This window comes from Actinotalea lenta, from assembly GCF_030586465.1.
GTDB classification, from domain to species: Bacteria; Actinomycetota; Actinomycetes; order Actinomycetales; family Cellulomonadaceae; genus Actinotalea; species Actinotalea lenta.
On the sequence record NZ_JAUQYP010000001.1, the window covers coordinates 398,876 to 512,615 of the forward strand.

General features: G+C 73.2%; 102 protein-coding genes, 3 tRNA genes, 1 pseudogene and 1 riboswitch (2 of these 107 cut by a window edge). Of the genes and pseudogenes, 39 read left to right on the forward strand and 67 right to left on the reverse strand.

Annotated features, from left to right (window positions below):
- From Q6348_RS01850 to clpB, 3 genes are all read right to left on the reverse strand, one after another.
- A protein-coding gene (locus Q6348_RS01850) for a glycoside hydrolase family 65 protein (protein WP_304599629.1) crosses the window boundary here: on the reverse strand, positions 1 to 1,819 show its 5' portion. The gene continues 680 nt to the left of window position 1, outside the view; only the first 1,819 of its 2,499 coding nucleotides appear in the window; the start codon lies at positions 1,817 to 1,819; the stop codon falls past the left edge of the window.
- Positions 1,816 to 2,577: an HAD family hydrolase gene (locus Q6348_RS01855; protein ID WP_304599630.1), complete on the reverse strand. Its 762-nt coding sequence runs from the start codon at positions 2,575 to 2,577 to the stop codon at positions 1,816 to 1,818. The genes Q6348_RS01850 and Q6348_RS01855 overlap by 4 nt, the downstream gene beginning before the upstream one ends.
- A 68-nt stretch (positions 2,578 to 2,645) precedes the next feature.
- Positions 2,646 to 5,249 carry an ATP-dependent chaperone ClpB gene (clpB, locus tag Q6348_RS01860; protein WP_304599631.1) on the reverse strand — a complete coding sequence of 868 codons (2,604 nt, stop codon included), beginning with the start codon at positions 5,247 to 5,249 and terminating at the stop codon, positions 2,646 to 2,648.
- Between the two features lie 179 nt (positions 5,250 to 5,428).
- Between clpB and Q6348_RS01865 the strand changes: the two genes are divergently transcribed.
- From Q6348_RS01865 to Q6348_RS01885, 5 genes are all read left to right on the forward strand, one after another.
- On the forward strand, positions 5,429 to 6,739 hold the full coding sequence (locus tag Q6348_RS01865; RefSeq protein WP_304599632.1) for an LppM family (lipo)protein: 1,311 nt from the start codon (positions 5,429 to 5,431) through the stop codon (positions 6,737 to 6,739).
- Between the two features lie 110 nt (positions 6,740 to 6,849).
- The gene (locus tag Q6348_RS01870) at positions 6,850 to 7,242 is read left to right on the forward strand and encodes a universal stress protein (RefSeq protein WP_304599633.1); all 393 of its coding nucleotides are present in this window, start codon (positions 6,850 to 6,852) and stop codon (positions 7,240 to 7,242) included.
- A 1-nt stretch (position 7,243) separates the two neighbouring features.
- The gene (locus tag Q6348_RS01875; RefSeq protein ID WP_304599634.1) at positions 7,244 to 8,203 is read left to right on the forward strand and encodes an alpha/beta hydrolase; all 960 of its coding nucleotides are present in this window, start codon (positions 7,244 to 7,246) and stop codon (positions 8,201 to 8,203) included.
- A complete protein-coding gene (trmB, locus tag Q6348_RS01880; RefSeq protein WP_304599635.1) occupies positions 8,200 to 8,952 on the forward strand; it encodes a tRNA (guanosine(46)-N7)-methyltransferase TrmB in 753 nt (250 codons plus the stop codon). The genes Q6348_RS01875 and trmB overlap by 4 nt, the downstream gene beginning before the upstream one ends.
- Positions 8,953 to 9,016: 64 nt before the next feature.
- The gene (locus Q6348_RS01885) at positions 9,017 to 9,493 is read left to right on the forward strand and encodes a hypothetical protein (RefSeq protein ID WP_304599636.1); all 477 of its coding nucleotides are present in this window, start codon (positions 9,017 to 9,019) and stop codon (positions 9,491 to 9,493) included.
- Positions 9,494 to 9,499: 6 nt separating this feature from the next.
- On the opposite strand, the gene Q6348_RS01890 is transcribed toward Q6348_RS01885, so the two are convergent.
- The 3 genes from Q6348_RS01890 to Q6348_RS01900 form a co-directional block, all read right to left on the reverse strand.
- Positions 9,500 to 9,901 (reverse strand): QcrA and Rieske domain-containing protein, encoded by a 402-nt coding sequence (locus Q6348_RS01890; RefSeq protein ID WP_304599637.1) that lies wholly within the window; start codon positions 9,899 to 9,901, stop codon positions 9,500 to 9,502.
- A 156-nt stretch (positions 9,902 to 10,057) separates the two neighbouring features.
- On the reverse strand, positions 10,058 to 10,246 hold the full coding sequence (locus Q6348_RS01895; RefSeq protein WP_304599638.1) for a hypothetical protein: 189 nt from the start codon (positions 10,244 to 10,246) through the stop codon (positions 10,058 to 10,060).
- A gap of 190 nt (positions 10,247 to 10,436) precedes the next feature.
- Complete coding sequence (locus Q6348_RS01900) at positions 10,437 to 13,097, reverse strand: TolB family protein (RefSeq protein ID WP_304599639.1); 2,661 nt, start codon at positions 13,095 to 13,097, stop codon at positions 10,437 to 10,439.
- Between the two features lie 586 nt (positions 13,098 to 13,683).
- On the opposite strand from Q6348_RS01900, the gene Q6348_RS01905 reads away from it, so the two are divergent.
- Positions 13,684 to 14,430 carry a class I SAM-dependent methyltransferase gene (locus Q6348_RS01905; protein ID WP_304599640.1) on the forward strand — a complete coding sequence of 249 codons (747 nt, stop codon included), beginning with the start codon at positions 13,684 to 13,686 and terminating at the stop codon, positions 14,428 to 14,430.
- 588 nt (positions 14,431 to 15,018) lie between these two features.
- Here Q6348_RS01905 and Q6348_RS01910 read toward each other — a convergent pair.
- On the reverse strand, positions 15,019 to 15,324 hold the full coding sequence (locus Q6348_RS01910) for a hypothetical protein (RefSeq protein WP_304599641.1): 306 nt from the start codon (positions 15,322 to 15,324) through the stop codon (positions 15,019 to 15,021).
- 109 nt (positions 15,325 to 15,433) lie between these two features.
- Here Q6348_RS01910 and Q6348_RS01915 point away from each other — a divergent pair, with 109 nt between their 5' ends.
- The 5 genes from Q6348_RS01915 to Q6348_RS01935 all read left to right on the forward strand — a co-directional run bounded on the left by Q6348_RS01915 (position 15,434) and on the right by Q6348_RS01935 (position 18,968).
- Positions 15,434 to 15,733, forward strand: coding sequence for a hypothetical protein (locus tag Q6348_RS01915; RefSeq protein ID WP_304599642.1), 300 nt, complete (start codon positions 15,434 to 15,436; stop codon positions 15,731 to 15,733).
- Positions 15,730 to 16,143, forward strand: a complete 414-nt coding sequence (locus Q6348_RS01920) for a hypothetical protein (protein ID WP_304599643.1) — start codon at positions 15,730 to 15,732, stop codon at positions 16,141 to 16,143. The genes Q6348_RS01915 and Q6348_RS01920 overlap by 4 nt, the downstream gene beginning before the upstream one ends.
- Positions 16,144 to 16,345: 202 nt before the next feature.
- On the forward strand, positions 16,346 to 16,501 hold the full coding sequence (locus Q6348_RS01925; RefSeq protein WP_304599644.1) for a hypothetical protein: 156 nt from the start codon (positions 16,346 to 16,348) through the stop codon (positions 16,499 to 16,501).
- 161 nt (positions 16,502 to 16,662) lie between these two features.
- Positions 16,663 to 17,766 (forward strand): C39 family peptidase, encoded by a 1,104-nt coding sequence (locus tag Q6348_RS01930; protein WP_304599645.1) that lies wholly within the window; start codon positions 16,663 to 16,665, stop codon positions 17,764 to 17,766.
- A gap of 167 nt (positions 17,767 to 17,933) precedes the next feature.
- Positions 17,934 to 18,968: a hypothetical protein gene (locus Q6348_RS01935; protein WP_304599646.1), complete on the forward strand. Its 1,035-nt coding sequence runs from the start codon at positions 17,934 to 17,936 to the stop codon at positions 18,966 to 18,968.
- A gap of 646 nt (positions 18,969 to 19,614) precedes the next feature.
- Here the strand turns inward: Q6348_RS01935 and Q6348_RS01940 are convergent.
- The 5 genes and pseudogenes from Q6348_RS01940 to Q6348_RS01950 all read right to left on the reverse strand — a co-directional run bounded on the left by Q6348_RS01940 (position 19,615) and on the right by Q6348_RS01950 (position 21,870).
- Complete coding sequence (locus Q6348_RS01940; protein ID WP_304599647.1) at positions 19,615 to 20,022, reverse strand: (R)-mandelonitrile lyase; 408 nt, start codon at positions 20,020 to 20,022, stop codon at positions 19,615 to 19,617.
- Positions 20,023 to 20,068: 46 nt separating this feature from the next.
- Entirely contained in the window at positions 20,069 to 20,395 is a 327-nt protein-coding gene (locus Q6348_RS01945; RefSeq protein WP_304599648.1) for a carboxymuconolactone decarboxylase family protein, read from the reverse strand.
- A 37-nt stretch (positions 20,396 to 20,432) separates the two neighbouring features.
- A complete protein-coding gene (locus Q6348_RS15665; RefSeq protein ID WP_350339674.1) occupies positions 20,433 to 20,660 on the reverse strand; it encodes a DUF2255 family protein in 228 nt (75 codons plus the stop codon).
- Positions 20,585 to 20,803: pseudogene (locus tag Q6348_RS15670) on the reverse strand (DUF2255 family protein); the annotation flags it as partial. The gene Q6348_RS15665 and the pseudogene Q6348_RS15670, both read right to left, overlap by 76 nt.
- A gap of 26 nt (positions 20,804 to 20,829) precedes the next feature.
- Complete coding sequence (locus Q6348_RS01950; protein ID WP_304599649.1) at positions 20,830 to 21,870, reverse strand: alcohol dehydrogenase catalytic domain-containing protein; 1,041 nt, start codon at positions 21,868 to 21,870, stop codon at positions 20,830 to 20,832.
- A 131-nt stretch (positions 21,871 to 22,001) separates the two neighbouring features.
- On the opposite strand from Q6348_RS01950, the gene Q6348_RS01955 reads away from it, so the two are divergent.
- Positions 22,002 to 22,880 carry a helix-turn-helix transcriptional regulator gene (locus Q6348_RS01955; protein WP_304599650.1) on the forward strand — a complete coding sequence of 293 codons (879 nt, stop codon included), beginning with the start codon at positions 22,002 to 22,004 and terminating at the stop codon, positions 22,878 to 22,880.
- A gap of 520 nt (positions 22,881 to 23,400) precedes the next feature.
- On the opposite strand, the gene Q6348_RS01960 is transcribed toward Q6348_RS01955, so the two are convergent.
- On the reverse strand, positions 23,401 to 24,522 hold the full coding sequence (locus tag Q6348_RS01960) for a tyrosine-type recombinase/integrase (protein WP_304599651.1): 1,122 nt from the start codon (positions 24,520 to 24,522) through the stop codon (positions 23,401 to 23,403).
- Positions 24,523 to 24,772: 250 nt separating this feature from the next.
- Positions 24,773 to 24,845, reverse strand: a tRNA-Arg gene (locus tag Q6348_RS01965).
- A 102-nt stretch (positions 24,846 to 24,947) separates the two neighbouring features.
- Here Q6348_RS01965 and Q6348_RS01970 point away from each other — a divergent pair.
- A complete protein-coding gene (locus tag Q6348_RS01970) occupies positions 24,948 to 26,426 on the forward strand; it encodes an HNH endonuclease signature motif containing protein (protein ID WP_304599652.1) in 1,479 nt (492 codons plus the stop codon).
- Positions 26,427 to 26,591: 165 nt separating this feature from the next.
- Here Q6348_RS01970 and Q6348_RS01975 read toward each other — a convergent pair whose 3' ends face one another.
- From Q6348_RS01975 to Q6348_RS01985, 3 genes are all read right to left on the reverse strand, one after another.
- A complete protein-coding gene (locus Q6348_RS01975; protein WP_304599653.1) occupies positions 26,592 to 27,050 on the reverse strand; it encodes an OsmC family protein in 459 nt (152 codons plus the stop codon).
- A gap of 113 nt (positions 27,051 to 27,163) precedes the next feature.
- Positions 27,164 to 27,254: transfer RNA gene (locus tag Q6348_RS01980), tRNA-Ser, on the reverse strand.
- A 161-nt stretch (positions 27,255 to 27,415) separates the two neighbouring features.
- The gene (locus Q6348_RS01985) at positions 27,416 to 28,771 is read right to left on the reverse strand and encodes a threonine/serine exporter family protein (RefSeq protein WP_304599654.1); all 1,356 of its coding nucleotides are present in this window, start codon (positions 28,769 to 28,771) and stop codon (positions 27,416 to 27,418) included.
- Between the two features lie 170 nt (positions 28,772 to 28,941).
- Between Q6348_RS01985 and Q6348_RS01990 the strand changes: the two genes are divergently transcribed.
- Positions 28,942 to 30,000 carry a DNA adenine methylase gene (locus Q6348_RS01990; RefSeq protein WP_304599655.1) on the forward strand — a complete coding sequence of 353 codons (1,059 nt, stop codon included), beginning with the start codon at positions 28,942 to 28,944 and terminating at the stop codon, positions 29,998 to 30,000.
- A 63-nt stretch (positions 30,001 to 30,063) separates the two neighbouring features.
- On the opposite strand, the gene Q6348_RS01995 is transcribed toward Q6348_RS01990, so the two are convergent.
- Positions 30,064 to 30,152: transfer RNA gene (locus Q6348_RS01995), tRNA-Ser, on the reverse strand.
- A gap of 215 nt (positions 30,153 to 30,367) precedes the next feature.
- On the opposite strand from Q6348_RS01995, the gene Q6348_RS02000 reads away from it, so the two are divergent.
- Positions 30,368 to 30,517, forward strand: coding sequence for a hypothetical protein (locus Q6348_RS02000; protein WP_304599656.1), 150 nt, complete (start codon positions 30,368 to 30,370; stop codon positions 30,515 to 30,517).
- Here the strand turns inward: Q6348_RS02000 and Q6348_RS02005 are convergent.
- From Q6348_RS02005 to Q6348_RS02030, 6 genes are all read right to left on the reverse strand, one after another.
- Positions 30,504 to 31,184: a PhzF family phenazine biosynthesis protein gene (locus tag Q6348_RS02005; protein WP_304599657.1), complete on the reverse strand. Its 681-nt coding sequence runs from the start codon at positions 31,182 to 31,184 to the stop codon at positions 30,504 to 30,506. The genes Q6348_RS02000 and Q6348_RS02005 overlap by 14 nt on opposite strands.
- Positions 31,181 to 31,591, reverse strand: a complete 411-nt coding sequence (locus Q6348_RS02010; RefSeq protein ID WP_304599658.1) for a PIN domain-containing protein — start codon at positions 31,589 to 31,591, stop codon at positions 31,181 to 31,183. The genes Q6348_RS02005 and Q6348_RS02010 overlap by 4 nt, the downstream gene beginning before the upstream one ends.
- Before the next feature lie 254 nt (positions 31,592 to 31,845).
- A complete protein-coding gene (locus Q6348_RS02015; protein WP_304599659.1) occupies positions 31,846 to 32,448 on the reverse strand; it encodes a GTP-binding protein in 603 nt (200 codons plus the stop codon).
- Positions 32,429 to 32,836: a DUF742 domain-containing protein gene (locus Q6348_RS02020; RefSeq protein ID WP_304599660.1), complete on the reverse strand. Its 408-nt coding sequence runs from the start codon at positions 32,834 to 32,836 to the stop codon at positions 32,429 to 32,431. Before Q6348_RS02020 ends, Q6348_RS02015 begins: the two co-directional genes overlap by 20 nt.
- Before the next feature lie 8 nt (positions 32,837 to 32,844).
- The gene (locus Q6348_RS02025; protein WP_304599661.1) at positions 32,845 to 33,294 is read right to left on the reverse strand and encodes a roadblock/LC7 domain-containing protein; all 450 of its coding nucleotides are present in this window, start codon (positions 33,292 to 33,294) and stop codon (positions 32,845 to 32,847) included.
- Positions 33,295 to 33,320: 26 nt separating this feature from the next.
- Entirely contained in the window at positions 33,321 to 37,274 is a 3,954-nt protein-coding gene (locus tag Q6348_RS02030) for a sensor histidine kinase (protein ID WP_304599662.1), read from the reverse strand.
- A 180-nt stretch (positions 37,275 to 37,454) separates the two neighbouring features.
- Between Q6348_RS02030 and Q6348_RS02035 the strand changes: the two genes are divergently transcribed.
- Entirely contained in the window at positions 37,455 to 38,420 is a 966-nt protein-coding gene (locus Q6348_RS02035) for an NAD(P)H-quinone oxidoreductase (RefSeq protein ID WP_304599663.1), read from the forward strand.
- A 29-nt stretch (positions 38,421 to 38,449) separates the two neighbouring features.
- Here the strand turns inward: Q6348_RS02035 and Q6348_RS02040 are convergent, their stop codons facing one another.
- From Q6348_RS02040 to serS, 4 genes are all read right to left on the reverse strand, one after another.
- Positions 38,450 to 39,316 carry an EamA family transporter gene (locus Q6348_RS02040; RefSeq protein WP_304599664.1) on the reverse strand — a complete coding sequence of 289 codons (867 nt, stop codon included), beginning with the start codon at positions 39,314 to 39,316 and terminating at the stop codon, positions 38,450 to 38,452.
- 9 nt (positions 39,317 to 39,325) lie between these two features.
- Positions 39,326 to 40,360 carry a LacI family DNA-binding transcriptional regulator gene (locus Q6348_RS02045; RefSeq protein WP_304599665.1) on the reverse strand — a complete coding sequence of 345 codons (1,035 nt, stop codon included), beginning with the start codon at positions 40,358 to 40,360 and terminating at the stop codon, positions 39,326 to 39,328.
- Positions 40,361 to 40,477: 117 nt separating this feature from the next.
- The gene (locus Q6348_RS02050; protein ID WP_304599666.1) at positions 40,478 to 41,284 is read right to left on the reverse strand and encodes an HAD family hydrolase; all 807 of its coding nucleotides are present in this window, start codon (positions 41,282 to 41,284) and stop codon (positions 40,478 to 40,480) included.
- On the reverse strand, positions 41,281 to 42,558 hold the full coding sequence (gene serS, locus Q6348_RS02055) for a serine--tRNA ligase (RefSeq protein ID WP_304599667.1): 1,278 nt from the start codon (positions 42,556 to 42,558) through the stop codon (positions 41,281 to 41,283). Before serS ends, Q6348_RS02050 begins: the two co-directional genes overlap by 4 nt.
- 106 nt (positions 42,559 to 42,664) lie before the next feature.
- Here serS and Q6348_RS02060 point away from each other — a divergent pair, with 106 nt between their 5' ends.
- Complete coding sequence (locus tag Q6348_RS02060; RefSeq protein ID WP_304599668.1) at positions 42,665 to 43,813, forward strand: diacylglycerol/lipid kinase family protein; 1,149 nt, start codon at positions 42,665 to 42,667, stop codon at positions 43,811 to 43,813.
- A 21-nt stretch (positions 43,814 to 43,834) separates the two neighbouring features.
- On the opposite strand, the gene pheA is transcribed toward Q6348_RS02060, so the two are convergent.
- From pheA to Q6348_RS02080, 4 genes are all read right to left on the reverse strand, one after another.
- Entirely contained in the window at positions 43,835 to 44,773 is a 939-nt protein-coding gene (pheA, locus tag Q6348_RS02065) for a prephenate dehydratase (protein ID WP_304599669.1), read from the reverse strand.
- 57 nt (positions 44,774 to 44,830) lie between these two features.
- The gene (locus tag Q6348_RS02070) at positions 44,831 to 49,234 is read right to left on the reverse strand and encodes a hypothetical protein (protein WP_304599670.1); all 4,404 of its coding nucleotides are present in this window, start codon (positions 49,232 to 49,234) and stop codon (positions 44,831 to 44,833) included.
- A 9-nt stretch (positions 49,235 to 49,243) separates the two neighbouring features.
- Positions 49,244 to 50,026, reverse strand: coding sequence for a glycosyltransferase family 2 protein (locus Q6348_RS02075; protein WP_304599671.1), 783 nt, complete (start codon positions 50,024 to 50,026; stop codon positions 49,244 to 49,246).
- A 78-nt stretch (positions 50,027 to 50,104) separates the two neighbouring features.
- Entirely contained in the window at positions 50,105 to 50,938 is an 834-nt protein-coding gene (locus Q6348_RS02080) for a DUF5926 family protein (protein WP_304599672.1), read from the reverse strand.
- Positions 50,939 to 51,046: 108 nt separating this feature from the next.
- Here Q6348_RS02080 and pgm point away from each other — a divergent pair, with 108 nt between their 5' ends.
- Both pgm and Q6348_RS02090 read left to right on the forward strand, forming a co-directional pair.
- Entirely contained in the window at positions 51,047 to 52,729 is a 1,683-nt protein-coding gene (gene pgm / locus Q6348_RS02085; RefSeq protein ID WP_304599673.1) for a phosphoglucomutase (alpha-D-glucose-1,6-bisphosphate-dependent), read from the forward strand.
- Between the two features lie 47 nt (positions 52,730 to 52,776).
- Positions 52,777 to 54,069 carry an MFS transporter gene (locus Q6348_RS02090; RefSeq protein WP_304599674.1) on the forward strand — a complete coding sequence of 431 codons (1,293 nt, stop codon included), beginning with the start codon at positions 52,777 to 52,779 and terminating at the stop codon, positions 54,067 to 54,069.
- Here Q6348_RS02090 and Q6348_RS02095 read toward each other — a convergent pair.
- The 8 genes from Q6348_RS02095 to Q6348_RS02130 form a co-directional block, all read right to left on the reverse strand.
- Complete coding sequence (locus tag Q6348_RS02095; RefSeq protein WP_304599675.1) at positions 54,026 to 55,102, reverse strand: VIT1/CCC1 transporter family protein; 1,077 nt, start codon at positions 55,100 to 55,102, stop codon at positions 54,026 to 54,028. The two genes, Q6348_RS02090 and Q6348_RS02095, sit on opposite strands and share 44 nt — an antisense overlap.
- A 17-nt stretch (positions 55,103 to 55,119) precedes the next feature.
- Positions 55,120 to 56,058, reverse strand: coding sequence for a methylenetetrahydrofolate reductase (locus tag Q6348_RS02100; RefSeq protein ID WP_304599676.1), 939 nt, complete (start codon positions 56,056 to 56,058; stop codon positions 55,120 to 55,122).
- A gap of 122 nt (positions 56,059 to 56,180) precedes the next feature.
- Positions 56,181 to 58,427, reverse strand: coding sequence for a glycoside hydrolase family 31 protein (locus Q6348_RS02105; protein WP_304599677.1), 2,247 nt, complete (start codon positions 58,425 to 58,427; stop codon positions 56,181 to 56,183).
- Positions 58,424 to 59,566, reverse strand: a complete 1,143-nt coding sequence (locus Q6348_RS02110; RefSeq protein WP_304599678.1) for a glycoside hydrolase family 15 protein — start codon at positions 59,564 to 59,566, stop codon at positions 58,424 to 58,426. Before Q6348_RS02110 ends, Q6348_RS02105 begins: the two co-directional genes overlap by 4 nt.
- 80 nt (positions 59,567 to 59,646) lie before the next feature.
- Positions 59,647 to 60,918, reverse strand: coding sequence for an ABC transporter substrate-binding protein (locus Q6348_RS02115; protein ID WP_304599679.1), 1,272 nt, complete (start codon positions 60,916 to 60,918; stop codon positions 59,647 to 59,649).
- A 58-nt stretch (positions 60,919 to 60,976) separates the two neighbouring features.
- Entirely contained in the window at positions 60,977 to 61,861 is an 885-nt protein-coding gene (locus Q6348_RS02120) for a carbohydrate ABC transporter permease (RefSeq protein ID WP_304599680.1), read from the reverse strand.
- A complete protein-coding gene (locus Q6348_RS02125) occupies positions 61,854 to 62,795 on the reverse strand; it encodes a carbohydrate ABC transporter permease (RefSeq protein WP_304599681.1) in 942 nt (313 codons plus the stop codon). The genes Q6348_RS02120 and Q6348_RS02125 overlap by 8 nt, the downstream gene beginning before the upstream one ends.
- On the reverse strand, positions 62,792 to 63,985 hold the full coding sequence (locus Q6348_RS02130; protein ID WP_304599682.1) for an ROK family transcriptional regulator: 1,194 nt from the start codon (positions 63,983 to 63,985) through the stop codon (positions 62,792 to 62,794). Before Q6348_RS02130 ends, Q6348_RS02125 begins: the two co-directional genes overlap by 4 nt.
- A gap of 216 nt (positions 63,986 to 64,201) precedes the next feature.
- Here Q6348_RS02130 and Q6348_RS02135 point away from each other — a divergent pair, with 216 nt between their 5' ends.
- On the forward strand, positions 64,202 to 65,176 hold the full coding sequence (locus tag Q6348_RS02135) for an FKBP-type peptidyl-prolyl cis-trans isomerase (protein ID WP_304599683.1): 975 nt from the start codon (positions 64,202 to 64,204) through the stop codon (positions 65,174 to 65,176).
- Positions 65,177 to 65,278: 102 nt separating this feature from the next.
- On the opposite strand, the gene Q6348_RS02140 is transcribed toward Q6348_RS02135, so the two are convergent.
- Positions 65,279 to 67,747 carry a glycoside hydrolase family 94 protein gene (locus tag Q6348_RS02140; protein ID WP_304599684.1) on the reverse strand — a complete coding sequence of 823 codons (2,469 nt, stop codon included), beginning with the start codon at positions 67,745 to 67,747 and terminating at the stop codon, positions 65,279 to 65,281.
- Positions 67,748 to 67,993: 246 nt separating this feature from the next.
- Here Q6348_RS02140 and Q6348_RS02145 point away from each other — a divergent pair, with 246 nt between their 5' ends.
- Both Q6348_RS02145 and Q6348_RS02150 read left to right on the forward strand, forming a co-directional pair.
- Positions 67,994 to 70,054: an elongation factor G gene (locus tag Q6348_RS02145; protein WP_304599685.1), complete on the forward strand. Its 2,061-nt coding sequence runs from the start codon at positions 67,994 to 67,996 to the stop codon at positions 70,052 to 70,054.
- A 59-nt stretch (positions 70,055 to 70,113) separates the two neighbouring features.
- Positions 70,114 to 70,734, forward strand: a complete 621-nt coding sequence (locus tag Q6348_RS02150; RefSeq protein ID WP_304599686.1) for an L-threonylcarbamoyladenylate synthase — start codon at positions 70,114 to 70,116, stop codon at positions 70,732 to 70,734.
- A gap of 48 nt (positions 70,735 to 70,782) precedes the next feature.
- Here Q6348_RS02150 and Q6348_RS02155 read toward each other — a convergent pair whose 3' ends face one another.
- From Q6348_RS02155 to Q6348_RS02165, 3 genes are all read right to left on the reverse strand, one after another.
- A complete protein-coding gene (locus Q6348_RS02155; protein ID WP_304599687.1) occupies positions 70,783 to 71,520 on the reverse strand; it encodes a tetratricopeptide repeat protein in 738 nt (245 codons plus the stop codon).
- A gap of 89 nt (positions 71,521 to 71,609) precedes the next feature.
- Positions 71,610 to 72,584, reverse strand: coding sequence for a Gfo/Idh/MocA family protein (locus Q6348_RS02160; RefSeq protein ID WP_304599688.1), 975 nt, complete (start codon positions 72,582 to 72,584; stop codon positions 71,610 to 71,612).
- Between the two features lie 186 nt (positions 72,585 to 72,770).
- Entirely contained in the window at positions 72,771 to 73,700 is a 930-nt protein-coding gene (locus tag Q6348_RS02165) for an NADP-dependent oxidoreductase (RefSeq protein WP_304599689.1), read from the reverse strand.
- Between the two features lie 111 nt (positions 73,701 to 73,811).
- Between Q6348_RS02165 and Q6348_RS02170 the strand changes: the two genes are divergently transcribed.
- Positions 73,812 to 74,249, forward strand: coding sequence for a nitroreductase family deazaflavin-dependent oxidoreductase (locus tag Q6348_RS02170; RefSeq protein ID WP_304599690.1), 438 nt, complete (start codon positions 73,812 to 73,814; stop codon positions 74,247 to 74,249).
- Between the two features lie 640 nt (positions 74,250 to 74,889).
- Positions 74,890 to 76,800, forward strand: coding sequence for a DUF4914 family protein (locus Q6348_RS02175; protein ID WP_304599691.1), 1,911 nt, complete (start codon positions 74,890 to 74,892; stop codon positions 76,798 to 76,800).
- A 6-nt stretch (positions 76,801 to 76,806) separates the two neighbouring features.
- Here Q6348_RS02175 and Q6348_RS02180 read toward each other — a convergent pair whose 3' ends face one another.
- Positions 76,807 to 77,994: a hypothetical protein gene (locus Q6348_RS02180; RefSeq protein WP_304599692.1), complete on the reverse strand. Its 1,188-nt coding sequence runs from the start codon at positions 77,992 to 77,994 to the stop codon at positions 76,807 to 76,809.
- A 302-nt stretch (positions 77,995 to 78,296) separates the two neighbouring features.
- Between Q6348_RS02180 and Q6348_RS02185 the strand changes: the two genes are divergently transcribed.
- Positions 78,297 to 80,906: an RDD family protein gene (locus Q6348_RS02185; protein ID WP_304599693.1), complete on the forward strand. Its 2,610-nt coding sequence runs from the start codon at positions 78,297 to 78,299 to the stop codon at positions 80,904 to 80,906.
- Positions 80,907 to 80,950: 44 nt separating this feature from the next.
- Here Q6348_RS02185 and Q6348_RS02190 read toward each other — a convergent pair whose 3' ends face one another.
- Positions 80,951 to 81,958: a polysaccharide pyruvyl transferase family protein gene (locus tag Q6348_RS02190; protein WP_304599694.1), complete on the reverse strand. Its 1,008-nt coding sequence runs from the start codon at positions 81,956 to 81,958 to the stop codon at positions 80,951 to 80,953.
- The gene (locus Q6348_RS02195) at positions 81,942 to 83,243 is read right to left on the reverse strand and encodes a glycosyltransferase family 2 protein (protein ID WP_304599695.1); all 1,302 of its coding nucleotides are present in this window, start codon (positions 83,241 to 83,243) and stop codon (positions 81,942 to 81,944) included. The genes Q6348_RS02190 and Q6348_RS02195 overlap by 17 nt, the downstream gene beginning before the upstream one ends.
- A 188-nt stretch (positions 83,244 to 83,431) precedes the next feature.
- Between Q6348_RS02195 and Q6348_RS02200 the strand changes: the two genes are divergently transcribed.
- On the forward strand, positions 83,432 to 84,352 hold the full coding sequence (locus Q6348_RS02200) for a beta-1,6-N-acetylglucosaminyltransferase (RefSeq protein WP_304599696.1): 921 nt from the start codon (positions 83,432 to 83,434) through the stop codon (positions 84,350 to 84,352).
- Between the two features lie 33 nt (positions 84,353 to 84,385).
- Here Q6348_RS02200 and Q6348_RS02205 read toward each other — a convergent pair whose 3' ends face one another.
- Complete coding sequence (locus tag Q6348_RS02205) at positions 84,386 to 85,678, reverse strand: glycosyltransferase family 2 protein (protein WP_304599697.1); 1,293 nt, start codon at positions 85,676 to 85,678, stop codon at positions 84,386 to 84,388.
- Positions 85,679 to 85,875: 197 nt separating this feature from the next.
- On the opposite strand from Q6348_RS02205, the gene Q6348_RS02210 reads away from it, so the two are divergent.
- A complete protein-coding gene (locus Q6348_RS02210; protein WP_304599698.1) occupies positions 85,876 to 87,084 on the forward strand; it encodes a glycoside hydrolase family 16 protein in 1,209 nt (402 codons plus the stop codon).
- Between the two features lie 18 nt (positions 87,085 to 87,102).
- On the opposite strand, the gene Q6348_RS02215 is transcribed toward Q6348_RS02210, so the two are convergent.
- From Q6348_RS02215 to Q6348_RS02225, 3 genes are read right to left on the reverse strand one after another with little or no spacing between them, the layout of a single operon-like run.
- A complete protein-coding gene (locus Q6348_RS02215; RefSeq protein WP_304599699.1) occupies positions 87,103 to 88,581 on the reverse strand; it encodes a lipopolysaccharide biosynthesis protein in 1,479 nt (492 codons plus the stop codon).
- A gap of 43 nt (positions 88,582 to 88,624) precedes the next feature.
- Positions 88,625 to 89,647, reverse strand: a complete 1,023-nt coding sequence (locus tag Q6348_RS02220) for a glycosyltransferase family 2 protein (RefSeq protein ID WP_304599700.1) — start codon at positions 89,645 to 89,647, stop codon at positions 88,625 to 88,627.
- A gap of 37 nt (positions 89,648 to 89,684) precedes the next feature.
- Positions 89,685 to 90,488 carry a glycosyltransferase family 2 protein gene (locus Q6348_RS02225; protein ID WP_304599701.1) on the reverse strand — a complete coding sequence of 268 codons (804 nt, stop codon included), beginning with the start codon at positions 90,486 to 90,488 and terminating at the stop codon, positions 89,685 to 89,687.
- Between the two features lie 402 nt (positions 90,489 to 90,890).
- Between Q6348_RS02225 and Q6348_RS02230 the strand changes: the two genes are divergently transcribed.
- Together Q6348_RS02230 and Q6348_RS02235 are read left to right on the forward strand one after the other, a co-directional pair.
- Entirely contained in the window at positions 90,891 to 91,094 is a 204-nt protein-coding gene (locus Q6348_RS02230) for a hypothetical protein (RefSeq protein WP_304599702.1), read from the forward strand.
- 110 nt (positions 91,095 to 91,204) lie between these two features.
- Positions 91,205 to 91,651 carry a YbhB/YbcL family Raf kinase inhibitor-like protein gene (locus tag Q6348_RS02235; RefSeq protein WP_304599703.1) on the forward strand — a complete coding sequence of 149 codons (447 nt, stop codon included), beginning with the start codon at positions 91,205 to 91,207 and terminating at the stop codon, positions 91,649 to 91,651.
- Positions 91,652 to 91,675: 24 nt separating this feature from the next.
- Here the strand turns inward: Q6348_RS02235 and Q6348_RS02240 are convergent, their stop codons facing one another.
- Positions 91,676 to 92,104 carry a DUF3054 domain-containing protein gene (locus Q6348_RS02240; RefSeq protein WP_304599704.1) on the reverse strand — a complete coding sequence of 143 codons (429 nt, stop codon included), beginning with the start codon at positions 92,102 to 92,104 and terminating at the stop codon, positions 91,676 to 91,678.
- Between the two features lie 12 nt (positions 92,105 to 92,116).
- Positions 92,117 to 92,614, reverse strand: a complete 498-nt coding sequence (locus Q6348_RS02245; RefSeq protein ID WP_304599705.1) for a hypothetical protein — start codon at positions 92,612 to 92,614, stop codon at positions 92,117 to 92,119.
- Between the two features lie 60 nt (positions 92,615 to 92,674).
- Here Q6348_RS02245 and Q6348_RS02250 point away from each other — a divergent pair, with 60 nt between their 5' ends.
- The 3 genes from Q6348_RS02250 to Q6348_RS02260 all read left to right on the forward strand — a co-directional run bounded on the left by Q6348_RS02250 (position 92,675) and on the right by Q6348_RS02260 (position 94,498).
- Positions 92,675 to 93,157, forward strand: a complete 483-nt coding sequence (locus Q6348_RS02250) for an SLOG cluster 4 domain-containing protein (RefSeq protein ID WP_304599706.1) — start codon at positions 92,675 to 92,677, stop codon at positions 93,155 to 93,157.
- Between the two features lie 27 nt (positions 93,158 to 93,184).
- On the forward strand, positions 93,185 to 93,763 hold the full coding sequence (locus tag Q6348_RS02255; protein ID WP_304599707.1) for a DUF1349 domain-containing protein: 579 nt from the start codon (positions 93,185 to 93,187) through the stop codon (positions 93,761 to 93,763).
- Between the two features lie 105 nt (positions 93,764 to 93,868).
- A complete protein-coding gene (locus Q6348_RS02260; RefSeq protein WP_304599708.1) occupies positions 93,869 to 94,498 on the forward strand; it encodes a PadR family transcriptional regulator in 630 nt (209 codons plus the stop codon).
- Between the two features lie 89 nt (positions 94,499 to 94,587).
- Here the strand turns inward: Q6348_RS02260 and Q6348_RS02265 are convergent, their stop codons facing one another.
- Positions 94,588 to 95,370: a hypothetical protein gene (locus Q6348_RS02265; RefSeq protein WP_304599709.1), complete on the reverse strand. Its 783-nt coding sequence runs from the start codon at positions 95,368 to 95,370 to the stop codon at positions 94,588 to 94,590.
- Positions 95,371 to 95,434: 64 nt separating this feature from the next.
- A complete protein-coding gene (locus tag Q6348_RS02270; protein WP_304599710.1) occupies positions 95,435 to 96,679 on the reverse strand; it encodes a methyl-accepting chemotaxis protein in 1,245 nt (414 codons plus the stop codon).
- A 160-nt stretch (positions 96,680 to 96,839) separates the two neighbouring features.
- Between Q6348_RS02270 and asnB the strand changes: the two genes are divergently transcribed.
- The 3 genes from asnB (at position 96,840) to recQ (ending at position 101,047) form a co-directional block, all read left to right on the forward strand.
- Positions 96,840 to 98,363, forward strand: a complete 1,524-nt coding sequence (gene asnB, locus Q6348_RS02275; protein WP_304599711.1) for an asparagine synthase (glutamine-hydrolyzing) — start codon at positions 96,840 to 96,842, stop codon at positions 98,361 to 98,363.
- Positions 98,364 to 98,420: 57 nt separating this feature from the next.
- The gene (locus tag Q6348_RS02280; protein ID WP_304599712.1) at positions 98,421 to 99,167 is read left to right on the forward strand and encodes a glutamine amidotransferase-related protein; all 747 of its coding nucleotides are present in this window, start codon (positions 98,421 to 98,423) and stop codon (positions 99,165 to 99,167) included.
- A 71-nt stretch (positions 99,168 to 99,238) separates the two neighbouring features.
- Positions 99,239 to 101,047 carry a DNA helicase RecQ gene (gene recQ, locus Q6348_RS02285; protein WP_304599713.1) on the forward strand — a complete coding sequence of 603 codons (1,809 nt, stop codon included), beginning with the start codon at positions 99,239 to 99,241 and terminating at the stop codon, positions 101,045 to 101,047.
- Between the two features lie 21 nt (positions 101,048 to 101,068).
- Here recQ and Q6348_RS02290 read toward each other — a convergent pair whose 3' ends face one another.
- The 6 genes from Q6348_RS02290 to Q6348_RS02315 form a co-directional block, all read right to left on the reverse strand.
- Positions 101,069 to 101,488, reverse strand: a complete 420-nt coding sequence (locus Q6348_RS02290) for a nitroreductase/quinone reductase family protein (protein WP_304599714.1) — start codon at positions 101,486 to 101,488, stop codon at positions 101,069 to 101,071.
- A gap of 132 nt (positions 101,489 to 101,620) precedes the next feature.
- Positions 101,621 to 101,863, reverse strand: a complete 243-nt coding sequence (locus Q6348_RS02295) for a hypothetical protein (protein WP_304599715.1) — start codon at positions 101,861 to 101,863, stop codon at positions 101,621 to 101,623.
- A 112-nt stretch (positions 101,864 to 101,975) separates the two neighbouring features.
- Positions 101,976 to 102,968, reverse strand: a complete 993-nt coding sequence (locus Q6348_RS02300; RefSeq protein ID WP_304599716.1) for a hypothetical protein — start codon at positions 102,966 to 102,968, stop codon at positions 101,976 to 101,978.
- A complete protein-coding gene (locus Q6348_RS02305) occupies positions 102,965 to 103,678 on the reverse strand; it encodes a cytochrome b N-terminal domain-containing protein (RefSeq protein WP_304599717.1) in 714 nt (237 codons plus the stop codon). Before Q6348_RS02305 ends, Q6348_RS02300 begins: the two co-directional genes overlap by 4 nt.
- Positions 103,675 to 103,971 carry a hypothetical protein gene (locus Q6348_RS02310; protein WP_304599718.1) on the reverse strand — a complete coding sequence of 99 codons (297 nt, stop codon included), beginning with the start codon at positions 103,969 to 103,971 and terminating at the stop codon, positions 103,675 to 103,677. Before Q6348_RS02310 ends, Q6348_RS02305 begins: the two co-directional genes overlap by 4 nt.
- A 97-nt stretch (positions 103,972 to 104,068) precedes the next feature.
- Positions 104,069 to 106,141 (reverse strand): UvrD-helicase domain-containing protein, encoded by a 2,073-nt coding sequence (locus tag Q6348_RS02315; RefSeq protein ID WP_304599719.1) that lies wholly within the window; start codon positions 106,139 to 106,141, stop codon positions 104,069 to 104,071.
- A gap of 187 nt (positions 106,142 to 106,328) precedes the next feature.
- Positions 106,329 to 106,441, forward strand: a riboswitch (SAM riboswitch).
- A gap of 30 nt (positions 106,442 to 106,471) precedes the next feature.
- Between Q6348_RS02315 and Q6348_RS02320 the strand changes: the two genes are divergently transcribed.
- The 4 genes from Q6348_RS02320 (at position 106,472) to Q6348_RS02335 (ending at position 109,849) form a co-directional block, all read left to right on the forward strand.
- Positions 106,472 to 107,158 (forward strand): hypothetical protein, encoded by a 687-nt coding sequence (locus tag Q6348_RS02320; protein WP_304599720.1) that lies wholly within the window; start codon positions 106,472 to 106,474, stop codon positions 107,156 to 107,158.
- A gap of 302 nt (positions 107,159 to 107,460) precedes the next feature.
- The gene (locus Q6348_RS02325) at positions 107,461 to 108,102 is read left to right on the forward strand and encodes a DUF6318 family protein (RefSeq protein WP_304599721.1); all 642 of its coding nucleotides are present in this window, start codon (positions 107,461 to 107,463) and stop codon (positions 108,100 to 108,102) included.
- A gap of 53 nt (positions 108,103 to 108,155) precedes the next feature.
- On the forward strand, positions 108,156 to 109,016 hold the full coding sequence (locus Q6348_RS02330) for a hypothetical protein (RefSeq protein WP_304599722.1): 861 nt from the start codon (positions 108,156 to 108,158) through the stop codon (positions 109,014 to 109,016).
- Between the two features lie 65 nt (positions 109,017 to 109,081).
- Positions 109,082 to 109,849: a Mut7-C RNAse domain-containing protein gene (locus Q6348_RS02335; protein WP_304599723.1), complete on the forward strand. Its 768-nt coding sequence runs from the start codon at positions 109,082 to 109,084 to the stop codon at positions 109,847 to 109,849.
- 41 nt (positions 109,850 to 109,890) lie between these two features.
- Here Q6348_RS02335 and Q6348_RS02340 read toward each other — a convergent pair whose 3' ends face one another.
- The 6 genes from Q6348_RS02340 to Q6348_RS02365 all read right to left on the reverse strand — a co-directional run.
- On the reverse strand, positions 109,891 to 110,277 hold the full coding sequence (locus Q6348_RS02340; protein WP_304599724.1) for an SHOCT domain-containing protein: 387 nt from the start codon (positions 110,275 to 110,277) through the stop codon (positions 109,891 to 109,893).
- 236 nt (positions 110,278 to 110,513) lie between these two features.
- Positions 110,514 to 111,098 carry a hypothetical protein gene (locus tag Q6348_RS02345; RefSeq protein ID WP_304599725.1) on the reverse strand — a complete coding sequence of 195 codons (585 nt, stop codon included), beginning with the start codon at positions 111,096 to 111,098 and terminating at the stop codon, positions 110,514 to 110,516.
- A 120-nt stretch (positions 111,099 to 111,218) separates the two neighbouring features.
- Positions 111,219 to 111,797 (reverse strand): hypothetical protein, encoded by a 579-nt coding sequence (locus Q6348_RS02350; RefSeq protein WP_304599726.1) that lies wholly within the window; start codon positions 111,795 to 111,797, stop codon positions 111,219 to 111,221.
- Positions 111,794 to 112,321, reverse strand: coding sequence for an Asp23/Gls24 family envelope stress response protein (locus tag Q6348_RS02355; protein ID WP_304599727.1), 528 nt, complete (start codon positions 112,319 to 112,321; stop codon positions 111,794 to 111,796). Before Q6348_RS02355 ends, Q6348_RS02350 begins: the two co-directional genes overlap by 4 nt.
- Positions 112,318 to 112,896 carry a hypothetical protein gene (locus Q6348_RS02360; RefSeq protein WP_304599728.1) on the reverse strand — a complete coding sequence of 193 codons (579 nt, stop codon included), beginning with the start codon at positions 112,894 to 112,896 and terminating at the stop codon, positions 112,318 to 112,320. The genes Q6348_RS02355 and Q6348_RS02360 overlap by 4 nt, the downstream gene beginning before the upstream one ends.
- Positions 112,893 to 113,740 carry the 3' portion of a hypothetical protein gene (locus Q6348_RS02365; protein ID WP_304599729.1) on the reverse strand. Its footprint extends 445 nt past the window's final position, so only the last 848 of its 1,293 coding nucleotides appear in the window; its start codon lies beyond the right edge, outside the window — the gene reads right to left on this strand; the stop codon is at positions 112,893 to 112,895. Before Q6348_RS02365 ends, Q6348_RS02360 begins: the two co-directional genes overlap by 4 nt.

The window sequence follows — 113,740 nt, forward strand, 5'->3', positions numbered from 1 at the left end:
GACGCTCCGGGGGCGTGGCCGGCAGGTCCCAGACCTCCCGCTCGAGGAAGAGCGAGTCCTGAGGGTGGATGCCTAGCCGCTCGTCGTACGGGATCGCCATCGCGTCCGCGGCGCGGCGCCACTCGAGGACCTCGTCCGCGGTCAGGCCCAGGCGCTCCACCATGCGCTCGTAGTGCACGGGCCACCGGGCGGCGACCTCGCCGACGGCGTCCGCGGCCCGCCACAGGTTGAAGCGCGCCATGACGTTGGTGAACAGGTTGTCGTTGACGACGGTCGTGTACTCGTCCGGGCCCGTCACGCCGTGGATGTGGAACGAGTCCTCACCGTTGCCGCGCCAGAAACCCAGGTCGGCCCACATCCGTGCGGTCTCCACCAGGATGTCCACCGCCTCCCGGGCCAGGAACTCCTCGTCACCGGTGGCCTTGACGTAGGTGCTCACGGCGTAGGAGATGTCCGCGTTGATGTGGTACTGCGCGGTGCCGGCCGCATAGTAGGCCGACGCCTCCTCGCCGTTGATGGTCCGCCACGGGTACAGCGCACCCCGGGTGGTGAGCTCCGCGGCCCGCCGGCGCGCCGACGGCAGCATCGTGCGACGGAACCGCAGTGCGTTGCGCGCGAAGCCGGGTGACGTGTACACGAGATAGGGCACCACGTAGACCTCGGTGTCCCAGAAGTAATGGCCGCCGTAACCCGAGCCGCTGACGCCCTTGGCGGCGATGCCCTGTCCCTCGGCGCGGGCCGCTGCCTGGGCGATCGCGAACAGGCACCAGCGGATCGCCTGCTGGATCTCCGGCTGGTCCTCGACCTCCACGTCCGACCGGGCCCAGTAGTCGCCCAGCCAGCCCTGCTGGTCGATGAGCTGCTGCTCGACGCCTTCGCTGCGGACCCGGTCCAGCGTGCGGCGCACCCGGGTGATGAGCTCCGCGGGCGGCTCGCTGCGCGAGGAGTGGTAGGACACGACCTTGCTCACCGTGATCGGCATGCCCGGCTCGGCGTGCACCCGGAAGATGTGCCGGGACAGGTCCGGAGCGACCTCGTACTTCACCTCGTAGGCGTTGCCCGTCTCGATGAGGTGGTCGGCCCCGACGGCCAACGTCATCCCGGAGTCCTCGCACCGGTAGCCCAGAAGCACCCGCTCCTCGTCGCCCCAGCTCACCTCGGGGTGCAGGACCCGGCCCGTGAACTCCTCGGCGCGGCGCGGGTCACGCAGCCCGTCGCCGTCGGCCTCGTGGTACGCCTCGCCGTTGGCGCGGTTGACCACCTTCGCCGCGATCGTGATCGGCACCTGCTGGTCGAGCGAGGTCACCTCGTAGGTGAGGATCGCGAGGTGACGTTGGACGAAGGACACCATCCGCTGGGTACGGACCAGGACGCGGTTGCCACTGGGCGTGCGCCACAGCAGCTCCCGCCGCAGGACGCCGTCGGCGAAGTCCAGGGTGCGCTGGTACGAGACCAGGTCGGCGACGGAGAGCACCATCGGTTCGTCGTCGACGTAGAGCTCGAAGATCGTCGCATCCGGCGCGGAGACGATGGTCTGGCCGACCTGCGCGAACCCGTACGCCTGCTCCGCGTGGCGGATCCGCCACGTCTCGTGGACGCCGTTGACGAACGTGCCGTGATGCTCTGCGTCGCGCCCCTCCTCGAACGTGCCGCGGATGCCCAGGTAGCCGTTCCCCACGGCGAAGAGCGTCTCCGTCGTCCCCAGGTCGCCGTCGGAGAAGAACTCCTCGGTCAGTCGCCACGGATCGACGGGGAACCGGGTGCGGTCCAGGTAGCTGGGCATGGCGCTGCCCGCCGCGTGGGTGCCCCGCCGCCTCATGGCAGCAGCTCCGCGAGGTCGGCGACCACCAGGTCCGCTCCGGCGTCGCGGAGGGCGTCGTGGCCCACGCCACGGTCCACCCCGATCACCAGACCGAAGTCCCCGGCGCGTCCGGCCGCGACGCCCGAGACCGCGTCCTCGACCACGACCGCGCGCTGGACGGGGACGCCGAGGTCGCGGGCGGCCTGCACGTAGGTGTCGGGCCGCGGCTTGCCGGGCAGCCCGTCGGCCGCGGCACGGACACCGTCGACGACGACCGTGAACCGGTCCGCCAGGTCGGCCGCGGCGAGCACCGTGCGCGTGTTGCGCGAGCTGGAGACCACCGCCACCCGCGTGCCGCCGGCGACCAGGGCGTCGAGCCATGCCACCGAGCCGGGATACGGCTGCACGCCGTCCGTGGCGAGGATCCGGTTGACCTCGGCGTCCTTGAGGTTGCCCAGTCCGCACACCGTGGGCGTCCCCGGCTCGTCGGACGGGTCGCCCTCGGGGATCCGGACGTCCCGCGAGGCGAGGCACTCCCGCACCCCCTCGTAGCGCGGGCGGCCGTCGACGTGGGCGAAGTAGTCCTCGTCCGTGTACTGCGGCGTGATCCCGTGCTCGCTGAAGTAGCCCGTGAACAGCTCCCGCCACGCGCGCTTGTGGATCTCGACGGTCGGGGTGAGGACCCCGTCGAGGTCGAAGAGGACCGCGTCGTAGCGGTCGGGGTCGAAGGTGGCCGGGTCGCGCTCGGACGGGTCGGCCGGGGGGGTCTCGCGCATGGTCCCGACGCTAGCGCCGGGCGGGCAGGCGCGCCCGGGACACCGTCGGCTTGTCGCCCTCGGTCACGTCAGGCGACGCCGAGGACCAGCCCACCCGCATCGGCGTCGGCGTTGACGTCCACCTCGACCGTGGCGCCGTCCGGCACCGCACCGGCCAGCAGCAAGCTCGCCAGGCGGTCGCCGATCTCGCGCTGGACGAGCCGTCGCATGGGGCGCGCACCGTAGGCCGGGTCGTACCCCTCGATCGCGAGCCACTCGCGCGCGGCGTCGGTGACCTCCAGGGCCAGGCGCCGGTCGGCCAACCGGCCGGCCAGGTGCCGCAGCTGCAGGTCCACGATCTGCCCGAGCTCCGCCAGGCTCAGCGAGTCGAACAGCACGACGTCGTCGAGGCGGTTGAGGAACTCCGGCTTGAACGCCGCGCGCACCGCGGACATCACCGCGTCGCGCTTCGCGTCGTCGCTCATGGTGGGGTCCACCAGGAACTGCGAGCCGAGGTTCGAGGTCAGCACCAGGATGACGTTGCGGAAGTCGACCGTGCGGCCCTGACCGTCGGTCAGCCGCCCGTCGTCGAGCACCTGCAGCAGGATGTCGAACACCTCGGGGTGGGCCTTCTCGATCTCGTCGAGCAGCACGACCGCGTACGGACGCCGCCGGACGGCCTCGGTGAGCTGGCCGCCCTCCTCGTAGCCGACGTACCCCGGGGGCGCGCCGACGAGCCGGGCGACGGTGTGCTTCTCCGAGTACTCCGACATGTCGAGGCGCACCATGGCGCGCTCGTCGTCGAACAGGAAGTCCGCCAGGGACTTCGCGAGCTCGGTCTTGCCGACGCCGGTGGGCCCGAGGAACAGGAACGAGCCGGTGGGCCGGTCGGGGTCGGAGATGCCGGCCCGCGCCCGGCGCACCGCGTCGGACACGGTCTGCACGGCCGAGGACTGGCCGATCAGGCGTGCACCGATGACCTCCTCCATCCGCAGCAGCTTGGCGGTCTCGCCCTCGAGGAGGCGTCCGGTGGGGATGCCGGTCCATGCGGAGACGACCTCCGCGATCTCGTCCGGGCCCACCTTCTCCGCGATCATGGGCTCGGCCTCTGAGGCGCCGTCGCGCTCGCTCTGGGCGGCCTCGGCCTCCGCGATCTGCCGCTCGACGGCCGGGATCTCGCCGTACCGCAGCCGTGAGGCCGTCTCGTAGTCGCCCTCGCGGTAGTTCTTCTCGTACTGCGTCCGCAGCTCGTCCAGACGCACACGCAGGTCGCCCAGCCGGCTCGAGCCGGCCCGCTCGGCCTCCCAGCGCGCGGTGAGGCCCGAGAGCTCCTCGCGCCGGTCGGCCAGCTCGGCGCGAAGCCTGGACAGGCGTTCGGCCGACGCGGGGTCGTCCGCCCCGGACTCCGCCAGGTAGGACTCCTCCATCTCCAGCCGGGTCACGGCGCGCTGGAGAGCATCGATCTCCTCCGGCGAGGAGTCCATCTCCATGCGCAGCCGCGAGGCGGCCTCGTCGACGAGGTCGATCGCCTTGTCCGGCAGCTGCCGGCCGGTGATGTACCGGTCGGACAACGTCGCCGCGGCGACCAGGGCGGCGTCCGAGATCGTCACCTTGTGGTGCGCCTCGTACTTGGGCGCGATCCCGCGCAGGATGGCGACGGTGTCCTCCACGCTCGGCTCGCCGACGAACACCTGCTGGAAGCGGCGCTCGAGGGCCGGGTCCTTCTCGATCCGCTCGCGGAACTCGTCCAGCGTGGTCGCGCCGACCAGCCGCAGCTCGCCGCGGGCCAGCATGGGCTTGAGCATGTTGCCCGCGTCCATCGAGCCCTCCGCGGCGCCGGCCCCGACCACGGTGTGCAGCTCGTCGATGAAGGTGACGACCTGGCCGTCGGAGTCCTTGATCTCGTTGAGCACGGCCTTGAGTCGCTCCTCGAACTCACCGCGGTACTTCGCGCCGGCCACCATCGACGCGAGGTCCAGGGCGATGAGGCGCTTGTCGCGCAGCGAGTCCGGCACGTCGCCGTCGACGATGCGCTGGGCCAGACCCTCCACGACGGCGGTCTTGCCGACGCCTGGCTCGCCGATCAGCACCGGGTTGTTCTTGGTGCGCCGGGACAGCACCTGGACGACGCGGCGGATCTCCGCGTCCCGGCCGATCACGGGGTCGAGCTTGCCCTCGCGGGCAGCGGCGGTGAGGTCGACGCCGTACTGCTCGAGGGCCTTGTAGGTCCCCTCGGGGTCCTGGGACGTGACCCGGGCAGAACCGCGCACCGTGGGCAGCGCCGCAGCCAGGGCGTCCCGCGTGGCACCGACGCCGCGCAGCGCCTCGGCGGCCGAGGACTGGCCGGCGGCGATGCCCAGGAGCAGGTGCTCCGTGGAGACGTACTCGTCGCCCAGCGCCTGAGCCTCGCTGCCCGCGACGGACAACGCCGCGCTCGTCGCCCGCGCGACGCTGGGCTGCGCGGTCGAACCGCTCGCCGACGGCAGCGCGGCGAGCGTCGCCTCGAGGCGCTTGACGAGCGCGGCACGGTCCACGCCGACGGCGTCGAGGAGCCCCACAGCCACGCCGCCATGCTGGTCCAGCAGAGCGGTCAGCACGTGCACCGGCTCCAGCTGGGGGTGGCCCGCCGCGCCTGCAGCCTGCAGGGCCGCGGCCAGGGCCTCGGTCGACTTGGTGGTGAACTTCGGGTCCATCGGCGCTCCTGTGTCGGGTCCTGCTCACGCAACGCACTGCGAAGTTGAGTCTATTCCACTCAACTCTTGGGTGAGCGCCGTGCCGAGCGGTCGGCACTCGGTGACGTAGAGGTAACGATCGACAGTTCACCCTGCCAAGCCCCTCACGCCGCGAGCCGCGCCCCGGCAGGATGTGCGCCATGACGCGCCACGACTCCCCTCGCAGCCGCGCCGCAGCGCCGCGGTGGCTCCGCGGCCTGGCTCTGGGCCTGGTGTCCGCCCTCGCCCTGACCGGCTGCATGAAGATCACGACCGACCTGACCCTGAAGCCGGACAACACCGGCTCGATGTCCATGGTGATGGCGATCTCCGACGAGTTCGCCCAGTCCATGGGCATGGACCCGCAGGAGATGTGGGACCAGATGGGCAGCGACATGGCCACCGACGCCCCGGAGGGCGCCGACCAGCAGCCCTACGCCGAGGACGGCTACACCGGCGTGCGGTACACCCTCGCCGAGGCCCCGATCGACCAGCTCTCCACCCCGGACCTGACCATCGAGCGGGACGGCGACGACTACGTCGTGACCGGGACGATGGACCTCAGCGACACCGGCTCCGGCGTGGACACCTCCGCCACCGAGGACCCGACCACGCAGGCGTTCCTCGACTCGTTCGTCGTCGAGGTCTCGGTGACCTTCCCCGGCGCCGTCGGTGAGAACAACGGCACGGTGGACGGCAACACGGTCACGTGGCGGCCGCCGTACGGCGAGGTCACGGAGATGAGTGCCCGCGGGTCGGCGGTCCCAGGCGGCTCCGCAGGCGCCGGGTCGGAGGCGACCACGTCCGCGAGCCCGTCGCAGGAGGCGAGCCCGTCCGACGAGGCGGCAGCGGACGAGACCCCTGCTCCGTCCGACGAGGCGACCGAGCCGACCGTGACCGCAGCCGACGAGGACGCCGCCTCGTCCGGCTTCCCGTGGTGGATCCTCGTGGTCGCCGGCGTCGTCCTGGTCGCCGCGATCGCCGGGATCGCCGTGGTGGCCGCGCGCGGCCGCAAGAAGGAGACCCCGGCCATGGCGGCGGCTGGAGCCGCAGCGCCGCAGTGGCAGGGTCAGCAGCCCCAGCAGGGCTGGCAGCAGCCGGGCCAGCAGGCGTGGGGCGGTCAGCCCACCCAGGAGATGCCGCCGGCCGGCCAGCAACCACCGCCGCAGGGCTGGCAGCAGCCCGGCCAGCAACCACCGCCGCAGGGCTGGCAGCAGCCCGGCCAGCAACCACCGCCACAGGGCTGGCAGCAGCCCGGCCAGCAACCGCCGCCGCAGGGCTGGCAGCAGCCCGGCCAGCAACCGCCGCCGCCGCCACAGGGCTGGCAGCAGCCCGGCCAGCCAGAGCAGCCCGGCCAGCAGGAGTGGGACGGACAGCCCACCCAGCAGATCCCGCCTGCCGGCCAGCAGCCGCCCCCGCCCCCTAGCGGCTGGCAGCCCCCACAGGACGGTGACCAGCGACCGCCCTCCTGAGCCGAACGATGAACGCGCCCGGAGCTGCAGCTCCGGGCGCGTTCGTCCGCCTGGAGCGTGGGACGCACACGCCTGGCATGATCGGCCTAGCGCCGAGGAGGTGTCGCACCGTGATCATCATCGTCGGGTACACGCCCACCCCCGAGGGCGAGGCGGCCCTCGACCACGCCATCGCCGAGGCCCACCACCACGACGACGACCTGCTCGTCGTGAACGTCTCCGCCTCGAGCAACCCGCACGCGGACTTCGCGACGGATACCCAGGTGGCCGACCTCGAGCGACGACTGCGCGCTGAGGGCGTTCGGTTCACGCTGCGTCAGCTGGTCCGCGGGAGGAGCGCAGCGGACGAGATCCTCGACCTGGAGGCTGATCAGCACGTCCGCGGCGTCGTCATCGGCCTGCGGCACCGCAGCCCTGTCGGCAAGCTCCTGCTGGGCTCGACCGCGCAGCGCATCCTGCTCGAGTCGACGAGCCCGGTGATCTCGGTCAAGGCGGTCCGCTGAGATGTGGCGCCAGGACGTGCTGGGCCCCCGCTGGCAGGCCCGCGACCTCGCCGTGCCCGCGGACCGGTACGGCGAGGCGGTTGCCACGCTCGTCCGCCCTGAGCCGGACGGCCGGCAGCGGCCCGGGGCCGCGCTCTACGTGCACGGGTTCGTCGACTACTTCTTCCAGACGCACCTCGCCGAGCTCTGGCGGGGGCTGGGGCGCGACTTCTTCGCCCTGGACCTGCGTGGCTACGGCCGCTCGATCCGGCCTGGACGCCCGCCCAACGTGGTCGACGACATCGCAGTGCACGCCCAGGACCTCGACGCGGCCGTGCAGGCCATCCGCGCCGACCACGACGAGCTGGTCGTCATGGGGCACTCGACCGGAGGCCTGATCGCCGCGATGTGGGCCGATGCCCGCGCCGCCCGGCCGGCCGGCCCCCTGGTGGACGGCCTGGTGCTGAACAGCCCGTGGCTGGACCTCAACCGCGGGTGGTTCGACCGGGTCGTCACGACCAGGGCCGTGCACCTGCTCGCCCGGTTCGCCCCGGACGTCGTGGTCAGCGGGCTCGCCGCGCACTACGGCCGCTGGTTGCACGACCCGGACGGGGGCGGCTGGGAGTACGACCTGGCGTGGAAGCCGGATGAGGGCTTCGGGGTCCGTGCGCGCTGGCTGGACTCGGTACGCAGGGCGCACGGGGCTGTGCACGGAGGGCTCGCGGTGGAGGTCCCGGTCCTGGTGTGCACGTCCGATGCCAGCGGGCCGCCGAACCGTGCCCACGACGCGATCGATCGCACCGACTCGGTGCTCAGCGTGGAGCAGATGCAGCGCCTGGCCCCGCGGCTCGGGCACGACGTCACCGTCGTGGAGATCGCCGGCGGCGTGCACGACCTGGCGTTGTCCCCGGGGCCGGCACGCTCCCGGTACCTCGACGCGGTGCGCTCCTGGGTGGGCGAACGCCTCGGGGTGCCGGGGTGAGCAGCCCCGGCTCCCGGTTCACGCACGTCCCCGACCGCCGCGACGGGCCGATCCGCACCTTCCACCCCCGCCGCAGCCCGTTGAGCGCCGAACGGTCCCGCGCCCTGACCGAGCTGTGGCCGCGGTTCGGGTTCTCCGTGCACGACGACGCTCTGGGCACCGGCCCACGCGACGACGGTGGTCTGCTGGACACCGCAGCGCTGTTCGGACGAGTCGCGCCCGTCGTGCTCGAGATCGGCTCCGGCATGGGTGAGGCGACCGCCGCGATGGCCGCGGCAGACCGCGGACGCGACTACCTGGCGGTGGAGGCCCACCTGCCGGGCGTCGCGCAGCTGCTCGTGCTGGTCGCGCGAGCCGGCCTGGACAACGTCCGAGTGGCGCACGGAGACGGCCTGGACCTGGCACGGCGGATCACACCCGGCAGCCTGGATGCGGTGCACCTGTTCTTCCCCGACCCGTGGCCCAAGGCACGCCATCACAAGAGGCGGATCGTGGCACCGGAGCACGTGGCGCTGCTGCGCTCCCGGATGCGACCCGGCGGCACGCTGCACTGCGCGACCGACTGGCCCCCCTACGCCGAGGTGATGCTCGAGGTCGTGGCCGCCGATCCCGGCCTGACCAACGCGTACGACGGGCCCGCGCCCCGGCCCCCGCACCGCCCGATCACCGCCTACGAGCGGCGCGGGGTGGCCGCAGGCCGACAGATCACCGACGTCGTGGCGACCCGTACCGTTCACCCGCCCGGGTGAGACAGGTGGGTGAAGTGGTCGACGGGAGGACCACAGCCGGCCGTGTCGGACGTACTGTCGGGATGTGGACCTCACGCAGCTCGACCTGGTGGCGGAGGCGCTCGAGCGCACCCGGCTCGAGGTGATGCACCAGGGGAACTGGGACGAGCTCCGGCCGTCCGAGCGCGCTCTCCGGCTCGAGGTCGCGATGGCCGTCCTGGAGAAGTCCGGCCTCTTCGAGGCGCTCACCGAGGCCCGCGAACGCGCCGAGGACGATCGTGCGGCTGCCGTCGAGGCCGCCCGTACCGCCGTGGCGGACGCCGCACGGCAGGTCGCGGAAGCCAGGTTCCAGGTCGAGGAAGCCGAGCAGCGTGCCACGGACCTCGAAGGGCGACTTGCGGAGGCCGAAGAGCGCCTCGCGGACGCCGAGGAACGCGTCGCGGAGGCAGAGCGGCGCCGCGCGCTCGGTGCAGAACCCAGTCAGCCCGAGCCCCGGCGCCGGGTGCGCACGCCGTTGCTCGGCCGCACCGTGCCGCGGCTCGGCGACTCCGGACGCGCCTGAGCCGGCCTAGCCCTCGACGACCTCACCGTTCTTGACCGCGACCGCCACGGGCGGCAGAGGCTTGGTCGCGGGGCCGCGCACCACGTCCCCGTTGGACGCCTGGAACACCGATCCGTGGCACGGGCAGTCCAGCTCCGCGCCGTTGGGGACCACGAGGCATCCCGCGTGTGTGCAGATCGCGGAGAACGCGACCACGGTGCCGCTGGTGGGCTGGGAGACCACCACCGGCGCGCCGGCCGCGGTGGTCGCCGTCACCGCGCCACCCACGGGGACGTCAGCCAGCGCCACCAGGGCAGACCCTGGTGAAGGCTGTCCTCCACCGGAGGACTTCGGGGACGAGCACGCGGCGACGACTCCGACGGCGCCCACGGCTGCGGTCCCGGCGAGGAAGGTGCGGCGGTCGATCATCGAGGCTCCTCCAGGGTGGCGGTGGACGACATCCTGCCCCCAGACGCTGGAAACGGCCTGGGAGAGCCCTCGGCGTCCGCCGCGGCCTCGCGCGTCAGGGGCCGCAGCCGGCCCGGCCCCTCGCCCGTCGGACGGGGACGCGTCGTTGTCAGGAGCTCAGGCGTCGCTGGGGCCCTCGAGGGGTTGGGTGAACCGAGCGGGCCGGGTCCCACGTGCACCTGGCCCGGTCCGCTTGACGGTGTGACCCGTGTCCGTCTCGTGCACCTCGGCCGCGTTCCACGCCGAGCTGCCGCTCACCTGCCAGTCGCAGTCCTGGCAGATGGCGGCGCGCACTGAGGTGTCCATCTATCGATCATTACCCGAACGGGACGTCGATCGCCAGGGCAGGACCGCTCGGTGAAGAACCTGCGCGGCCCGGGAATGTTCCGGGCCGCCCAGGCATTGGCACCCCCGTGGCCGGTCCGGTTCATGTCCCCCGGGCTTCACTCTCAGCCGCTACGAGCGGCCACGCGCCGTGAGGCGACTGCCGGGCCGGTCACGCCCCCGCCTGCACGACGGAGGCGCCGGTCACGGCCACGTCGGCGAGCCCGGCCAGATCGCGCGCCCATGGGTTGGCCGTGAGGAAGATGTCCGCCGACCCCACGGTGTCCCCGGCCACGAGGTTCGAGGCGTCGGACCGGTAGGCGACCCAACGCCCGTCGGGTGAGATCGCCGGGGACCCGGAGGCCCCGTCGGCGGTCATCCCGTCCGGGCCGACCGAGAGCGGGACCGACCGCTGACTGACCCGGTCCCACACGACCACGTCGGACGTACCGTTCTCGTCGTGACCGAACAGGTCCGCGGCGAAGGTCGTGAAGGCCACCCACCGCCCGTCGGCGCTGACCGACGGGGCGAGGGAGCTGCCGGGCAGGGGCGTCGAGGCGAACCGGTCCCGGGACACCAGCACCGTGGCCCCGGTGAGCCGGTCGGCGAGGTAGACCTGGCTGCGGTCCGGGCTCGCGTCCCACGGCGCCTCAGGGATGTCCGTGGCGAAGGAGTCGAACGCCACCCACCGCCCGTCGGCGCTGATGGCCGGGTGGTCAGCGCCCGCCTGCAGCGGGCTGCCGTCGGCGGTCGCACTGATCAGCGTGGTCGCCCCGGTGACCCGGTCGGTCACGGCGACCTGGTGCGCGGTCGAGCGGGCGTCCGGCACGAGGTCTCGCGCGTCGACGAGGTGCGCGATCCACCGCCCGTCGCCGCTGACCGACGGGTTCCAGCCGTCGGCAACGAAGGACGTGGCGCCCGTGGTCCGGTCGTAGGCGTAGAGGCGTGGCCATGACCCCGGAGCCAGCCCCGGCACGAGATCGGTCGCTGCGGAGCTGTAGACGACCCACCGGCCGTCGGCACTCACGACCGCCGACCTCGAGCCGTGGTTGCCCGGGGCGCCATCCGGTCCCGTGGAGATCATCGTGGTCAGCCCGGTGCCGCGATCACGCAGATAGATCTGGCAGCGGATGTCCTCGGCCGTGTAGGCGCCGAAGGCCACGTACCGCCCGTCCGCACTGATGCTCGGGCGCCGGAAGGCCACGTACCCGTCGGGCTGACCGGGAGGAGAGTCCGAGACGCGCTCCGTCTCGCCGGTGAGGCGATCGGTGACGAAGGAGTCCGTCCAGTAGCGGTCCGGGTCCTTGTCCGCCACCAGGTTCGAGGCCGCGGAGTCGTAGGCCACCCAGTGCGCCCCGTCACTCACCGTCGCCGAGCCGGGTGCGCCGTCCGGCTGCGCGCCGTCGACGCCGATCGTCACACGGTGCGTCTCGGGGACGCACGGAGCGCTGTAGGCCGGGACCTCCGGCCGGAGGTGGTAGAGCCCGCCGCCCTCGTCGATCGCCCCCGGGTCCACCAGGGCGTACCCGTCCGCGACCTGGACCTCGAGGGAGTACTGGCGTGGATCCAGGTCCCGTTGCGGGTCGACCGAGTCGCGCCAACCCACCATCTGGGCGGAGACGATGCCCGTCGGCAGGGGGTCCGGCCAGGTGATCGACCCGCCGAGCAGCAGGCCGTGATCGCAGGTCTGAGGAGTCACCGTCGGGTCCAGGAGGACCGCGATGTCGGTGCGCGCCGCGACGTAGCCGACCAGGTCGACGACCAGGTCCACCGTCCCCCCGGGCGCCTGGTCGTCGTAGAAGGTGACGGCGCCGGCCTGGTCCAGCCCGACCACCGCGGTGTTGGGGACGTCTCGCCCGACGATGTAGTTCAGCGTCGAGGCATAGGGCACCGCGGCCGTGCCACCGCCGGGATAGACGCGCAGGTTGCCGAGGGCGCTCGGATGGACCGCGGTCACGGTGAGCAGCACCCCCGCGGCGTCCTGCGGAACCCGGCCCCCTGCCGCTTCCAGGACGTCAAGGGTCCGCCGCTCCGCCGCGTGCAACCCGGCGGCCGGGTCGCCGGCCGGGTGCCGCCTGGTGTCCATCACCCGGGTCGGGGGCACCGGGACCAGTGGCGAGTCGGCCCCGATCCAGCCGGTGATGTCGATGATCACCTGCACCGGCTCGCTACTCGTCGAGTACAGGCTCAGCCGGCCGGCCACCGACAAGCCCACCACGGTGGCGCTCGCCTTGTCCTTGCCCACCGCGTAGTTGAGGGTCGACGTACCCGGCTTGCCCTCGCCTGCCGGGTACACCACGAGATTCCCCACCGCGGCGACACCCGTGACAGTCACGTTGGCCAGCACTGCGACGGCCTGCGCCGGGACCCCGGCGTGGCCCAGCACGTCGACGGTGTACTCGTGACCTGGGCGCACGGGGCCGTTGATGGGGCCGACGTGGTCCGCTCCGGTCCGGGTGTCGAGCAGCCGGATGGGGCTCCCGGCGTGGACGTCCGCGGCGCCCCGGGTGTAGCCCGTGACATCGATGAGCACGCCCGTCCTGGCCGCCCCACGGGTGAGGTAGCAGAGCCGACCGTCCGCCGGGAGGGCGACGACCGCGGCGTTGGCGACGTCCGCCCCGGGCTCGAAGTTGACGGTCGACGTGCCGGGGGCCGGTGTGGCCCCGTCCCCACGGGTGTCCGGGTAGACGACGACGTACCCAGGGCCGTCGGGCCGGACGGTCGTGACGTTCACGAAGACCGCCGCGGCCTCCGGGGCGACGCCGGCCTGCCCAGCGACCTGGACGCACCTCACACGTCCGGCAGGGACGGTGCGGTCGTCCACCAGCCGCACGGGCGACTGGGTCACCACACGGGGTGGGGCGAACGTGGAGGCCGCCGGAGCACGGTGCGACGCCACGGCCGGGACGGCGGGGGCAGCTACCGCGGGCACAGGTGCAGCGGGCGCACGTGCAGCGCGCTCGGTCCCGCGCGCCGGAGCGGACGCGCCCCCGACCAGGAGCCCGAGCACCACTGCTGCGACCCCTGCCACGAGCGACGCCGGACGCCCACCCCTCCCAGCACGACCAGGCACGATCGACCCCGATCCCTCGAGAGACCTCGACCGGCCAACCTATCCCGACGAACCGGACATTCGGGGGCGCATCCGTCGCCCTGCCTCCCGATCACACCTTCGGGTGAGGCTGTCCCGCGTCATCACGAAGCGTGCCCGAGGTCGCGCCCCGAGGGATTCGAGCCCCCAACCTGCTCCCGTCCGTCGTAGCGTGCCGGTCGAGCCGGTCGTGACATGGTCTCCGTCGGCGCCACGAGGCCGTCACGTCACCTCTCCGCATGTGGTTGGCTCACGGGGGACCGACGCGAGCGTTACGTTGGAGGCTGGGGCACGCCCCGTGCAGGGGTCGGTCCCGGGGAGGGCCACCATGCGTCGCACGTCCCAGCTCCTCGGACTCGCCGTCCTGGCCTCCATCGCGGCGGCCATCTGGGCCGCGCGGTCCGGCGGAGCCGTGCACGCGAGGGAGTCGATGTCCCGTGGTGCGGCGCCGGGGCGGCTCGGCAGCCGGCTGAACTCGGCGATGGATGCGCCGATGTACCGGGCGATCGCCGCGGCACTCGACCTGCGCCCGGACGACGAGGTGCTCGACGTGGCGTGCGGCTGGGGCGAGTTCCTGGTGGCGCACGCCGCCGGGGCGCGCCGGGTCGCGGGCGTGGACCTGACCCCGGAGAAGGTCGCCCTGGCGCGCGAGCGGCTCGCCCGCCGAATCGCGGACGGCACCGCCGAGGTGGCGGAGGGTGATGCCGCGGCGCTGCCCTGGCCGGCCGACACCTTCTCCGCCGTGACCTGTATGGACGCCTACCCCTTCTTCCCCGACCCGCGGGCCGTGCTGGCCGAGGTCTTCCGGGTGCTGCGGCCGGGCGGCCGAGCCGTGATCTCCTTCGCGGCGGAGCAGCTGCCCAATGGCGTCGAGTCCCGTCAGAGCCGCGGGATAGCGGGCGTCTACACCGCGATCAGCGCCACGGTCACGACCCGCATGATGGCCGAGGCGGGGTTCGACCCGGTGACCCTCAGCTGGGCACCGATCGCCGGCGACCACCGGCTGTTCGGCGCCGCGCTGCGCGCGGCCGGTGGCGACCAGCTCGACGTCGTGGTCGGGCACAAGCCCGCCTAGGGGTGCACGTACCGCCCGCTGGTGGGGCGGGACGGTCGATGACCGCCTTCCCGCTCTGAGCACATGACACGCACGCTCCTCCACCCGGATGCTCGTCCCCGCTCATGGCACGGCGCCGCCCGCTCATCAGCCACTGGTCGCGCGTGGCGGCGCAGCCAGGGTGCGCGCGTGGAGGTCGCGGGGCCCGCGAGTCGACCCTCTGACGACGCAGCATGCGGCCGAGCGCCCCGCTCGTTCTGCGCGCCCGAAGGGATTCGAACCCCCAACCTTCTGATCCGTACGTGGTGCCGACCAGGACCGTCTCGGGCCGACCCCACACGACACCCCGGGGACGCATCGTCCCAGGTCAACCGTCCGTTGTCGGCTTCCGTCGCGTCCGGTCGATTGTTGCCGGATCGTGACCAACCTCGCCTCGGTCGGCCATTCTTGGGCCCGTCTCTGGGCCCACGCGGGGAGCGCCCAAGTCGCGGCGTCGGCCAGGTTCCCACTCAACCCGAGCTCCCGAACGCCCTCGCCGACCTGGTCGACATCGACCGCACCTGCCTACTCGCGATTGCCCATGATCCCGGCAGATCTCGGCCGCGGGATCTACTCGTCGAACTTGCGGGTCCCAGGTCGGTGATACCCGTCCTTGCCGCCCCGTAGACCGGCGCGCAGGGCACCGGGTGACAGGGCGACGCCGCACTCGCGAGCGAACTCGACGACGTCGAAGTTCGGGTCAAGGTACGCGAGGACCTGTGCGGTGACCCACATGGCGTTTGTGCGGACGTTGTCCGTCGACTTGGGGTCCATCTGCGGGGCAGGGCCGCGATCGTCCGCCCGTGAGTGACCAGCGCGGTCCAACCGGGCGTGCGCGTCCGACCAGTCGTGCTGGCGGATCTCAGCGGCGTGCATCTGAGCGACTCGTGACAGCGCCACTCGGCGCCTCCCGTCTGGCCCACCGATAGGGCCGGTCCAAGACTCCCCCCGACGGGGAGCCAACGATCAGGACAGGTCGCTGGCGGTGCCCGGCATCCTGGGCGGCGGCCAGGGCGTGTTGATCAAGTGGTTTCGGCTGCTGCTGGTGGGGACCGGGTGTGTGAGCGGGCAGGAGATCTCTGATCGGGTGTGGGCGGTGTTGCAATCGTCGAAGCCCGCCGGCGGGGCGGCCGTGGACCGATCCCCGTCTGGCGGTGGAGGGCATGGTCTGGAAGTACCGGACCGGCGCGCCGAGTGGTTCGGGAAGTGGAACTCGATCAACAAGCGGTTCACCCTGAGGTCGGCCTGCCGCGCCGCGCGACGTCCCTGCACACTGGACGGGTGATCATCGCTCGGGCTTTCGAGCGCACCATCGTCAAGCACTCGCCCTTCGACTCCAGTGAGCCCGAACTCGACATCTGGCTCAAGGAGCAGTCCGGCCAACTGGACCGCCGCAACGGAGCCCGGACCCTGCTGGGCCTGGACGAGGCCCGCACCCGGGTCGCCGGCTACTACACGACCGTCACCTACAAACTTCGTCCCGATGAGGTCGCCCCGATCTCCCGGCTGCGCACGTGGCTCGGCCTTGACCCCGACGGCTGGCCCCACTTCCCCAGGCCGGAGCGCCACGACGACTACCGCCTCTCGGCTGCCGTGCGTGCCGATTGGGACGACATCCGAGACCTCGCCGCCGCCGGGCTCGCTTCCGATCCACCCGACCCCGATCTACTCGAGAAGGCGCTCGACCGCGTCTGAGGCCGCCCGTTCGCCGGTGCGCCACCCGGCGCCTACGACTGATGCGAGGAACTGGCGATCACCATGATCGAGAACATCGTCGACGTGGCACACGCGCTCGCCCTCACGCGGATGGACACCGGCGACCTCGTCGGCGCCCGGCCCCCCCGCTGCTATCGGCCTCACGGTCGGCAGCGCGAACGAGCAGCTCCTCCGCGACGCCATGCACGCCGCCCGCGAGGCGCGTGACCATGCCGAGCTCGCTCTACTCGTTGGCCCTACTCGGGCCCGCGCGACGGCGATCGACCCGGACGCCGACATCGAGCTGGCCACGATGCTCGCCCCGGGCGGCGGCGTCGAGTCCCAGGCGGCGCGTTGACGAAGCCGTGGCCCAACGAGCGCAAGGCGTTCGACCGTTCGGGCGAATGACGCGTGACAAGCAAACTCGCCCACCGAATCCGGCGTGTCGCAGGTCGGACACCAGTAACTTCGCGCCGTCACAACTGTGAAGGTCACTGTTGCGCTAGGGGGCTGATTCACGTGTACCACCGGGTATTCTTGCGCCGCGGCGCGACGGCCGCCCTCGCCATGGCGATCGCTGTTCCACTCGCTCAACCGGCCATGGCCGCTCCGAGCGGCGATAGCGAACTGAGCGATGCGATGAATGTGATCCGCTGCACAGTCATCGATGGCGAGAGCTTCTGCACCGAACTCGGCTTCGTCCAGTCGAAGCCCGGCTCGGCGGCTTGGAGGGCTAACCTGGCTGCGGCCCTCGCGACAGAGGACTCCGACACGGGTGACATGGGGCTCGCGACCCTCGTCGACGAGTTGAAGCAGTTGCCGCGTGCCGAGCTCGCCGAGCGGCAGAACGGCCAGATTGAAAGCGCGCGCCGTGCGGTCGGCCGGGTCAAGCTTCAGGAGTACATAGGAACGGACGTCGCGCCCCCGCCGGGGTTCTTCGCGAAGTACCCGGACCTCGGATTGGCCGAGGGATCGGCGAAGGCGCAGCAGTTGCGGGCGGCTATCGCTACGCCTGGCACGTCGAGCGAACCGGTCAGCGGTGAAGTGGCCGTCGCCGCAAGCTACCCGACGTTCCCGTCCTCGCGATACATCATGTCCGGGTACGCCACGGAGCAGGAACGTGACTACTGGTGTGGCCCGGCAACTATGCAGGCCATTGACTGGGCCAACGACGGTGGCAAAGATTCGCAGTCTCTCTGGGCCAGCTTGATGGGGACGACTACCGCGGGCACGTACATCGGGAGCATGGTCGCCCGCATCAATACCGATACCACGTGGGGTTCGGCTGCCTATGGGGGCGCCTACACCATCTTCCCCGTGAGCCCCGGCAACACCGCGACCTGGTTCATGAGCCTCCACCACACCCGGATCGGCTACTACGGTGCACCTGTGATCGAGCACGTCCAGCTGCTGCGGGCGTACTACGGCTACATCAACTACAACCACGGCGGCCACTACCAGACCGGCCGCGGCTACGATGCGACCACAATCTCGATTATCGACCCGTATGACGAGCGTGACTTCAGGACCGGTGGTGCTCACAGTGCTGGCTACCACAGCGTAAGCAAGGAGAACCTCTGGGGCGCGACCTTGGCCAACCCGAACCAGAACATCGGATGGTGAAGAACTGCGCGGCCGGGCCCGGGGCGATCGTCGTCGCCCTGGGCCTGGCCCTCTTCGCATCAGGGTGCACCGCGCCGTCGACGGCGCCCACGACTGCGGCCCCACCAACGTCGCCTCCGACCGCGCCGTCGACGGCGTCGTCGACGCCCGGTGACGGCGGTGATGTCGTGGACGCGCTGGCCGACTGGGCGAGGGCGGCGGGCCCGTCGGACGAACTGTCTCGTGTCGAGGTGGTCACCAAGGAGCAGATCGTCGCGATCCTCAACGACACCGGCAACGGCGAGGTATTGGCCATCTTCGGTCCTGGAACCCGCATGACCCATCAGGTCCCGGCGGGAAGGATCATCCAGAGTGCGTACCTCATCGACGGCAAGGTGGTGTTCGGCCTCGGGGAGGATGGCACCGAGGACTTCTGGGTGGATCGCTGGGACCCCACCTCCGACACCGTGGACGTGCTCTATGAGTCGACCGGTGAGGACTCGGCGTGGAGTGAGACCGCCGTGGACGGCTCGACCATGTACCTGACCGCACCCGGCCCGAACCAGGCCTACTGCGTACGGCGGATGGATCTGTCGGTCGCCGAGCCCAGGCTGGACCCCGACCCCGTGGCGTGCGTCGATGCCGACAGCGACCTGGGCTGGCTGCAGCTGTACGAGCACACCCTGAGCTTCCAGACGCTGGCTTCTGACGCCGACTGCGCGACCGTGCACCGCATTTCGCTGCCCGACGGGCGTGACGAGGTCGTGGACATCGACGGGTGCGTCTCGCGTGACATCGTCGGGCGCGATTGGGTGGTCTGGACCGAACCGCCCGTCGAGGACCCCGAGATGGGTGGGAGCACGAACTTCTTCGACGTCCCGCTGCGCGTCCGAGTCGGCGGCACCACCTACGACCTGGGTAGCGCGGTCGCCGGCTCGACGGTGATCTGTGATGGGTGGTTGTACTGGGACCGAGAGGACTTCGACCCGCCGATCAGCCCTGAGGAGATCCGCCGCTGGCGTCCCGGCGGCCCGACCCAGGTGGTCTACGTCTCGCCAGAGGCCGCCGACGGGTACGCGACCTCGATCCCGCTGTGCGGCCCAGGCGTACTCGGCGTTCAGCGCATGGGCGGCTGGGCCAACGCCGGCCAGGAGTTCCTCACTACCCCGACCCTCGGCTGGACGGCGGGCCTCCACCCGGCAGCAGGCGCCTCAGGCGGGTAAGCGTGTCCGTCGGCATTGTGGTGGCCACGCGCGTGCGCATGCAGGTGTTGATCGTGCCGGTTCTTCTTGAAGATTTCGCACACCCGTAGATACGAGGGGCTGACACAGGTCGCGACCCTCGCCACAGGGGGTGCGTGACGATCCGCCGGGTAGTCACATGAGGCGACCGACAGGGACCGTCTCACCCTGACCCCGGACGACGCCCCGGAAGCGCATCGTCGCAGGTCAACCGCCAGGTGTCGGCTTCCGTCGCGTCCAGTCGATTGTTGTCAGATCGTGACCAAGCCCGCCCCGCTCGGCCATTCTTGGGCCCGTTTCTGGGCCCACGGCCTGCCGCCTCCGCGCCGGTCCAGACGCTCATGCCGTCCGGGTGCCGGTCCACCGCGACGCGCATGAGGACGATGCTCACGCCGAACAGGAGCGCGAAGAGGACCCCGGCGACGCCGACCGCGCGGGGCAGTCAGTCTCTACCTCATCGGCAACGGCTCGCCCTGTGTCATGCCAGCGCCACCGTCGGGGGATGCACGGCCGCGGTCCGCACGCACCCGGGCTAGACCCGGGCCCCGAGCCCCGGACCGCGTATCGGGCGTGCCCGTCGTGGGCCCTCCGGGCGTCCCGCGGCGGCACCGACAGGGTAGCGGCCAGCTCAGGCCCCGTTCGCCCGGGCGTACTGCTCGTCCGGCAGCGGCTCGAGCCAGGTGGTGGGATCCGAGCCGTCGGGCTCGGCCTCGAGCATGGCCAGGTGAGCGGCGAAGGTGTCGGCCGGGGCGCCGTGCCAGTGCTCCTCGTTGGGCGGGCAGATCACGGTGTCCCCGGCCCGGGCACGGACGACCCGGCCGTCACGGGTGCCGACCAGGGCGACGCCCTCGGCGACGTGAAGGGTCTGACCGACCGCGTGGCTGTGCCAGTTGGTGTGCGCACCCGGCGTGAACCGCACCAGGGCGATGGTCATGCGGGACGGGCCGGTGCCGGCGTAGATCGGGGTGACGTAGACGTCGCCGGTGAACGCCTGGGCCGGCGCCTTCCAGGCCGGGCTGACGTGCTGCAGCTCCATGGCTGCTCCTCTCGGTGGTGGATCGGTGGTCGGTCGCCCACGGGCGTCAGCCCCGCGCGAAGACCTGCTTCGCGACGGTCATGGCGGAGAACGCCTTGGGCCAGCCGGCGTAGAACGCCAGGTGGGTGATCGCCTCGATCAGCTCGGGCTCGGTGAGCCCGTTGGCCTTGGCGTACTGCAGGTGGAAGGTCAGCTGCTCGGCGTTGCCGCCGGCGACCAGGGCGGCGACCGTGACCAGGCTGCGGTCCCGGGCGGTGAGCTGGTCGCGCGGCCAGACCTCGCCGAAGAGCACGTCGTCGGTGAAGTGCACCAGCCCGGGCGCGAAGTCCCCGAAGGCCTTCTGCGCGCCCGAGGGCTCGTGGTCAGCTGTCATGTCGGTGTCTCCTTCGAGTCGTGGAACGGGCTCGGCCTCAGCGGGGGTCGAGCCGCAGGGTGGCGGCCGCGGCGGCGCCAGTCATCGGCCCGACGTACGCGTCGCCGTACCGGCCGTACTTGGCACGGTAGGCACGGTCGATCGCGGCGCGCAGGCCGGGGTCGGCGTCACCGACGTGAGGAGGTGGTCGACCCCAGCGACTCGGACCACTCCGGACCGGGTCACGAGGGCGTGCCGGTACCAGGCACCGTTTGTACCCTTCCAGGAACGGACGAAGAGCTCGTCACCGACCCGGACCACCCAGACGGGAATCGGGGCGGTGGTCGAGCCGTCGGTCCGCTCGGCGCTGATCTGGATCTCGTCGGCAGCCCCGAGGGCTGCCAGGAGGTCGGTCGTCCAGGTCGCCATGTCCGTCCCTTCGATCGCCGTCGGGCTCAGAACGCGATCATGACCTTGAGCGCCTCACGGTCGTCCATGGCCTGGTACCCGTCCGGGACGTCCTCGATGCCGATCGTGCGGTCGAAGACCTTGCCTGGGGCGAGCTCGCCTGCCACGACCTGGGCCACGGCCTCCTCGAGGTAGGCGCGCACGGGCGCGGGACCGCCGGCCAGGCGCGCGTTCTTGGCGAACAGCGAGCCGAAGCCCACCGGCGCCTCCTCGTACTGCGGCACGCCGACGCGGGAGATGATCCCCCCGGGGCGCACGACGCCGTAGGCCTGCTGGTAGGCCGGCATGTGCCCGACGGCCTCGAGCACCGCGTGCGCGCCCAGCCCACCGGTGAGCTCGACGACCTTGGCCACGCCCTCGTCCCCGCGCTCGGCGACGACGTCGGTCGCACCCCACTCGCGGCCCAGGTCGGTCCGGGACTCGTGGCGACCCATGAGGATGATCTGCTCGGCGCCCCTCCGCTTGGCGGCGAGCACCGCGGACAGGCCCACCGCGCCGTCACCGATGACGGTGACGATCTGGCCGGGCTGCACGTCGGCCATGTGCGCCGCGTGGTAGCCGGTGAGGTAGACGTCGGACAAGGCCAGCAGCGAGGCGAGCGTCGCGTCGTCGGCGTCACCGAGGTCGGGAACCTTCACGAGCGTCCCGTCGGCCTGCGGCACGCGGGCGAGCTCGGCCTGCAGACCGCCCACCCCGGGACCGAAGAACCCGCCGTGCAGGCAGGCGGTGTGGAAGCCCTCCTGGCAGATGGGGCACGTGTTGTCCGAGAAGGCGAAGGGCACGATCACGAAGTCGCCCTTGGCGACCTTCGTCACCGCGGAGCCGACCTCCTCGACCACGCCGATGAGCTCGTGGCCCATCGTTGCGCCCTGCGGCAGCTGCTGCAGGGAGTGGTACGGGTGCAGGTCGGACCCGCAGATGCAGGCCCGCACCGAACGCACGATCGCGTCGGTCGGCTCGACGATCGACGGGTCGGGCACGGTCTCGACGCGGACGTCGCCCGCGCCGTACATCACGGTGGCACGCATGGTTGCTGGGGTCTCCTTCGCTCGGGTACTGCCCCAAGCCAAGCCGTCCCGGCGCGGGACAACCAGGTCCTGTCGGTGGGGGTTCTGCCAGTACCTCCCTCGACCCGCGAGCGGCCACCCACCGTGGAGACATGTCCAAGGACGAGGTGCGCGAGTTCCTGGTGACCCGCCGCGCGAAGGTGACCCCGCAGATGGTGGGTCTGCCCGACGTCGGCACCCGCCGGGTGCCGGGGCTGCGCCGCGGCGAGGTCGCCGTCCTGGCCGGGGTGAGCGTGGAGTACTACACCAAGCTCGAGCGCGGTGACCTGCGCGGGGTCTCCGACGAGGTGCTCGACGCGATCGCCTCCGCGCTGCGGTTCGACGAGGCCGAGCGGTCCCACCTATACGACCTCGCGCGCACCGCGAACGCCGGCACCCGCGCACGCCGCCGGCCGGCGGTCGGAGCGACCGTCCGGGCGAGCCTGCGCCACCTGGTCGACTCCGTGACCGATGCCGCCGCGGTGCTCGGCAACCAGCGGGCGGACATCGTCGCAACCAATACCCTCGCCCGCGCGCTGTACGACCCGCTGTACCTCAGCCAAACGGAGCCGGTGAGCTACCCGCGGTTCATCTTCCTCGACCCCGCGGCGCGGAGGTTCTACCCCGACTGGGACGTCATCGCCGACGCCTCGGTCGCGAGCCTGCGCACCGTCGCCGGGCGCTCCCCGTTCGACCGGTCGATCACCGACCTGGTCGGCGAGCTGTCCACGCGGTCGGACGAGTTCCGGGTCCGCTGGGCGCGCCACGACGTCCGGCTGCACATCGAGGGCATAAAGCGCATGCACCACCCCGTGGTGGGGCTCGTCGAGCTCGAGTACAACGTCCTCGCCCTGCCCGCGGACGACGGCCTCAACCTCACCGTCTACACCGCGGCGCCCGGGTCCGAGACCGAGGAGAAGCTGCGGCTGCTCGCCAGCTGGTGGGCCTCGGAGCAGGGCGCGGCCTTGGGGGCGTCCAGCCACCCGGCCTGACCGTTCCGGCAGGCCGCCACCTCGGCCAGGTAGATGTACCTGTCGTGCACACTCGGAAGGACGAACGGTGTCGAGATCGCCAGAGCAGACCGCCGATGCGGGTGCAGCCTCCGGTGCGCCGGCGCGTCCAGCGCGAGAAGCGTGAAGGTGGCGAAGACCGCGTCGCACAGCGCCCAGGCCGCCGAGTTGAGCACCACCGTCGGGGTGACGGCGACCGCGCCGGCGGCCACGTACGGCCACCACATCCCGCCACGCAGGTACTGACATCCCCGCGCAACAGGTCGTGGCCTCCCGCGGCAGCGCCAGCAGTACCTCGGCCGGGACTTCGCCACAGGCTGTGGCGGAATCTCGGCGCCGGACCAGGTCCGGGAGGACTCATCGCTCTTCGCGTTGACCAGCTGCCGTGGGCCACCCGCGTGCATCTCTCCCGCGGGCAGGGTCTGCTCGCCGGACCCCGTCCGCCGTCTCCGACCGCGCTCGTGACGGATCAGCGCGGGGCGCGCCGCAAGAAGCGGGCAGCTCACCGGCCGTCCGGGCCGTGGCGGTCGGGTGCCGGCAACCCTAGGTCGGAAGGGGCATGGAGACGGGCGTCAATGGCGTCGGCGACGGCGTGGTCGGTGTCGGGGAGGGCGTGGGCGTACTCGCGCAGGGTGGTGGCGGCGTCCGCGTGACCGAGGCGGTGCTGGGCTTGGAGGATCTGACCGCGGGCGACGAGGAAGGTGGCCACGGAGTGCCGGAGCCGGTGCAAGGTGGCGTCCGGGACGGCGGCGGTGGAGCGGATGCGAGTGAAGCGGCGATCGAGGACCTCGGCGCCGAGCCTCGTGTGGTGGTCGGGGTGGGGGCTGAACAGCCACGGGCCCAGGGTGTCCGGGGCGACCCGGTCGGTCCACCGCTCGGTGAGGGTGTGCCACAGGGCGGCGGTGCTGGCGCCGACGGTGATGGTGCGGGCCCGCCCGGACTTCGGTGTGGTGAGCTGACCCGCGGACAGGCCGCGGGAGATGGTCAGAGACCGGCCGGTCAGGTCGGCGGTCTTCAGAGCGGCGAGCTCGCCGCGACGGGCACCGGTGTCGCCGGCGAGTCGGACCAGGAGCAGGTCCTGCTCGGCCCGGTGCAGCCGGCGGGCCGAGGAGGTACTGCCGGTGTCGTTCGCCAACGCCTCGAGCAGCGCGAGGTCGGCGGCGCCAAGCAGGGCCCAGACCTGCTCGTCGGTCAGCGGGCGGCGGGCGTCGGGCCGGGCCGGGCCGCGGGTCGCCCGGATCGGGTTGACGTCCAGGAACCGCTCGGTCCAGCCCCAGCCGACCGCAGAGCGCAGCACCCGGAACCGGGCCCCGGCCACCGCCTCGCTCACCCCCTCCCGGCGCCACCGGTGCAGGCTCTCCCGGAGCAGGCGCGGGGTCAGCGCCGCGGCCCGGACACCGGCGAGACGGTCCCGGCGCAGCGACCGGACCACGGAGGTGTACCCGACCAGGGTCGAGGGCTTCCACGGCTGGTCCGCGGCCAGCCACATCCCGAGTAACTCGCCGACGGTGATCACCGCCGGCGACGGCACCGAAGGGGTCGCGGCCAGCCGGACCCGCAGCGCGGCGGCGTCCGCGGCCGAGCCATGCACGACGTAGGAACGCTGCCGGGCCCTACCCGCCACCTGCTCACCGGTCGGGACCCGGACCTCCCACACCCCAGGACGCCGCTCCCGCTGGCTCCCACCACCACGCCGCCCCCTGAGACGGCCACTGCTCGGTTCGCTGATCTCCGTCCCCGCATCGTCCCGGGCGCCCTCGCGACGCCCGCGGCACGCGCAGGCACCGGAGTAGGGGGACAGGTAGAGGGATAGCGGGACACCCGCCCGCCCCGTCGACAGCCCCCGCGGCCGGGTGACCTGCGTCAACGTTCTGCGCGCCCGAAGGGATTCGAACCCCCAACCTTCTGATCCGTAGTCAGATGCTCTATCCGTTGAGCTACGGGCGCATGGCCGTCAGACCGCCACCGAGGATACAGCCCGCAGACCCTGCGGCCCAATCGCGGCGCGAAGGCGGCGCGGATGTCAGTGGCGAGAGCTAGTGTTCGAACATGCGTTCGAGCAACGTGACCGGTGTCGAGACGGTCGAGGTACCAGAAGCGCCCGGTGGGTGGCGTGGCGCCGAGCTCGCGTGCGTGGAGGCCGGTCCATGGTTGGCAATAGCCCTGGCGTCCGGCTGCGCGGAACGGTCCACCGATGACGCCCTGCTGGAGGCCGTGGTCGGGTTCCGCAGACTGATCGGCTGGGCGACGGCGGGGGCGGCCCGCGCCGCAGCCGTGCTGGCAGACCGGCCGCTGATGAACCCGGAGTGGCCTGCCACGGCGGGGCACGTCTCGGTCACCGACGTCACCGGTGAGGAGCTCGCGATGGCGCTCGGGTGCTCGCGGCGCACGGCGCGCACCCTCGTCCGCGACGGCCGCGCCTACGAGGGTGCGCTCGCGATGACGGGCGATGCGTTGGCGCGGGGCGAGATCGACCCGTCCAAGGCGCGCATCGTGGTCGATGCGCTCGACGACCAGCCCGTCCGCCTGGCGCTCGACGTCCAGGACGCCGTACTCCCGGGCGCGCCGCATCGCACGCCCACGCAGCTCGCCCGGGACGTGGCGAAGGCCGTGATCGCGGCGGACCCGGGCGGCGCCCGGAGCCGCGAGAAGGCGGCGCACACCTGTCGCCGGGTCGATCGGCCACGCTTCCTGCCCGACGGCATGGCCGGCCTGTGGGCGGTGCTGCCCGCCGCCGAGGCGACCCGGATGGACGCCGGTCTCGACCGACTGGCCAGGTCGCACCGTGCGTCCGGTGACCCCCGCACCCTGGACCAGCTGCGCGCCGACCTGCTCGTCGACCTCACCCTGGGCGATGCCACCCACGCGGACACCTCGAGGGCGAGCGCGGCACCGACCCGTGACCCCGATGCGGACAAGGCGTACGCCGCACGAACAGCCGCACCGAGCCACGCGGCCAGCCCGGCGCCCCTGCCGCAGGAACCCGCCTCGCGCCCTCGCACGTCGCCGCGCTCACTGATCCAGGTGCTCGTCCCCCTCGACGCACTCCGCGGCGACTCCGATGCGCCCGCAGAGCTGGTGGGCTACGGCCCGATCACCGCCGAGACCGCACGTGAGCTCGCGGGCGAACCGGAGAGCACGTGGCGGCGGATCGTCACCGATCCTTTGAGCGGTGCCGTCCTCGACGTCGGTCGTACCCGCTACCGACCGCCGGCCGACCTCGTCGCACACGTGCAGGCGCGCGATCGCTGGTGTGTGCGCCCCGGTTGTAGTGCAGCCGCGCCTGGGTGCGACCGTGACCACACCGTCGAGTTCGGCAGAGACGACGGCCGCACGGCGCACGACAACCTCGGCCCGCTGTGCCGCCGCGACCATCAGGTCAAGACCGACGGCGGGTTCACCACGCGGCAGGTCTCCCCCGGCGTGTTCGAGGTCCGCACCCCGGTCGGTCGACGGTACCGACACCGGCCGGGGGCCGACACCGCATACGACGAGCTCGGTCGCCACCAGGCCGACCCGCCGTTCTGAGCAGCGGCCGCGCTGCCTCGGCTCCGCGAACCTGCACCCAGTGCCCGAACACCCAGCACTCGAACACCCAGCGCCCTTGCCCGGACCCGTGCCAGTGCCAGTGCCAGTGCCAGTGCCAGTGCCAGTGCCAGTGCCAGTGCCCGGATCGTCACAGCGCACGCCGTACTACTCGGACGACTGCTCCCCCGCGAGCCGGGTGTCGAACAACGCGCCATGCTCAAGGGTGCGGTGCACGGGGCACCGGTCAGCGATCTCTCGGAGGCGAGCGCGCTGCTCGTCGGACAGATCGCCCGTGAACGTCAGCGTGCAGGTGAACCGGTCACGCATCACGGGCATGCCGTCATCGGTGGTGACCTTGACCTTCTCGTGCCCGATGAGCACCGCGATGGACTCGACCGGCCACCCCTTGCGCTCCACGTACATGCGCAGCGTCATGGAGATGCACGCACCGAGCGCCGCGCCGAGCATGTCGTAGGGCGCCGGACCGGCGTCGTCGCCGCCGGCAGACGGAGGCTCGTCCGCGACCCAGGTGTGCAGGCCGACCCGCACCTCCTGGGTGAACGGGCCGGCGGGCGTCTCTCGGACCAGGACCTCGCCCGGGCCGGGCGCGAGCAGCTCTGTCATGAGGACCATCCTGGCGCACCGCAGCCGGGCTCACCTCCCCGTGCCCGACGGCCCACGCGAAAGGCCGGGCCCATGGACCCGGCCTTGTCGACGCCCTCGGGGGGACACCTCGGCGGAGACGGTGGGATTTGAACCCACGGAGGAGGTTGCCCCCCTCACGGCCTTAGCAGGGCCGCGCACTAGACCTGACTATGCGACGTCTCCAAGGCCCGACCACCGCCGGGCTGCAGGTCAGGGTACCCGGCCACGCGAGCGTGGAGCAAAGGACCGTCGGAGCGCCCCCTGCGCACCCGCCGATCCGCGCTTCTGCACGCCCCGCGCGAGCCCCACGACCGGGCAATCTGCGCGGCCGGGCCCCGGGCGGCCTACCGCTCGAACCCCCAGCTCCGGTCCGTCAGGATCCGTCCCGCTGCAAGACCCATGGCGATGCAGATCACCACGAAGGCGGCCTGGCTCCCGGCGGCCAGCGCCGCCTCCACCTGGCCGTTGTTGAACGACGCCACGGCGCGGTACGCGGCCACTCCCGGCACCATGATCACCACTGCCGGCACCGAGAGGGCCGTCCGCGGGATACCGGTCCGCGGCCCCACCACGGCGGCCAGCACCGCGACCACGAGCGTGGCGACCATCGTCGCCGCCTGGATCGCCAGGCCGCCGTCGGCGAGCGCGAGGCGCAGCACGTTGGCCACCATCCCGATGCTGGCCGCCCACATCGCCATGCGGACCGGAGAGTTGAACATCAGCGCGAAGCCGAGCACCCCCAGGAAGCTGGCCACCAGCCGGAGCACCGTCATCAGCCACCAGCTCAGGTCCGGCCGGGGAATGGGGTCGGCCTCAAGGCCGGTCGCGAGGGTCACCGCCCACACCGACAGCGCGGCGGACGTGAGGATCGTCATCCCGTACGTCACCCGCGCCACCCCGGCGGAGAAGTCGGCCTTGGCCAGGTCGAGCGCTCCGGTCACCAGCGGGAACCCGGGGACCAGGAACAGCACCGAGGAGATGAACCCGGCCTCGTGCCGACTCGCCACGCCCACGACCACGGCATCCAGGGCCAGCACGAACGCCAGGTAGGCCAGGCACGCGACCGCCGCCGCGACCACGGTCGCACCGAACTGGTTCACCTTCCGGTGCAGCAGCCATCGGCGTGAGTACTGGCCCAGCCCCGCACCCAGCGTCGCACCGACGATCTCGACCCACCCGCCGTTGTTGAGGAAGGCGAACGCCCCACAGGCCACGCCCGCGGACGCGGCGTTGATCACCGGGACGTACAGCGGCGCCTTCGACTCGATCCGGTCCAGGTCGCGGTTGACCTCGTCGACGGTCACGCCGGCGTGCATGCCGTTGGCCAGGTCGCTCAGCGCCTGAAGGCGGTCCGCGTTCACCCCGATCGTGCGCACCTCGGCGACCTCGGTACGGAAGATCGGCCCGCGGTGCGAGGTCGCGGTGATCTCCGTGAGAGTGACGTGCGCCTCGTGCCGGTCGATCCCCAGGGACCGTGCGACCTGTGCCATCGCGGCCTTCACCCGGTACGACCCGTGACCGGTGGACAGCATGGCCTTGCCCATCCGCAGCACCGTCCCGGACATCCGGATCAGCTCGACGGGCTCCAGGTCGTTCTCGGAGCGGAGCACCGCCCGGGCCCGCTCGTCGTCCAGGTCGGGGCGGCGCGCCCGGTCGGCAGCGGGTGCGCCGTCCACGGGCTCGCTCGGCAGGTCAGACATGCCGCCCATCCTCGCGGGTCGACCGGCGCGGAACCAGGACCCGGGCCACCCCGGCGCCCCGCGTCCTCGCCAGCACGACCGGCGCGTCCTCCGACGTCGGGGCGCCCCTGCGGACCATGGAGGGGCACCCCGACGAGCTCCCGCCTCTCGGGTTACGGAAGGATGGAGCCATGACGACCGCCGCGGACCTGGGTGCGACCGCGCGGGCCGTCGCCCTGGCCCGCACGGCTCGGTTCCCCCGCCTCCGGTACATGGGCTCCAAGTACCGGCTCACCGGCGAGCTCGCAGCCGTCTTCGAGGAGGTCGGCGGCACATCGGTGCTGGACGCCTTCTCCGGCAGCGGTGTCGTGTCCTACCTGCTCAAGTCCCAGGGGTTCTCCGTCACCTCGAACGACTACCTGACCTTCCCCTCGATCATCACCCAGGCGACCGTGGTGAACGACGGCACGACGCTGAACCCCGAGGACGTCGACCTGATCTGCTCGCCCGCGGCCGACGACCGGGACTTCATCTCCCGGACCTTCGACGGCCTGTACTACGACGCCGCCGACCGGGCCTTCCTCGACTCGGCCTGGTCGCACGTCGCCACGCTGTCCGGCCACAAGCGCGCGATCGCGATCTCGGCGCTCGTGCTGGCCGCCGCTCGCAAGCAGCCGCGCGGTGTGTTCACGATCACCGACCAGCGCTACGACGACGGCCGCCGCGACCTGCGGATGACGATGGAGGAGCAGTTCCGGGCGCGGGTGGCCGACTACAACGCCGTGGTGTTCGCCAACGGGCAACCGCACCGGTCGCGAACCGGGGACGTGTTCGACGTCGACCCGTCCGGGTACGACCTGGTGTACCTCGACCCGCCCTACACCCCGCCGACGGACGACAACGACTACATCAAGCGGTACCACTTCCTCGAGGGGCTCTCGGTGTACTGGGAGGGCCAGGAGATCATGGCCCACACCAAGACGAAGAAGCTCGCGAAGCGGTTCACGCCGTTCGCGTACCCGCGCACCGTCACCGACGCACTGACACGGCTGCTCGACCGGTTCCAGCACTCGACCATCGTGCTGTCGTACTCCTCGAACGCCGTCCCCGACGCCGCGACCATCACGCGGCTGCTGCGCGAGGTGAAGTCCGACGTCACCGTGCACCCGGTCACGCACACGTACAGCTTCGGGACGCACGTGGCGGCCACCCGCAGGGCCGTCTCCGAGTACCTGTTCGTCGGGCGCTAGGGAGCCGACGTCCCGTCCCAGGCGCGGCCCGCGCCCTGAGCCGGCGATCACACTCGCCGCATGCGGAGGGCAAGGGATTCGAACCCTTGGGTGCGTGTTGGCGCACCAACGGTTTTCAAGACCGTCGCCTTCGGCCGCTCAGCCAGCCCTCCATGCCCTCGCGGGCAGCCGCCATTGTGCCAGCGCACCACCCCTGCCGGCGCCCGTGGCGCCGCGCACCGGGCGCGCACCACCTCGTCGCCGTATCGTCACGCTCCCGACACCTGGCCGCCGCGCGTGTGTCGCCGTTCCCGGCGCACGATGGCAGTGCCATCATGTCGTGCGACAACGTGGTCAGCGGCGCCGAATGCCGAGCCCGGGAGCGCAGATGATCTGGATCTGGATCGGCCTGCTCGTCTGGTTCGTCCTGTCCCCTGTCGTCGCCGTCCTCGTCGGGCGGGGCGTCACCCTCGCGGACGAGCACCGCCCACCCGTCGCGCCGCCACACCCTCGGCTGACGCTCGTCAGCCGAGGCTGACGCCGGCCCCGGCCACGACGCGGCCGCCGAGCTGCACGGCCCCGTCCGGCAGCACGCGCGTCTCGAGCCACGACCCTCGCCCCTGACGGATCCGCAGGTTCCGCCCGAGCCGACCCGTCAGGGCCACCGCCGCCGAGCCGGTCGCCTCGTCCTCGGTGATGCCCAGGCCCGGGGCGAACATCCGCGAGCGCACCGTGCCCGCATCCCGGTCGACCCACGCCCACGCGTACACCTGGGCCACCGTGAACTCGGACGGGTCCAGCGCATCGACGTCCTGCGGCCTGCCGAGCTCGAGCCACTCGAAGTCGGGGGACCACTCCGGCCTGGCCGTCACGAGCACCACATCGTCAACGACCTGGACCTCGACCCGCCCGGCCGGCACATCGAGCGCCGCCGCCGGCGTCCCCCGGCGATCCAGCCACCAGGCGGCCCCCACCGTCGGGTGCCCGGCGAACGGCAGCTCCCTGGCGGGCGTGAAGATCCGCAGCCGGGCCACGCGCTCCGGTTCGCTCGGCTCCTCGTCCAGGACGACGGTCTCGCTGAACCCGAGCCGCGCCGCGACCTCCTGCTCCCGACCCACCACGTCGGCAGCGCGGACGAGCCCGAGCGGGTTGCCGTACGCGCCGCGGGGGTCGCAGAACACGCGCACGACGTCGACCGTGATCATTCGTCCCACCACCCGTCCGGTCGGCCCGGAGACACCACGTTCAGACCGTGGATCACGGCCACGCGGGCCAACATCACATCGTAGGTCGCGACGGTGTCCACGTCCGGGTGTGCGGCGGCGATCCCCAGATGGATCGCCGTGAACGGCGCGACCGCCCCGGTCGCCATCGCGGCCGTGCGCAACGCCTGGTCGCTGAACCGCAGCACCGTCACCCGGTCGGCGACCGCCCGCGCCACCTCGCGCGCCCGCGGCCCCCTGGGGTCGGCGATGCGGCGCAGCTCGGTCAGGCCGAGCGGTGAGGTCGCCAGTCGCTCCCCCACCTCGTCGGCGAACCGGATCCAGGCGATGCTCTCCGCGACCGGGTCCAGGACGCGCGCGAGTGCGCCCCCGTCGGCGTAGATGAGCATCGCGGTCCGTCCTCAGGCCTGTCCCGAGCCTGAAGCCTAGCCAGGCGGGACCGCCTGCAGCGCCCGCCCACAACCGGACGATCGCCCGCCCTGACCGCCCTTGGTTCCCGGGGGCTGCGGCAGTGCCGGGGTCGGCGCCGGACCGGGGTGGACCGTCGGGCGCTCCACCGTGCGCCGTCGCACGGGACCGCCTGCAGGGTCCACCCCGGACCCGCCCCGACCGTGGGACCTCGCGGTCCCGGGCCGAGGCCGGGTCAGCCGCGCAGCCGCTCCATCGCGACCTTGACGACCGTGATGAGCGCCTGCTTGGTGGCCTCGCGCGACCGGGCATCGGTGTACATCAGCGGGGTGTGCTCCGGCACCGCGAGCGCTTCGCGGACGTCCTCGAGGCGGTGACGAGCCACGCCGTCGAAGCAGTTCACGGCGACCACGAACGGGATGCCCCGGCTCTCGAAGTAGTCCACGGCGGGGAAGCACTGGTCCAGTCGCTCGGTGTCGACCAGCACGACGGCACCGATGGCGCCCTGCACGAGGTCGTCCCACATGAACAGGAACCGGTCCTGCCCCGGGGTGCCGAACAGGTAGAGCCAGAGGTCGCCCGGGAGCGCGATCCGGCCGAAGTCCATCGCGACCGTGGTCGTCGTCTTCCGGTCGGTCACACCACCGGCGTCGTCGACGCCGACGGAGTGCTCGGTCATGGCCGCTTCGGTGTTCAGCGGCTCGATGTCGGAGATCGAGCCGATGAACGTCGTCTTGCCGACGGCGAACCCGCCCGCGACGACGATCTTGACGACGGTGGGCGCGACCCGCTCGGCGAGCGCGGGACCGCTCGTGGCTTCAGAGGGCTGCAATGCCATTGAGAACACTCTCCAGCACGCTCAGGGACAGGGCGGGGGACTGGCCGGTGTGAACACTGACCGGGGTGGAGGAATGGATGCGGAGATACCCGTCATCCGACAGATCGGTGACGAGCACGCGGACGACACCGATCGGTAGGCGCAGCAGCGCCGAGAGCTCGGCGACGCTCACGAACGTGTGCCCGGCGTGCTGGAGGATCGCTCGCTTCTCCGGCGGCAGGCCGCGCGCCTCGGCGGCGGCCGGCAGCATCTCGACGAGCGCCTCCAGGGGCAGGTCGTTGCCAGCCGCACGTACCCGACCACCGGTCACCGCGTACGGGCGTACCGTGCGCGCCTCGTACTCGGTGTCGGCGTCGGCGTGGCGTCCGGCGGCGGAGGTATCGGACATGTGTCAGTTCACCCGACCGTCGAACGCACCGCGCCGTGGACGGGGAGCGCGTTGCGCATCTCGGAGACGAGCTGCGGGGTCAGGACCGACTCCGTCCGCGAGACGAGCATCGCCATCTCGTAGCCGACCAGACCGACATCACACGTGGACTCGGCGACGACCGAGAGCACCGAGCCGTCGGAGACGCTCATGAGGAAGAGGAACATGTCCTCCATCTCGACGATCGCCTGGCGGACGTCGCCGGCCTCGAGCTGGCGAGCGGCGCCCCGGGTGAGGCTGGACAACCCCGCCACGATCGCGGAGAGCTGGTCGCCGCTGGTCCGGTCCAGGTTGGCCGACATCGCCATCAGGAGGCCGTCGGCGGAGACGGCCAGCGTGTGCCGGGCACCTGGCACCGTGCGGACGAAGTTGTCCAGGAGCCAGGCGTAGTTCGCGGCCTCGGCGCTCAGCGTGGTCACGTTTCCTCCTCGGTGGTGGGTCTGCATCACAGACCCCTGTGGGTGACTTCAGATTCAGTGGCAGCGGCGTCCGAGTCGGCGGCCTCCCGGCCACGGCTCGTGCCTGACTGGAAGCTGGCCAGGAGCGAGCGCACCTGGTTCGCGTCCCGCGGCGTCCCCGCAGGCCGGCGGCTGGACAGTGCCGGCGCCTGAGGGATCTGGGTGGGGTTGCGGCGGGTCAGCGGAGCCGACGACGGTCCCACCTGCGGGCGGTACGTCGACAGCTGGCTCAGCTCGGCGAGGGCCTGCTGGGCGATGCCGGCACGCTGGGCGAGCACCGGGTTGGAGTCCTCGGCCGGGGTGAACGTCGCGTAGGCGTGCTGCGACGGCACCAGCGGCTTGGCGTGCCGGGCGGCGTCGTCCTCGGCGTCCGTGGGCGGAGCCTCGGCCGCGACGTCTGCTGCGGCGGACGGCTGCCCGGCCCGAGCCGCGGGCCAGTCCTGCTCGCCGGGCGACGGCAGCCGCCGCGAGGGCAGGAACTCGGGCTCCTCCTGAGGCAGCCAGGCCGACGTCCGTTGCGGCACGTCCGGCGCCGGCGACTCCTCCTCGGGCTGTCGTGGCGCCGCAGGTTCCGACGGGACCTGGTCCGGCTGCGGCTCGGGCGCCATCGGCTCCAGGGCCGCAGCGGGCTCCGGTGCGCTGGCCGCGAGGTCGGCGAACGTCTGCGTCGCGTCCGTCGACGGACGCGTGTCGGCCGGTGCCCAGGCGTTCTGCGGCTCCGGGGCCCAGGCCTGGGCTGTCGGGGCCGCGTGGTCGACGGCGGCCGGCGGTGCAGCGGGGACGACCGGCTCGGGCTTCGGACGCCGCCGGAACAGGCCGCGGCGCTTGGGCTTCTCGGACGCCGCCGGGGCGCCCTGCACCAGTGCCGTGAAGTCGGCCGAGGGCGCGGGGTCCGTCCAGCCACTGGCGTCAGCAGGGGCCAACGACAACGCCGGCACGTCGGTGGCCGGCTCGGCGGGGGGGACGGCGGCGAACTGGTCGGTGACCTGCGGGGGCTCGGACGCGCCGTCGAGCGGTGCACCGGCGGGCTCGGGCACCGGGTCGGCGAAGGCCGGCTCGGCAGCCGGGACCGGTGGCTCTCCGCTGGGCTGGTCCTCGTCGAAGGCGGGAGCCCACACCTCCTGGTCGCTGCCCGGCAGCCACACGGAGTCCTCGTCCTGCTGCGCGGGCGTCCAGGACTCCTCCTGGACGGCGGGCGGCCAGGAGAGGCCGTCGTCCGGGGCCCAGGTGTCCTGCTGGGGTGCCGGCGGCCAGCCCGTGTCGGAGGCCCAGTCCTGGGCGTCGGGGCCCGTCAGGCCCGAGGCCTGCGCCCAGGCACGCTGCTCACTGGCGGACGGCGGGTAGTCGTCCTCGTCCGGCTCGAGCAGCGGTATGACGAAGCGGTCCTCCTGGTCCTGGTCCTGCTCGAGCGCCGGAGCCTCGGGCTCGGGCGCGTCGTCGGACTCGGCCGGGACCTCGGGCTCGGGGTGGCTCTCCACGTGCAGGCTCGCAGCGACCATCTCCGCGCGCCGGGACCGGAAGCCGGAGAACATCGACGCACGATCCTGCGGCGAGGACGGCTTGGCTGCGTCGGCGGGATCCGCCGTGGCACCGGCCGCCGGGGCGGCCGGCACGGGCGGTGGCGGAACGGCGGCCCCACCCGGGCGCCGGGACGGCAGCTCGCCCGGCGCGACCGGCGGAGCCGGTTCGACGACGGGGGCGGTCGCCTCCCCCGCGACGTGCGCGCCGCGTGCGACACGGCGCTGTGCGAGCGGCGCGTAACGCTCCTCGACGACGGGGGTCCATGCGCTCTCGCCGCCCGAAGCCGCCGCACCGGTGAGGGCGTCGGCCGCCGGAGCGGCGGGGATCGTCGGAGAGACGGGCCGCTCGCTCGGTGCCTCGGCGGCGGAGTCCGCGCCCCGCACGGTGCGGCGCCGGGGCAGGCCACGTCCGGTCGCGCCGTCCGTCAGCGCGGCGAGGTCCACGGGCCGCGCCTCCTCGGGCTCGGCCGTCGGGGTGGCCGGCTCCGGCTCCGACGCCGTCTCAGGCTGGGCGGGCTGGTGCATCGGCAGGTCCGCGACATCGACGAACAGCGCGAGCGGGAGCCGGACCACGGCACGCGTGCCACGGTCGTTCGGGCCGGCCTCCAGCGTGACCTTGGCGCCGAGGCGCGCCGCGATCCGGCCCACCACGAACAGACCGAGGCGCTGAGCGCCGAGCACGTCGCTCGCAGACGTCGACTCGATCTTCGCCTGCGCCTCCGCCCGCTCGGCGTCGGTCATGCCGAGGCCCTGGTCGACCACGGCGATCAGCACGTGGGTGTCGTCACGACCGGTGGAGACGTGCACCGGCGAGCCGGGCTCGGAGAACATCGTCGCGTTCTCCAGGAGCTCCGCGAGCAGGTGCGCGGCGGGCAGTGACGTGTGACCGAGCATCCGCGGGTCGACCGGGAGGTCGATCTGGACGCGCTCGTAGTGCTCGATCTCCGAGGACGCGGTACGGATCACGTCGGAGAGGAGCAGCGTCTCGCGCAGCTTGCGACCGGTGTCGATGCCTGCAAGGACCAGCAGCGACTCCGCGTTGCGGCGCATCCGGGTCGCGAGGTGGTCCAGCCGGAACAGGTCCGCGAGGGTCGCAGGGTCCTCCTCCGACCGCTCGAGGGCGTCGATGAAGGTCAGCTGCCGGTTGAGGAGCACCTGGTCGCGGCGCGCGACGTTGACGAACATCTCGGCGATCGAGCCACGCAGGGCGGCCTGCTCCTGCGCGATGCGCAACGTCGTGGAGTTCACGTCGTTGAACGCGTCCGCAAGCCGGCCCACCTCGTCGTGACTGGTGACCGGGATCTCCGCGATGGACAGGTCCGGCGTCTGGCCCGGCACGGCCGCCTGCTCGACGAGGGACGGCAGCCGGTCACGCACGGAGGCCGCCGCGGCCGTCAGACGCCGCACGGGCAGGGCGATCGAGCGCGCGATCGCCAGGGCGATGATCACGGACAGCAGCACCGCACCGGACGCCAGGACGACGGTCAGGATCGCCTGGCGCTGCGCGTCGGCGGACACCGTGTCCGCCCGCGCCGTCGCGCGGCCGTCGAGCTCGACCTGGGCCGGGGTGATCAGGCCGATCTCCTTGTAGGCCGCGCTGGCCCACGTGCTCGGCTGCAGGTCGTTCAGCACCGAGTCCTTCATCGGGGTCACGGCGGTCCGCATCGCCCCGTACGACTGCGGTTCGGTCGCCAGCGCGACCTCGGTCACCGGGTGCTCGAGGTTGAAGTCGTACAGCTCGGCGCTGAGCTCGAGGCGCAGGTCGTCGTCGGACGACATCAGGGAGAGCAAGGACTGCTCGAGGGCGGCCGACCGCTCACCGGCCAGCACCTCCTGACCGAGGACGAGCTCGTGCCGGTATCCCTCGATGAGCAGGGAGACGTCCGCGTTGGTGCTGATGATCTTGGCCAGGGGCCGGTCACCGATCGCCTCGGCGACCGTCTTGGGCAGTGAGGCGATCGCGTGCAGGAGGCTCGCGTAGGTGTTGTCGACCGTGGTCAGGGCGACCTGACCGGCGTCCACCAGGCTTCGGGCGCTGTCCAGGATGCCGAGCTGCGAGGAGACCGTCTCGAGCGCACCCCCCACCGCGCTGTCCAACGCCTCCTTGTCGAGCGCGTCGATCGACGTCGAGAGGCGCTTGATGGCGGCGTCGGTGGTCTTGCGCTGGGACTCCAGCTGCCCGGGCCGCACGGTGCCCTTGCTGGGGCCGAAGAGCCTGTCGGACAGGGCCCGCTCGTCCTGCAGCGCGGAGGTCAGCTGGCGGGACAGCGCCAGCGTGTCGACCAGGTCCTTCGACGCCCTCGCCGTACGGGCCTCGTTGACCGCCTGGAAGGACAGCGCGCCGGCGAGGACGAACAGCACGAGCACGGGCACCGACAGGGCGGCGAGGATCTTGCCTCGGATGCCGAACCTGCGAAACATTGCGTCTCCTAGCTGCTCGACGCGAGCGCCGAGCACGGTGGCGTACTCAGCGAGGTCGCCTCAACCTCACTGTCGTTCACACATCGGCCACCCCCGCGCCGACCATTAGCCCGTTCGTGCATCGGGATACGGCCGACTCGCCGGATCGCCCCTTTTTCACCCACCTGAAAGACTCAGGTCATGCTGGTCGTCAATCCTGACACGCCCTCCCACGACACCTGGGCCCTTGTCCCCAAGCCCGATCCGGAGCCCGGAGCACGCGAGGTGATCGTCGACGTCGCGGCCGCCGGGGTCAACCGTGCGGACCTGCTCCAGGTCGCCGGCAGCTACCCTCCGCCCCCGGGCGCACCCTCCTGGCCCGGCCTGGAGGTCTCCGGCACGGTGAGCGCCGTCGGCCCCGGATCACGCTGGCAGGTGGGCGACGAGGTGGTCGCGCTGGTCGAGGGCGGCGGCTACGCGACCCGGGTGCTGGTGCCCGACGCCCAGGTGCTGCCCGCTCCGCACGGCGTGCCCCTCGTCGACGCCGCCGCCCTGCCCGAAGCGGTCTGCACGCTGTGGTCGACCCTCGGCGCGGCACGGCTCACGGCGGGCGAGTGGCTCCTGGTGCACGGCGGCTCGGGCGGGATCGGGACGGTGGCGATCCAGCTCGCCACCGCGATGGGCGTGCACGTCGCGACGACGGCCGGAGGCCCGGACCGCACCGCCCGGTGCGCCGAGCTCGGTGCGGAGCTCGCCATCGACCACCGCTCGGCGGACCTGGCCTCAGAGGTCCACCGGGTCGCGCCCGACGGGGTCGACGTGATCCTGGACGTCCTGGGAGCGGGGAGCCTGGCGACCAATCTCTCCTGCCTCGCCGTCGAGGGCAGGCTCGCGATCATCGGGCTGCAGCAGGGCAGCCGGGCCGAGCTCGACCTGGGGTTGCTGCTGTCCCGACGGCTCACGGTGCTGGCCACCACCCTGCGCTCGCGCCCGCGCACGCAGAAGGCGGAGATCGTCGCCGGGGTCGCCGAGCACGTCTGGCCGCTCGTGGAGTCCGGCCAGGTGCGCCCGGTGGTGCACGACCGCGTCCCACTGGCCGAGGCCGCCCACGCGCACCGCCGGCTCGCCTCGGGCGAGGTGTTCGGCAGCCTGGTGCTCGTGCCCTGAGCGCGTCCGGCCCCGGGGCACCGCGGGGCTCAGGCCGGCGTGCCCTCCTCTGGCACCGGACGCCGTGAGGTGAGAGCGATCGCTGCGGACACCGCCACCAGGCCGACGACCTCGGCCGGGTGCGGCCACTGGCCGAGCACCACGGCGCCGATCACCACGGCCATCGCCGGCAGGGTGGCGAGCAGCACGGCGAACGTGGCGGCGCTCACGGAGCGCAGCACCACCTGCTCGATCCCGTAGGGCACGACCGAGGAGAGCACCGCGATCCCCAGCACCGCGCCGAGCAGCGGCGCGGAGCCCAGCACCGGGGCGCCCGGCGGCGCCAGCACGGGTGCCAGCACGAGCGCTCCCGCGGCCATCCCGACCCCGAGCCGGGTGACGCCGTCGCCGGCGTGCGCGACGCGCCGGCCCAGCAGGATGTAGCCGGCCCAGCACGTGGCGGCGGCCCCGATCGCGAGCAGGCCCGGCACCGCCTGCGACCCGCCGACCTGGAGCGTGACCCCCGCCAGCAGCGCGACCCCGGGCGCGGCCAGCAGGATCCCGAGGCGCTCGCGTCGACCCCCGGCCACCGCGGCGACCACCACCGGGCCGGTGAACTCCACCGCGACTGCGGTACCCATCGGCAGCCGGTCGATCGCCAGGTAGAAGAACGTGTTCATCAGCGCCAGCGTCGTCCCGAACGCGCCCATGAGGCCGAGCTCGCGGGCGCTCCAGCGGCGTCGCCACGGGCGTCGCCACGCGAGCAGGACCACCGCGGCCACCGCGACCCGCCACCACGCGACCGACGCCGCCGGCACCTGGGCGAACAGTCGCACGGCGAACGCCGACCCCAGGTACATGCTCAGCCCGGACAGCGCGAACAGCGCCGGGGGCGGAACGGCAGGGGAGGTACGCACCGCGCGAGCCTAGGACGCGACCCCACGCGGCGCAGCGGTGGAGGTCCGCTCCACCAGGCGGGCCGGGAACACCACCCGTCGGGGCGGGGTCTTCCCGTTGATCATGTCGAGCACGAGCTCCGCAGCGGCCCAGCCCTGCTCGTCGACCGGCTGCGACATCGTGGTCAGGCCCACGAGCTCGCCGAGCTCGTGCCCGTCCACACCCATCACGGAGACGTCCTCGGGAACCCGCAGGCCCAGGTCCCGCAGCCCGAGGATGGCACCCATGGCCATCTCGTCGGATGCGGCGAAGACCGCCGTGAGGTCCGGGTGCCGGGCGAGCAGCGCCTTGACGGACGCGCGACCACCGGACACCTCGAACCCGCCGCTCTCCATCAGGCCGGCGTCGGGTTCGAGACCGGCCTCGGTCATCGCCTCCCGCCAGCCGGTGGCCCGGTCGGCCGGTGGGGACCACGGGTGGACGTCGTCCGGCGTGCCCGTGACGTGCCCGATCACCCGGTGGCCGAGCCGGATCAGGTACCGGACGGCCTCGAGCCCGATCACCCGGTCGTCCAGTCGGACCGTCGCCTCCTCCGACCCGCCCCAGCCGATGCAGACCAGCGGGTAGCCCAACCCCTGCAGGGCCTCGAGCTCGTCGCGGGCCAGCGGGAGACCGACCACCAGGATCCCGTCCACCCGGCGGCGCAGCACGTCGGGGTCGATCCGCGGTCGCTCCCCGGAGCGCTGGATGTCGAAGGTGTACAGCAGCACGTCGTACCCGCGCGCTCGCAGCGCGCGCTCGGCGCCGTCGATGATGTTGGCGAAGAACCAGCGGTTGACCCACGGGCTGATGAGGCCGATCGCCCGGGTCCGTCCGGACGCCAGGCTCGCCGCGCTGGGCGACGCGACGTACCCCAGCTCGGTGGCCACGGCACGCACCCGTTCCCGGGTCTTCGCACTGACGTTGGGCAGGTCCCGCAGCGCCCGGCTCACCGTCGCCGTCGAGACGCCCGCTGCACGCGCCACGTCATCGATGCCCGCCGCCATGGTCAGACAGTCTGCCACGGGAACCGGTCTGCGCGGCAAGCGCTGTCATGCCAGCCACCTGCAGCGATGCGGCGCGCACCCGACCCTGGTGCCCGACCGGCCCGGGCAGGGCCGGGTGCGTGACCTGGGATGCGGTCAGGAGCGGCCCGGCAAGGACTCCAGCGCAGCGACCACACCGTCCGCGTCGACGGCGCCGGTGACCTCGTCGGCCGCGGCCCGGACGTCGGGGGCGGCGTGGCCCATCGCGATCCCCCGGGTGGCCCAGCGGAGCATGTCGACGTCGTTGCTGCCGTCCCCCACGGCGACCGTCCGGCCGCCGACGCCCAGCCGGTCCCGCAGCAGCTCCAGGGCGCTGGCCTTCGTCACGCCCTCCGGCGCGACGTCCATCCACGCCGTCCAACCGATCGCGTACGTGACGTCGTGCAGGCCGACCTGGGCCACCAGGGCGTGGAACTCGTCGGGCGTGTGCTCCGGGCTGCGCACCACCAGCCGGGTCACGTGCTCCGCGGCCAGGTCCTCGATACCCACGATGGTGTGGTCACCGTGCAGCTCCCCGGGCGGGAACGGCTTGTTCATCCGGAACCCGACGCCGATCTCCTCCACCGCGAACAGCGCGTCGGGCAGGTGCGCGTGCAGCAGGCGGATCGCCGGCCCGGGGTCGAAGGTCACCATCTCGACGACCTCGTACCCGAGCTTGAGCGCAGGATCCATCCGGATGGTCAGCGACCCGTTGGAGCACACCGCCCACCCCTGGCTGATCCCGAGCGCCCGTGCGACGGGCAGGGTGGCGGTCACCGAGCGTCCGGTGGCCAGCACGACGTGGTGGCCCGCTGCGCGGGTCGCGGACACCGCGTCGACCACGGCCGCGGAGAGCCGCTCCTGGTAGTCCAGGACCGTCCCGTCGAGGTCCAGCGCCACCAGCCAGGCGCCGTCGGCGGTCACGGCGACGCGGGGGCGAGGACCTCGAGACCACCGAGGTAGGGCCGCAAGGCCTCCGGGACCCGCACCGACCCGTCCGGCTGCTGATGGTTCTCCAGGATCGCCACGATCCAGCGGGTCGTCGCCATCGTGCCGTTCAGGGTCGCGACCACCCGGGTCCCGTTCTCGGTACGCTCCCGGATGCCGAGCCGACGTGCCTGGAACGTCGTGGTGTTCGACGTCGAGGTGAGCTCCAGGTATCGCTGCTGGCTCGGCAACCAGGCCTCGCAGTCGTACTTGCGCGCCGCGCTCGACCCCAGGTCGCCGGCCGCGGTGTCGATGACCCGGTACGGCAGCTCGACCTTGGCGAGCATCTCTTCCTCGGCGGCGAGCAGCCGGGCGTGCTCCGCCTCGGCGTCCTCGGGGGTCGTGTAGACGAACATCTCGACCTTGTGGAACTGGTGCACCCGGATGATCCCGCGGGTGTCCTTGCCGTAGGAGCCGGCCTCCCGCCGGTAGCAGGCCGACCACCCTGCGTAGCGCAGCGGTCCGTTCGACAGGTCGACGATCTCCCCCTCGTGATACCCGGCGAGCGCGACCTCGGAGGTGCCGACCAGGTACAGGTCGTCGGTGGGCAGGTGGTAGACCTCGTCGGAGTGCTTGCCCAGGAACCCGGTGCCGCGCATGACCTCGGGCTTGACCAGGGTCGGGGTGATCATGGGCGTGAAGCCGTGCGCGATCGCGGTGTCCATGGCGGCGTTGAGGAGGGCCAGCTCGAGGCGCGCTCCGATGCCCGTGAGGTAGTAGAAGCGAGCACCCGACACCTTCGCGCCACGCTCGGTGTCGATCGCACCCAGGCCCTCACCCAGCTCCAGGTGGTCACGGGGGTCGCGGCCCAGCTCGGCGACCAGGTCCTGCGGGGTCCCGACGGTCTTGAGGACGACGTAGTCCTCCTCACCACCCGCCGGGACACCGTCGACGATGACGTTGCCGATCGTCATGAGCAGCTCGTCGAGCTCGCCCGCGAGCGCGGCGGCTTCGGCCTCGCGCGCCTTGACCTGCGCCGACAGCTCCTTGGCGCGGGCCAGCACCGCGTCCTTCTGCGCGCCCGAGGCCTGAGCGACCTGCTTGCCGACCTGCTTCTGCTCGGCGCGCAGCTGCTCGAACTCCGTCTGGGCCGCGCGCCGACGCGAGTCCAGGTCGAGCACCTGGTCGACGACGGACTCGTCGTCCCCGCGGGCGCGTTGACTGGCTCGGACGACGTCGGGGCTGTGCCGCAGCAGCTGGAGATCGATCACCCTCAGAGGGTATCGACCATCCTGGATCCCACCGTACGCACGACCGCGGCCACTCATGGGCGGCCCTCACCGCACACGACCGGCCGCGCGGCCCTACGGTGGTCCCATGAGCTGGCAGGGCTGGGTGAGCCTCCTGGCCGTGCTCGTCGCCCTGGTTGCGGTGACGATCGCCGTGCAGAACCGCCGGCACCTGCACGGCCTGGCGCGTCGCACGCGCGCCCCGGAGCACGTGCTCGCCGCGGGGGTGGACCGTCCCCTCGTCGCGTTCGTCGCAAACCCCGTCAAGCCGGGCGCGGCCGAGCTGCGCGAGCGCGCTCTGCAGGCCTGCGCCGACCGGTACCTGCCCGAGCCGCTGTGGTACGAGACCACCCCGGACGACCCCGGGGTGGGGCAGGCCCGCCAGGCCCTGGCGGACGGCGCCCAGGTCGTGGTCGCCGTGGGCGGTGACGGCACGGTCCGCGCGGTCGCGGAAGGGCTCACCGGCAGCGAGGCCGCGATGGCGCTCCTGCCGCAGGGCACCGGGAACCTGCTGGCCCGCAACCTCGACCTGCCGCTGAGCGACCTGGACGCCCAGCTGCGGGTCGCGCTCGGGGGTCACGACCGGGCCATCGACGTGGGTTGGCTGACGGTGCTGCGCGACGAGCGGGACATCAGCGACCCGGTGTCCGAGTCCGACCCGCGCGCCGCGGCGCCCGACGCCACCGCCCCGGAGGCGGAGGACCCGTCCCGGCGGCACATCTTCCTGGTGATCGGCGGCATCGGGTTCGACGCGGCGATGGTCGCCGACGCCGACGAGGACCTCAAGGCCCGGGTGGGCTGGATCGCCTACTTCTTCGCGGGCATCCGGCACCTGCACTCCCGGCGCATGCGGGTCGAGGCCCGGCTGGACGATGCGGACTGGTACCCGCTGCGGCTGCGGAGCCTGCTGATCGGCAACTGCGGTCGGCTGCCGGGCGGCATCACGCTGCTGCCCGACGCCGTCCTGGACGACGGCTGGCTGGACGTGGGGGCGATCGACACCCGCGCCGGCCTGCTCGGCTGGACGCAGCTGTTCGGGGAGGTCGTCGTGCAACGCTTCGGCGTCCGCGCCGAGCTGCCCGCGTCGATCGGCCACATCGACCACGCGCGCGCCCACGTCGTGCGGGTGCGCAGCCGGGACTCCCAGCAGGTGCAGGTGGACGGCGACATCGTCGGCTCCGCGTTCGAGCTCGAGGCGCGCGTGGACCACCGAGCGCTGCGGGTCCGCGTGCCCTGAGCCGGGTACGAGGAGCGGGGCTCAGGTGGCCGAGGCCTCGCGCAGCGCGGTGACCCACGCCCGCGCGTCGCGGAAGTCCGCGTCCGACGTCCCTGGCCGGACGTCGCCGTACGGCGCGTCGACCCGCGGGTACGAGCCCAGGAACCGCACGTGCGGGCACACCCGGTGCAGGCCCATGAGCGCCTCCGCCATCCGCTCGTCGGCCAGGTGGCCCTCGGCGTCGATCGAGAACGAGTAGCGGCCCAACGAGTCGCCGATCGGCCGGGACTCGATGCGGGACAGGTTGACGCCGCGCGTGGAGAACTGCTCGAGCATCTCCAGGAGGGCACCCGCCTGGTTCGAGGGTAGGTGCACCACGAGCGTCGTCTTGTCCGCGCCGGTCGGCTCCGGGAGCCTCCCGGGCCGGCCGACCAGCACGAAGCGGGTCACCGCGCTCTCGTTGTCGGAGACGTGCTCCGCCACCACCGCCAGGCCGTAGTGCTGCACCGCGGGGGGCGGCACCAGCGCGGCGTCGAACCCGAGGTCGGTGCGCTCGCCGGCGAGCAGCGCCGCGGGTGCGGTGTTCGAGGTCGCCGGGACGTGCACCACGCCGGGCAGGTGATCGGCCAGCCAGTGCCGGCACTGCGCCCAGGCGTGCGGGTGGGCCGAGATGCGGCGTACGTCGGCCAACGCGGTGCCGGGCCGCGCGGCGAGCGTGAAGGTCACCGGGACGAGCATCTCGCGCAGCACCACGAGGGGGTCACCGACCGCGAGGGCGTCGAGGACGGCCGTGACACCACCCTCGACGGAGTTCTCGATCGCGACGACCGCGTAGTCGGCCGATCCGGTGCGCACCGCCTCGATCGCAGCGACGACGTCGACCTGGGGCAGGTACGTGGCCTCGTCGGGCGCTGCCACCTGACGCAGGGCCGCCTCGGTGAAGGTTCCGGCCGGGCCGAGGTAGGCGTAGCGCGCGGACATGGGGCCTCCCTCCGACCGGCGTGGCAGCCGGCAGACCGACGTGGGGCGGCCCCGAGCCTAGTTGTCCGCCCTGGGGGACCGGGGGCGATGTCCACGGTCGGGCGTGGACCGCAGGGCGAGGAGGCCGACGAGGGGTACCGCGGCCGCGAGCAGCACGGTGGCGATCCGCGTGCCGTAGTCGTTGACGAGCGAGCCCGCGACACCAGCGATGAGGAGGCCGATCAGCAGCCCCCTCGTCACCGGCCACCGAGTCTCCAGGCGCGCCAGCCAGGCCGGCCGCCGCCCCGTCCAGATCACCAGGACGGCCCCGACCAGCACCGCGATCGTGATCCAGGCGATCGGTCCGGACGTGACCGTCGCGGCGGCGTAGCCGGCCTTGCGCGAGATCGTCTCCCAGGCGGTCCCGTCCAGCACCGACTGGACGAACCGGCCCAGGTGGGTGCGCTGGTCGGGCGGCCGCAGCCAGTCCAGGACGCCGATGCCGGCCACGAGCAGCACACCCACCGCCCCGATGAGCCCCGCCCTGGTCCACGTCACCCGGATCCCGCCGACGGCCAGCACCACCATGCCGGCGGCGGGCAGCAGCACCAGGCCGCCCCCGACGTCCGCCCCCAGCCCCGGGAGCAGGTCCACGAGCATGGCGACGAGCCCCACCACACCCGCGGCGAGCATCGCCGCGACCCGGTGCCCGCGTTCACGCAGCCACCACCCGAGGGCAGCCGCCCCGATCAGGGCCCCGACGACGTAGATCGAGTACGTCGGGTTTCCGAACCCGTAGTACCGCCCGCCCAGCGTCGGCGACGGGCCGAGCGGGCTGCCCCGGTGCAGCGGTGTGCCCAGCAACGCGTCGAGGGTGAGCACCACGAACGTCAGGCTCGCCAGCAGTCCCGGGGCTGCCCAGACCGGCCGTCGCGGAGCGAGGGCGGCCACGCCGGCGACCGTGACGGTCGCACCGGCCAGGGCCAACCACATCGCGGCTCCCGCGTCGGCGGCACGCCACCAGGCCCAGGTGGTCATCACGTACATCGCGACGGGCAGCGACGCGAGCAGCACCAGGACGGCGTCCAGGCCGCGCCGTAGCACGCGGGCTGCTCCCCGGGTCAGCCACCGCCCGCTCGCCCAGGCCAGGCCGAGCAGGAGGAGCGCGATCAGCATCGGGGTGCCCGTGAGCCAGCCGGACAGGCCCCGCAGGGCCTGGTCCCGGGTACTCAGGTCGGCGAGCCCGTCGACCACCGCCGTGACGTCCGCGGGCCGGGCCCCGGCAGCCGTGAGCGTGGCGCCGGTGAAGTCCGCCGGGTTGGCGATGCCCTGCGAGGCGAGCACGGTGGTGGGCACGTCGAGCAGCCTGCCGACGCCCTCCCACCGCGTCGAGGGCGAGGAGAGGAACCGCGCCCCGAGCCCACTGCCCGCTTCCACGGCCCCGACCCCGAGCCACGGGCGCCCCGCCCCGGGGTTGCCGACGTCGACCAGGAGGACGGTCGCGTTCGACGGAGCGGCGGCGAGCACGCGCCGGACCGTCGCGTCGAGGGCCATCAGGGCGGCCGTGCGGGACTGCCCCGAGGTGGTGGGCAGCGGCGCGGCCGGGTCCGTGGGGACGTCCTGGAGCGAGGCGGGCACGTACGGGGCAGCCCCCGCGTCGACGAGCGTCACCGGGCAGTCGAAGGCGGCGCCGGGCTCCGCCAGCGCCTGGTCCAGGCTGAGGTAACGGTCGACGGTGCCGTTCTTGCGGGCCAGGGCCAGCGCCGCGCCGGGGCCCACCGCGGTGCTGCACACGCCCGAGCGGTCCAGCGTGTCGCCCAGCACGCCGGGGTGCGGGTCGTAGGCCGAGCTCCGCTGGGCGGCCACCAGGTCCGGCCAGCCCTGCACCTGGGCGCCGCGCGCAGTCGGGGCGACGGTCCACGGCTCGCAGTCGAACGACCCGTCGCTCCACGAGCCGGTGATCACCGACCGGCCGGCCGACAGGGCCAGCCACCCGGCGGCCAGGCACCGGCGGTCGGTGGTCGTCACACCGGGTGCGACCCCGCCCACCACGGCACCGTCGCGCACCATCGCCCAGATCGTGGGAGTGACGGTGCGGTCGACGTCCTGCCAGCGCAGCCCCTGCGTCCCGACCACCACGAGTCGCGTCGACGCGCGCACCACGGGGGTACCGGGACCGTGCGTGACGTCGCCGGCGGACACCTGGCTCGGCAGGACGGCCGATCCCAGGAGCATGGCCGCGGCCATCCCGCCGGCCACCCCGAGCAACGCGAGCGGGGTGGCCCGCACCAGCGCATCCTCCGGGTCGGCGCCCGCCGGCCGGCTCGCGGCGAGCTGCGCGGCCCAGGAGAGCGCCAGGAGCCCGCCCCCGAGGCCGAGCAGCACCGCGGCGACCGCGACGCCGGAGTCGTTGAGCAGCGCCCCCAGCACGGCCGCGACGACCACCGCCACCACCGTGCGCCACAGCACCGGCCAGCGGTCGTAGGCCCGTCGCAGGCCCTCCGGCCGCCACCGGGGCGGGCCGACCAGGACCAGGACGGTGGCCGTGCACGCCAGCGTGGCCAGCGCTCCCCAGGGATTGGCGACCGTGGCCCACGCACCCGACGCCTTCTCCGCGACCAGCGCCCACGCGTGGCCGTCGGCGACGCGCTGGACGAACAGCCCGAGGTGCGACGCGGGCCCCGGACCCGCCCAGTCCCAGATCCCGATGGCTGCGACCACCAGGACGGCCAGCCCGAGCGCGGCCAGCACACGCCGCCCCGTGACCCTGCGCCCCGTGAGGCCCAGCAGCAGGACGGCGAAGGCCGGCACCAGCGCCAGGATGCCGCCGATGTCCGCGCCGTAGCCCGGCCAGCCGTCGACCACGACGGTGACGGCCCCGACGGCGCCCACGGCAGCGACTGCCGCGACGCGTGACCGTGCGGCCGCCGCCAGCGCCCCGGCCAGGACCAGCGCGCTCGCGGCGTACACCGCGAAGGTCAGGTTGCCGAAGCCGTAGAACCGGGCACCCACGGTGGCGCTCGAGCCCAGGACCGACCCCTGCTGGAGGGTCGTGCCCGTCACCCCGTCCACGGTGAGCACCAGCCAGGTCACGGTCGCGACGGCACCGCCGAGCAGCCACGGCTCGAGACCGGGGCGCCGCACGGCCGCAGGCCGCAGCGCGCGAGCGAGCAGCCAGGCCGCGAGGGCGCACCCGAACGTCGCGACCACCGTCCACAACGTCGCCGCGACCGTCGGAGCGGGCGCCACCCACCACCGGAACAGGGCGGCCAGGAACGCGCCGGCCGGGGAGCTCGACGCGACCAGCAGCACCGCGCGGACCACGCGCCGCCCGGCGGACCCCCGTCCGCCGCCGGTCAGCAGCGCGAGGCCCGCAGCGAGCCCCGCGAGCACGACGACCCCGCCGAACACCGGGAAGAGGTGGGTGACCGTGGTGGTCAGCTCGGTGAGATAGCGCCGGTTCTCCACGGTGCGCTCGGTGCTCATCCGCCGCACGGGGCCGTCGGTCAGCGGCGCGCCGTCGAAGTCCGTGTCGTCAGCGCCCGCGGCCGCCGCAGCGGTGGCAGGCAGGTCGGTCAGCGTGACGAGCCCGGGTCGCCGGGTGGAGGCCGACGTCAGCCAGGTCACCGGGCCACCGCCGCCGACGGTCCAGTCCACGACCGCGGGCAGACCCTGCTCGCCGACGCCGCCGGACAGACCCGCGATCACCACGTGCCAACCGTCCGGGAGCCGATGCGTGAGCAGGGTCAGGGCGCGGTCCAGCCGAGCCAGCGCCTGCCGTCGCCCCTCCGGCTCGAAGCCGAGCTGGCCGAGGTCGACCACGTCGACCGGACAGGCCACCAGGTCCGCCTCGGTGACCGCGGACAACGTCTCGGCGTAGCGCTCCACGGTGCCGTCCGCGCGGGCCAGCGCCACCGCGGCACCCGGACCCACTGCGGTCGAGCACGACCCGACCGCGGCGATCCGCTCGCCGAGCGCACCGGCGCGCCCCACCTGCCAGGCCTCGGGGTCGCCACCGTCCGCCGCACTCGGCTGCTCGGCGACCAGCCCGGACCACCCCGGGACCGCGGTCGGCCCGACGCCCTGCGACGCGGGCACCTGGGGCAGGGGCACGCAGTCCAGCGCCGGGTCCTGGCCGGCGTCCTCAGGCGTGGGGGCCAGGGTTCGTCGTGCGGCGGAGAAGGTCAGCCAGGCGTCCACCGGGCAGCTCTGGGTCCCCCCCGTTCGCACCGAGACCGACCCCACGGACCCCGTGGAGACCATCCGCCACAGGGTGGGCGTCGAGGTGCGGTCGATGTCCGTCCACAGCAGCCCACCGGTGCCCACCAGGACGACCCCGGCCGGGGACGCCGGACGCGGGTCGTCGGTCGGGGCCGGCTGCGCGGCGGACGCCGACGGGGCCGCGGCCAGGACGGCCAGCAGCGTCACCGCGAGGGCGAGAGCATGCCGCACGACCGTCGCGGTGGGACGGTGGGTACGCACCGGCCAAGGCTACGTGTCCGCGGAACCGCGCAGACGTCGTCGCACGCCCCGGGCGAGCGAACGGACCTTGCGGGCGTTGACCGCGAGCAGCACGTCGCGGTACTGCCCCGCCCGGTGCATCTGGCTCGCCAGATCGGTGCCCGAGGCGCGGTGCCTCAGGTCGCACGGCACCTCGACAGCGACGTAGCCCTGCGCGACCAGGTCGATGCTCAACCCCGTCTCCACACCCCAGCCGTGCGCCAGCGGCGTCGCGGCGTCGAACGCCTCGCGGGTCAGGCAGCGGATCCCGGACAGCGGCTGCGTCGGCGACCAGCCGGTCATCGACGCGATCGACCGGCGCGCCAGGCCCACCACGATGCCGTGGCCACCGGCACCGGCCTGGCGCGGGAGCAGCGCGATGGACATGTCGGCGGCGCCGTCGAGCACCGGGGGGATGAGCGGGGCGGCGTTCACGGCGCTCTCCCCGAGGTCACCGTCCAGGAAGAGCAGGAGGCGGGGCGCGGCGTCCTCGGCGTCGCGCATCGCGACGACCGCGGCCCCGGTCTCCATCGCCGAGGCCTTGCCGCGGTTGACCGAGTGCCGGACCACGACCGCACCGGCATCCCGCGCGACGTGCTGGGTCGCGTCGGTGCTGCCGTCGTCGACCACGAGGACGAGATCCACGTTCGGGATCGCCTTCGCGGCCCGCACCGTCGTCGCGATCCGCGCCGCCTCGTCCTTGGCCGGGATCACGACGGCGACACGCTGCCGCCTCGCGGCGGGGTCGGGACGAGAAGCGGCCACGGGGACCACCCTAGCGAGGTCCGGGACCCACGCCAGAGTTCGGGCACGGGCCGGTCAACGTCCGGTCATCCGTGCGGGTCAGCGGGATCAGCGCAACGTCAGCTGGCGTGCCACCAGCCCGGCGCGCGCCCGGCGCTGGGTGGCGTCCAGCGGCTCGGTCACCGCGAGCGACCCCTCCAGGCGGGCGGCCAGCTCGGCGAGCGGCTCCTCGACCATCTCAGGCTCCGTGCCCGGCGCCAGGTCCCACACCGGGACGACGATCCCGCAGGACCGGAAGGCGCCCACGTACCGCCCGTCGCGACCCTGCGGCCCGAGCCCGGACTCCCGGCGCGCGTGCAGCCGGGCCAGTGCGTCCAGGAACGCGTCCTCGTCGTGCGGCAGCGCCCAGCGCAGGAACTCCTTGTCGCCCATCCGGGCCCAGTAGGCCGACGGCGCGGCGGCCAGCCTCGCCGTGGGCACGACGGACTCGTTCATCCGGTCCAGCGAGTCCCGCATGTCCTGGGTGAGCTCGACGCCCGCGGCGGTCCAGAAGTCGAAACCCTCGTGCACGGTGACCTCGAACGGCGCGTCCAGGTCCAGCACGTCCTGCAGGCGCGGGCCCGGCTCGATCGGGCCGAGGTGCTGCACCGGGGTGCCCACCGGGGCGTCGAGCGCGGCGAGCAGCGCCACGGCCAGGTCCCGCGACGCGTCCCCGGAGCCGGCGTTCTGCTGGAGACCGACCATGACCGCGCCGTCGCCGCGGTGCAGTGCGGGCCACGCCATCGGCAGCACGGTGGCCAGCACCACGTCCCGCGCGCCGAGCTCGGCCGTGGTGCGCGCGGTCGCGGTCGCCGCCGGCACCACCTCGCGCAGCGCGACCAGGTCGGTCTCACCGGGAAGTCCCTCGAACGGCCGCAGGACGAAGTCGACACCCTTGCTCATGGGCGCGAGCCTACCGGCGAGCCACCGCTCGACCCGGGCCGTGCGGCGCGCACCGTCCGATGCGCCGCTCACCTGGGCAGGCCGTCGGTGCGGTGCGAAGATCGGAGCATGCACGAGCGCGCCGGAACGCCAGCCCTGCCCGAGGACCTCATCGACGTCGACGCCCTCGTCGGCGCCTACCACGACCGGTCCCCCGACCCGGACGACCCGGACCAGAAGGTGGTGTTCGGCACGTCGGGGCACCGCGGCTCGAGCCTGGACACCGCCTTCAACGAGGCGCACATCGTCGCGATCACCGCGGCGATCGTCGAGTACCGCCGCAACCAGGGCACGGACGGCCCGCTGTTCCTCGGCCGGGACACCCACGCCCTGTCCGAGCCGGCCTGGCAGACGGCCCTGGAGGTGCTGGCCGCCGCCGGCGTCGAGGTGCACATCGACGCGCGCGACGGGTACACGCCCACCCCGGCCGTCTCGCACGCGATCCTGCTGCACAACGGTGCCGGTACCGCCGAGGGCGTGCGCACCGGGGGCGGCCCCGGGACCGGGCTGGCGGACGGCATCGTCGTCACGCCGTCGCACAACCCCCCGCGCGACGGGGGCTTCAAGTACAACCCGCCGCACGGCGGCCCGGCCGGCTCGGACGCGACCGGCTGGATCGCCGACCGCGCGAACGAGCTGCTCCGCTCCGGCGTTCACCAGGTCCGCCGGACAGGGCTCGAGGCTGCGCTCGCCGCACCGACCACCCACCGGCACGACTTCACGTCCGCGTACGTCGACGACCTGGCCCACGTGCTCGACCTGGAGCTCATCCGGGCGTCCGGCGTGCGGATCGGGGCGGACCCCCTGGGTGGGGCCTCGGTGGCGTACTGGGCGGAGATCGCCGAGCGGCACGGCCTGGACCTCACGGTGGTCAACCCCGCGGTCGACCCACGGTGGTCGTTCATGACCCTCGACTGGGACGGCAAGATCCGGATGGACTGCTCCTCCCCGTACGCGATGGCCGCACTGGTCCGGGCGATGGAGGGCGACCGGGCGCCGTACGACCTGGCGACGGGCAACGACGCCGACGCCGACCGGCACGGCATCGTCACGCCGGACGCGGGCCTCATGAACCCCAACCACTACCTGGCCGTGGCCATCTCCTACCTGTACGGCGGCGCGCGGCCGGACTGGTCCGCGGACGCCGCGATCGGCAAGACCCTGGTCTCCTCCGCCCTGATCGACCGGGTCGCACACGGTCTGGGCCGCCGGCTGTGGGAGGTGCCGGTCGGCTTCAAGTGGTTCGTCCCCGGGCTGCTGGACGGCTCCGTGGGCTTCGGCGGCGAGGAGTCCGCCGGGGCGTCGTTCCTGCGTACCGACGGGTCCGTGTGGACCACCGACAAGGACGGCATCCTGCTCGCGCTGCTGGCCGCGGAGATCACCGCCCGGACCGGGAAGAGCCCCTCCCAGCTGCACTCGGAGCTGGTCGCGCGGCACGGCGAGTCCTGGTACGCGCGCGTCGACGCCCCGGCGAGCCGGGAGCAGAAGGCCGCGCTCGCGGCCCTGCGCCCGGAGCAGGTCGCGGCGACCGAGCTGGCGGGCGACCCGATCACCGGACGGCTCGTGACCGCGCCGGGCAACGACGCGCCCATCGGCGGCCTCAAGGTGGTCACCGACCAGGCATGGTTCGCCGCCCGCCCGTCCGGCACGGAGGACGTCTACAAGATCTACGCCGAGTCGTTCCGCTCGCCCGAGCACCTCGCGCAGGTCCAGGCCGCCGCGAAGGAGCTCGTCTCCGCAGCGCTCGGCTGACACCAGGCCCGTCCTGCGGCGGTCCGCGAGGACGCGATGATGGGTCCGTGCTCCGCCCGTACCGCGACGTCCTCGCACGCCCCGGCGCGCTCGCGTTCTCGCTCGCCGGGCTGCTGGCCCGCCTGCCGATCTCCACGGTGGGGATCGGCGTCGTGCTCGCGGTGTCCGCCCGGTACGGCTCCTACGCGCTGGCGGGACGCGTCGCGGCGGTCGTGGTGCTGACCCAGGCGCTGTGCGGGCCGCCGTTGTCCCGGCTCGTCGACCGCCACGGCCAGGCCCGTGTCATGGGCCCGGCCGTGGTCAGCACGGTGCTCGGGCTCGGCGTCCTGGCGGGGACCGCGACCGCCGCAGGGCCGGTCTGGCTGCTGTACGTCGGCGCGGTGGTGGTGGGCGCGACGGCCGGCTCCGTCGGTGCCCTCGTGCGCGCGCGGTGGTCCCACCTGCTCACCACGCCCGCTGAGGTGCACACCGCCTACTCCTGGGAGTCCACCCTCGACGAGGTCGTGTTCATGGTTGGCCCGGTGCTCGCGACCGTCCTGGCCACGAACGTCGTCCCCGCCGGCGGCCTGCTGCTGGCCGCCGGAGCGGCCGGCGTGGGCGGCTGGCTCCTGCTCGCCCAGCGCGACACCGAGCCGCCGTCGTCCGCCGGGGCCGACCACGTCGGCGGACCGAGCGTCGTCAGCGGGTCGCTGCTGGTGCTCGTCGGCTCGTTCGTCGGGATGGGGGCGATCTTCGGCGCGACCGACGTCGCGGTGGTCGCGTTCACGCAGGAGCTGGGCCGCAAGCCGCTGGCAGGGGTCGTGCTCGGGGTGATGGCGCTCGGGTCGGGACTGGCCGGCTTCGCCTACGGCGCCAGGAGCTGGACCGGTCCCCAGTGGCGGCGGTACGGCGTGGGGATGGTTGCGCTCGGCGTCGGGGTCGGGCTCTTCGGCACCGTTGGCACCATCCCCGCGCTCGGCGGCGTGATGCTGGCCGTGGGCATGGCGATCGCGCCGACCCTGATCGCGGGCAACGGCCTGGTCGCCGAGCTGGTCCCCCGCGGCAGGCTGACCGAGGGGCTGACCTGGGTGGGAACCGCCCTCGCGGTCGGCGTCTCGGCGGGTTCGTGGGCAGCCGGCACCCTGGTGGACCGGTCCGGGTCGTCCGGCGGCTTCGCGGTGGTCATGGTGGCCGGGGGTACCGCTGCGGTGACAACCCTGCTCGCACTGCCCACGCTGCGCCGCGCAACCGCGGGAGCCCCGACGACCCTCGCGGTCCCGGACGACCGGGCGGGACGCCCCACGGCGGCCGCCGGGCTCAGCCGCCGCTCGCGCCGAAGGCGGCGCCCAGACCGTACGTGACCGCGGCGGCCCCGATCCCGATCGCGAGCTGGCGCACCGCCCGGCGCACCGGAGGACCACCGGAGATCAGGCCCACGACGGCGCCCACGAGCAGCAGGGCCACCCCGACGGCACCCACCGCGAGGAGCAGCGCCGCGGTCCCCGACATCCCGAACGCCCACGGCAGCACCGGGATCGCGGCACCGGAGGCGAAGAACGTGAAGCTGGACAGCGACGCGCCGATGTCGGTACCGACCGCGGCATGCTCCTCGGCGGGGTGGTCCCCCCGGAACGCCGTGGACGCCTGCCCGAGCTCGGCGATGTCCGCCAGGACCTCCTCGGCCCGGGCCTCGGCGTCCTGCGCCGACATGCCGCGCGCCCGGTACACCAGCGCGAGCTCGTTGGCCTGCCCCAGGTGCGGCAGGGCGTGCTCCGCCCCGGTCCCGAGCGCGGATGCGGCCAGCAGCTCGCGCTGGGACCGCACCGAGATGAACTCCCCGGCACCCATCGACAGCGCGCCGGCCAGCAGGCCGGCCAGGCCGGTCAGCAGGACGGTCCGCGTGTCGACACGGGCGGCGACCACCCCGATCACCAGGGCGAGGTTGGACACCAGCCCGTCGTTGGCGCCGAACACCGCTGCGCGGAACGTCCCCGACAGGCGCGTGCGGCCGCGCGCCGCCAGACCCCGGACGACCTCCTCGTGGATCCGCTCGTCCGCCGCCATCGTCGCGGTCGCGTCGGCGTCCACGTCGGCTGAGGCGCGCGCCTCGGCCCGCTGGGCCAGCGCGAGCACGAACACCGACCCGAACCATCGGGCCATCCGGGCCAGCACGCGGAACTGCCAGCTCGGCCGCACGGGCTCACCGACGCGGTCGCCGAGCAGCTCCTCCCAGTGCGCGGCGTGCCGGCCCTCGGCGTCGGCGAGGGCGAGCAGGATCTCGCGCTCCTCTCCGGTGCGGTGCCGCGCGAGCTCGCGGTAGACCTGCGCCTCGGCGCGCTCGTCGGCCAGGTTGCGTCGCCAGCGGCGGACGTCGGCGTGGGCGGTAGGGGCCATCGGGCCAGGGTGCCGGATCACAGGGCGGGGCGACCAGTCGCGGGGCGTAGACCTGTCCGGTCGAGGAGCGCGAGGGAGGCCGGGGCCTGGTTGAAGGTGTAGAGGTGCACGCCGGGGGCGCCGGCCGCGAGGACCGCGTCGACGAGCTCGGCGCCCATCGCCAGGCCGGCCGCCTCGCGATGGGCCTCGTCCGGCTCGGCGTCGAGAGCGGCCAGGATCCGCCCGGGCACCGGTACGCCGGAGATCTCCTCCAGCCGACGCAGCCGGTTCGGGTCGGTCAGGGGGACCAGGCCCGGCACCAGCGGCAGGTGGACGCCCACCGCCCGCGCGGCGGCCACGTACCGGGTGTAGGACTCCACCTCGAAGAACACCTGGGTGATCGCGTACCCCGCTCCGGCGTCCTGCTTGGCTCGCAGCGCGAGCAGGTCGCCGCAGGTGGCCGCGTCAGGGGCGTCCGGCGCGAGGCAGGACGGCGTGGCCGCGACCCCGACGCCCAGCCGGGGGTCGGCGTCCAGCAGCAGCTCGACCAGCTCGCTGGCCCGCTGCAGACCCTCGGGGTGCGGCGTCCAGGTGATCGTCCCGGCGGGCGGGTCGCCGCGCAGCGCGAGGAAGTCCTGCACGCCGTCGGCGAGGAACCCCCGCGCCACCTCCCGCAGCTCGTCCCGCGGCGAGCCGATGCACGTCAGGTGCGCGACCGGTCGGACGGCGGTGTGCTCGGCGACCCAGCGCACCACCTCCCGAGAGGTCTCCCGCGAGGAGCCGGAGGCACCGTAGGTCACCGAGAGGAAGTCCGGTGCGGCCTCGGCCAGCGCCGGCAGGGTGCGCTGCCACAGCCGCTCTGCGGCACCCGGCGAGCGCGGTGGGTAGAGCTCGAAGGAGACCGTCGGCCCCAGCTCGCCCGACGCCCGGAGCCGGGACGGCAGCACGGCGGGGGGCGGGGCCGGGACGGTGGACATGACGCTCCAGTGAGGCGGGCGAGGGTGAGGAGACGGCGAGACGGATCGTCTCACACAGCGGGCGGCCGGCCGGCGCAGCACCGCCGGGTAGCGGTCCCTGGCGGGCCGCACGCTCGCGAGGCTCACGGCCGGAAGACGGCGCGCCACCTCGGCCAGGCCTCCGCCCGGCACCACACCGGGACGACGTCGCGCGGGACCTCGCGCTCGACCACCCCGCCGCCGGTCACCGTCTCGCCGCTCCACACGTCGACCCACGCGCCCTCGGGCAGCGCGGTTCCCCAGCGCTCCACGCCCGGCCGGGTCACGGGGTGCACCAGCAGGTCGTCGCCCAGCTGGAACTGGTGCGGGAAGGCCCAGTAGCGCTCGTCCCGGGGGTGGTCCACGAACATGGCGCGCATCAGCGGTCGACTCGCGGCGATCGCCACGCGGGCCTGCTCGGCCAGGTACGGCACGAGGCGCTCCCGCAGGTGGGCGTAGCGACGGAAGACGTCGACCACCTCGGGGTCGTCGTGCGTCCGGGCGACGTTCCACGGTGTGCGGTCGCGCAGCGGGGGGCGGTGGTGGTGGAACTCGGAGTGGTACTGCATGACCGGCATGAACGTGGCGGCCGCGGTCGCCCGCAGGTACAGCTCGGGCTCGGGCACCGGACCGGAGAACCCCGCGAGGTCCCAGCCCCAGTAGACGATCCCGCACGCCGAGGCGCTGAGTCCGGCGGTGATGGAGTGCTCGAACGCCGCCCAGGTGGAGTCCTCGTCCCCGGCCCACACGATGCCGTGCGCCTGGGTGCCGGTGAACCCGGCACGCGAGAAGGTCACCGGCGGCTTGCCGCACGAGCGCAGCAGGTCGCCGAAGGCCCGCGCGAAGTGCACCGGGTTGAGGTTGTTCGCCTCGTCGCCACGGCGGCCGTCGGCGTAGCGCAGGTCGTGGCCCCAGGCGTGCTCGCCGCCGTCGGTCTTGAACCCGTCGACGTCGAGGTCCTCGACGAGGTAGCGGCGGTACTCCGTCCAGACCGCCCGCCCCTCGGGTGTGGACAGGTCGGGCATCAGCGCGCGGGGGAACCACCAGCCCCGGTTGCGGTAGGCCGTGCCGTCGGCCTCGCGCACCACGTGACCGTCGCGCTCCAGGGCCGCGCCGTCGGCGAGCACCTGGCCGGTCTGGTCGGGGCGCCAGGGGGTGTCGTCGCGGGCGATCGTCTCGTCGGTCTTGAGCAGTGGGATCTGCCAGAGCACGACCTTGATGCCGCGCTCGTGCATGTCGGCCACCCAGCCCGCCGGGTCCGGCCACGGGCCGTCGGCGGGGAACGTGAAGTCCTCCGCCCGCCGGGGCGAGCCATCGGCGTGCACCGCCCAGCGCGCGCCGCCGAACTCGGTGATCCCCAGCTCGTCGCTCCATGCCTCGACCACGACGACGCCGACCGGGATGTCCAGGTCGCGGTGGGTGTCCATCCGCTGCGTCACGATCTCCTGGGTGTGCCACTCGTTGCCCGAGGCCCACAGCCGCAGCACCCAGTCCGGCAGCTCCTCGGCCCGGCCGACCTCGTCGCCGAACGCGGTGAGCACCGTGGCCGGGTCGCCCTCGTAGACCGCGACGTCCAGCTGCTCGCGCTCCGCCCCGCCGAGCGTCGCCTCCACGACGAGCAGGTCTGGCTCGGTGGCGCCCACGTCGTACCAGGTGCGCCGCGTGGTGCGGACGTGGAAGCCCCAGCCGTCCCCACCGACCACGTGCGCGAACGGCATCGGCAGGTAGGTGCGGCGGTGCTCGCCCTGGGCCTTGTACTGCTCGAAGACCACCGCGTCGGGCGTCCGGCCGCGCTGGTCGAGCGCGTCGAACCGCTCGCCGAAGCCGACCACGTGCTCGCTCGGCTCCAGCCGCAGCGCGAACCGCACCCGGTGAACGCCGTCGTCGTCGCGCAGCCACCGCACCGAGCCGGGCACCAGGCGGGGGTGGTCCTCCCGCCCGCCGACGAGCAGCCGACCACCGTGCGGGGCCCAGGTCGCCACGTTCACGTCGAACCATGCCGTGGCCTCGTCGCCGGCGACGAACCGGTAGCGGTGACGTCCCGCGGCGAGCGGTCCGGTGGTCACGGCCCAGCCGCCCTCGTCGGCGAGCTGTGCCGCCTGCGCCTCGGCCAGGTGTCCCTCGCCGCCGGCGAGCGCCGCGGCGTCGGCCGACGGCCCCGCGGGCGCCAGGTCCAGCACCTGGACCGCGCCTGAGGCGTCCTGCCACTCGCAGCGAGGCGCGCCCGCGGGACCGTCCACGACGACCCCGAGCCGGACACGCTCGCCGGCCACCGGCAGCACCGGGGTGCGCTGGTCGGCCGAGGCGGCATAGGGGTGCTCGACCCCGTGGGGGCGGTGCTGCAGCGTCATCGGGGGTCCTCGCTCAGTGCGGTGGTCAGGATGAGCACCATGCCGTGCGACCACAGCAGCGGGGTCGCGACCGGACCCCACCGCCGAAGCCACTCGTCGCGGTGCTCGGGGTGCAGCAGGTGGTCGGGCACCTGCTCGGGCAGGTCGCCCTCGGCGGTGGCGGTCGCCAGCGCCCAGTCCAGGTGACGCTCGGCGCCCTGGCGGTCGCCGGCGGCGAGCAGGTTCCAGCCCAGCAGGCAGGACAGCAGCGGCCACTGGCCGCCGCCGTAGAACACGTCGGCGGCGAACCGGTGCACCCCGCCGTCGACGTCCAGGTCCCGCCCGATCGCCTCGAGGGTGGCGGTCGCCAGCGGCGAGCCCACGGGCACGAGCCCGAACGGCACCACGCACGAGGCCAGCGACGCGTCCACCGCGTCCGAGCCGACCCACTTGGCCAGGTGTGCGGCCGTCGGGTCGGCCGCCCGACCCCGCGTCACACCGCCGGTCAGGCCCGAGGACTCGACCCGCAGCGCGGCCTCGCGCGCCCTGGTCGCGCGCTCGGGGTCGAGGGTCCCTCCGGCGACGGCGGCCAGCAGACCGGCGCGGACGGCGGCGAGCGTGGAGGTGTGCACGTGCTCGACGTGCTCCTCCCACCAGTCATAGCAGGGCCGGTCGCCCACGGCGACCAGGTAGTCGGTGGCCACCGCGACGGCCGGCGCCCACCGCTCGAGGGGTACGTCGTGGCGCCTGGCGTGCGCCTCGACGGCCCACAGCCACATGCCGTAGCCGTCGGTCTGGAAGTCCCACCACGGCTCCGAGCCGTCCGCCCCGTCGAGCGTGAACCGGGTGGGCAGCATGGCCGACGCGGGCACCTCCCGCCCGACCGCGGCGTCCGCGACGATCGCGGCCACCCGGTCGGCGCGATCGGTCAGGAGCCGCGCCGCCCAGTCGTGGAACGCGTCCGCGGACGCGACGTCGCCCCACCGCGACATCCCCTCGGCGACGAAGGAGCCGTCCCGCAGCCACGCGTAGCCGCGATACGCCGAGAACGTGGGGGAGGCGGGGTAGGCGCCACCGGGGTGCTGGAGCGCCGCGATGACGGCGTGGCTGCGGGCGGCCAGCTCGGCACGGGCCGCGACGCCCGGTCGGGGGCGGGTCATGGCGAGGTCACCTCTCGGGGCGGGATCGAACCGGGGGACACGCGCAGCAGGGGTGCGCATGTCCCCCGGCGGGGCGGGCGTCAGCCGGCCAGCAGGGCGTTGATCTGCTTGGCGGCCTCGGACACGGCCTGGGCTGCCGTCATCCGGCCCGCCGCAGCCTCGGTGAGCTGGTTGTTCACGATGTCGACCATCTGGTTCTGCTTCTCGCCGATCGTCGGCGGCAGGGCCACGTGGTCGAGCGAGTCGAAGACGGCCTGGCGGTTGGCCGGCTCACCCTTGTCGAGGTAGCTCGACAGCACGCTCTGGTCGGAGATCGGCGGCAGCTCCCAACCGGCGTCGAGGCGGACCTTGGCGGCCTCCTGCGAGCCGGACAGGAAGGCGGCGAACGCGGTCGCCTCCTTGACGTGCTTGCTCGTGGCCGAGACGCCGAGGGCGTTGGAGAACATCGCCGACGCCTGCGTGGTGTTGCCGGGCTCGACCGCGATGTCCCAGTTCAGCCCCGCGTCGGCGGCCTTGCCGAACATCCAGATGCCGGTGTGCCACATCGCGAGCTTGCCGCTCGTGAACAGGGTCGTGTCGAAGTCCGGCGTGCCCGCGCCCTGCTCGGCGGTCGGCATCGTCGTCCCGCTCTTGCCGATCAGCCACTGGGCCGCCTCGACGCCCGCCGGGGTGTCGAAAGCGACGGACTTCCCGTCGTCCGACAGGAAGGGCACGCCGTTCTGCGCGAGCGCCTTGTAGAACTCGTAGTAGCTGATCGGCTGGTAGTCGCCCCAGACCCCGGCAGCGGTGTCGGTGAGCTTCTTGGCGGCCGCCTGCTCGTCCGCCCAGGTCCAGCTCGAGTCCGGGTAGGACAGGCCGGCCGCGTCGAACAGGTCCTTGTTGTAGAACAGCACGACGTCGGAGAACGAGCTGGGCAAGGCGTACTGCGTGCCGTCGGTCTGGTAGGCGTCCAGCAGCGACGGGGTGTAGACGGACGTGTCCACGCCGTCGATCGGCGCGAGCACGCCCTCGGCCTGGTACGCCCCGTAGTTGGCGTACTCGACGTCGAAGACGTCCGACGCCGTGCCGGCGGCGAGGTCGGTCTGCAGCGCGGTGCCGTAGTCGGCGTAGGCCATCGTCGTCACCTTGACGGTCACGCCCGGGTTCGCGGCCTCGAAGGCCTGCACGATCTGCGCGAGGTTGTCCTCGTTGCCGCCGTTGGCGATGAAGCCGGTGTAGGTGATCGTGACGTCCTGGGCGGCGGGGCTCGCCCCACCGGTGTCGCTCGGGTCCGAGGTGGACCCTGACGAGCAGGCCGCGAGCGTCAGCGCGAGCGCGCCGACCGCGAGGGTGGCCGGGGTACGGCGGTTCATGAGCATCTCCTTCGATGGTGCCGGGTCGGCGACCGGGGCGGGAGCGCCCCGGTCGTGGTCACTTGAGTCCGGAGCTGGCCACGCCCTGGACGACGTAGCGCTGGGCGAGGACGTAGAGCGCGAGCATGGGCAGGATGCTGACGACCGAGCCGGCCATCACGACGTCCCATTGCGTCGTGTACTGGCCCTGGAGCGCCTGCAGCGCCACCGGGAACGTCTGCCGCTGCGGTGAGCGCAGGATGATCAGCGGCCACAGGAAGGCGTTCCAGCTCTGCATGAACGCGAACACCGCGAGCGTGGCCAGCGCGGGACGGATGTTGGGCAGCACGATCCGCGTGAAGATGCGCCAGTGCCCGGCGCCGTCCAGGGTCGCTGCCTCGTCGAGCTCGCGCGGCACCTGGTTGACGGCCTGGCGCAGCAGGAACACGGCGAACGCGGTGGACACGGTCGGCAGCAGCGCGCCCAGATAGCTGTCGATCAGCCCGAAGGTCTTCATCTCTGCGAACAGCGGCACGATGAGCACCTGGAGCGGGACCATCATCGTGGCGAGGTAGACCGCGAACAGCGCGTCCCGGCCGCGGAAGTCCAGCCTGCTGAACGCGTACGCGGCCATCGCACCGGTGGTCATCTGGAGCAGGGTCGCCGCGACGGCGAGCCCCAGGCTGTTGAGCGTGACCCGGGCGAACGGCAGCCGCGTGAACAGCTCGACGTAGGCGGACAGCGACGGCTGGTCCGGGATGAGGGACGGCGTGGCCGTCAGCCCGCTGCCCGGGCTGATCGAGGTCACCACGGCCCATGCGAACGGGAACAGCATGACCAGGGCACCTGCCACCACGACGAGGTGCAGGGCGACGCGGCCGACGGTGATCCGCGGCCGCGGACGCGCGGGGGCGCTCGACCCGCTGGTGGTCGCAGGCGCCGGGCGGGTGGCGACGTCAGGCATAGGTCACCCACCGGCGCTGGCCCCGGATCTGCACGAGCGTGATCGCGAGGATGACGGCGAACAGCAGCCAGGACAGGGCGGAGGCGGACCCCGCCTCGCCGTAGCGGAAGGCCAGCTGCTGGATGCGCAGGACGACGACCTCGCTGGACCCGTTGGGGCCGCCCGCCGTCATGGCGTACACCTGGTCGAACACCTGGAACCCGTTGATCAGCGAGATGACCACCACGAAGAACGTCGAGGGCGACAGCAGCGGCAGCACGACGCTCCACAGCCGGCGCCACCAGCCCGCGCCGTCGACGCGTGCGGCCTCCAGGACCTCCGTGGGGATCGCCTGGAGCCCGGCGAGCAGGATCACCATGACGAACCCGAGGTCCTTCCACGCCGAGGCGAGGACGACCGAGGCCATCGACCAGGCGGGGTCCGTCCACCAGCCGGGTCCCTGGACGCCCAGCTGCGCGAGCGTCCAGTTCACGATCCCGACGCTCGGGTTGAGCAGCCAGCGCCACACCAGGGCGACCACGATCCAGCTGGTCACGACCGGCAGGAAGTACACCCCGCGGAGCAGCGCACGGCCATGGAGAGCGGTGTTCAGCGCGAGCGCGAGACCGAGGCCGCCCCCATACACCAGTGGCAGGTAGCCGGCCAGGTAGCCCAGGGTGTGCCCGAACGCCGCGAGGGTCGCGGGGTCGCGCAGGAGCGCGGCGTAGTTGCCGAGCCCGACCCAGTGCATCGACCCGATGAGGTTCCACTCGTGCAGGCTGATCCAGCCCGCGCCGAGCATGGGCACGATCACGAACGCCGCGAGCGGCAGCGCGCTGGGCAGCAGGAACGCCAGCGCCCACCACCCGGTACGACGCCGCGCAGCGGAGCGGCTCCGGCCGCCCGTACGGGTGGCCCCTCGGGTGGGGCGGCGGCTGACGGCAGGGGCGGTCATGCGCTCGGCCCTGCGTGCAGGCGCTCGCGCACCAGCGAGCCCTGGTCCCCGGTGGCGCCGGTCTGGTCGAACGGCGAGGCGAGCACGAGGGCTGCAGCGCCCAGCGCCCACTTGTCCTCGTCCCAGGAGTCGATGCGGTACGGGGTCCCCCGGCGGCTCGGCATCAGGTGCCGGCGGAAGGACGCGGCGAACCCGACCTCCCAGTACTGCCAGGCCGTGATGCCCTCGCCGAGCAGGACGACGACCTCCGGATCCAGGGTGTGCACCACCCCCGCCAAGGCCTGGCCGAGCATCGCGCCGGCCTCGGCGAAGAGTGCTCGGGCGTCGGCCGAGCCCTGGTCGGCCGCGAGCCGCAGCGCGTCGATGCCGTCGTCGGTGATGCCGCGCTCGCGCGCGGCGCGCTCGAGCGCGGCCTGGCCGATGTAGGCCTCGAGACAGCCCTGGCCGCCGCAGGCGCAGGCCGGGCCGTCCACCGACATCGGCAGGTGCCCGATCTCACCGGCGCCGCCATAGGCGCCGCGGTACAGCGCCCCGTCGATCACGACGCCGCAGCCGATGCCCCGCCCGATCGTGGCGACCAGGTAGGAGCCGTGGTCCCGGCCGACGCCGTACACGCGCTCTGCGACCGCGAGCGTGTTCACGTCGTTCTCCACCAGGACCGGGACCCCCAGTGCGCTCCGCAGGGCGCGCCCCACACGCGCCTCCGACCACCCCAGGGTCGGCGCCTCGACGGTGCCCGAGTCCTGGCTGTCGACCGCCCCGGGGATGCCCACGCCGACGCCGAGCAGGTGCCCGTCGTGCGACTCGACGGCGTCCCGCAGCAGGACGGCGAGCGCGTCGAGGGCGTGCGGGGCGTCCGGGTCGAAGGCGTGCACGCTGGACCCCGTCACGCTGCCGTCGAGGGCGACGTGCACGAGCGCGACGTGGTCCGCGGTCACCTTCGCGCCGATCGCGCCCCAGCCCGTCGAGGCCAGACCGAGCCGGCGTGCGGGGCGGCCACCGTGCGAGGGCACCTGGTCCAGCTCCACGACGAGGTCGCGGGCGAGCAGCGCCTTGGTGATCTGGGTCACCGTGGCCGGGCTCACGCCCAGCTGCCGCGCGAGCTCCGCGCGGGACAGCGGTCCACGGGTGCCGAGGAGGCCGAGGACCGCCGAGGGGACCAGGTCCCCTCGAGCCGGCTGAGCTGGCACCGCGCACCCCTTTGTTCGACGCTTTATTTAGTCGCAAACTATCTGCATGACGCGAGACCGTCAAGCCCCAGTCCCGACGATGCGGCGCACATCTGCACCGCATCCCCACACCGCGGACAGGCCGCGCACAGCCGGGGGACGTATCCTCGCCACGGTCCGTGTCCGAGCGGACGCCGGGGCCAAGCCCCCGGGCAACCACGTCGAAGGACCCTGCTCGTGCGCCGACCGGCCACCCTCCTGCTCGCCGCCACCCTGCTCCTGCCCGCCGCCACCGTGGCGGCCTGCTCGGGCGGCTCGAGCACACCCAGCCCCTCGAACAGCTCCGCCACCGGCTCACCGAGCAGCTCGCCCACGACATCGGCCCAGGACGAGGCCGCGCTCGCTGCGGTGAAGGTCTCCGGCGACCTGGGCAGCGCCCCCAAGGTCACGTTCGACACCCCGTTCGCCGTGAGCACGACCGTCGCGCGCATGGACACCAAGGGCTCGGGCGACCCGATCGCCAAGGGCGCCATGGTGCAGGTCGACTACGCGGTGTTCTCGGGCGACGACGGCAGCAAGGTCGGCTCCACCTGGGACACCGGCAAGCCGGACGTCCTCCCGCTCGGTTCCCTCAACCCCGCTTTCGAGCCGCTGGTGTCCACGCTGGTGGGCGCCCCCATGGGCAGCCGGGTCGTGCTCGGCATCCCCGGCGCCCCGGCGACCGAGTCCCAGGCCGCCCAGCCGTCCAGCGTCATGGTCCTCGAGGTCGACAAGGTGGTCCCGACGCGGGCCACGGGTACCCCGGTGACCCCGCCCGCCGGGCTGCCGACGGTCACCCTGGACAGCTCCGGCCAGCCCTCCATCACCGTGCCGTCCGACGCGACCAAGCCCACCGACCTGGTCACCCAGACCCTCATCAAGGGTGACGGCGCCGAGGTGAAGTCGGGGGACACCCTCACGGTGCAGTACAGCGGGTGGCTGTGGGACGGCACGCAGTTCGACTCGTCGTGGACCCGCGGCACGCCGTTCCAGACCCAGATCGGCGTCGGCCAGGTCGTCAAGGGCTGGGACCAGGGCCTGGTGGGCCAGACGGTCGGCAGCCAGGTGCTCCTCGTCATCCCGCCGTCGCTGGGCTACGGGGACCAGGAGCAGGGCTCGATCCCCGCAGGCTCCACGCTGATCTTCGTCGTGGACATCCTCGCCGCGCACTGACCGCCGCCGCGTGCAGACACCGACGCGGGCCCTTCCCCACGGGGAGGGGCCCGCGTCGCGTCTGGCGGGGCGAGGTCCGCAACTACCCGCCCCGCCGGCTCCTCAGACCACGGCCGCCACCCGCACGACCGAACCGGCCGGAGCGTACGGCACGGTGGTGCCCTCGACAGGTGAGCCGTCCACGGTGAGCCGAGCGGTCGCGCCGTCGGCCCCCGTGTTGTGCACCGTGATCTCGTAGGTCGCGCCGCGGATCACGCGCCGGACGCGGAACTCCGGCACGTCGGGGCCGATCCTCGGGTCGACGACCAGACCGTCCCAGTCCGGCCGGATCCCCAGGAGGTGCTGGCTCACCGCGACGAAGTTCCACGCCGCGGTCCCGGTCAGCCAGGAGTTCTTGGCCTCACCGTGCCGAACCGCCTCCTTGCCCGCGATCATCTGGGCGTAGACGTACGGCTCCTGGCGGTGCACCTCGGAGATCTCCTCCCGGTACGCCGGGGCGATCCGCCGGTAGTAGTCGAAGGCTCGTGCGCCGTGCCCCAGCACCGTCTCCCCGATGATCACCCACGGGTTGTTGTGGCAGAAGATGCCGCCGTTCTCCTTGTACCCGGGCGGGTAGGTGGAGACCTCGCCGAGCTCGATCCGGTAGGTCGTGTAGGCGGGGTGCTGCAGCACCAAGCCGTGCGGGGTGGCCAGGAGCTCGTGCACGGACTCCAGCGCCGTCTCGGCGACCGACGGGCCACCGTCGGCGGGTCGGTCGGTGCCGATCCCCGCCATCACGGCGAAGCCCTGCGGCTCGATCCAGATCTTGCCCTCGGAGTCCTCGTCGGTGCCGACCTTGTGCCCGTAGTAGTCGTAGGCGCGCAGGAACCACCGACCGTCCCAGCCGTGCTCGAGCACCGCATCACGCATCCGCTGCACGTCCTCGCGCGCCGCCGCGGCGACGTCGGCCAGCCCGTGGCGTTCGGCGATCTGCGCGTACTGCTCCCCGTACAGGACGAACTGGGTGGCGATGAAGAGCGACTCCGCGACGCCGCCCGCCTGGTTCTCGGTGGTCTGGAACGACTCACCCGGCTCGGTCGAGAAGCAGTTCAGGTTCAGGCAGTCGTTCCAGTCCGCCCGGCCGATCAGCGGCAGCCCGTGCGGGCCAAGGTTCTCGGTGACGAACCGGAACGACCGCGTCAGGTGCTCGAAGAGGGGCGCCGCGAGGGCGTCGTCGTTGTCGAACGGCACCTGCTCGTCGAGGATCGCGAGGTCGCCGGTCTCCTTGAGGTACGCCGCGACGCCCGCGACGAGCCACATCGGGTCGTCGTTGAACCCCGAGCCCAGGTCGTGGTTCCCACGCTTGGTCAGCGGCTGGTACTGGTGGTACGCCGAACCGTCCGGCAGCTGGGTCGCGGCGATGTCGAGGATCCGCTCGCGGGCCCGCTCGGGGATCAGGTGCACGAAGCCCAGCAGGTCCTGGGTCGAGTCCCGGAAGCCCATCCCGCGCCCGATCCCGGTCTCGAAGTACGACGCCGAGCGCGACATGTTGAACGTGACCATGCACTGGTACTGGTTCCAGATGTTGACCATCCGGTCCAGCCGCGGGTCGGTGGAGCTCACCGAGTAGGTGGACAGCAGCCCGGTCCAGTACCGCTGCAGGTCGGCGAAGGCGGCGTCGGTCTGCTCCGTGCTGGCGAACCTGGCCAGCAGCGCGTGCGCCGGCGCCTTGTTGACCACCTGGTGGGCGTCGTCGGCCCACTTCGCGTCGTCGGGGTTCTCGAGGTAGCCGAGCACGAAGGTGTAGGTGGCCGACTCGCCCGGGGCGAGCGTCGGGCGCACGCAGAGCGAGCCGATCGGGTACCAGCCCGAGGCCACAGAGCCCGCCGACGTGCCGGCGTGCGGGACCGCGGCCTCGCCCAGGCCGTTGTACGGGCCGACGAACGTGTCGCGGTCCGTGTCGAAGCCCTCGGCGCGGGCGTTGACGGCGTGCACCGCGAAGTGGTCGCGCCGCTCGCGGTACTCGGTGCGGTGGTACACCGCCGACCCGTACGGACCGTCCTGCTCGACCTCGACCTCACCGATCGACAGGTTGCGCTGGTAGTTGGTCTGGTCGTCCTGGGCGTTCCAGAGCGCGAACTCCACGAAGGAGAACAGGGCCGGCGTCTTGACCGCGTCCGACGTGTTCGTCGCGGTCACCCTGGCGACCTCGGCGTCGGTGTCGACCGGGACGAAGTGCAGCTGCTCGACCCGCAGGCCCCCGCGCTCGCCGGTGATGCGGGTGTAGCCCAGACCGTGCCGGGTCTCGAAGTGGTCCAGGTCCGCCTTCACGGGCAGCCACGTCGGGGTCCACACGTCCCCCCCGTCGTGGACGTAGAAGTACCGGCCGCCGGCATCCGTGGGGATGTTGTTGTAGCGGTACCGCGTGAGCCGCCGCATCCGCGCGTCCCGGTAGAACGAGTAGCCCCCGCCGAGGTGGGAGATGAGGGAGAAGAAGTTCTGCGAGCCCAGGTAGTTGATCCACGGCGCCGGGGTGTGCGGGGTCGTGATGACGTACTCGCGGGTCTCGTCGTCGAAGTGCCCGTAGCGCATGATCGCCTCTCTGCCTGGGGGGTGAGACCGGTCCCACCGATCACCGTCAACGGTACTCGGGAGAAGGGTCGTGCCCCAAGGCCACGGCGCGACCGTACTGGTGCCCGACCGGCCCCGCCCGTCGAGGCTCGCCGTGCGCCGCAAGCCCGCCGTGCGGCCCGTCCACGGTCCTTGGTCATGTTTGCCCGGCCGGATGTCGTGACTAGCCTGTGGCCTCTAGGGCCCACTCCGACGAAGGAGAAGCACATGGGAACGGCGGCGACGCCTGTCATCCGGAATGTGGCCCTGGTGGGCCACAGCGGTGTCGGTAAGACCATGCTGGCGGAGGCGTTGCTCCATCGCGCCGGCGTGGTCCCGCGACTCGGATCGGTCGAGGACGGCTCGACCGTCTGCGACACGGAGCCCGAGGAGGTCAAGCGAGGCATCTCGCTGTCCCCCGCGATCGCCCCGTTCGAGTGGAAGGCCCCCGACGGCCAGACCTACACGATCAACCTCATCGACGCGCCCGGGTACGCCGACTTCGCGGGCGGGATGGACCAGGCCCTGTCCGTGGCGGACCTCGCCGTCGTCGTGGTGAGCGCGGTCGACGGTGTCGAGGTCGGCACGGAGATCGCCTGGCAGCAGTGTGCCGAGCTGGGCATCCCGCGCCTCGTGTTCTGCACCAAGGAGGACAAGCAGCACGCCGACTTCCACCGGGTGCTCGACCAGCTGCGCGAGCTGGCCGGCTCGGGGATCGTGCCGCTCGAGCTGCCGATGGGTGAGGAGGAGTCGTTCCACGGCGTCGCCGACGTGCTCTCGGACACCGGCTACGACTACGACGCGGACGGCAGCCACCACGACGCGTCCATGCCGGACGACGTCGCGACCGAGGAGGCCGAGCTGCACGAGCAGGTTGCCGAGGAGATCGTCTCCGGCGACGACGAACAGCTCGAGCGCTACCTGTCCGGCGAGCAGGTGGACGCCGCCGAGCTCGAGCGCGCACTCGTCCACGAGGTGCGCGACTGCCAGGAGTTCCCCGTGCTCGTCGGCTCCTCGATCAGCGGGGTCGGCATCGACCGGCTCGCGGACTTCATCTGCGAGCTCGGCCCGGCACCGCGGGACACCACCGTGACCGTGCCGGGTGGCGAGACCATCGAGGTCGCGGCCGACCCGGCGGGGGACCCGCTCGCCTACGTCTTCCGGACGGTCGCCGACCCCTTCGTGGGCCAGGTGTCGGTGTTCAAGGTGCTGTCCGGCACGATCCGCAACGAGGACCGCCTCACCAACTCCGAGACCGGTACCGAGGAGCGCGTGCACGGACTGTTCAAGCTGCGCGGCAAGGAGCACCTCGCGGTGGACGAGGTCCAGGCCGGGGACATCGCCGCCCTGTCCAAGCTGAGCGGTACGCCCACGGGATCCACCCTGTCCAAGAAGGGCACGCCGGTGACCGTGGCCGGCCCACCGCCGCGCCCCACGCCGTACGCCCTGGCCCTCAAGCCGCTCACCCAGGCCGACGACGACAAGCTGTCCTCGGCCCTGCAGCGCCTCACCGGTGAGGACACCACCCTGGTGATGGACCGCACGGAGCACCAGACGATCCTGCGGGGCACCGGAGACACCCACCTGGCCGTCGCGCTCGAGCGGCTGTCCCGGAAGTTCGGCGTGAACGTCGAGACCGAGGACGTGACGATCCCCTACAAGGAGACGATCGCCAGGCAGGTCGAGGTCGAGGGCAAGCTGAAGAAGCAGTCCGGTGGCCACGGCCAGTACGCGGTCGCGATGCTCCGCGTGGGTCCCAAGCCTCAGGGGTCCGGCTCGGAGTTCGTCGACTCGATCGTGGGTGGGGCGATCCCCCGCAACTACATCCCGGCGGTCGAGAAGGGCGTCATGGAGGCCATGGAGAACGGCGGCGCCCACGGCTTCCCGGTCGTGGACGTGCGCGTCGAGGCCTTCGACGGCAAGGCGCACTCGGTCGACTCCTCCGACATGGCGTTCCGCACCGCGGCGGCCCTCGGGCTCAAGGAGGCCATGGCCAAGGCCGGGACCGTCGTGCTGGAGCCGGTGTCGATGGTCACCGTGACCGTACCGGTGGACCTGCAGGGTGACGTGATGGGCGACCTGTCCTCCCGCCGGGGCCGGATCGCCGGGACCGAGGTGCTGCCCGACGGACGGTGCACGATCCAGGCGATGGTCCCGGAGTCCGAGCTCTCCCGGTACGTGCTCGACCTGCGGTCCCTCACCGGCGGCCGCGGCTCGTTCACGGCGGCGCACGACCACTACGACGTGCTGCCGTCGCACCTGGTCGACAAGCTCCCCAAGCCCGAGTAGCGGACCGCGGGTGCGGGTCCGCACGCGGGCCCGCACCCGCCGGGCATACCCTCGTCGGCATGGCCCGGCTCGTCGAGATCCACCCGCTCGACCCCCAGCCGCGCGCGATCGCCCAGGTCGCCGCGATGCTGCGCGACGACGCCCTCCTGGTCTACCCGACCGACACCGGGTTCGCGTTCGGCGCCCACCTGGACAGCCACACGGCCGCGGACCGGATCCGGCAGATCAGACAGCTGTCGAGCCGCCACCACTTCACCCTGGCGTGCGCCGACTTCGCCCAGCTCGGCCAGCTCGTGTACCTCGACAACATCCAGTTCCGGGCGATCAAGGCAAGCACTCCGGGCCCCTACACGTTCATCCTGCCCGCGACCAAGGAGGTGCCGCGTCGCCTCGCGCACCCCAAGAAGAAGACGGTCGGGGTGCGCATCCCGTCGCACCCCGTGGCGCTCGCCCTGCTGCGGGAGCTGGGCGAGCCGCTGCTGTCCTCCACGCTCCTGCTGCCCGGCTCGGACGAACCGCCGACCGAGGCCTGGGCCGTGCAGGACGAGCTGGACCACCAGGTCGACGTGGTGATCGACGCCGGGCCGGTGAACCCGGAGCTGACCACGGTGGTCGACTGGTCCGGGCCCGAGCCCGACGTGCTCCGGGTGGGTGCGGGCGATCCGGAGCGGTTCCGCTGACGTCCCCCGGCCGCGGTCGTCGTCACCTCCCGTGGGCGCCCGAGCCGGTCAGTCGGTCCGGCCGATGAGCCCCTCGAGCGCGGCGATCTCCTCCGCCACGTAAGGGCTGTCGGGCATCTCGCCCGCCAGCACGCGCTGGATCTCGAGCGCCTCGGTCACGCGGCCGAGCTCGCGCAGGCACCGCGCCACCGCCCACCGGGTGAGACGCTCCTGCTCGGCCGTGCCGACCTCGACCGCGGCGTTGTGCGCGGCGGTGAAGTGCGCCAACGCCTGCGTGGTCCGCCCGACGCTCATCAGGTCCCACGCGCGGTTGTTCTGCAGTGCGACGGCCCACCGCCGCGTCTCCGGGTCGGCGGAGGCGGCCACGACGTCCAGCGCACGCCGGGTCCACAGCTCGCCACGGTCGCCGTCCACCACGGCGAGCATGTGCAGCGCGTCGACCTGGAGCACCTCGAGACCGGCGCGCGCGGCCGCGACGGCAGCCGCCTCGAACGTCGAAGCCGCCTCCGCGAGCCTGCCCTCGGTCCGGTACAGGCGGCCCCGTTCGAGCAGCACCCGGACGGCCACCGAGTGCGTGACCGGCTCGAGCGCGTCGAGCACGCGGTGCGCGTCCTCGAGGTGCCCCTGCAGGCCCATCGCGCGCGCGACCTGGGTCAGCAGCTCCGCCTGCCTGCCCGGCATCGTCGACGCACCGTCGGCCGCCGCGCGCAGCACGGCCTCGGACCCCTCGGGGTCCGCGAAGTCCCACAGCGCCCGCAGCTCCGCCGGGGGCAGCACGTCGGTCATGTCACGATCGTCGCCCCAGAACGCGCGCCGCGACAGCCCTCGTGCCTGCCGGACGACCGGAACGTGCGGCCCGCTGGGCGACGCGGCCCTCAGACCTCGTTCGCGAGCACCATGTCGATCATGGCCTGGTTGCCGCGGGCGTCCTCGAGCGACCACGGGTAGGGCGCGCCGGTGCGCACCGTTGCGACCATGTTCTGCACCTGCAGGACGTACTGACGCGCCGACGGGAAACGCTCCACGAGGGTGACGTCGCCGCGGACCAGGTGGACCTGCGCCTCCCCCACGACCCCGGCGTTGCAGGGCACGGTCACCCGGATCATGCCGTCCTCCCCTTGGAAGACCGCCTCCTGACGGTCCGGGAGCCGGGTCGACGTGGTGGAGGCGAACGTGAACTCACCGGTGGCGCCGGCCATCGTGCCCATCGCGTGCGCCCAGACCTCCACGCCGTTCTCGCGGCGGATCCGGGAGGTCAGCTCGACCGGCTCGGCCCGTGCGGCGAACCTGACCGAGCCGTAGGTGTAGACGCCGACGTCCGGGACCGAGCCCCCGCCGGTCTCGGCCCGGTTGCGGATGTTGTCGGCGTCCGCGCCCACGTCGAAGGTCTGCACGGTGTCCACGTGGCGCACGGCGCCGATCGCGCCCTCGTCCAGCAGCCGGCGGACGAGCTGCCACTGCGGGTGGTGCACGATCATGTAGGCCTCGGAGGCGAACAGGCCGGTCCGGTCGCGCGCCTCGATCAGTGCGTCGATCTGGTCCGCCCGCATCGCGATCGGCTTCTCGCACAGCACGTGCTTGCCGGCTTCGAGAGCCTTGAGCGTCCACTCCACGTGCAGGTGGTTGGGCAGCGGGATGTACACCGCCTCGATCGCCGGGTCCGCGAGCAGGGCGTCGTAGGACTCGTGCACCCGCAGGTCGGGCGCGAACGCCCGGAACGGTTCCGCCTTCGCCGGCGAGGACGTCGCCAACGCCGCGAGTCGGGCCCCCTCCGCCTCGTGGATCGCCCGTGCGGTGTGTGCGAGCGCGAAGCTCGAGGCTCCGAGCACTCCGAAGCTGACCGGTTCCATGCTCTCCTCCGCCGTCGTGGACGGCACCCATCCTAGGAGTGCCGGATCGGGGCGCGGCGAGGGGTTGCCCGGACCGGTCAGGGGTCCCGGCCCGGGCAACCCGGTCTCGGTGCCCGCCACCGGGAACGCGTGCCGGCTACCGAGGGAACGCGCGGGGCGTCCGGAAAGTGCCCGGCGCCCTGTCCGTCAGCCGGACGGCAGCAGGACGATCTTGCCGTGGGTGTGCTGCTCCTCGAGCACCGCGTAGGCGGTGCGCACGTCCTCGAGCGGGAGGGCGGCCGCGATCGGGACCTCGAGCTCGCCCGAGCCGATGAGATGGATGAGCTCGTCCAGGACGTGGGCCTGGGACGCCGACTCCTGCCCGCGGTTCTGCGCGCCGAGGCGCTGGGCGGCGACCATGTCGACCACCGTGTCCACGCGCCCGGGCTCGACACCGAGCTCCTCGATCGCCATCTGCACGTAGCCGTGGCCGTAGCAGTCCACCATCGCGTCCACGCGTCCGCCGGCGGCGCTGCTGACAGCCGCCGCGATGTCCCCACGGTGCTCGACGGGCGTGGCTCCCTGCTCGCGCAGCCAGGAGTGGTGGTGGTGCCCGGCGATCGCGACGACGCGCGCCCCGGCGCGGCGCGCCAGCTGCACCACGAGGCTGCCGACCCCACCGGCGGCGGCCGTGACCACCACCGTCTCCCGGCGGCGCAGCTGGACCGCGTGGACGGCCGCCCAGGCGGTCAGCCCGGCCAACGGGAGCCCCCCGGCCGCCTCCCAGCTCACGTTCGCGGGCTTGCGCACCAGGTGGTGCACGGGGACCGTCACGAGCTCGGCCTGCGCCGCGTGGTCGTGGGTGAACCCCACGACCTCGGCGCCGATCGCCATCCGGGTCACCCCCGGACCGACGTCCTCGATGACGCCGGCCAGGTCGCTGCCCTGGCCGGACGGGAAGCTCACCGGGAAGAGCCCGTCCAGCCAGCCCTCCCGGACCGGGACGTCGTCGGGGTTCACCCCGGCGGCCCGTACCCGGACCCGTGCCTGACCGGGCCCCGGCGCTGGAGGGTCCGGTACGTCGCGCACCTCGAGGACCTCGGCGCCGCCGTACCTGTCGAACTGGACCGCCCGCATCGCGGCTCCCCTCGTTCAGCGTCGGCGCCTCCCACCTCGATCTTCGCACGGGCGGCGGGCACCCGCCCCCCGCTGCGGAATCGGCCGGGCCCGCGCGCTGTTGTGGCGGACATGCCACTGCATGGGGAGTACGCACCGTCCACGTCCGACTGGGCCCGCGACCAGGCCGAACGCTACGAGGCCTCCGGCGGCACCGAGGCGAACACCCTCCAGGGCCGGCCGATCATCGTGCTGACCTCGCTGGGGGCGCGCAGCGGCAAGCTGCGCAAGACCGCCTTGATGCGCGTCGAGCACGGCGGCGAGTACGCCGTGGTGGCCTCGAAGGGCGGCGCACCCGAGCACCCGGTCTGGTACCACAACCTCGTGGCGCACCCGCTGGCCGAGCTCCAGGACGGGCCGACGAGACGCGACTACACGGTGCGCGAGCTGTCCGGCGACGAGCGCGAGACCTGGTGGCGGCGCGCGGTCGAGGTCTGGCCGCCGTACGAGGAGTACCAGGCGAAGACCGACCGCCGCATCCCCGTGCTGCTGCTCAGCCCCGTGAGCTGAGCCGCGGGGACGCCGCAGACGTCTCGCAATATGAGATGCCTGGTGTCCATCCGCCTCAGGACGCGGCGCTGAACGCGGTGTCGGCACAGTTGTCCCCGGCCTGCATCGTCCGTGGCCAACCCTTTGCCGAGCCGACCCGATCTGCGGCCGTACCGCACTCTTGAGCTCCTGGCCGCCGCCCTTCCGCGCGCCTCGCTCGTCAGCGTCCTTGACGTTTCTTTGGCGGCTTTCTTGCCTCATTTGTCACGGGCTTGGTGCGGCCTCGTGTGACGACGGTGTGAACACTGTGCGAGCAGGGCGGATGAGGACCTTCGACCCCCTGAGATGTGCGGGTGCACTGCCGAGGATTGGGGTGTCAGCACGTCCGTTCAAACCCCGAAGGTGAGTCCCGTGAACTCCCCCGCCGCCGTCGAAATCCTCGACCAGATCGATATCGAGCTCGAGCACCTCGACGACACGACCGACCCGTTCCTCTTCTGGGACTGATCGGTCCACGCCGGCCCCGTCCGGCGTGACCTGAACGTTCGCGCCAGCCCCTAAGGTCCTAACGACCCCCCTGGGGCCTGCTCCTACCGTCTCGGTACAGTGCCCGAGGTCTGCCCGCCTGGCGGGGAGGCCGCACACCGAGCGAGGAGCCCACGTGACGACGATCGCCCATCGCCCCGTCCTGCCCGACGTCACCCTGCCGCCGGCACTGCGGACCGCGCTGGACTCCTGCCTGGACATCACGATCCCGGCGACCCGTGAGGAGCTGTACTGGCTCTCGCTCGGCCCCGAGCGGGGGCCGAAGTACGACGTGTCGTACGACGTCAACGGCACCCGGGTCAAGGAGGTCGACGTCGTCCGCTGCACGAACGGCATCGCGGTCAACTACGTCGAGGACTACATGCGGCGCCGCGACCCGGACTGCATGCGGATCGCCGACGACCTGCCGAGCGACAAGCCGCGCTACCGCGACCGGCACGGCGCGGAGTTCGACCCGGTCAAGGCCGAGACCCTGCAGTGGTTGTCCGAGCAGTCGCTCATCCTGGTGCCCTTCAAGGCGGGCGGCCCGCGATTCGGCTCGCCGTCGCTGGCGGTCGTCCCCACCAACGCCGCGTTCTTCGCGCTGGCCCTGATGGACCTGCAGGGCTGGGTCACGTTCGACGAGATCGGTCCCTACACACCCCGCTCGATCCTGTACGTGGCCCCGCCGTTCCGGCACACCCGCTTCGACGGCAAGCAGATCGTGGTGCACGACCGCACCGACGAGCTGCACGAGATCTTCGCCTACAACCTCTACCCGGGCCCGAGCGCCAAGAAGGGCGTCTTCTCGGTGCTGCTGGACATCGGCGCGCACGAAGGTTGGCTCACGGCGCACGCGTCGTCCGTGCGGGTCACCACGCCGTACGAGAACGAGACCGTCGTCATGCACGAAGGAGCCTCGGGTGGCGGCAAGTCGGAGATGTGCCAGGACATCCGGCGCGAGGACGACGGTCGCATCCTGCTGGGCTACAACGTGGTCAGCCAGGAGCCGTACCACATCACCCTGGCGCAGTCCTCGCGGCTCGAACCGGTCACCGACGACATGACGCTGTGCCACCCGTCCGTGCAGGACGCCCCCGGCAAGCTGGTCGTCGCCGACGCGGAGGACGGCTGGTTCGTCCGGGTGGACAACCTGCGGGAGTACGGCGAGGACTACGACCTCGAGAAGGCGTTCATCCACCCCACCCAGCCCCTGGTGTTCTTCAACATCAAGGGCGTCCCCGACGCCACGGCTCTGCCCTGGGAGCACACCCTGGACTCCACCGGCAAGCCCTGCCCCAACCCGCGCGTGGTGATCTCCCGGCGGGAGTTCGGCGACGTGGTCGACGAGCCGCAGCCCGTGGACGTGCGCACGTTCGGTGTCCGGATGCCGCTGTGCACGCGCGAGCAGCCCAGCTACGGGATCATGGGCATGACCCATTTCGTGCCCCCGTCCATCGCGTGGCTGTGGCGGCTGATCGCACCGCGCGGGGACAAGAACCCCTCGATCGGCGCCACCGACTCCGAGCTCTCGGCGGTCCACCACGGCGGCATGATCTCCGAGGGCGTCGGCTCCTTCTGGCCGTTCTCCACGGGCACGAAGGTCGGCGGAGCGAACCTGCTGCTGCGTCAGCTCGTCGAGGCCGACCGAACCCGGTACGTGCTCACCCCGAACCAGCACATCGGGGCATACAAGGTCGGGTTCTCCGCCGAGTGGCTGACGCGCGAGTACCTCGCGCGACGCGCCGGCCGGATCCGGCACGACAAGCTGGTGCCTTCGCGCCTGCCGTTGCTCGGCTACACCCTGGCGGACATGCGCATCGACGGCCAGGAGATCCGCCCGACGTTCCTGCGCACCGAGCGGCAGTCCCGGGTCGGGGTGGAGGCCTACGACATCGGCGCGCGGATCCTCGCCGACTTCTTCAAGTCCGAGCTGCGCCAGTACCTCACCGACGAGCTCGACCCCCTGGGCCGGCAGATCATCGAGCTGTGCCTGCGGGACGCACCCGTCGAGGAGTACGAGGCCCTGACGCCGATGTACGCCTGACGCTCGTCAGGCCGCGAGAAGGTCGGCGAGCGCGTCGAGCACCGCCCGGGGGATGACGTCGCCCAGGAAGGCACGGTCGTACCCGAGCGTGACCTGCAGCGCCTGGCCGATCTCGACACCCATGACCCCGAGACCGTCGGGCCGGTACGGGCGGATCGCACTGAGCAGGGTGGGCAGGCCGTCCCACGGCAGCGCCGCCGCCCCACGCAGCGGCCCCACGACCGAGTAGTCCGGTCGGACCCGGACCGGCGCGCCCGGCGCCACCGGGCGGACGGGCCCGTGCGGGAACCGCGCCTGGACGCTGCCCGCGACCAGGTGGAGCAGCGGACGCGCACGCTCCAGCGACAACGACACGACCCCGTCGACCGCCTCCGGGTCCGACCAGTCGGCCCGCAGCCCGACGCCGGCCGAGAAGTTCCCCTGGACCGTGCGGCCGGCGGGCAGATACCGACGGCAGTCGACGACCACCGTGCGCACGTCGTCCACGGGGGCGATGCCGACCGTCCCGAGCGCGCGCTCGACGAGCGAGACCAGCAGCGAGGTGCGGCGCACCCCGAGCGACCGGGCCTGCGCCTTCAGGCGTCGCAGGGCGCTCGGCTCGAAGGTGGCGTGCACGATCCCCGGGGACGGGGTCCACACCTGGTCCTCGGCCCGCGGCAGGTCGACCGGGTGGCAGCGCGGCATCGGCCGCAGCGAGCGCAGCATCGTGCGGGCGACCGCCCAGGTCATCCCGGGCGACGTGGGCGTCACGAGGGCGTCGGGAAGCGGTCGCCCGTCCGCCGCCAGCAGCAACCCGGTGATCAGGGCGTTGGTGATCGACGCGTCCCCGATCACGTGGCGAGCGGTCAGCACGACGTGGTCGGGACCCACCAGGAGGCGGAAGGGCTGGCCGGCCGGCAGATCGGGTGCGCTCGCCGTCGCGGCGGCGACGCGCGCGTCGGTGCGCTCGCCCGGCGGCAGTGTGCCGGTGGGCTGCACCAGCTCGGCGGCGCGCGACGCCGGGTCGGGGTGCGCCTGCCGGACCGCGACGCCGCCGCGCACCCCGACCGCGGCCGGGCCGTCCGGGGCCGCCACGAGCAGGTCCGTCACGACCCGTCTCAGGTCCGCCAGCGACGGGGTCCGCAACAGACCGGCGCCGGCGGACGTCGTCGCGTCGGAGAACCCCCGGTCCGGCCACCTGGAGATCACGCTCATCGTCGGCGCTCCCGCACAGGGCGCAGCCGCACGCTCGCGTCCCGCTCCGCGCGGGCGTCCTGCCTACACATCCGGGCCTCCGGGCAGCTCTGGCGCGCTCGTGATCACGCACGACGGTACCGGCGTGGCGGTCCGGAGCCGCGGTCGGCCCTCGTCCCCGTCGGGCGGTCGGACGATCCGCACGACTCGCCGGGTAGCGCCCGAGCATGGCATGGTTTGTCCTGGTACGCGCACCTTGCGGGCCGTACCCGGGCACGCAGCGCCGCGACCTGTCGCCGCGTACCCGTCGATCGGAGGTCTGGATGGCGCCCCCACCTCTACCGCGCCACGCCTCGGGTAGCGAGATCCTCGACGATGCCGCACCGGTCCACGCTCCGCCGCGCGAGGACCGCCCCGTCGTCCACCCCGCAGCGACCGGCGTCACCGTCGTCGTGGCGATGTCCGCCGCAGCCCTCGTCGCGTTCGACGGCAGCGGCGCCGCGCGGGGGATCGCGGTCGGCGCCGCCAGCCTGCTGGCCCCGGGCCTCGCGCTCATGCCCCGGATCGCCGCTGGCTGGGGTCGGGCCGCACGCTTCTCGTGGACCGTGGCCATCAGCATCGTCACGATGGCGACCCTCGGGCTCGCGATGGCGTGGAGTCACCTGTGGTATCCGCGCACCGCGACCGTGGTCGTCCTCGTCGTCGCAGCGGCGGTCGCCACACTGCGGCACCTGCGGCCCGAGCGACCGGCCCCGGCGCACCCCGACCGCGCCCCCACCGCCCTGCGCGTCGCCGCCGCGGTGCTGGATGCCGCGCCCGTGGTGGCGGTGGCCTGGGTTGCGGCCACGCGGGGCGCCTTCTCCGGGGACGACGGGCGTGCGCGGGCTGTCCTGGCCATCGCCGTGGGCGCCATCGCCCTGTGGGGCCTGGCGGATGGCGCGGCCGGCGCGCGCGGCGCGACCGTCGGCATGCGCCTGCTGGGCCTGCGCGTCGTCGACTCGCACGCCGGTCCCCTCGGCGCACGGCGCCTGGCGACCCGGTGGGGCACGACGGCCGGGCAGGTCGTCAGCCTCGTCGGGCTGACCGTGGCCCGGGGGAGCTCCGCGGCCGGCTGGGCGGACCAGCAGTCGGGCAGCACGGTGGTGCGCGCCGCCCGGGTCCCGCTCACGGGACCGCACGTGCGCGGGTCGGTGACCCGCCACCTGCTGCCCGCCGCGATCCTGGTCGCAGCGGGTCTCACCTGGGCGGTTGCCACCGAGACCGCCGACGTCAGCACCCTCGGGCCCTGGGGGCTGAACCCCTCCCTCGGCGTGGCGTGGTACGCGTCCTTCGCGGTGGTCCTGGCCATGGTGGTCCTGGGCCTCCTGAGCCGGATCCCGGAGGGCTGGATCGCCGCGCACCTCGGCCTGCTGGTGCTGATGCTGTACGGCACGCCCGGCCTCGTCGAGCAGACCCCTCGCCTGCCGTGGGCCTTCAAGCACATCGCCGTCACGAGGTACATCGAGGCACACGGCGCGGTGAACGTGCACGGCGACATCTACCAGCGGTGGCCGGGCATGTTCGCGTGGACGGCGGTCCTCGGCGAGGCCACGGGCTACCCGAACCCCGTGCGCTGGGAGTACCTCGCCGAGATCGGGTTCGCGCTGTTCGACGTGGTGCTCGTGCTCGCCCTGGCACGCGCGCTCGCACCGCGCTCGCGGTGGGCGTGGGCCGCCGCGACGCTGTTCGCCGCCACGAACTGGGTCGGCCAGAACTACTTCGCCCCTCAGGGCCTCGCCTACGTCCTCTACCTGTTCGTCGCGCTGCTCGTGGTGCTGCAGCTCGCCGCGGAGCCCCGGGGCCCGGCCCGCTCGGTCGAGGTCCTCCTGCGAGGCCCGCGCAGACGCGGCTCGCCACCCGCCCAGTGGCCGTCGGCGGTGACCCGCCGACCGGTACCCGGGGCCGTCGTGGCCGCGGTGCTGGCCACGTTCGCGGTGATCGTCGCCTCGCACCAGCTCACGCCCTACGTCGCCCTGCTGGCCCTGGTCCCGTTGTTCCTGGTGGGGTACCTGCGGCCGTTCTGGGTCGCGGTCGGCATGGGCGTCCTCACGCTCGGCTACCTCGCCCCGAACCTCGGCTACATCAACGCCAAGTACGGGATCCTGTCGAGCCTCGACGTGGTCAACAACGCCACCTACTCGGCGGTCAACGTCGAGGCACTGTCCACGGCGGAGACCTGGCAACGGCGCGGGACGCTCGTGATCGCCGGCATGATCCTGCTGCTCGGCCTGATCGGGGTCGTGCGCAGGGTGGTGCAGCACGAGCCGAGGCAGGCCCTCGTGGTGGGCTGGCTCCTGGTGTCCCCCGCGCTCGTCATGGCCGGCCAGGCGTACGGGGGTGAGGTGCGCCTGCGGGTCTACCTGTTCGCGCTGCCGTGGGCTGCGATCGCCGCTGCCTGGCTCTTCACGCCGCGCGGGCGTCCCCGGCTCACCCGGATCGGCTATCCGGTGGCGGCCGGCGTGCTCGCGGTGCTGTTCCTGCTCACCTACTTCCAGCCGGCAGCCGTCAACCGCACGCCGGTCGCCGCGGTCGACGCCCTGGAGTGGATCGACCAGCACGCCCGTCCGGGCGACGTGGTGTTCACCTCAGGCTCCTCACCCGCGTCGATCGGCCCGCGCTACACGATCCCGGACTACAACTCGATCTCGCTCGCGAAGCAGTGGATCCGCGGCGACCTGACGGTCCAGGACATCGCGGCGCTGGCCAGGGCGACGAACCCCGACGCCCACCGGATCCTCCTCGTCACCACCGACGAGGCCCTGAACGACCCCACTCCCGGGCCGTTCGCGCCCGGCGAGTTCGACCGGCTCTACCACGCGATGCTCGCCACGCCCGGCGCCTCGATGCCGTTCGACGAGGGCGACGCGCACGTGGTGGTCGTCCCGCTCCCCTGACGGGGCCCGACGCGACGAACCGGTGGGACGTCAGGGAGCAGGGCTCAGGCCGCACCCGCCCGACCCACGGCCCATGCCTCGGCCTCCGCGCGGGTCGCCGCGGTCGCGATCGCCGGCTCGCCGGGCCACCACAGGTCGAGCACCGCGGCGAGCTTCCCGTAGGTGTTGTCCACCCGGCAGACCGTCCGGCCCGTCATCAGGCCGAGCACGGCCCCGTGCAGGCGGTCGGTGACCAGCACCGGCGCGTCCGCAAGCAGCGCGATGCCGCGGCGCAGCTCGCGCGCCGCCATCAGGTCGCAGGCCAGCACCGCAGCGCGGCGGACGCCCCGCGGGGCCCGGAGCAGCACGTGCAGGCGCATCGCAGCCATGAACGCCCGGCGTGCCGGCGCGAGGTCCTCGGGCCAGTCTGTGCGCGTCAGCCCGGCGGCGGCCGGGCCGAGCTCCTGCCCCGGCCGCGCCTCCTTGTCCGAGCGCCAGACGGCGACGGCGCCGGTGCCTCGGGGCCGCGGGAGGCGGCGCGGCTCCGTCGCGAACGCAGCGTCCGGAACCAGCTCGGCGCGCACCCCGGCGGCGGTCGCCCAGGACAGGCTCGGCTCGTCGCGCACGAAGAGGGTGAGGTCCGGGTGCCCGGTGAGCGTGCGGACGGTCTCCCGGTCCCCGTCCGGCGCCTCGAAGTGCACCGACTGGGGCAGCAGCAGCACGCGACGGTCGGGGAACCGCCGGATCATCTCGAGCCGCGTCGTGTGCGTCGCGGGCCACATGTCGCCGAAGTTCCCGCCCCCGTGGAACAGCACCGGCAGCCCGGCGAGCCGGTCGACCAGCTCGGGCCGCAGGTACTCGTTGGACGTGGCGTAGGCCACCCGGACGCCGAGGCGCCGCAGGCTGTCCCGGGTGCCGAGCCAGATCAGGCTGTCGCCGACGTTGTCGTGGTTCGGGTAGTCGAGGATCACGACGTCGCGGTCGTCGCCGAGCCAGGCCGCCAGCGCCCGGTCGAACCTGTCCCGCAACGCCGCCAGGCCCCGGGCGCGCTCCGTGTCACCCAGCTCCGGCACGCTCGGCCTCCTCGCGTGCCGCGCCGCGACCCGCCTCGCGACGGGCGCGCTCACCGGCACGGCTGCGCAGGAAGGCCCAGGGGCCGGCGGGCAGGCCCTTGAGCTCCCGCAACCAGAGCTCGCGCGGGAAGGACGGCTCGCCGCCGGACCCGCCCACACCACGCGCCCGCTGGATCGAGCCCACCACGAACGACCGCAGTGCGGGACCGAGGAGGAGCGCGAGGCCGATGAGGTGCCGGGGGTCTCGACAGACCAGCGCCGTGAGCGTTGCGGCATACCCCAGACCGTAGAACCGCATCTGGCTGGTGAGCTCGTGGTACTCGACGCGGTGCCGGTGTGCGATGACCGCCGCCGGCTCGTAGCCCACGACCCCTCCGGACCACAGCAGGCGCATGAGCATCGCCAGGTCCTCGCCGCCCTTGGCGGGCGTGCCCAGCCCGAGGCTCTCGTCGAACCCGCGCAGCCGCACGAGGGTCGAGCGCCGGAACGCCATGTTCGCGCCCGCTCCGAGCGCACCCGCGCCGTAGATCGCGATGCGCCTCTGCTCCCCGGTGTCATCCCGCACGGTGATGCGCGCGCGCCCCGGCAGTCGCCGCCCCGCGCGCGCGGTGAGCCGGCGATAGGAGCGCACGCCCGCGAACCCGCCGTAGTACCGCTCGAAGTACACCTGTGCAGGGGTCTCGAGCTCGAACGGGAGGATCAGACCCGTGACGGCATCCAGGTCCGGCTGGGCGACGAACCTCCTGCCGAGCCCCTTCAGCCAGCCCGGGTCCACGAAGACGTCGTCGTCCGTGAAGGCCACGACCTCGCCCGTCGCTGCGCGGATGCCGACGTTGCGCGCGGCGGACAGCCCTGGCGTCGCAGCCCGGACCGCCCGGACCCGCGGGTGCCGGGCGAGCAGCGCCGGCAACGGGTCGTCGTCGGGGAGCGTCGGCCGGTTGTCCACCAGCAGCAGCTCGGGGTCGGGGTAGTCGAGGGCGTCGATCTGGGACAGGCACCGGTCCAGGTCGTCCACGCGGGACACGATCGAGCACACCACCACGGTGGCGCGCGGCAGCTCCGCGTCCGCGACCTCGTCCAGGGGCGAGGTGCCGACGTCGGTCAGCGCCGCGAGATCGCCCGCGGCCGCGTCCCGGGTGGTCTCCACGATCGCTTGCGGCACGCCCCGACGACGCGCGACGACCCACAGCTCCTCGTGCAGGGAGGTACGCGCGAGCGTCTGCTCGAGGTCGTCGAGGTCCAGGTCGAGGTCCACGACGCTGTACGGACCCGCAGGACGTTTCATGCGGTCCACCCCGGCAATGTACCGGGCGTTCCGGAACATTTCGCCCGATACCTCCGACGTCCCGTCTGCCGGACAGCCCTCGCTGGAGGCACGGATGGCCGCCCCGTGTCGATTGTCCGGCCGACGCCTGGTTCCCTAGCCTGTGTCAGCCGGCCGGCCCGAGGCCGCGCGCCGCCCCGAGGAGCGCCATGGATCCCGCCGACGAGTCAGCATCGGCCACCAGGAAGGCGGAGCTCGCCTGCGTCGTGCTCGCCCACGACCAGCCCGACCAGCTCCACCGCTTGCTCGCCGCGCTCGACCCGCTGCCCGTCTTCCTGCACGTCGACGCGCGCACACCGGACCCGGTCGCCGCCGCCATGACCCGCGACCTGCCCGAGCGCGTCCGGCTGCTGCCCCGGGTGGCCACCGCATGGGCGACCTTCGGGGCCGTGCAGGCCGAGCTCGCCGGGTACCGCGCTGCCGTCGCCGAGACGTCCGCCACGCATGTCGCCCTGCTCTCGGGCTCCGACTACCCGCTGCTGTCCACCGCGGACCTGCGTGCCGTCCTGACCCCGCTGATCGGCAGGTCGATCACCTACGTGGCCCCGCTGCCGATCCCGCAGTGGGGCATGAGCGGCGGCCTCGGGCGGCTGCGCTACTACCACTGGGCGTGGCGCCGGCACGTGATCCGCCTGCCGATCCCACGTCGGTTGCCTCGGGGCCTGTCGCTTGCCGGTGGGCCGACGCAGAAGGTCCTGGCCCGCGAGCACGCCGACGCCGTGGTCCGGGCGGTCGACCGTCGGCCCGAGCTGGTCCGGTTCTGGCGGCGCGCCTGGGCTCCTGACGAGACGTTCGTCGCGACCCTCCTGTCCACCCCGTCCCTCGTGCCCGGGTACGCCGACCACCACCTCCACGAGCTCGCCTGGCTGATCGACTGGCGACAGGCCAACATCAAGGGCCCGCCGTGGCTGACCATGGAGCACCTGCCGTTCCTGCAGGAGGGCCGAACGGTCCCGGCCGGGAGCCTGCCCAAGCTCTTCGCACGGAAGTTCCACAGCACGCTCAGCGCCGAGCTGCTGGACGCCGTGGATGCGCTGCGCCAGGAGCCACTGCGGACGACGCCCGCGTAGCCGGTCGCCGGCGCACGGCGCGGACCGTGCGCCTCACAGCGCCGGTGGCACCGCCAGCGGGTGCGCGGCGCGCCGGCGACGCGCCTCGCGCCGCGACCGCAGGTAGAGCACCGGGCCGGCTGCGAAACCCCGCAGCTCGCGTCGTGCGAGGTCCGGGGGGTAGCCGGCCGATCGCTGGGAGTTCTTCTCCGACCGGGGGTCCAGGAGCCGCCGCAAACCGGTGGGCACCCTCGCCAGGACGGCGAGGGTGCGCCGGGGACCAGCCATCGCATGCTTGATCATCGCTGCGGAGTTGCCGCTGCCGTAGCCGTAGAGCTGCGAGGCCAGCTCCGCCATGCCCTCGCGTGCGCTGTGCCGCACGACAGCTGCCGGCTCGTAGACGAGAACCTTCCCGTCCAGCATCACCGCCAGGAAGGCATCCAGGTCCTCCCCGCCCTTCGTCAGCGAGCCCGCACCGAGGGCTTCGTCGAACAGCCCGGACGCCCGCAGCCACGACGCCCGGAAGGCCATGTTGTTGCCCGAGCCGTACACACCTGCTGAGTAGGGGAACAGGCCGCCGTGGCTACCGGTCACGGCACGCACCCCGAGGGATGCCGGGCGCATCGACCACACCGTCCGGCTGAACCCCTTGTCGAAGCCGCCGAACTCCTCGAACAGGTGCTGGGCCGGGGTGCGGAGCTCGTCCGGGACCACGAGACCGGTGACCGCCACGACCTGGTCACCGCAGGCGAACCCCGCACTGAGCCGGCGCACCCAGTCGGGGTCGGCGTGCGCGTCGTCGTCGGTGAACGCGATGAGCTCGCCGCGCGCGTGAGCCACACCCGCGTTGCGCGCGGCAGAGAGCCCGCGAGCCGACTCGGGCACGATCCGGACCCGTGGGTCCGCGATGCCGTCGAGGAGCTCGGGCACGCGGCCGGTCGTGGGCCGGTTGTCCACCACGACCACCTCGAGCTCCGGATAGGTCTGGCCGAGGACGGACTCGACGGTGCGCACCAGCCGCGGGTCCTCGCCGAGGGTGCACACCACCACCGTGACGAGCCCGGAACCCTCCGGGGCGTCCCAGCCGCAGTGCGGCACGGGCGCCGGGTCGCCGGACACGAGCCCGTCCGCCGTCAGGTGCTCGGCGACCGGCCCGGCGAACGCCTCGAGCGCGGCCGAGCGGCCGCCGTCCGAGGCCCGGGCGTGCGCGTCCACCTGGAGCACGCCGAGGGGGTGCCCGTGCAACCGCACCAGCAGGTGGCCCGGCGCGCGGGGGCCGGGCTCGGGCGGCGCGGAGAGCTCGAGGTCGGCGCAGTCGATCGGCGCGTGCGGTGCGGGCTGCGTCACGACGGCATCGTGACACACGCCGATGGCGGGCACGCGTCGGGTAGTCTCGCCACGAGTCGGAGCCGGACCCCGGGCGGCCCACCTGGATCGCGTCCGCATCGCGAAACCCGACCGGCTGGACCTTCAGATCGACCGTGAAGGCGCCGATCCAGACCTCAGCCAGACCGGCGACGAGGACCACGAGAGGGACATCGACCATGTCCGACACCCACATCGTCACGCGACTGGCCAGGGGGCTCGCCCGCCGCCGGCCCCTCAGGGTCGCGGCGACGCTGGTGACGGCCTCGGCCGTGCTGGTCGGAGCCGGGTCCTCGGCCGCCGTGACGGGACCGCGGCTCGCGGAGAGCGCCGCGCTGCGCGCTGCCGACGGCGCCGGGTCGACCGCGTCGGCCACGACCCAGGCCCGCGGCCGCGCGACGGTCGCCGCCACAGCGGCGCCGAGCCCGACGGGCACGACGACGACGGGCACGACGTCCCCGGCGCCGAGCCCGACGCCGTCACCGTCCCCCACGCCCTCGCCAACGCCCTCTCCCACACCGATCTCGGAGCCGTCGAGCCCGCGGACGAGCACGCCGCCCGGCGACCTCGCCGCGGCGGCCGCGGCGCCGGACGCACCCACGGACCTGGCCACCTGCCAGACCGATCCGTCCGCCACGCTCACGGACCCCGCCGGCCAGCAGAGCAGCACGATGCCGATCGGCGACCTGCCGGGCTGGCACCAGGTCTTCGCGGACGACTTCACCACGCCCATGGCGCGCGGCACGTTCTCCTCGTCGTCGTACGCGAACCGATGGTTCGCCTACGGCCCGTACCGCGACACCTCCGGCCGGGGCGTGTACGACGCCGACAAGGTGATCTCGGTCTCGGGCGGCGTGATGGACTGGTACGTGCACACCGAGGGGGGCACCCACTACGTGGCTGCGCTGGTGCCGCACATCCCGCACGGCTGGGGCCAGAAGTACGGCCGCTACTCCTTCCGGTTCCGGTCCGACACGATCCGCGGCTACAAGATGGTCGGGATCCTGTGGCCCGACTCGGACAACTGGGGCGACGGCGAGATCGACTTCCCCGAGGTCAACACGTTGACCAGCAACGAGAAGATCTACGCCAACATGTTCCGTCCCGGCAGCACCGCCACCGGGACACCGGGCGCAGCGAGCCGGTTCACGACGGGGACCGCGCTGAGCGACACCGGCTGGCACGTCGCCACCATCGAGTGGGCGCCCGGGTCGGCGAGCTTCTGGCTCGACGGAACCGCGCTCGGCACGTTCACCGACGGTGTGCCGAGCACGTCGTTCCACCTGGTGTTCCAGGTCGAGACGAACCTGTACGACGGCGACCCGGCGGACTCGGTGAGCGGGCACTTCCAGCTCGACTGGGCCACGATGTACACGCGCATGCCCTGAGCCCTTGCCGCCCGTCGTTCACACGAGCCGGGCGCGGCGCAGCTCGACCACGAGCCACGGCAGGCAGGCGGCACCGAGCACGAACCGGATCCCCATCAGGACGGTGGTGTCCGGGACGAGGGTCGACGCCGCCGCGACCGCACCGGACGCCCCCACCAGGGCCCACAGGCGCCACGGCGTGCGGGGCCAGCGTGGCTCGCGCGGCAGCACCGCGACCTTGATCGCGGACTGCAGGCTGAAGCTCAGCAGCGTCGCCACGGCGGCCCCCAGGATCCCCCACCGGGGGAGCAGCACCAGGTTGAGCGCGATGTTGGCCACCGCGGCGACAACGGTCGACGTCGCGATCGCCCGCCCCCGACGCAGCGTGAGCAGCTCCCGTCCGCTCGCGCCCCCGGCCGCGACCGGGAAGGCCGAGACCGCGATGAGGACCACCACGATGGCGAGGGTGCCCGGCTCGTAGCTGGCCGGCGCGAACACGCGCAGGGCGACCGGCGCCGCGAGGCTGATCCCGAGCACCGTCGGCGCCAGCATGCGGTACAGGCTGTTGCGCGCGGTGCCCTGCAGCGCGAGGCGTGCGTGCGGGTCGCGCAGCTCGGCGAACCGCGGCGTCCAGGACTGGTTCACGTAGTACATCAGGACCACGACGACGTAGCCGATGGTGTACGCCACCTGGTAGCGACCGACCTCGACCGGACCCAGGGTGCGCTGGATCAGGATCCGGTCGCCCGCGTTGAGCACGTACCCGGCGACCGCGTTCATGGTCATCGGAACCCCGAGCCGCAGTGCCCGCACAGTCGCCGCACGGTCCAGGATCCCCGTCCATCGCGGCCGGGTCAGCACCAGGCCGAGGACCACCGACACGAGCGTGATCGCGACGGCCGCCTCGAGGTAGAGGGCGGCCGTGGGCTTGCCCACGAGCAGGAAGACCAGCGCTGTGATCTGCCCGCCCGTGGTCGACACGAGGCTCAGGAGCGCGAACGGCCGCAACCGGTTCTCGGCGAGCAGCAGCGTCGCCATCATCAGCACGGGCGCGGCCGGAGCGGTCCAGGCCAGCGTCAGCCACACCACGTCGGACGAGTCGCCGAAGCCGAAGGCCGGGCCCCACCAGGGCGCCGTCGCCGCCGCGAGCCCCATGACGGCCGCGCTGGTCACGAACCCGGTCGCGACCAGGCCACGTGACGTCGTCGAGTTGCCGTCCTCGGCGCGTTGGACCATGACGGCCTGGTCGAGTCCGACGAGCGCCGCGGCCACGAGCAGCTGGTTGAGCGAGATCGCGGCCGACACCAGACCGAAGTCCCCGGGTCCGAGCAGGCGCGTCAGGATCGGCGAGATGACGGTCGCGGAGACCAGCGGGGTCGCCATGACGACGACGTAGAGCAGCCCCCGGCCGAACAGCCCGCTGTGCTCCGAGCGCGCGGTGGAGCCTCGGGCCTCGTCGGCCGGTCCGTCCACCCGGACCTCCTCGGGATCGGTCAGCGCGCCCGGCCCTCCACTCACGCGACCCCTCGCCGGTCGGGCGCCGCCTGCGGGGCTGCCGGCGTCATGCCCCGCTCCGCTCGGCCGTGACGCCCAGCGCCGGCCGCGAAGCGAAGCTCGTCCGGCCGGTGGCCGCCGCCACCCGACCGCGAGCGTACCCGGCGGCGGTCGCCGCCAAGCAGGCCACGACGGCCGCGGCGCCCTCGGCGCCGTTCCGCCGGCCCGGGCCGCGGACGGCCCGGCCCAGTCCCCGCAGGACCGCTCCGGGCAGCACCCGCGCGACGTAGCCGCGTTCGGTCTCCAGGGCCTGGTCCTGGCCGACCTGGCCGGCCACCGTGGCCTTCGACAGACCCTCGGCGTAGCCCCGGTGCAGCAGATACGACCACGTGAGGCGGTCCGGACTGACCCGGTGCCGGACGCTCGCGGACGGCTCGAAGAGGAAGCGTCCATCCGGGCGACGCTGCTGCATGCGGATGCACAGCTCGGTCTCCTCGCAGCCGAGCGGCGTCCGGCCCACCCGGCCGAGATCCTCGGAGAAACCGCCCGCGTCGAGAGCAGGACGCACCCGCATGGACATGTTGCAGCCCATGAGGTTGCGCACCGGTGCCTGCGACAGCGGCTGTCCCTCGTAGGTGCACCCCACGACCCAGTCGAGCACGCCCCGCCCGTGGCTCCCCTCCGGCAGCGTGGCGGGCCGCGAGAGGCCGGTGGGCCACCGCGGTGCGGCAGAGCCGCCCACACCGAGGACGTCCGGACGTCCGTAGGGCTCCAGCAGTGACGCGAGCCAGCCGTCGGAGGCGCTCGCGTCGTCGTCCAGGAACACGACGACCTCCCCGGAGGCCCGTTCCAGCGCCGTGTTGCGAGCACCGGACAGACCCTTGCGGCGCTCGTTGGCGATCACCTCGAGGCCGGGGATCTCCGGCTGGAGCTCACGGCTCGCCCGCTCCAGGAGCTCCGGGTTGTGGTCCACGACCAGCACGAGCTCGTCCGGGGTGGGCTGCTGCGCGGCGGCGGACCGGACGGAGGCGACCAGGTCCTGCCAGCGGTCCAGGGTGTAGGCGCACACCACCACCGTCACCGCGACCATGGCACTCTCCTCGCGACCCGGCGCGCCGACCGGCCGCTCAGCGCGTCCGCGCCGCGGGCGCCGCGGCCTCGGACGGCGCCTCGGCGGGCCGCGGGGCGGGAAGGTGCGTGAGACGGCGCGCGCGCTGTCCGCGCTCACGCAGGATCGTGCCGAGCACCCGGAAGCCGTCCCGGAAGGTGTTGAGGTTGCTCTCCCCGGAGCGACGGAGGTACTCGTAGCTGGGCACCTCGACCACGTCGAGTCCGGCCAGCACCACGCGCACGTTGATCATGGTCTCGATCTCGAACCCGTCGCCGTAGCGCCCCGCGCCCTTCTCGTGCGCGGGGGCGAGCGTGAAGGCCTCGACGCAGTCCCGCGTGAAGGCGTTGTAGCCGTAGCACAGGTCGGTGTACCGGCTGCGGAACAGCACGTTGGTCAGGACGTTGAGCCCCCAGTTGCCCGCCTTGCGCAGCGCGGTGATGTCGTCGCTGCCTCCCCCGGTGACGAACCGCGAGCCCTTGACGTAGTCGGCACCCTCGGCCAGCGGCTCCAGGAAGCGCGTGATCTCCGCAGGGTGCATCGACCCGTCGGCGTCGATCATCACGATGAGCTGGCTGGTCGCGGCCTCGAAGCCCGCGGCGAGCGCGTTGCCCTTGCCGCGCCGCGTCTGCCGCACCAGCGTCAGGTCGGGGCGGTGCTCGCGCGCCACCTCGATCGTGTCGTCGACGGAGCTCCCGTCGACCAGCACGACCTCATCCACGTAGTCCGGGAGGTTGTCCAGGACCCAGCCGATGTTCTGCGCTTCGTTGCGCGCCGGAACGACCACCGTGACCGACTTCGCAACACCGTTGTGTTCGAACATCCGGGGATGCCTACCTCTCGTGGGTCGTGAGCGGTCCCCGCAGCGCGAGGTCCGCGCCGTCGCACCGGACAAACTAGGACAAGCCACCGCGACGCAACACCGGACAGGATCCGATTCACCCGGTTCCGGCGGGCGCTCCCCGAGGCCTTTACAGGCCGTTCACATCCGACGGTGAGAGAGTTCACAAGCGGGGGCTGCGCCCTTCTCACCCTGTGGACGTCGTCCGGCGAGGCGACCGCGCCCATGAGCCCGGGACGTCCTTCCCCTGGTCACAGGAGGCGCGCCGCGTAGGCTTGGCGGGGTCGGGCGCGCCGTACCCGACTCAGCGCGGAGGGGGCTGCGCCACAGTCAGGCCGTTGCGATCGCTCAAGTCCCCCCGGGCATCGGCCGAAGGAGGTGTCAATGAAGACACATCCCGCCCTGCGCCGCATGGACGTCGTGCACCTCCACCGGCTCGGGCTCCTCCGCTGGCAGGCGTGGTCGTCGGGTCTCGTCAACCCGCGCTACGGGCTGACTGCGCGCCAGGCCGTCAGGCGCGCGAAGTCCGACCTCGACCACGAGTGGCGCACCGGACGGGTCGCCAGGCACCAGCGCCGCATCCGCTGAGGTCGGCGCAGGTGCGCCACCGTCCGAGGACGCCCGGCTCTCGCCGCACGTGCGTCGCGCTCGCCACGCTCGCGTCGGTCACCGGCGGCTGCGGTGTCCCCGGTGACCAGGTGACCACCCCGACCGCACCGGGAACCCTCAGCAGCACCGCGGTCGACAACGACGGAGCGATCGCGGCGCGGTACACGTGCGACGGCGAGGACGTCTCGCCGGAGCTGAGCTGGACACCCATGGACCGCCCGGCGGCCGGGATCTACGTCGTCGTCACCGACCCGGACGCCGGCGGCTTCGTGCACTGGGTCGCCGGGCCGCTGCCCACGTCCACCACCTCCCTCCCCGAGGGTGCGTCCGGTGAGGGCGACCTCGAGCAGGGCACCAACGGCTTCGGGGACGTCGGATGGGGCGGCCCCTGCCCGCCGTCCGGCACCACCCACCACTACCGGTTCCTCGTCGTCTCCCTGGCCGCGGACCTGCAGGGTCCGCTCACCGCAGCGTCCGTGCTCGAAGCGCGACAGGTCCAGGGCGCGGCGCTGACCGCGACGTACACCCGGCCCTGAGCGAGCCGGCCCCGAGCGCCCGACTCAGTCGACCGGACGGGTGCGCCGCACCTGCCAGGCCGCCGCAGCGCGCCAGCCGAGCAGGAACAGTGCAAGGAAGCTGCTCCCGACGAGAACGAAGGACCACGGCGTGCCGCCCCCGGTGAGGTGCCGCAGCAGCATTCCGCCCACGACTGCGCCGGCCAGCACGACTGCCCCGGCAGGCAGGGATCGCCCGGTCCAGCGGCCGGAGACCTCGTCCCGGGCGCGCAGCCCCAGCACGGCCGCCCAGCCCAGGCCGGCGCCGGCCAGGAACGGCCAGGCCACCGAGAGCGTCCCGACGACCGCCGAACCCTCGTCGTGGGAGCGCCGGCCGAGGATGACGAAGAGCACCACCGCAGCCACGTCGGCCGCCACGGCGACGGGGTCGGTCACGGGGCGCACGGCCGGTCCGGCAGGAGAGGTCGGGGTCATGCCGCCATGCTGTCACGACGGATCGTCGGATACCTCCGGGCCACCGGTCCGGCTGACCCGTGCCGCGGCCGGGAGCAGCGGCACCCGCGAGGCCACGAGCGCCGGGACAGCCACGGCGAGCGCGGGCGCCGCCGTCGCCACCACGAGCTGCTCGACCGTCACGAGCCCGACCACGGCCAGCGCGGCGCCCAGGGCGAGGACGCCGCCGAACACCGCGCGCCAGCCCGGGGTGCGCCGCTCGGGCGGGACGTACCGCGAGGCCAGCACGAGGGCGGCCGTCAGCAGGCCGACGTATCCGGCGATCGCGAAAGCGGCGAGGGCCCAGACGATCGCGCCCAGGCCCGAGTAGTCCACGCCCGGGTCCGCGGTGGTCCACGCGATCCCGCCCGCGACCACGGCGACGATCACGGCCAGCGCCGAGGCCGTCACGAGAGACGCCACCCACCAGCCGATCACGGAAGCCCGGGACGCGGGTCGCCACTGCCACCACCGCACGCTCGCCTCGCTCACCGCGCCATGCTAGGACGGCGCACGGCGACGGGCGTCGTCGCTCGACCTGGGAGGTACCGGATGGCCTACGTCGGGATCAGTGGGCCGAGCGCGGCGGACGCGGCGGAGGTGGCGGACGCCGTCGAGGTCGCGCGGTGGGCGGCGGCGCACGGGCACGTCGTGCTGTCCGGGGGCCTGAGCGGTGTGATGGCCGCCGCGGCGGACGGCGCCGCCCAGGCAGGTGGGGTGAGCGTCGGCCTGCTGCCGGGTTCCACCCGCGAGGGGGCGGCCGCGGGCCTCACGGTGGCGATCCCCACCGGGCTGGGCGAGATGCGCAACGCGCTGCTGGTCCGCGCGTCCGACGTGCTGGTGTGCGTCGGAGGATCGTGGGGCACGCTGTCCGAGCTCGCGCTGGCCGTCCGCACCGGGGTGCCGGTGGTGGCCCTGCGCACCTGGTTGCCCCGGGGTGAGGGCGTGCGCGTGCCGGGCCGGGTTCTCGAGGTGGGCTCTGCCGCCGAGGTGTGCGAGGTGCTGGGCGACCACCTGAGCCGCTCGACGCCGTAGACCGCGCGTCCGGCTAGCGTGACACGCATGGACACCGTCGCCTGGACCAGCGGCAGCTGGACCACGCCGCCGCAGGACGTCCGCACGGACGGCGGCGACCTGCTGGTGACCGCAGTCGAGGGCTCGGACGCCTGGCGACACACCTCCTACGGGTTCGTGCACGACGACGCGCACGGTCTGCTCACCCCCCTGCCCGTGGGCAGCGCCACCGAGGTCGACGTCGTCGTGGACTACGCCGAGCAGTTCGACCAGGCGGGTGTGCTGCTCCGCGTCGACCCCCAGACCTGGGTCAAGGCCGGCGTCGAGGTGTCCGACGGCGCACCGCAGCTCGGCGCCGTGGTCACCCACGGACGGTCCGACTGGTCGGTGGCTCCCGTCCCGGAGTGGACCGGCCGCGTCGTGACGATCCGGGTCAGCCGCGCGGCGGACGCGGTGACGGTACGGGCACGGGCGTCCGGCGCTCCGTGGCGGCTGGTGCGCGTCGCACCGTTCCCCGGCGATGTGTCCGCGAGCGGGGGGCCGTACTGCTGCGCACCGACGAGGGCCGGGCTCACCGTCCGGTTCCGGGCCTGGCGGATCGGACCGGCGGACTCCGCGCTGCACTGAGGTCGCGCGCGTGCCACCGATCGGTCCGATCGTCGGACCGCCCGCTCTCTTGACCGCGATTGCGTCGCGATATATCGTCAATGCATCGACAGAGAGGGCACCGACATGAGACACCCCTTCGACGACGCACGGCACTCACCGCGCTCCGCGGGCGGACGGCCGTTCCGTCCGGACCAGCACGAGCCCGGTCACCGCGGCCACCGACGCGGGCCGGGAGGCTTCGGGCCCGGCCTGGGCGGGTTCGGCCCCGACGCGGGGGCCGGCCGGCGAGGTCGCCGGGGCTGGGGCGGCCCACGCCCGCGCGGGGACGTGCGCGCGGCGATCCTGCTGCTGATCGAGGAGCAGCCCCGGCACGGCTACGAGCTGATCGGGGAGATCACCGAGCGCAGCGAAGGCGCGTGGACCCCGAGCCCCGGCTCCGTCTACCCCACCCTGCAGGCATTGGAGGACGAAGGCCTGATCCGGCTCGAGAAGGTCGAGGGTCGGCGCACGGCATCGCTGACCGAGGCCGGACAGGCGTGGCTGTCCGAGCACCGTGAAGAGCTCGGCGACCCGTTCGAGGTCGGCGGGCCGCCTGCCGCGGCCCTCGACCTGCGCCGCGAGCTCGGCGCGCTGCACTCCGCGGTCGGTCAGGTCGCCCGCGTCGGCTCCCCGGCCCAGCTCGCCGAGGCCACCGAGGCCCTGGCCGGCGCCCGCAAGGCCCTCTACCGCCTCCTGGCCGACGATCCGACCTGACCCCTCCCAGGTGGTCAAGGTCGTTCCCGTGGCGCTGGCCCGCTACCCCGGACGGGCACGGATCGCACGGGAACGCCGGGTGGCGCGGGTCAGCCGGACTGGAGGAGACCGCCCAGGGCCGCGAGACCCCCGAACGCGACCAGGTTCATGCCGATCGCCACCAGGAGCGCGATGACGGACAGCGCAGGCGACACGTCGTTCTGCCTCGCTCTGTTGAGCGAGATGAGAGCCACCACCACACCGAGCGGTGGGAACAGGAACGCGAGCACGATGGCGACGACCGCGAGCGGGTCGAACGGCAGCGTGAATCCGGACGGCCGGGCTTGCACGGGAGGGCGCCAGGGGCCGCCGGGCGCGCCCCGGTCACCGGGAGGCGGAGGTCCTGCCTGATCGAGACGACGGACCAGCTCCGGGGCGCGTCGCCGTACGCGCTGCTCGACCTCGGGCGCCCAGCGCCGCACGGCCTGCTCGGCGCCGGGCAGCCAGCGCTGCACCGTCTGCTCGAGGCCCGGCACCCATCGTTCGGCCTGCTGGGCCCAGTCCGCACCGCTCACGGCGGCGGGTGCGCCCGGTGCACCGCCGACCCGCGGGGGTGCGGCCGGCGCCCGGTAGCGCTCCGGCACGGGCGTGGCCCGCGGCGCCGCCTGGGTCGCGGGCGAGCGAGGCGCGGACCGCGGGGTCGCCCGCGCGCGCGAGCCCTGGGCGCCCCCCGCCTCGAACCGCCGGGCGAGCTGCAGCGGGGCCATGCTCACCCGCTCGGAGGTCACCGGGCTCATCGACACCACCACGGACCGTGGGCCCGGGGCCGGGACGCGCCCGTAGGGCGCCCAGCTCATCCGGGGCGCTTCCATGACCAGCGGGTCCTCGCTCACCACGGCACCTCCCGCAGGGTGACGATACCCGGTCACGAGCGGCATCCACCGGCACCATCGGGCCTCAGAACCTGAAGCGCCCGACGTCGCGCGCCAGCTCCTCGGCGAGCCTGCGGAGCCCGTCCACCGCCTCGTCGGCGTGGCCCGCGGTCCGGTTCGTCGTCCGGGCGGCGCGGGCCACGTCGCCGATCCCGTCGGCGATCGCGCCGCAGCCCCCTGCCGCGTCGGACACCCCTGCCGTGATCGCGGCCGCGTCCAGCGCCTGCTGCTCGACCGCCGTCGCGATGGAGCCCTGCAACCGATCGATACCACCGATGATCGCGGTGATCTCGGTGATGGCCGCGACCGCCGACCCGGTGTCCGCCTGGATCGTCGCGACCCGGTCCGCGATGTCCTCGGTGGCACGGGCCGTCTGGCCGGCGAGCTCCTTGACCTCGCCGGCGACGACCGCGAAGCCACGGCCCGCCTCACCCGCCCTGGCCGCCTCGATCGTCGCGTTCAGCGCCAGCAGGTTGGTCTGCTCGGCGATCTGCGTGATCACCCGCACGACCTCGCCGATCTCGCCCGAGGACGTCCCGAGCCGCGCGACGCGGACGTTCGTGGCCTCCGCAACCTGCATCGCACGGGCGGCGACGGCTGCCGCCTCCGCGGCGTCACGCGCGATCGCGTCGACCGAGCTGCGCATCCGTGCGGCGTCGTCGACCACCGCGCGCACGGTCTCGGCGACCGAGCCTGCGTGGCCGGCGGCGTCACCCGCCCGCGCACAGGTCGACTCCGCGTCGGTGACGATGCTGCGCGTCGACCCGGACAACGTGCTCGCCGCCCCCGTCACCGCGTCGGTCGACCGGGCCACCGCACCCAGCAGCGCCCGGAGGCTGGCCTGGGCGGACGTCAGAGAGCGGGACATCGCAGCGAGCTCGTCACGGGACCGGACCTCGACGCTCACGGTGAGGTCACCGCGGCCCAGCGCCTCCAGCGACGTGGCCATCGCGACGACGCCCCGCGAGATCGTCGTGGCGGTCCACAGGGCCAGCGGACCGCCGACCAGCAGACCCAGCACCATCGCACCCGCGACCACAGCGGTCGCACGGCCGAGGTGCACGCCGGAGCCGTGCGCCGAGGAGCCGAGGACGAAGCCACCGGCGAGACCGGTCGCGATGGCGACGACGCCGAACACCGCGAAAGCGTTCCAGATCTTCGCCCGCACCGACTCGCCCCGGAGCCAGGCCAGCAGCGGGCCCGCGGGGCCGCGCCGACCCGGCGAGCCAGGCGGAGCGATCCGGGCCGGGGCGACGGTTCCGGTCGACATGGGAGCCTCTCCTGAGATGACCTTCCTCGGCACCGATCGGCACGCAGGTGCGCGGAAGAAGGGGATTTCGGCGGATCACCCGGACAGCCCTCCCGGGAGGCCGCGCCGACCGCGCTCGCCTACCGTGGACGGGCCCCCAAACCGAGGAGATGGCCGGTCGATGTGCGGCTTCGTGTGCCTGTGGAACGTCGGGGACGAGGACCTCGCCGACCGGATGATCCGTCGCATCGCGCACCGCGGTCCGGACGCCGTCGCCGTGGCCACCCTGCCCGGTGCGCCCGTCGTGATGGCCCACGCCAGGCTGTCGATCATCGGGCCCGAGGACGGCGCCCAGCCGATCCAGGTCACGGACGACCTGCTGGTCGCCAACGGGGAGATCTACAACCACCAGGACCTGCGCGCGATCCTCGGCCCGTCGACGTTCACGACGGCCAGCGACTCCGAGGCGATCCTGCGCCTGTTCCGGTCCGGGGGCAGCCGCTGGATCTCCCGGCTCGACGGGATGTTCGCGTTCGTGCTGGCGACGCGCGAGCGCATCGTCGCGGCGCGCGACCCGCTGGGCATCAAGCCGCTGTACACCGCCCGCATCGGCGACGGGATGGCGTTCGCCTCCGAGCTCAAGGCCTTCGACGGCCTGCCGGTGGACTCCGTCGAGGCGATCCCACCCGGGTCGCTGTACGACACCCGGGACGGGCTGCGGCGGTGGTACCGCACCCCGCAGGGTGCCGCCGAGGTCGAGCCCGGGCTGGACGTGGAGGCGACCGTCCGCGAGCTCCGCCTCGTCCTCGAGGAGGCGGTCGCCACCTGGATGGTCGCCGACGTCGAGGTCGGGTCGTTCCTGTCCGGGGGCCTGGACAGCTCGATCGTCGCTGCGCTGGCCCAACGCGTACGGCTGGGCGCCGGGCGCAGCCCGCTCAAGACCTTCGCCGTGGGGCTGGAAGGTTCTGCCGACCTCGCCGCGGCGCGCGCCGTCGCGCAGCACATCGGCTCCGAGCACCACGAAGGTGTCTTCACCGCCCAGGACGTGGCCCGGGCGTTGCCGCGCGTCGTCTACCACCTGGAGTCCGCGGACGTGGACCTGGTGCGCAGCGCGATCCCGACGCTGTTCGCCGCGCGGCTCGCCCGCGAGCACGTCAAGGCCGTGCTCACCGGGGAGGGGGCCGACGAGCTGTTCGCCGGCTACGCCTACCACCACGACTACGTCGAGGACCCCCGCGCGCTGGCCGACGAGCTCACCCGGTCGCTGGGCACCATGCACCACATCAATCTCCAGCGCGTGGACCGGATCACGATGGCGGAGAGCCTGGAGGCCCGCACCCCGTTCCTGGACCGGGACCTCATCGACGTCGCGCAGTCCGTCCCGGCGGCGCTCAAGCTGTGCCGGACCGACCCGGACGGCGCGGAGTCCACCGGCGAGACGACCGAGAAGTGGGTGCTGCGCAAGGCCGTCACCGATCTGCTGCCACCCGACCTGGTGTGGCGCAAGAAGGCCCAGTTCGACGAGGGCTCGGGCACGGTCGACGCCCTCTCGACAGCGCTGGCCGAGGTGCTCGGCGTGACCGGGCCCGTGAGCCGGGACCAGGAGGCCGCGGTGTACGAGCGGCTCCTTCGCGAGCAGTACGCCGACCCCGACCGGGTCCTGGCCGCCGCCGGCACCTGGGCCGCCCAGCGCGTACCGGTCTGAGCCGAGCCGGGCACTCGGACTCGCGCCGGATCGTTGGGTCAGACGTCGGGAGGCGTCATGGCACACCCGGACGTGGTGGTGTGGGAGGCGGACGGCAGGCCCCTGCCGCGGCTCGGCTACGGCGCACGGCTCGCCGCGCCGCTGCGCGGTCTCGGCGCACGGGTCGTGGTCGTGCCGTACCGCCGTCGCGCCCTGACCGCGGCCGAGCTGTCCGCACCCGTGCACGTGCTCTCCGGCGGCGAGACGACCTCCTTCGCGGGCGACCCGGCGACGCGCCGCACCCTCGCCGACGTCACCGGGCTGCTGCGCCGGGCCTGGCGGGGCGACGCGACAGTGATCGGGGTGTGCCTGGGAGCCCAGCTCATCGCCCGCGCCATCGCCCCGGCGCTGCCCCCGTCCTTCCCGACGAGCGGCATGGAGGTCGGCCTGTGCCCGGTCGACGGCCCTGGCGGCCCGATCGCGGTCGGCCAGCTGCACTACGAGCAGATCGACCCGGCGTTCGCCGAGGTCGACGGCGTCCGGCTGACCCACACCAACGACCACACCCGCGTGCAGGGCTTCACGTGGGGGCCGAGCGTCGCCGGCTACCAGTTCCACCCGGAGTGGGACCCGGGGGACGTGGCCGCAGTGCTCGACCGGCACGCCGCACTGCTCGACCTGCGGCACGCGGAGCCGAGCACGGCCCTGGCCTCGGTGCACCTCGAGCAGGGGAGCTGGTCGGGACGGACGGTCACCGAGCTGCTGGTGGCCCCCGTCGCACGAGCGCTCGCGCCGGGCCGTGCGCACGAACCGGGAGCCGCATAGTCCGGGCAGGGGGGAGGACGGGCCGCGTCGGCGCGGCCACGTACCCTGACCGGGCCGACGAGAGGAGAGCGATGCCGACCCCCATCGACGTGCTGCGCACCGTCTTCGGGTACGACTCCTTCCGGGGGCAGCAGGCCGAGATCGTCGACACCGTCGTGGGCGGCGGTGACGCCCTGGTGCTCATGCCCACCGGTGGTGGCAAGTCGCTGTGCTACCAGATCCCCGCCCTCATCCGGCCGGGGACCGGCGTGGTGGTCTCCCCGCTCATCGCCCTCATGCAGGACCAGGTCGACGCGCTGTCCGCGCTCGGCGTCCGTGCCGGTTTCCTCAACTCGACGCAGAGCTGGGAGGAGCGCCGCGGGACGGAACGCGCGCTGCTCGCCGGGGAGCTCGACCTGGTGTACCTGGCGCCGGAGAGGTTGCGGCTGCCCGACACCGTGGAGCTCCTGGGCCGGGCGGACGTCGCACTGTTCGCCATCGACGAGGCGCACTGCGTGTCCCAGTGGGGGCACGACTTCCGTCCGGACTACCTCCTGCTGCACGTGCTGGGCGAGCGCTGGCCGGACGTGCCGCGCATCGCGCTGACCGCCACCGCCACCCGAGCAACGGCCGCGGAGATCAGCGAACGGCTCGGGCTCGACGGCGCCCGGACGTTCGTCGCGAGCTTCGACCGGCCCAACGTCACCTACCGCATCGAACCCAAGGACAACCCACGCCAGCAGCTGCTCCGGCTGATCCGCACCGAGCACGACGGCGACGCGGGGATCGTCTACTGCCTGTCCCGCGCAAGCGTGGAGCAGACGGCCGAGTTCCTGGTCGGGCACGGCATCCCCGCGCTCCCGTACCACGCCGGCCTGGACAACCGGACGCGGGCGGCGAACCAGGCCCGGTTCCTGCGCGAGGACGGCGTCGTCATGGTCGCGACCATCGCGTTCGGGATGGGCATCGACAAGCCGGACGTGCGGTTCGTCGCCCACCTGGACCTGCCCAAGTCCGTCGAGGGCTACTACCAGGAGACCGGCCGTGCGGGCCGCGACGGCCTGCCGTCCACCGCGTGGCTGGCCTACGGACTGGCCGACGTGGTGCAGCAGCGCCGCATGATCGACACCTCCGAGGGCGACGCGGCGCACCGCCGGCGGCTCGGTGCGCACCTCGACGCGATGCTCGCACTGTGCGAGACGGTGCACTGCCGGCGGGTGCAGCTGCTGCGGTACTTCGGCGAGGAGTCTGCGCCGTGCGGCAACTGCGACACCTGCCTGGCCCCGCCCGACTCCTGGAACGGGACCGTCGCGGCGCAGAAGCTGCTCTCCGCCGTGGTGCGGCTGGACCAGCGCGGCCAGCGATACGGCACGGGACACGTCATCGACATCCTCGTGGGCAGGGCGACGCCCAGGGTGACCCAGCTCGGGCACGACTCCCTGAGCGTGTTCGGGGTCGGGTCGGACCTGGACGAACGCACCTGGCGTGGCGTGGTGCGCCAGCTGCTGGCGCAGGGGCTGCTGGGCGTGGACGCGTCCGGCTACCAGACGCTGCACCTGGTCGAGGCGAGCCGGGCGGTGCTCAGCGGCGACCGGGAGGTGCGGTTGCGCCGGGAGGCTGCGCGGCCGGCCAAGGCGCCGCGCGCGCGGTCGGCGAAGGCGTCGTCCGCCGCCGATCTTTCCGTCCAGGACGCCGAGCTGTTCGAGCGGTTGCGCACCTGGCGCGCGCAGGTCGCCAAGGAGCAAGGCGTCCCTGCCTACGTGGTGTTCCACGACGCGACGCTGCGCGCGATGGCGCAGGCGCGGCCGACGTCCCTCGACCAGCTCGCCGGGGTCAGCGGCGTCGGCGCGGCCAAGCTCGACCGGTACGGCGAGCGCGTCCTGGAGGTCCTGACCGCCTGAGCCCGGCACGGGCGGAGGTGCTCAGGCGCCCGGGTCGTCGCCCACGGGTTCGAGGACGACGAGGGGGATCACCCGGTCGGTCTTGCGCTGGTAGCCGGCGTACTGCGTGTGGGACCGGATCAGCTCCGGCCAGCGCTCGGCCCGCTCCTCGTCGGACATCACGCGGGCGCGGCGGCGCTCCGGGGCGCGACCCTCGAGGCGGACCGTCACCTCAGGGTTCTCGCGGAGGTTGAGGAACCACGCGGGGTGCCGGTCGTCACCGCCTCGGGAGGCGACCACCACCAGACCGTCGCCGACACGCATCGGCGCGGTGAGCATGGTCGAGCGCGGCTCGCCCGACCGGCGTCCCACGGTGGTCAGCTCCAGCGCCGGTGTGCCGCCGAGCCGCCACCCCAGTCGGCCGAAGGACACCGCGATGAGAGCGCGGTGCACGACGTTCATGGCGGTCAGGGTGAACCGGCTCGGCACGAGGACTCCCGGTGGGCTCGGCGGTGGGACGTCTCATCGTCCCCGGCTGCGGACGACGGCGCGCGCCGGGTGCACGAGGCGGCCCGCGGACCTGCGTCGAGGGCGTCAGACCGGGCGCCGGTCCGCGCTCTGGCCGCTCGAGGTCGCGCCGGTCGTCGTGGTCGCCGTCGGTGAGGTGCACTGACCGCCCGCGCGGTCCCGGACCACGATCCCGCCGCGCCCGTGCGGCACGGGCAAGAGCGCCGCGACGGCGACCAGGACCACCGTCGCCCCGGCCATCGTGAGGTTCAGCGCATGGACCGGCAGGTCACCCCAGAGCATGTCCATGAGGACTTCCACGTGGTGCACGACAAGCTCCTTCCTTGCCGGGGGAACGAGGCAGCCAGGACACCGCACGCGGCTTCAAGGGCCCTGCAGACCTCCTGGGAGCACGCCGGGAATGCAGGATCGGCGAAGCCGGTCAGTGACCGTCGCGGTAGTAGCGCCGCCACACCAACCGGTGCAGGCCGAGCACCCGCGGCAGCTCACGCAGTCCGGGGATGAACGGGAGCAGCATCACCACCAGCGTGAACACCACGACGATGGCCATGATGTAGATGTCGCCGTTCGCCGTGAGCGTCGCGGCCAGGCCGCTGTCCGCCTCGGAGTTGAAGAACGGCAGCTGGTACCAGAACGAGAACGGCGCGAGCCACTGCTGACCCGGGTAGGAGCCGGTCTCATTCATCATCCCCCACTGGTTGCCCTGCAGGTGGGTGGCGCTGGCCGCGGCATCCAGGTACCCGCCGTCACCCATGAACAGGATCTGCTTGGTGTTGTCCGTCGAGTAGAAGTTGCCCGGGGCGGCGAGGATCCCGTCGAGCGCACCTGAGGCGGCCATCGCCTCCAGCCCGGAGGCGAGAGTGGGGACCGGTCCGTAGTCGCCGGAGGCCACCTTGGTCGGATCACCACCGGCGGCAGGGTCGTTCAGCGCGTTGTCGTAGGCCGTGGTCCACGCGGTGCGCTGGTCAGCCGTCGCCGCCGCCCACCGGCTCAGCGCCGCCGAGACGTCGCCCGGCTGTGCCTGGGACTGCAGGGGGGTGATGACGAAGTCGGTCGCCGGGTCGACCGGGATCCGCACGCCCATCGCGGTCTGCAGGTTGACCGGCCCGAGGTTCTGCCCGGTCCCGCCCGTGTTGTACGGCGGTCCGTAGGTGGCCGACTCGGACGTCCCGGCGAGCTCGGAGACCGTCGTGTCGTAGAAGTCCTGCGGCATGTCGGTCGCCCACGCCTTGAACGTCAGGGCCGGGTCGTCCGGCGAACCGAGGAACGACGCGAGGCCCACCACCACGACACCGACCACGAGGAGGGCGATCAGGCCCTCCCGGAGAATGTCGTAGTGCCGCTTGGGCCCGCGCCAGGGGGTGGTCTCCAGCTGGTGCTGAACGCCGTGGAGCTCGCGCGACGCCGCCATCATCGACCTTCCTCCGCGTCACGGGCCTGCTCGACCCGGGCGGCGTCGATGGGAGGCACCACGCCGCGCAGCCGCACGAGCACCACGTGGATCGCGACGATCACCAGGATGATCGCGGGGAGCAGGAACACGTGGACCAGGAGGGCCTGCCCGAGGTTGGCGACGTTGAACCACGCGCCGACGCCCGCGGCGTTGAGCCCGTCCTTGGCCTCGAACGAGATCCACTGCGAGTCGAAGTTGGTCTGGACCACGTAGCCCGTGAGGCCCGCGATGATCGAGACCAGGAACGCGATCATCCCGGTGATCCAGGTGCGGGCACGATGCCCACGCCAGGCGGCCATCGAGAACTTCCCGACCAGGTGCACGAGCATGAACATGAAGAACAGCTGCACGGACCAGAAGTGCAGGCTGTTGAACCAGTGCCCGACGCCCGAGGTGTGGTACCAGGAAGGCCCCTCGAAGGCGAGCACCACGCCGGACGCGATGATCATCGCGAGCGCGGCGAGCGTGAGCACGCCGAACACGTAGATCCAGGACGCCACGTAGCTCGGTTGGGTCTCAGGGAGCAGCTGGTCGTAGGGGAGGTCGTGCTCGAGCCGGTGGCGGAGGCGACCGATGAGGCTCGTCGGCGCGGCGTCGGTCCGGTCTGCAGCGACGAGCGGGGCCGCTGCAGAGCGAGCGCCTTCGTTCGCCGCTCCTGCGTGCGCGCTCATCGCCGGTCCCCCGTCGGCTCATCGGACGTGCGGGTCACGGCCGGGGTGCCGTCCCCGGGCGGCGGTTCGGCGGCGGCCGCGTGATCGCCGGTCGGCGGGTCGGCGTCCGTGCGCGGCCCCCCGGAGGTCGGTGACACGATCCCGCCACGGCCTGCGGGGAACGGCAGCACGAGCGCCAGCACGAAGAGCGCGACCGTGATGCCGACCATGATCAGGTTGGGGACGGAGATCGACAGCCAACCCCAGCTCACGTACGTCGAGGGATCGACGGGGATCGACGCGAACACGTGCATGACGGCTCCACCCTGCCGAGCAATGTGAACCAGATCACCGTCCACCCCCCGGCTGCGAGCAGGCTGTGACGTGGCTGGGAATTCGCCGGGAATCCGGTCAGGCCACGCCGAGCCACAGCCCGTCGCGGGCCCGGGTGATCGCGGAGTGCAGCTCGCGGCGCTGCAGCTCCCAACGCTCGCGGTCCGCAGCACCCGCCGGCGGGTCGCCGCGCTCGAGCAGCTCGGCACAGACGTCGGGCAGCAGGACGTGGGAGAACTCCAGGCCCTTGGCACGCTTGATGGTGCCGACCTTGACGGCGGCCACCTGGGTGCCGTCGTAGTCGGTGAGCAGGAGCACGCTCAGACCGGCCGCACGCAGCGCATCGGCGGCGTGGACCGCGGCGCCGTTCGTGGCGCACAGCACCGCCACGCCAGCGGTCCCCGCGTCACGGGCCACCGTCCGGGCCCGGGCGATCATCGCGACGTGCTGCTCGCGTCGGGACCCGCAGCGCTCGAGCACGGGCTCGGCGCCGTTCCGCCGCACCTGCTCGGGGCGCTCCCCGGAGACGACTCCCCCGTCCAGGTCCGTGACCTCGTCCCCGGCGACGACCCGGTGGGCCAGGTCGAGGATCTGCGCAGTGTTGCGGTAGTTGGTGGTCAGCACCACACCGCGGCCTGCCACCGAGACCCCGACGTCAGCCAGGGTCCAACCGCCCGGGTACACCGCCTGCTGCACGTCACCGATCAGGGTCAGCCCGTCGCGCACATCGCCCACCAGGCCGTGCAGCAGACGCACCCCGGCCGCCGTGAGGTCCTGCACCTCGTCCACGATGACGGCCGAGTAGGGGACGTCCAACGGACGTCGACGCAGCTCGTCGGCGGCCATGAGAACCAGGTCGTCGGCGTCGTGGACGCCGAGCGCCCCGAGCCGGCGCTCGTAGGCGCGGTACAGCTCCCACAGCGCCGCGCGTTGGTCCCGGCTCATCGGGTAGCGCCGGCCGGTACGTGCGATGTCGAGATATCCGGCGAGGTCCGTGATGCCGCGGCCCTTGATGACCTTGCTGATCTCCACCCGCCAGTAGCCCGGCCCGCAGTCCGGCACGTGCAGCGGGTTGTCCGGGGCCAGCGCGGCGAACGCGTCGTCGAACGCGATGCGCGCGATGGACTCGTCCACGGCCACCCGGACGCCGCGAGCCGCCAGCAGCCGGCGCGCCCACTCCTGGACGCAGACGAGCTGTACGCGGTCGGCGACGTCAGGGGCCAGCGCGGCGAGCTGATGACGGAGCACGTCAGGCAGCGTCTGCACCAAGGACGTGACCAGCACGGTGCCCGGTCGGCTCCGGGCGAGGTAGGCGGCACGGTGCAGGCCGACGAGGGTCTTGCCGGTCCCGGCCCCTCCGCGGATCCGGCACGGACCGTTGAAGGAACGCCGCACGAGGGCGGCCTGGGCGGGGTCGAGAACGGCCATCCAGCTCTCGACGGGGCGAGCAGCCGCACCCGCCACCAGGGCCTCGTCCACGTCCAACGTGCTGGGGTGCGTGCGTCCGTCGTGCGGTGTCGGGACCTCGGGTAGCTCGAGGACGACCGGCACCAGGTCGGGCAGCATCTCGCGGAGCCGGGCGAGCACGAGCTCGACCTCGACCGCCGGGAGCCGACTGCCGTACGACGCGACGTGGCGGAGCAGGTCGGCCTCACCCACCAGCCGCACCGGTCCGATCCGGCGGTCCACACCGCGGGCGTCGGTGACCACCACGACGGGGCGCACCTCCCCCGGCGCCAGGCCGACCTCGACGAGCTCGCCCTCGGCGCGGTAGGCGACATCGGCGAGGGCGAGCACGTCGTCCGTGACATCCCGGTCACCGTGCAGGACCTGATCGCCCTCGACCTGCAGGTCCTCGGCGACGTCGAGCAGGAACACCCCGCCCGGACCCACGAGCACCAGAGCGGCGTGATGGCGGCGGTCACGTGGCGGCCTCGGGTCGCGGAACACGTGGTGGCCGACGGACGCCAGCGCGACCAGGGACCTGGCCACGCTCTCTCGGGCGCCTTCACGACCGGCGTCCGGTCCGGGGACGGCGGCGGCCACCGGGGCGTCCGCCGTCGACGCCACGCGGGGCGCCGTACTGCTGCAGGCGCGCAGGGGTGCCAGATGCCGGTGCCGGTCGGTGCTGAGGAATGCGGTGGAGGCCATGGAACCCCCTTTCACAGGAAATGTCGGCCGCACCCCGATTCGCCTTGATCGTCGCGAAGGGTGAGTTTCGACGGCCGGATCGTCCCCTGGCCGGGCCGGCGGCCGCGGGACGCGCACGTGTGGAGGGGATCGGGCTCGCGTAGGGGCCGGCCGCAGTGTGTCGGGGGCGCCTGCTACACCTGGGGGCGGTCACGAGGTCCAGCGCCAAGCCCCCCGGCTTGCTGGCCGGCAACCGCGCCCCGCGCACGGTGCCCCCGGGGGAAGACCCGCCCACGCCAGCCGGCGAGGGAAGCAGCGACGCGGCGGCCCGCGCGGCCCCAGGAGGTTCTCATGACCTGCATCCCACCCACCGATCCCGAGGTGCCCACCGCGGCTGCGGACCTGGCGGCCTGCCACTGGGTGGTCCGGTTGCCCGACGGCGGGCTGCGCTGCGCGGTGCACGACGTGAGCACCGCTCCGTGGAACCCGGCTCGGGGCTGCGCCCTGCCCGTCGCGGGCCTGTGCCACGTGTGCGCACGCGAGGCGGTACCGATCGACCACCGGTTCTCCTGGTCGTTCGTCTGCCCGAGGTGCGGCGGCATCGATCGCGCGATCGGCAGGCAGTTCGGCGCCGTGAGCGCCACCCCCATCCGGGGGCAGCGCATCTCGGTGATCGACACCCTCTTCGGCCGCCTGCACCCCGACCGAGCCCCCGCCATCGAGGTGATCGAGGCCGAGGCGCGGTACAGAGCGACCCGGGAGGTCCCGCCCCCGCTGAGTCCGTACGCCGAGCTGTCCGCACGCTTCACGAACGAGGTCGGGCGACTGGCGGGCGCGATCGGGGACGTGGCGGCCCCGCCCACGTGCGCCGATCCCTCGGTCAGCCTGGTGCGTTGGCAGGCCGCGCACCCGCCGTCCGTCGCGGCGAGCGCGGAGGCCTACCGGCGCCTGGTCGTGGGCCGGCACCCGTGGCTCGTGCTCCTGGAGCCGCGCGTGACGGACCGCGCGTGGCTCGAGAGCTTGATCGCCGATGCATGAGAGGGAGACGGGTGCATGGCGCGGTGCCACCGTCACGCCGGGCCTGCCTGCCTGCGGCGGTCGTGCAGCCGTGTGGTGGTCGGCGGCTGTCGGTGCGGTCGGGTTGAGTACAGGCATGAGCGAGGAGCACTGGGCCTGCGGGTTCTGCGGCAACGAGGGCGTCGTGCCGGACGGGGAGACGATCGACACGATCCAGTGCGACGTCTGCGGCGAGCCCGTCCTGCCCGCCTGACCCCGGCCGTTGTCCACAGCTCCGCCGAACGGGCCACGTCGAGGAGTCGACGTTGCTAGGTTCCCGAGCCATGAAGCAGGGGGCACTGTGGTGGACGTCGCGCACGCCACGGTGGGCGGTCGCACTTGTCGTCATCGCGTCGGTCGGCGGGTGCACCGCCCGTGGGCAGGCCCCGAGCCCGACGGCCCCGATGGCCTCGGCGAGGCGGGCCGTCATGCCGCCCACGACGGCGGCCCCCTCACCGCCCCGACCGACCGAGCCGGCCAAGCCGACCGGCTGGACGCGCGGCGGCGATGACGACGCCGTCGCCGCGGCCCGGTACTTCCTGGACCTGTACAACTACGTCCGCGCGACCGGCGACCTCACCGAGTGGGACGCGCTGTCCGACCCGGGCTGCGAGTTCTGCGCCAACACGCACACGAGGGTCGCGGAGGTCTACCAAGCCGGTGGCCGACTCGATGGCGGCACCGTCGCGGTCTCGGATGGAGCCCTGATCGACTACACCCCGGAGCTCCACGTGCACAGCGTGCAGTTCGCCTACACCGCATCTCCCACCACAGAGTTCGACCGGTCGGGCGGCGCGGTCCGAACGGCTCCCGAGGGCGGCGGCTACGTCGTCGTCGAAGTCGGCTTCACTGGAGAGCGGTGGATGCTCGTGACGGGCGACGCGCGCAGCCGATCAGTCGCCCCGATCGGCAGTTCCACACCGTGACGCCTCACCGGAGCCGGCAGCGCTCACATGCAGTCGGCCTTGCGATCCTCGGCTTGCTCGTCACGACGAACGCTGCGCCGTTCCACACGGCCCAGTCGTCCACGGACCGCTTACTGGACTCGGCCCCGGACTTTGCCGGTGACGCGCACGGGAGCAGCGTCAGCGTCCGCGCCCAAGGGGCCTCACGGCGCGAGCCGTCCACGGGCGCCGAACAACCGCCGAAGTCCTCGGGTGCGCCGCGGTACCAGTACCGGCGGATCGCGGCGAGCTACTGCGGTGGCGAGGACGGGCCGGTCGCCCCGGGGCAGCGGTGCGTGGCCGAGACGGACGGCGGCGTCCTCGCGAGGCTCTGTGCCGACGGCACCGGGGCCCGGCCGCCGCAGTTCCGGCGCGAGATCGACGACGCGGGGGCCCCGGTCAGCGGCTGGGTGCAGGTCGACAACGGCGGCTGTCCCGAGGACCCTCCCGCCGAGGTCGTCGTCAGCGCCTCCGACTTCGCCGAGCTCCCGCTGGAACCTTTGCCGGTGCACGTGCAACCCGCCCGTGGATCAGCCGTGGTCGGCATGGACCTGATCATGTACACCGAACCGGCACCCCAGATCTTGTCCACCACGATCCTCGGCGTGCCCGTGACGATCACCGCCACCCCGGTCCGCTACGTCTGGGACCAGGGCGACGACCAGCCGCTGCTGGTCACGACCGACCCGGGTAGGCCCTACCCCGACCAGACGGTGGCGCGCCCGTTCCGCCGGCACGGCGACTACGACGTGACGTTGACCACGACGTGGACCGGCACCTACCAGGTCGACGCCGCCGGCCCGCAGCACCCGATCGCAGGCGTCGCCACCACCACGTCCCGCCCCTTCCACATCCACGTCGTCGAGCTGCACGCCCACCTCGTCGCCAATCCGTGAGCGCCTGCCGCGCCGCGACCAAGCAGGGCGGCCCCCCGGGTCGATCAGCAGCCCACACTGGACGCATGGCGCTGCCCGACGACCCCGACCACCCGGCGGTCACCATGCGCGTCCACCCGGACCTTCGCTTCCTGCTGCCGCCCGGCCGCCGGGGCGGGCACCTGAGCGTCCGCGCGTGGCCCACCGACACCGTCGGCCACGTCGTCCAGGACGCGGGCATCCCTCTGACCGAGGTCGGCGCCCTCACCCTGAACGGCGAGCCCGTGGACCCCGGAGGCCGCGTCGCGCCGGGCACCCTTGACGTGGACCCGGTGCTGCGGCCTCAACCCACCCCCACCATGCCGCCCCGATTCCTGCTCGACGTCCATCTGGGCACGCTCGCGCGACGGCTGCGACTGCTCGGTCTGGACACCACGTGGTCCCCTGACGCCGGCCGCGCGGACGATGCCGAGCTGGTCGCGCGAGCCGCGGACGAAGACCGCGTCCTGCTGACCCAGGACCGGCGGCTGCTGCACCGCCGCGCGCTCCGCTTCGGTGCCCTGGTGCGCGGCCACGACGTGGCCGACCAGCTGGACGACGTGCTCGACCGGTTCACCCCGCCCCTGCTGCCGTGGACCCGATGCGTCGCGTGCGGCGCGCCACTTCGGAAGGTGAGGCGTGCAGACGTCGTCGACCTGCTCGAGCCCGGCACCCTGCGGACGTACGACGCGTTCTCGCAGTGCACGTCCTGCGGGCGGGCGTACTGGCGCGGCGCGCACGCCAGCCGTCTCGAGGAGCTCGTCGACCACGCCCGAGGTGTCGTGGCGGCGCGGCTACGGGCGGCGCCACCATGACGTCGGCGCCGCTGGGTCTCGGCCGGGTGAGCCGGCGCCGCTCAGGCGAGTGCCCTGTCCTTGAGGCGGTCGAACTCCTGGGGCGTGATGGCACCGGCGTCGAGCAGCTCCTTGGCCCGAGCGATCTCGGTGGCCGGACCCGTGCCGGCGACCGAGCGCAGGTAGTCCTCGGCGGCTTGCCGATCCGCACGCGCGGCCTGCGCGCTGCGCCGCGCCATCCCCTGACCGCGGGCGATGAGGTAGACCACCATGGTCAGCACCGGCAGCACGATCAGCGCCACGAGCCACAGCGCCTTCCACCAGCCGCTCAGCTCCCGGTCGCGGAACAGGTCGCTGATCACGGCGACCAGAGCCCACAGATAGGCGATGAAGGCAATCACCCAGAAGAACAGCCAGAACGCGTCCCACAGACTGCTGAAGATGTGCACGGCGATCTCCCCTCGATGAGGTGATGCAGGCCGCGCTCGCGCTCGACGGACAACTCGACGGACACCGCGCCGAGCCCGGCCCGCCGACCCCTGGTCGGCAGCCCCGACGCTACGCGCGGGGACCGCTCCGGGGGCAGGTGCTTTCGGCGGTGGTGCGCGGCCCGTGCAGTCGTCATGGCGTGATCAGCCCGCCCACGCCCTCGGGTCGTGGTCACCGAGGGCGTGGAGCGGGAGAGCTAGCGCTCCGGCTCCCATGCTGCGGCAGCCAGGGTCGCGAGCTCGGCGGCCAGCTCCTCCGTCCCCCCGCGCGAGGCGGGAAAGAGGCTGCCCTCGGGGCGTCGCATCGCCACCAGGAGCAGCCTGGTCCCTTCTGCGGTCGTGAACCGGACTGCCGGGTTCTGCCGCTCGGAGGCGGACCCCATCGTCACGTCCACCGCGGCGATCTGGGACCACGGGAGGCAGATCACGGTCTCCGAGCCACGCCAGATCGCCACCTCCTGGGCGGTCCAGGCCAACGTGAGTCGGGTGCCTTTGCGGAGTTCGAGCCCCCGGATGCCGAGCGCTTCGCGCAATGACACGTCCGCCCAGACCCCGTGCAGGGTCCACCCGGGGCGCTCCGTGGCGAGGGCGGAGCGCGCTGCCGTACTCCGGCGGCCCCACTCGCGGAATCCCACGACCATCCCCACGGTGAGAACCGCCGTCACGAGCAGCGGAACGGCCAGGGCGTCGCCGCGCCACCATGAGTGCACCAGCATGACGAGCATCGCCGCCACCCCGACGACGGTGCCGGCCGGGGGAAGCTTGTGCCGCAGGTCTTTCATGTCGTCTCCTTCGCTCGGCGGCACCCCACGGGTCCCGCTCGTCTTCCTGCACCGTCGGGACAGGACTCCTCCGTGGCGCGCGGGCGCGCCGTGGTCACTCGGCGCGCTGGCGCGTCATGGTCACGTCCGTGACGGGCCCGGGTAGGGCCGGATGGTCGCGACGATCGCGTCGAACAACCCGACAAGCGCGTCCTTGAGCTGGAACGCCGGCGTGCTGAAGGACACGAGGACGAGGCCGCCGCCGTCCTGCGGGTCGAACCAGTACTCCGCCACGGTCGAGCAGGCCGCACCGAGCGCGGGTGAGCCGTCGCCGTCGCGCACCCGACGGATCACCCGGCCGAACGCGCCGTCGGTGGCAACCCACTGACCGGCGGACCCGGGCTGGGCTTCGACCGCTGCGAGCCCTCCTGCCGGGTGTGGTAGCCGGTAGACCGCCATGGTGGCCGGGATGGCGACGTCGTCTGTCCGCATGAGCGACACCGCCAGGAAGTGGCCCCCCGCACGCGTCGCCGCAGCGGCCGCCCGGCCCAGCTCCTCGCGGAGCTCGCGGCGCAGGCCGGCGCGCTCGTCGGACCGGTCGACCTGCCGCGCGATCAGGGCTGTGATCGAGCGTCGCGTCGCACCTGGCTCGGACAGATCGATCGTCCACCAGTCCACCGGCAGGGCGACGCCGATCGTGGGTCCCCGAGCGCGGTTCACGGGTCCACCGGCTCGAGCGGGAGCCGCCCGTGGGAGTCATCGCCGCCGCAGCGGAGCTCGTAGACGTCCACGACCACGACCAGCTCGCACGCGTCGATCGACCCGTCCGGAAGCTGCAGGTCGACGGGCTCCCGACCACCGTCGGCCAGGGGCAACCACACCTGATGGGGCTCCAGGAACTGAACCCCATACAGGTCGGACAGCTCCCTCTCGACCCGGTCGCGGGCCGCGTCGCGCTCGACCCACCACCGGTCGTCGGCCGCGCGCTGGCGGTCACCGCGGTCGTCCATGGCCACGAGGAAGCCGACCGTGCCGACGGCAATGGTCGCGACGGCGAGCCAGACCAGGCGCCACGGCAACGCCCAGCCGTACCGTCGCATGCGGGGGAGGTGCCAGTGCACAAGGGTGGCGAAGCCAGCCATGCCACCGAGGAGCACGAGGCCGAACACCGTCATGAGCCACGTCGGTGAGCTCTCGAGGTGGGTGCGGGCCGGGATGTCCGGCACAGCCACGAGGCGGATCATCGGGCGTCCTCGTGCACGAGCTGCAGGCTGTCGGCGAGGGTGAACGCATCCTCTGTGGCGAGCTGGCAGCAGGCGCCGTCGGTGGTGTGCAGCTCGACCAGTGCGGCGATGGCGGCACCGGTCGGGAAGACGGCCCAGGAGAAGAGGTTGTCGATCACGCCGGTCCACGGCCGCCGCCGGATCGACACCTCGAGGACGCCCTGTCCCGGCCCGAGCTGGTCCAGCTCCACGGACCGCGCCAGCTCCTCGACACGCCGGGGAGGCTGAGCATGCTCGCGCTCGGTCGCGTACTCGCTGGGGGACGGGCTCTCGGCGTCAGAGAGGTCGACCAGGCGCACGTGACCCGACACGAGGACGCGGCCGGTCCGCGGGTAGGGGTGGGCGACAACCGCGACCAGGCCCTCCAGACCAGCCGCTCGACGATGCAGCCTGGCCACGGAGCGACGGAACCGTCTCTCCGCCCGGCGCGGGAGAGGGACCCCCACCTGGACGGCTGCGGGGAGCTCCGCCGGACCCCACAGCACCGCTCCCGGCGGCACTGCCAGGCGGACGGAGGCGATGTCCAGCGCGCTCATCGCAGGCCCACCGGGTCATCGCTGGCGACCGCGTCCGCGACGCCCTGCACCAGGCCCTGGACGTCCAGCACGTGGTCCACGACGCGCACCCCGACGTCCAGGCGCAGCGCGGGAAGCTGGGCGTCGAGCGCCTCGCGCACGAGCGTGGAGTTTCCCGCCAGCTTCTCCGATCCGGCGAGCGCGGCACGTTCGACGTAGACCTCCGGGTCCCCCATGCGTGCGATGAGCCGAATCCCCATGGGCAGCTCCTTGATCTGGTCGTTGAGGTTCTTGGTCACGGTCCAGAGCTCCGAGAGGCTCCGGATGGGGGGCCTCTCGAGTCCCCCCTTGAGCACGTCGGGGACCAGGGCCTCCGGGTCCGCCCGTCGGGCCGGGTTGCCCGAGCGCAGCACCTTGCTGGCGGAACGCTGGTGGGCGACCTCGCGCATGACCACGCGCCCCTCTTTGATGCCGTTCGCTGCGACCCTGCCAAGCCCGAGGGTCGCGAAGCCGACCGCATCGATCGCAAGATCCCAACCGCCGCCCTCACGGGCGGCAGCCAGGGCGAGGTCCGCCACGGTCTTGACGATCGCGGCGACCGTCGCCGTCGCCGCGAGGATCTCGCCGAGGATGGGCACCCAGCCGAGCACGATGGTGGCCACGCCGGCGACGTTCCCGACCGCGCTCGCGACCTCGGACAACACCCGTGCCGCATCGGAGACGTTCTCCCAGACGGAGTCGTGCAGCCCGTCGCTCCGCGTCTTCTCCTCGATCCTGTCCACTGCGCGTTGCGCTGCACGGTCACGGAGCTGGACCACGTGATCGAGCTCGGTCTGCGCCCGCGCGAGCGCCATCACGGCGTCGT

Coding starts and splice junctions, on each gene's coding strand:
- Q6348_RS01990 (WP_304599655.1), top strand. CDS start 28,942: ATGACGACCGCCGCGGACCTGGGTGCGACCGCGCGGGCCGTCGCCCTG.
- Q6348_RS02310 (WP_304599718.1), bottom strand. CDS start 103,971: ATGCACGTGTTCGCGTCGATCCCCGTCGATCCCTCGACGTACGTGAGC.
- Q6348_RS02150 (WP_304599686.1), top strand. CDS start 70,114: ATGGCCCGGCTCGTCGAGATCCACCCGCTCGACCCCCAGCCGCGCGCG.
- Q6348_RS01855 (WP_304599630.1), bottom strand. CDS start 2,577: ATGCGCGAGACCCCCCCGGCCGACCCGTCCGAGCGCGACCCGGCCACC.
- Q6348_RS01865 (WP_304599632.1), top strand. CDS start 5,429: ATGACGCGCCACGACTCCCCTCGCAGCCGCGCCGCAGCGCCGCGGTGG.
- Q6348_RS02035 (WP_304599663.1), top strand. CDS start 37,455: ATGCTGGTCGTCAATCCTGACACGCCCTCCCACGACACCTGGGCCCTT.
- Q6348_RS01955 (WP_304599650.1), top strand. CDS start 22,002: ATGTCCAAGGACGAGGTGCGCGAGTTCCTGGTGACCCGCCGCGCGAAG.
- Q6348_RS02005 (WP_304599657.1), bottom strand. CDS start 31,184: ATGATCACGGTCGACGTCGTGCGCGTGTTCTGCGACCCCCGCGGCGCG.
- Q6348_RS02015 (WP_304599659.1), bottom strand. CDS start 32,448: ATGGCATTGCAGCCCTCTGAAGCCACGAGCGGTCCCGCGCTCGCCGAG.
- Q6348_RS02320 (WP_304599720.1), top strand. CDS start 106,472: ATGACCTGCATCCCACCCACCGATCCCGAGGTGCCCACCGCGGCTGCG.
- Q6348_RS01945 (WP_304599648.1), bottom strand. CDS start 20,395: ATGACAGCTGACCACGAGCCCTCGGGCGCGCAGAAGGCCTTCGGGGAC.
- Q6348_RS02345 (WP_304599725.1), bottom strand. CDS start 111,098: ATGAAAGACCTGCGGCACAAGCTTCCCCCGGCCGGCACCGTCGTCGGG.
- Q6348_RS02225 (WP_304599701.1), bottom strand. CDS start 90,488: ATGTTCGAACACAACGGTGTTGCGAAGTCGGTCACGGTGGTCGTTCCG.
- asnB (WP_304599711.1), top strand. CDS start 96,840: ATGTGCGGCTTCGTGTGCCTGTGGAACGTCGGGGACGAGGACCTCGCC.
- Q6348_RS01970 (WP_304599652.1), top strand. CDS start 24,948: ATGCGTTCGAGCAACGTGACCGGTGTCGAGACGGTCGAGGTACCAGAA.
- Q6348_RS02305 (WP_304599717.1), bottom strand. CDS start 103,678: ATGAGCGCGCACGCAGGAGCGGCGAACGAAGGCGCTCGCTCTGCAGCG.
- Q6348_RS02315 (WP_304599719.1), bottom strand. CDS start 106,141: ATGGCCTCCACCGCATTCCTCAGCACCGACCGGCACCGGCATCTGGCA.
- Q6348_RS02030 (WP_304599662.1), bottom strand. CDS start 37,274: ATGTTTCGCAGGTTCGGCATCCGAGGCAAGATCCTCGCCGCCCTGTCG.
- Q6348_RS02100 (WP_304599676.1), bottom strand. CDS start 56,058: ATGTCCACCGTCCCGGCCCCGCCCCCCGCCGTGCTGCCGTCCCGGCTC.
- Q6348_RS02290 (WP_304599714.1), bottom strand. CDS start 101,488: ATGAACGTCGTGCACCGCGCTCTCATCGCGGTGTCCTTCGGCCGACTG.
- Q6348_RS02120 (WP_304599680.1), bottom strand. CDS start 61,861: ATGCCTGACGTCGCCACCCGCCCGGCGCCTGCGACCACCAGCGGGTCG.
- Q6348_RS02010 (WP_304599658.1), bottom strand. CDS start 31,591: ATGCTCATCTACGCCGACGGGGGCGCACTCGCGCGCGTCCTGGACCCG.
- Q6348_RS02270 (WP_304599710.1), bottom strand. CDS start 96,679: ATGTCGACCGGAACCGTCGCCCCGGCCCGGATCGCTCCGCCTGGCTCG.
- Q6348_RS01925 (WP_304599644.1), top strand. CDS start 16,346: ATGCACGCCGCCCGCGAGGCGCGTGACCATGCCGAGCTCGCTCTACTC.
- Q6348_RS02165 (WP_304599689.1), bottom strand. CDS start 73,700: ATGCGGGCGGTCCAGTTCGACAGGTACGGCGGCGCCGAGGTCCTCGAG.
- Q6348_RS02355 (WP_304599727.1), bottom strand. CDS start 112,321: ATGATCCGCCTCGTGGCTGTGCCGGACATCCCGGCCCGCACCCACCTC.
- Q6348_RS01910 (WP_304599641.1), bottom strand. CDS start 15,324: ATGCACGCCGCTGAGATCCGCCAGCACGACTGGTCGGACGCGCACGCC.
- clpB (WP_304599631.1), bottom strand. CDS start 5,249: ATGGACCCGAAGTTCACCACCAAGTCGACCGAGGCCCTGGCCGCGGCC.
- Q6348_RS02060 (WP_304599668.1), top strand. CDS start 42,665: ATGAGCTGGCAGGGCTGGGTGAGCCTCCTGGCCGTGCTCGTCGCCCTG.
- Q6348_RS02300 (WP_304599716.1), bottom strand. CDS start 102,968: ATGATGGCGGCGTCGCGCGAGCTCCACGGCGTTCAGCACCAGCTGGAG.
- Q6348_RS02115 (WP_304599679.1), bottom strand. CDS start 60,918: ATGAACCGCCGTACCCCGGCCACCCTCGCGGTCGGCGCGCTCGCGCTG.
- Q6348_RS01875 (WP_304599634.1), top strand. CDS start 7,244: ATGTGGCGCCAGGACGTGCTGGGCCCCCGCTGGCAGGCCCGCGACCTC.
- Q6348_RS01950 (WP_304599649.1), bottom strand. CDS start 21,870: ATGCGTGCCACCGTGATGTACGGCGCGGGCGACGTCCGCGTCGAGACC.
- Q6348_RS02105 (WP_304599677.1), bottom strand. CDS start 58,427: ATGACGCTGCAGCACCGCCCCCACGGGGTCGAGCACCCCTATGCCGCC.
- Q6348_RS02080 (WP_304599672.1), bottom strand. CDS start 50,938: ATGAGCAAGGGTGTCGACTTCGTCCTGCGGCCGTTCGAGGGACTTCCC.
- Q6348_RS01975 (WP_304599653.1), bottom strand. CDS start 27,050: ATGACAGAGCTGCTCGCGCCCGGCCCGGGCGAGGTCCTGGTCCGAGAG.
- Q6348_RS02360 (WP_304599728.1), bottom strand. CDS start 112,896: ATGAGCGCGCTGGACATCGCCTCCGTCCGCCTGGCAGTGCCGCCGGGA.
- Q6348_RS01985 (WP_304599654.1), bottom strand. CDS start 28,771: ATGTCTGACCTGCCGAGCGAGCCCGTGGACGGCGCACCCGCTGCCGAC.
- pgm (WP_304599673.1), top strand. CDS start 51,047: ATGCACGAGCGCGCCGGAACGCCAGCCCTGCCCGAGGACCTCATCGAC.
- Q6348_RS02170 (WP_304599690.1), top strand. CDS start 73,812: ATGCCACTGCATGGGGAGTACGCACCGTCCACGTCCGACTGGGCCCGC.
- Q6348_RS02220 (WP_304599700.1), bottom strand. CDS start 89,647: ATGGTCGCGGTGACGGTGGTGGTGTGCGCCTACACCCTGGACCGCTGG.
- Q6348_RS02250 (WP_304599706.1), top strand. CDS start 92,675: ATGGCCTACGTCGGGATCAGTGGGCCGAGCGCGGCGGACGCGGCGGAG.
- Q6348_RS02335 (WP_304599723.1), top strand. CDS start 109,082: ATGGCGCTGCCCGACGACCCCGACCACCCGGCGGTCACCATGCGCGTC.
- Q6348_RS02000 (WP_304599656.1), top strand. CDS start 30,368: ATGATCTGGATCTGGATCGGCCTGCTCGTCTGGTTCGTCCTGTCCCCT.
- Q6348_RS01890 (WP_304599637.1), bottom strand. CDS start 9,901: ATGATCGACCGCCGCACCTTCCTCGCCGGGACCGCAGCCGTGGGCGCC.
- Q6348_RS01905 (WP_304599640.1), top strand. CDS start 13,684: ATGCGTCGCACGTCCCAGCTCCTCGGACTCGCCGTCCTGGCCTCCATC.
- Q6348_RS02020 (WP_304599660.1), bottom strand. CDS start 32,836: ATGTCCGATACCTCCGCCGCCGGACGCCACGCCGACGCCGACACCGAG.
- Q6348_RS02155 (WP_304599687.1), bottom strand. CDS start 71,520: ATGACCGACGTGCTGCCCCCGGCGGAGCTGCGGGCGCTGTGGGACTTC.
- Q6348_RS02185 (WP_304599693.1), top strand. CDS start 78,297: ATGGCGCCCCCACCTCTACCGCGCCACGCCTCGGGTAGCGAGATCCTC.
- Q6348_RS02195 (WP_304599695.1), bottom strand. CDS start 83,243: ATGAAACGTCCTGCGGGTCCGTACAGCGTCGTGGACCTCGACCTGGAC.
- Q6348_RS02160 (WP_304599688.1), bottom strand. CDS start 72,584: ATGGAACCGGTCAGCTTCGGAGTGCTCGGAGCCTCGAGCTTCGCGCTC.
- Q6348_RS02145 (WP_304599685.1), top strand. CDS start 67,994: ATGGGAACGGCGGCGACGCCTGTCATCCGGAATGTGGCCCTGGTGGGC.
- Q6348_RS02095 (WP_304599675.1), bottom strand. CDS start 55,102: ATGGCCCCTACCGCCCACGCCGACGTCCGCCGCTGGCGACGCAACCTG.
- Q6348_RS02255 (WP_304599707.1), top strand. CDS start 93,185: ATGGACACCGTCGCCTGGACCAGCGGCAGCTGGACCACGCCGCCGCAG.
- recQ (WP_304599713.1), top strand. CDS start 99,239: ATGCCGACCCCCATCGACGTGCTGCGCACCGTCTTCGGGTACGACTCC.
- Q6348_RS01895 (WP_304599638.1), bottom strand. CDS start 10,246: ATGGACACCTCAGTGCGCGCCGCCATCTGCCAGGACTGCGACTGGCAG.
- Q6348_RS02240 (WP_304599704.1), bottom strand. CDS start 92,104: ATGACCCCGACCTCTCCTGCCGGACCGGCCGTGCGCCCCGTGACCGAC.
- Q6348_RS01940 (WP_304599647.1), bottom strand. CDS start 20,022: ATGGAGCTGCAGCACGTCAGCCCGGCCTGGAAGGCGCCGGCCCAGGCG.
- Q6348_RS02260 (WP_304599708.1), top strand. CDS start 93,869: ATGAGACACCCCTTCGACGACGCACGGCACTCACCGCGCTCCGCGGGC.
- pheA (WP_304599669.1), bottom strand. CDS start 44,773: ATGTCCGCGCGCTACGCCTACCTCGGCCCGGCCGGAACCTTCACCGAG.
- Q6348_RS02280 (WP_304599712.1), top strand. CDS start 98,421: ATGGCACACCCGGACGTGGTGGTGTGGGAGGCGGACGGCAGGCCCCTG.
- Q6348_RS02200 (WP_304599696.1), top strand. CDS start 83,432: ATGGATCCCGCCGACGAGTCAGCATCGGCCACCAGGAAGGCGGAGCTC.
- Q6348_RS02140 (WP_304599684.1), bottom strand. CDS start 67,747: ATGCGCTACGGGCACTTCGACGACGAGACCCGCGAGTACGTCATCACG.
- Q6348_RS02230 (WP_304599702.1), top strand. CDS start 90,891: ATGAAGACACATCCCGCCCTGCGCCGCATGGACGTCGTGCACCTCCAC.
- Q6348_RS02210 (WP_304599698.1), top strand. CDS start 85,876: ATGTCCGACACCCACATCGTCACGCGACTGGCCAGGGGGCTCGCCCGC.
- Q6348_RS02180 (WP_304599692.1), bottom strand. CDS start 77,994: ATGAGCGTGATCTCCAGGTGGCCGGACCGGGGGTTCTCCGACGCGACG.
- Q6348_RS02325 (WP_304599721.1), top strand. CDS start 107,461: ATGAAGCAGGGGGCACTGTGGTGGACGTCGCGCACGCCACGGTGGGCG.
- Q6348_RS02110 (WP_304599678.1), bottom strand. CDS start 59,566: ATGACCCGCCCCCGACCGGGCGTCGCGGCCCGTGCCGAGCTGGCCGCC.
- Q6348_RS02125 (WP_304599681.1), bottom strand. CDS start 62,795: ATGACCGCCCCTGCCGTCAGCCGCCGCCCCACCCGAGGGGCCACCCGT.